The sequence below is a fragment of the Mycobacterium sp. smrl_JER01 genome (assembly GCF_048513595.2).
GTDB lineage: Bacteria > Actinomycetota > Actinomycetes > Mycobacteriales > Mycobacteriaceae > Mycobacterium.
The window spans coordinates 57,672-173,014 of sequence record NZ_JBLXXK020000004.1; the positions used below are offsets into that span (position 1 = coordinate 57,672).

Genomic DNA, 115,343 nt, shown 5'->3' on the forward strand with positions numbered 1-115,343 from the left:
TGCGGGCAAGCGAACACTTGGTGAACTCGCGCTGATAGTGATCAGGTCTTCACTCTGTCCGAGCGAGCCGCCCGCTCTGTATGTCACCAGCCAGCACGAGGGCTGACAGAGGCAGCCTTGCCGGTGCTGTCAGAACGTGCGCGGGGCCAGAAGTACTGGGGCCGCGTCGGCTAGGGCTGCGAGTCTGGCCGCCTTGCGGTCGGCGTGCTCAATGGTGATGCGCAACTGATTCACGTCGCCCAGCCACCGGTTCTTGTGGGCTTCGTCGACCTGGGCGCGAAGGTTGTCGCGAATCGCGTCGAGCCTTTCAGCCTGGGAGGGCTCTACCTCGCAAAAATCGCAGCGAAGGCAAGCATGTTCATGAGTGCAGTCAGATCCGTAGGGACGATGGCAGTTGCCGAGCGCAATCCGGCGCTGGCCGAAGTGCTCGATGAAGTCGTCCCACTCAACTTGTGTGGGCTCACGGTATTCGGCGGAGGGTCGCGCTTGTCTGCGGTTGTCGATGAAGCGGTCGTACGCTTCGAAGACATCTTTCTGATACACCGCGGTGTATCCACGGGTGACTTCGATGTTGTTGTGGCCCACGATCCTTGCGGCCAGATGAATGGGAAAACCAGCGTTGACGATGTCGGTGATGAAGATGCGACGGAAGTCATGGGGCGTGAAATAGAGCGCGGCACCATCGGCGCCCGTCAAGCCCATGTCGTTGGCCAACTCCGACAGCCATTTTCGGACTGTGCATTGGTTGATGACGCGGGAACGTCCGCCCTCGCGGATCTGGATCAGATGTGGCAGCGGCGCCGATACTTGGCGCTCCTGCGTGTCGATACGGCAGCACAGCGGGACCCGGCCGTCGATGCTGACAAACTCCACCAGTCTCGCCAACGTGGTCGTCAACTCCGGGCTGCAGGGAAATATCCGCTCTTGATCGGTCTTGCTGGGTGCGATCTGCAGGAGCGGGATCACGGTGCCATCGGGCTTGCGGTACTGCTTAATGCTCAAGTGGGTCAGTTCGAGCATCTCTTCGATCCGGATGCCGGTGTGACGCAGGATCTCGATGATCGTCCACGTCATGAAGGCGCGGGTAACGTTGTGGTGTAGGTCCACTCGTGTCTCTGCCCCATCTCGCAGGGTGTTGATGCGTACCCGATCGGCGTGTTTGCGCGGGGCGTGCTTGATGTAGGTGTTCCCCTGCACGGAGAAGGGTTCTTCGACCGGCGCGGTCTTGGCTGCGTCTTGCAACTCGACGGCTTGCAGGTAGGCGGCTCGGGCCGCGGCGACGAGTGCATCGATGTGCGGTGCGAGGGTGCGGGTGCGTGCTTGCATGCGGTGTGCCCGCTGGGCCCGGCGCTTCTGTTGACCTCGGACGTCGCGGATGCTGACCGGACACGCGACAGCCCAGTGCGCCCACGTTGAGGGATCCTCGTGGGCCCAGGCGGCCACATCGAGGTAGAAGCTGCGGACCGCTCCCAGAATGCTCTCCGCGTGGCGGCGCGGTGTTCCGTCTGGTTTGGTGCGCAACCACTCCTTCCATGCTGTCGCCTGGGCTCTGGTCAGGCTGATTGTGTCGATGCCGGGATTGGCGTCTTCGATCGGCTTCCAGAACAGCTTCACCAGGTTTCGGCTTGTTCCGTCGAGGCTGGCGTAGTCTTGGCCGGCGGCGATTTCAGCAAGGTAGGCAATCAAGAGCCTGCGAACGCTGGGGGCTCGCACGTCGAAGCGGTCGACCAGTTCGGTGGGATTGAGGCGTTTGGCTATTAGGTAGCGCCGCAGATCGTCGGCTTCACCGGCGAACAGCCCGCCGCGGCGTCCGTAGTGCCACATGGCGTGAAGATCGCCCGGCGTCCTGCCGGTCGTGGTCAGAAATTTTCGGTAGCCCAACACGTGCTGGCTCTGCAACTCGGTGATTGGCAGTCCGTTGACGATGCTGATGCGCACAAGGTGGGTGACGGCTCGCCACGTCTTCAGTTCGGGTGCGCCCTCGTGCTCGGCAGCGGCGAAGTAGCGATCCCACGCCGCGGGTTCGTGGGTGGTTGTCCAGTCGCGGTAGAAACGGGCCTGTTTGTTCTCGATCAGCCAGTCGTAGCCTGGGCGAATCACGCCCAGGAGAATGAGGGCATTGATTGACAGCCGCGCCCCAAGCCGCGTGTATGAACCCGTCGACAAGGCGGGACACCAAGCTTTCGGCTGGTTGTCGGAATCGCTGGCTTTCCAACGGTCTTGATAGCTTTCGCCGGCGTAGCCGTCCAACCAGTCCAGCAGTCGGCTCAGCCAGAGCCGGGCGCCGCTGCGGGCTTCGGCCTCACTGCGATACTTCGCACTCATCCGCGCCATCACCAGAGGAAGCCCGGAAGCAATGATGCGCTCGCGTTCAACGGCGGTGACGGTGTTTCCGAACCACGGGTGGTTCTCGGCCATCGGCGACAACGGCGGCAACACTTCGACTGGATGGTTGGCGAACACAGACGAACTCACCAGTGACTGTGCACGTGTAAGAACCCGCGGCATCAGAAGGTCCGCCCAAACAACACCTGGAGGTCTTCTGCCGCGTAGCCCTTCCCCGGCACGGGTGGAGGCATAGGGGGCTTGCTCCAGTGCTGGTCGAGTTTGTCGATGAGTTCGGTGAGGCTGGGCCGCAGGTAACGGGTAGTGCTGGCGATCGACGAGTGGCGCATCAGCTCCTGCATCTCCGCGATCGTCATGTTCTCGTCTTGCGCGAGCCGCATGCAGAAAGTGTGGCGGAAGTCGTGCATGGTGACATTGGAGCCCAGTAGCGCGTTACTGCGCTCCAGGATCTGTCGCATAGCCCAGTAAGTCAGTGGCCGTCGGGAGCCGCGCAACGTCATCCAGACCGGCTCGTCTGGAGGCCCCACCGGGCGCTCAGCAAGATAGCGGGCGATCCAGAGATACGCTGCTGGACTGATGCGAACGAGAGCACGACTTCCACTGCCGCCCTTGGGAATGATCTCCGCTGTTTGATCCGCGGCATGAAGCAAACCCCGCCGCATACTGAGTAATTCGCTGGCTCGTAGGCCGGAAGAGATCGCGGTGGCGACGATGGCCCGGTCCCGGTTGGTTCTCAGCGTGGCGAACACCTCCTCGTAGAGGCCGTCGCTGAGTGCGCGCGGCGCTCGATCAGTCAACTTTTGCCGGTATGGGGCGCGCTTCTTCTCGTGATGGCTTGGACTGTCGAAAGGTTGACCATGTGCATCGAGTCGAGTGATATCTCCACGCGATTTCGGTACCGGATTCATCAGCGGCCCCAAGTCGGACTCGAGAGCGAACTCGTAGAAGCCGCTAAGAGCCGAGAGACGACGATTTATCGCCGACCGGGCGTACGACGAGTCGAGGTAAGGCTTGCCGGTCAGCTCATTCACCGAGCCCGGCGCGGGCCGGTGACTGTCCGATCCTCGGCGCCGTTGAGGATTCGCCCGACATCGGTACCACCGAACCCAATCACGAACTTCACTTCGCGTCGCGTTTGCCCAGGCAACGTGCACCGCATCGAGGAAACGAGTCCAGCTCAGCAGGTCATACGCATAGGCGCGCAACGTCGCCGGTGAGTTGTCGCAAGCGTCGAGATCGGCCAACCATAGATTGACGTGGACAATTTCTGCACCCGATCCGTCGACCAACCGCCACGGCAAGGACCCGGCCTTGCCATGCAGAACCGCACCGACCTTCGCGACATCGAGGCCCTCGACCGCTCTCAACTCGGCTTCGTCATCCATCACAGCCCCCGGTCCACAAGGTCAACGCTGCCGAGGTTAAACAGCCCGACCGACAAGCTCGCCCCTGCGTATTCTCGCCAAGTGCCCAGCCGAACTGCAGTTAACAAGACCCTGGCCTACGTCGAACTTGCTGACGGGCGCGACTTTGCCGTCACCGCGGTGGCGGCCGGCATGGCCCGCCCCTACGTGTACGGGGGCAAGCCGGTGAGCCGGTACCCCGAGATCATGGCCGCCGAGGAGCAGGCACGCGCCGCTGGCCGCGGGCTCTGGGGACCGCCATGCAACGGCAACACCCAATCGACTCCACTCTGACACAACGAACTATGCCAACGACGTCGACTACAGGTCCTGGGCCGGTCCATCGGATCGACCAGGCGATCGAAGCCCCCAACGTGGGAATGCTGTTGAAGCGGATCGAGCAGATCTACCATCCATCAGCGAGGCTCACCGACGAAGCGCTGGCGGGCCTGAGCATCATCGAACTGCAGGCGTTCTGTGTGTGGCTCGCGCTACGGCGAGGGCACACGACCAAGCCCGTCGACAGGCTCACCAAGGACGCGCTGACGGTCCTGGTGGCACTCGGCGCCGACACCGGATACGACTTCGACGCCGGCTCCCAGCGCATTGTGATCATCGGGGCAGAGTCCGTATGGAAACTCGCGATGAATCCTGACGGTGAGGCCACGTCCAACCTTGAGGCTGCGGCGGCGATCGCGGCACCCGTCGCGCCCGCGCGGTGGACCTACGTTGCGGGCGTTCGTGTCCTAGAGATGGAGCGCGTCACGGTCGTCGAGCCAGACGATCTGACCGACGAGGAACTCCTGGCCAACCCGTGGTGGACCGATGTCGACGGGTGGACGCTCGGGCGCCGGCGGACAGGCCAGCTGGTCGTCTTCGACGCAGGGCAATTCGGTCCTGCCCATCGCGCGTACCTCCCCGACCGGTACCGCCACCGCATCGCACCCACGCGGAGCTCATAGCCGTGACTGCACCGGAACAGATTGCCGCACAGAAGCTTCGCGACATTGGGCTGTCGGAAACGCTGTACTCGCGCATCGACTTTGTTGCGTCCGCCGGGTGGCCTCCACGACCAGGGTGTCGGCGCTCGCCAGAGTTGTCCTCGGCTCGGATATGGGCCCGCATCGACCTGGCAGAATGGCTCGACACCTCACCTCACGCCTTTGGCCCTCACCGCACCAACGAGCTGACCGTGCTCGCCAACATCGGCAAAGCGCTGCGCAACGCCGGGGAGGGCAGCGTCGTGCTGTGGGCGCTCGACATCATCGAGCCCGACACCTGGATTGCCCACCCCACGACTGCCCTAGCAGTCACTGAGTTGGTCTGCGTCGGAACGCATTTGACCGACCGGCTGGTGAACGCGACCTACGACAACCTCACTGCCATCGGCTGGGCCGAGAATCCTGTCACGCACCCCAATAGCGCATGCGTGATCAACCACACGACCTGCAGCCTCAGCGCCTGGCACGACGGTATCGGTACCCCACAACACCAGCACCCACCCGACGTGTCGCAGTGGGCGACATCGCGGCCAGCATGAGGGGGCAGAACGCCCGGACGGATCTCGACGAGATTCTCGATCCGGACTGGTGGCGCAACCAGACGATTTTGAGTACGCGTCTGCGGGATCTCGTCGCGGGCTTCGACAGCATTGGCGCGTTCACCATTCCCTACGCGCGGCTGCCGAGGCGGCTAGGCGCCTACGCCGAGGAATACCCCCGCTGGGCAGACCTGGCGGACCTCACCCCCCAGGCATTGCTCCTGCGGCCGAAACTGGGCGCCTCCGCGGTTCGTGCACTAATCGAGGCCGCCCAGCGTGCCGTGCAGGTTCGGCACGACACCTTGGCCGCCGGCCGAGTCGGCGCCGATGCAGCAGTGACCCGCCTGGTCGACCAGCTCGACGACTTCGACCGTGAGATTCTCGCCGCGCAGGTCTGGGCGCTCGACCCCATTCCTCAGCACGCCGTCGCCGACCGTCTCGGGGTGCACGCCGCCTCGGTGGGCCGCAACCTGCCGCGGGCCCGGGCGCGGTTCGCCGAGTTGCTCAACGATCCCGCACATCAGGAAGTTGGGGAGCACGCCGACGAAATGCGGCGACGCTTGGGCCCCTACCTTCCCGCGACCACTGCCGACCTCGAACTGCGCCGCCTGGGCTTGGACCCTACTGGCCAGGCCGCCGCCGTCCTTCTTCACATCGCCGGCCCCTATGGCCGCCGCGGCGACTGGATCGAGAACACCTCACCCCCCGGGGGATCCCGCTCGCTGGTGGCCGCTGCAGTCGACGGCATGTTCCACGCCCGTGACGTCGCCCCCACCACCGATGCGCTGCTCCACGCATTGACGAGCCTGGGAATGCCGACCGGTGTTGCCCTGTCCTATCTCGAAAGCCAGGCCGACCTTCGCCGGTTCGGCGATCTGTGGGTGCGTTGGTCAGGCGATACCGCCGCCAACATGGCTATTGCGGCACTGCAGGTCTTGGGAACCCCGGCGACCGCTGAGACCATCCATGCCACCCTGGGACTCGCGGACTCTATGGGCATCAGCCTGGAGCGCGTCAAAGCGGTTCTGTCGAAACACGACCGCCGCTTTGTCCGCACGAGCCGAAGCACGTGGGGGCTGCGGAAGTGGGGGGTTGGTGAGTACGTCAACATCGTCCACGCGATCGGCGAGTACATCGACGCCGCCGGCGGCAAAGCCAGCACCAGTGCCCTCATCGAGGAGCTTCGGGCGCGGTACCCAGACATCACCGAATCGTCGATCCGTTCCTATCTAGGCACGCTGGTGTTCGTCTTAGAGAAGGGTGTCGCACGACGACGGACCAAGGCTGATGGGTGGCCCACGCTGCCGCGGCTGAACACCGTTCGCGGCGTTTTCCGCAACGGACCCAACGAGATTCGCGTAGCCCAGCTCGTCACCTCAGAAGTCCTGCGCGGATCGGGGCAGACCGTCCACCCGGTGGTGGCCGACGCCGCCGGCGTCTCCCCCGGCCAGCAGCGAACATTCACCGGCACACACGGACCGGTCACCCTGTCGTGGCGACTGGCATCGACAACTGGTGCCAGCATCGGCTCGCTCCGCACCCACGCCTTGGCTCTCGGCGCTACTGCCGGTGACACCTTGGTGTTGGCGTTCAGGGGCGACGATGCGTCCCTCGAGGTGGTCCGCTTCACGGCCGAAGACGGCGCCAAAACTCGGCTGCAAAAGCTGCTCGGCCACGCGGTGCGGAAGCCCGCATCCGCGCTCGCGGCCGCGCTGGAGTGCCGGCCGGAAGACGTCGGCGCGGTCCTTCGTGGTCGCGGTGACGATGAGTTGGCCGACCTGCTTGACCTCACCTGACCGAGCCGTGTGAGGCAAAACCGGCCGATTCGGCGGCAAAGTACGCGCTGGTGGTAGCGAGGCCACCAGGATGCGCCTATCTTCGTTGGCGTGGGTTTCTGGGAACAGCAGGTCAACGACCTGATGACGGGTATCGGCGGGCTGGGCGGCTTCAACCCGCCGCTGGATACGCCGACGCCGGACCCAACCCTGCCGCCATACCCGTACCCGAGTTACTACCCACAGATTCCTGGCCCTGATGGCGTCGCCCCGGAGGTGCCGCAGTACCCGCCCTACATCCCCGAGCAGGACATGAACACCTCGTCGGGGATGCCGCGCTCGACACTCGACGGGATTCACGACGACGGCGGCGTGATCCTCAAGCCTCCTGGTGAGCTGGGGCCCCCGAACTATCCCATGGGCCCGAGGTACACAGAGTCGCCGGATGGGTCGGGGGTGTGGGTGCCTGACCACCGGCCCTATCCCCCGGGCTCGGTTCGGCCGGCGGGTTGGACAGGCAAGGGTGCTGAGGAAGCCGACGCGACCGACGCTTCGCTGCGCAAGACGCGCGATGCTCTGAATCAGGCTGATCAGGGGTTGGCGCAAAACATCACCGACGCACACACCGCCGATGCGCAGTCCAAGGCGCAGCTGCAGCGGATTCAGCAAGAGATCCAGTTGGGCATTGCCGCGATGCAGCCGACCCTGGGCACCGCCGCCGGCCGCGAACAGCTCGCTGAGTTCCTGGACCGCAAGGCCTCCGAGGCCAAGCAGGTCGCCAGCAATGCTCAGGAGATGTCGACGCGGCTCGCGTCAAACTTTCAGACTGTCGGCCAGCAGTTCGAGCTGGCCAGCGGCCCCAACTTTGGGGACCCGTGGACCGACGACGAGGACGATTGGTGGGAGCCCATCGATCCCGGTGGTGCCGGCCCAGGACCGAATGTCGGGCCCGCAATCCCGCCGAGCATCTTGTAGGCCTGGCCCCGACCAACCCATATCCCCCTAGCGCCCATATGGGTGCTTAGTGGCCCAGGCTGGGACCGTCCTCGTCGCGGGTGCGGTCGTGGTCGCGGGGAGCGATATCGCGTTGGTGGTGTTCAAGCGCCATCCGTTCCCGAATACGCACGGCGCGGCGCACCGCGTCGGCGTTGGGGTAGCCGAGTTCTTCGACCAGCGCCGGCGTGGGGTTGAGCGTCAGACTCCACCCCGGTTCACGGCCGCGCATCTTCATCCGCTGACTGGCGGCTTCGGCGCGCGCCTTCGCCTCGGGGCTCTCGGCGGCCATCCGCAGTTCCAACGTCAGTGCGGACAGCTCGGCCTGCTTGGCTTCCAATTCGCTGCGCTGCTCGAACGGGGCCGGCGGATTCGCCAACAGGTCGTCGAGTTCCTCGCTCTGGCGGTCCTGTTCGCGCTGCAGGCGGACATGGTGGTCGGGCAGTCCGGTGTAGAGATTTTCGACGCGGCGCAGCAACCCCAGCTGTTTGGGCCCGGACACGTCAAGCCCGAGAGCCGATCCGGCGGCCAGCAGTTCAGCGCCGTCGATCTCGGTGGTGCGCGAGGGTACGTCCAATTTGAGGAGCAGCATGTCGTGGGTGAGGTCGCGGGCGCCCAGGACCTCGACGCCGTTGATGGCGGCTCCGATCGGCTCGTAGCGCGAGGCGCCGCGATCCTTGCCGGCCATGTAGGCCCGCCGGCAAGCCGCGGTGAGGGCGGCGGCGGCATCGGTGCGATCGGTGAAGGTGTCGGCGCCGACGACGATGCGGTGCGGTGCGTCGCCGCGGTCAGCGGCGGCCTGGGCCACGGGTGCCAGGGCCTCGATGTCGGCCTGCTTGGCCGGAATCGCGCGTTCAAGGACGCGGACCTGCCAGTCTCGGTTGCGCACCGACTGCTGGTGAGCCCGGTCCAGGGCGCTGAGGCGGCGCACGGTGTCGTCGAGTTCGACCTGGCGAAGGTACCGGGGATCACCGGTGGCGATGGCCTTCGTTTCGGCGGCCGCGGCGCCGATGTCTCCGCCACCGAGGTCTTCGATTTCGGAATCGAGGACTTCGTTGCGGCGGATCTGCTCGATGAACAGCGACTTGGCTTGGACACGCTGCCACATCACGGTGTCGTAGCTGGATTCGGTGACGTAGTTGAAGATGTCGATTTCATCGTTTTGGTTGCCTTGGCGCTGGATTCGGCCTTCGCGCTGCTCCAGGTCGGCCGGACGCCAGGGGACGTCGACGTGGTGCAGGGCGGCCAGCCGGGATTGCACGTTAGTGCCGGTGCCCATCTTCTCGGTGCTACCGATGAGGACTGAGACGTCGCCGCGGTTGCATTGCGCGAACAAGGCTTTGAGCTGTGCGTGGGTACGGGCTTCGTGGACGAACCGGATGGATTCTGCGGGCATTCCGCGGGCGACAAGTTCGTCTTTGATGGCTTGGTAGATGGTGAACTGGCGTGGATCCTTCGAGGGGGTGCCGCGGTCGCAGAACATGAGCTGCAGCGGGCCCCGGGTCGGGAGCAGTTCGCCGGTGTCTCGGTCTCGGTACTGGCGATCCGCCAGCCGGCGTTGCACGCCCATGGCGCGTTCGGCGACCTCGGCGGCTCGGCTGTGGGTGGGTGCGCCGAGGTGGGCCATCCTGGGGTCGAGGGACGCGTTGCGGCCGTCGTTACTGATCTTGAGGATGTTGTCACGCTGCGGCTTTCGCGCGTCGAGATGGTCGGCCCGCCAACCGAGGTCGGCAATGAAGTCGACGACCTCGACATCGGGTTGAAGGCTGACGATCTGGCGGGCGCCGGTGCGCAGCTCGGGCAGCTGCACGGGCACCTGGTCGCGGGTGACGACATCGGTATAGGCGTTTGTCAGTGCGAGCAGCTCGGGCAGGTTGGTGTACTTGGCGACGCGGGTGACCGGCCGCAGTTTGGTGCCGGTGGCGTTGACTTCGATGCTGGTGTGGGTGGCGGTGAACGCCGCACCCCAGTCGCCGAGGTCGGATACACCGGCTGCCTGCAGCAGGTCGGGGCGCAAGTAGTTCTGCATCACGAACAGCTCGCCCAGGGAGTTGGCGATCGGGGTGCCGGTGGCGAAGGTGGCCACGCGCTCGACGACGGCGTGCTCAGGAATGCCGCGGGCCCGGGCTTCGTCGTGACGGCGCTCGCGCAGCACGTCGAGTTTGAGGCTGAGGTCTTCAGCGCGTTGAGCGGCGGTCGCGCACGACAGCTCCTCGATGTTGCAGACACGCTGCTTGTTCTTGTACATGTGCGCCTCGTCAATCAGGAGGTAGTCACATCCTGATTCCTCGAAACGCAGTCCAAGGTCTTTGGTTTCGGCGGCCATCAATTTCTCCAGGCGTGCCTGGGCAGACTTGATGGCCCGCATGATGGCCTTCTGACTGCGCTCGACGGTCGCGTTCTGCAACTGGGCCCGCAGCTCGTCGAGCTGGCGTTCGGCGTAGGCGGTGCGCACATCGTTGGACACGTTGATGGCGGTGAACGCCGATTGCGGCACGATCACCATGTCCCACTCGCTGGCAGCGCTCTGGGCGATGAACCGCCGGCGCCCTTCGGCGTTGGTGGCTGAGGAGCCGAGCAGGACGTTGGCGGCCGGATACCACTGCTTGGCTTCGCGTCCTACTTGCTCAATGATGTGGTTGGGCACCACAATCCAGGGCTGGCGGACCAGGCCCAGGCGGCGCAGCTCCATCGCGGCCATGAGCATCGTGCCCGTTTTCCCGGCGCCAACCACGTGGTCGAGCAGGGTGGAGGGCTCGTTGGTGATGCGGGCGACGGCGTTGCGCTGGTAGTAGTGCGGAGTGAAGTGGTCGGAGAGGCCCGGCAGCCGCAGCTGGCTGCCGTCATAGACCGGGGCGCGCAGCGAGTTGAAGCGTCGGTTGTATTCGGTAACCAGGGTGTCGCGGCGCTCGTCGTCTGACCACAGCCAGCGGGTGAACTCCTCGGTGATCTTGGCGCACTTGGCTTGCGCGGCGAACGTCGCTTGGGCGTCGACATCGCCTTCTTCGGTGGTGATGACCACGGCTTTGGAGTTGCAGACCGCTTCTAGGAGGCTCACCGCGTCGAAGTTGCGCTTCTGTAGGCCCCATTCGTCGGTCATGAGGCGGCCGTGGCGCTTGTAGCCGGGCACGTCGACTGTCCAGCGGCCGCCGATGTGTTCGGCCGTGACGCCGTTGATGCCGAAGGTCTTTTCGGCGAACGCGGCGATCACCGCGGCCGGGATCCACGGTGCGCCGGGGCGGACCTTGATGTCTTCGGCTTCACGTTGCTCGGGCTGCACTTCGCGCAGCGCCGCGACGTAGGGCTCGTAGGCGGGGTTGGTGTCGGCGGCTTCGATGGCGGCGGCGAGTTTGGAGCGCACGTTGCCTGACAGCGCGGTGGTGGCCGGGACTAGCTCGTCGGGATCGTCGAGACTCGGGTAGACCAGGCCGTCGAGCAGGGCGCGGGTGTCGTCTTCACCGATGCCGAGCAGCTCGGAGATCAGGTCGACGTCGACGCGTCGGGTCCGATCGAGGCTCATCGCGAGCGCTTCTTCGGGGGTGTCGGCGGTGGTGCGCTCGATGTCAGCGGTGAGGACGTCGCGGCTGAAAATCGGTGCCTTGGTGGCGGTTCCGGTCTCCTCGTCGAAGTCCTCCAGCGAGGACACGACCGCCCAGCCGGGGTCGTAGCGCATGCCGCCTTCGAGGTGGCGGAACTTCTTGAACGGTTCCGGTGGCTGCCAGGCTTCGGTTTCCCACTGCTCGACCATTTCGGCGGGCACGGGCCCGTCGTAGGGGCGGCCGGTGGTGCCCTCCTGCTCGCGCCAGGTCGCTTCGAGTTTGGCGATGCGCTTGTCGTGCAGGGCCTGGGTGGCGTTGCGCTGCACCCACTCGAAGCGGTTGACCGGTCCGCGCTTGCTGACGTAGTTGTCGTAGAGCGTGTTCAGGTGTGCGCGCAGCTGGTCGCGGTCATGCTCGGGCTCGCCATCCCGCTGGGCAGCGATCAGCGCGGTGGCCACCTCACGAAGCGCAATCAGCTCCTGGGTTTCCTCGATGAGGGTCTTGGGCGTCTTGTTCGGCTCCCAGCCATGCCCGGCCCAGAAGTCGATGCTGCGGGAGCCGGCGTTGTAGCGCAGCGTGTACAGGGGCGGGTCGTCGACCTGAGCGGCCTGGGTGCGCAGCCCGGGCGCGAAGCCGTCCTCGATGCCGCCGGAGAGGTCCTCGCTGCGGGCAGTGAGACCGCGGCCGCGCGCGACCGCCGCCGCCATCATCGGCTGGAGTTGATCGCGAATCTGATCAGCCAAGTCGTGCCCGGTGGCGCCGACCACGGCGAGCTGGGGCGAGCCGTGCAGACCGTGACCCAGCTCGGTGGCACCCAAGACGCGGTGCGGGTTGTTGAGGAAGTAGGCGTTGACGGGAACTTGTTCCTCGCCGCCGGTGCGCGGGTCAACCAGATCGGCGTCCTCGGTGTTGATCCAGTCCAAGGTGTCGAGATCGACCTGGACGCCTTCCTCGCGGCGGCGGAAGATCAGCAGGTCGGTCACCACCTCGGTGCCGGCGACACGGCTGAAAGCCTGCGACGGAAGCCGAAGTGCCCCGATAAGATCGGCACGCTGCGCAATGTCCTGGCGTGCAGTCGTTTTCACTGAGTCCATGGTGTAGCGGCTGGTCAGCACGGCAACGTATCCGCCGGGGGCGACCAGGGACAGCGACTTGACGATGAAGTGGTTGTGAATGCTGTGACGGCGGGGGTTGTGCAGCGGGTCCGTTAAGGCGTACCGCCCGAACGGGACGTTGCCGATTGCCGCGGTGAAACTGCCGTCAGGGACGCGGGTGGTCTCGAATCCTTCATGGCGGACCTGAGCTGAGGGGTAGAGCAGTGAGGCGATGGCGGCGGTGATGTCGTCTGCTTCGACACCGACCAGGGTGGCGCCCTCGGGCGCGTGGCCGATGAATGTGCCGCTGCCACAGCCCGGTTCGAGTACCGGGCCGCCGGAGAAACCCGCCGCACCTAGTGCATCCCAAACCGCAGACACCACGGCGGGGTCGGTGTAGTGGGCGTTGAGGATCGAGGCCTGGGCGCGACGATACTGCTCGGGGGTGAGCAGACCGGCCAAGCGCGCTCGTTCGGCGGCGAAGTCTTCTGCGCGGGGGTCGAAGACCTGCGGGATGGCTCCCCACCCCGACCAGGCAGCCAGGATGCGCTGCTCGGGAAGGGTTGCCGGTCGACCGGCGTCGCGCAGGGTGTGCACCAGCTCGATGGCGGCGAGGTTGGCGCGGGCACGCGCTTTCGCACCTGAGGGCACCAGAACATCAGTGCTGGCCGGGAAGTCGGCAGTGCTGCGAAACTCCTCTGCCACGACGGCGGGTTGCGCCAGTGCAGGCTCGCCGGCGGCTGTAGCCACCGGCGGGTCGACTGCCGCGGTGTCCGCTGCGTCACTGCGCTCATCCGCGTGCGGCTCGGCGGCGCTGTCGGCGCCCATCTCGGAGCCAATATCGGCTGCGAGATCATCGGCCAGGTCGTCGGAAACATCGTCGGCAAGGTCGTCGAAGAGCGAGACCTGGGGGCCTATCGCTCGGGCAGTCCGTCCGCGCGCAGGTCGCGGTAGATCATCTGCGCCAACTCGGCGGTCAACGGGTCCTCGGGGCGGGCGGGTAGCGCCAAGCCGTCCTCGGCCCGGGCCGATGTCAGGTAGCCCGCCTTGATCCGGAACGGTCCCGAAAAGTCCGGGGCCGGCCACAGACGGTCGATCAACGCTTCGAGGGCCTCGGTCGGCTCGCTCTGATGAGCCGGGTTCGTCCAGCGCTGCTCCCAGCTGAGCTGCGCCGGGTCTGAGATCGGGTCGGGGCTCTCCCACTCCGGGGTGGTCTCGTCGGTCTCGATCAGGTCGTACAGCTCGTTGTTCAGCACCGTCTGAGCTGCCTGCGCCCGGGCCGCCTGCAGCAGTGCCACCTTGGTCGCGTGATTCGGGGTCTGGCCGTGGCGCTGACGACTCCAGGCCGCGAGCGCCTTCTCCCACAGCTCCTCGGCCATACTGGCTGCCATCGAGCTGATTTTGTCCGCTTCGGCGGTCAGGAACTGGTTGCGGCGCTCCTGCGTCCATTCCTCGGGCAGGCTCAGATCTGTCGAGTAGACGGTCTGCACCGCCTTGAGAATCTCCGGATCGATCACCGTCACCGCCTGCCTCGTCGAGGATGCTGAACAGATCCGGCTGGTTCGGGTCCGGCGCTCTGTTGCGGCCCATATTGTCCTCTCCTGGCTGACAGTGGCGGGGTCTGGGTAGCCCCGAGTGGCGAAGAACGCCCGTAACCGCCGATCACTGATGCCCATTGGCACCCTCGGCGTCATGGCCGCCGACCAATGTCAACGTCGACGAGCGGCACCGCCGGATGACATCCACGCGAGGCCGCGTGCAGTAGTGCGTCCAGAACGCTTCGCGATCGCATCACCCGTCGCCGGCCGCGCCACCCGCAGCTGCACGACGAAATACGCCGACTCCAAGGGCGTACACGTACCCGCACGATGCCGGGGGTGAAAGCACCGTTGCTGGCGTTCTCGACGACCAGAGCGCGAGGCACTGGGTTTTTTGTCAGCATGTCGGCCTCGGCGGCGTCAGGGTCTTCCATGACCACTCCGGGACCTGTTCGAGCCGGCGAACCTGATCCGCGGTGAGCTGCCCACGGCGATAGGCGAGGCGCTGGTCGACTGTCCACTGGCCCAACGCCAACCCGTCAGCGGTGCGGAATCTGACCGGCGGCCTCGCGTGACCGCTATCGGTGACGTAGCGACGGAATTCCGCGTAGTAGTCATCCCAGCTTCGCCTCACGCTGCGCAGGCGCCAGCGCCACCCGGGCAGGGTCTCCAAGCGCGTCACTTGGTCGGCGGCAAGTCGTCCGCTGGCATAACGTCTGCGCTGAATAACCACCCAGCGGTATGCCGCGTCATCGGGACCAGGGCTCGCGTGCCCGTGTTCGGCGGCATAGGCGACAAGATCACCGAAGTTCCGGTCCCACAATGCTTTCCGGCCCTGGGCAACTAGTTCTCTGCCGTCCCACACCCAACCCGGCAGCGTTCCCAGGCGTTGAGTTTTCTCCGCAGACAGAAGCCCTGCTCGGTAGTCATCCCGTTGTCGGCCGACCCACCCGCCCAGGCTGAAACCATTGTCGGTCATGTGGTCACACGGCGGCCGGGCCTCACCGTGGGCGCTGGCGTAGGCGCATAGCAGCTCGAAGGCCCGTTCCCAGGAACGGGCGGCTCTCGCCTGTTCTGGCTCCCATTCCCAGCCCGGCAGCGCCTCAAGTCGGCGGGCCCTCTCCGGGGCGAGGACTCCTTCGCGGTGAAACTCGCGCTGCTTGCTGACCCAGACGCCAAGCCTGATTCTTCCCCCAGTGGACTTGTACTGCGGTTGCGCATGGCCATGGGTGTCGACGAACTGTTGCAGCGCGGAAAAAGCTTGGTCCCAGATGCGTTGATACTCCGCGGACCGATCAGGGGTCCATATCCAGCCGGGGACGGCTTCGAGCAGGTTTTGCTGGTGCAGTGGCAGTCGGCCCGATCGGTAGCGGGCGCGCTGGGTGTCAACCCATGTCCCGATGCTGCATCCTTCCCGGGTGATGCGTTCGATTGGCTGCGCGTGGCCGGCCTCGGCGACGAAGGCGAGGAGGGCTTTGTAGTTGCTGTGCCACTGCTGCTCTCGGCGGCCGTAATGGGGCACCGCTGTGATGTGGGCGCCGCGCTGAGGGGCCGTCCGTCGTTGAGTCGGCGTGCTCTGCCGGGCGAAGCTGCTGCTCATCGGGTTGTCCTCCTTGGGCTTTGCCGCCGGTGCTCAGCGGCGGTCGTGATGGGTGTTGCTTGACGCCCGCACCGGCAGGGACTGCTGGTCGCGATGTCCCAGTAGCGGATCCGCTTGTTGCTTGCCGACCTCATGCGCTGCACCGCACCGCGCGAGCGCAGCGCCTCCAGCGCGCGGTACACCTGGTCGACGACGAGCGGAGTCGCGCGGTCGCGGTTGAGCCACCTCATAAGTCGGTAGTGCTGACCGGGCAGCCGATGCGCTCTAGTGCGGCGAGCACGTCCGCGGTCAGTGGCGTCGCCGGCATGGATCGAATGTCGAAGGTCGGTGCGCAGCGGCGGCGCTGGGCGCAGTGAATAGGGCATCGAGACTGGCTATCTCGCGGTCCGCGTCGGGGTCGACTGTCGCGAACCAGGCGCGCCGACATGCGCCGACCTCGGTTGCGACGACGGCACCTTCGCTGTGGAGGATGCGTAGCAGCCGGTAGATGGCTTCCTGGGTGGGCGGCAGCGGGCGCGTGCTGCCCTGTACGGCGACGGCCGGCGCGCCCTGGCGTAGCTGCGTTGTGGTCAGCGGGTGCGTCGAACAGCGCAGGGCGGCGACAAGGTAGTCCCGCAGGATTCTGTTGGCGCAGGTCCTCGCGCCCGTACTAGGCACTGGCCGACTCCGCGACAAACGCCCCGGTGCCCGGGAACGTGGCGTTGTGCATCGCTTCGCGGATCGCCAGACACCGTAGACGGTGCGCCTCGGGCTGATGATCCATCGCAGAAACCACCATCGCCAGCTGCCGGCGCGCAACGAGGTGCTCCTCGACCGAGGCGTGCGCTCCAGGCAGATCCACCCCTGCCCACACACCATCGGTGGCTCCCCGGGCCAGGGCGCTACGGGCGCAGGCCTGGCGCAGTGGGCAGTTGCCGCAGATCCGCTTGCACTGCTTGGTCTTGCGGTAGTCGAACCAGTCCTCGGGGTCGGAGTAGTTGCAAAGCCCGTTGATCTCCATCTTGACCGGATTGGCCACTAGATGTGTCATGACACCACCTCGCAAACTGGTCTGTAATTGTGTGTTAGTTGTGCCCTTATTGAGCATGAGGTGATCATAACCCCACCGATCGGCATCTGTGCAGCACAAATCTTCAACTGTCCACGGGCGGACGCCGACATATGGACGATCGCGCAGCCCAGCGCCAGCCAGGAACACCTCGGAAAAAAGGCGCTCTAACTGCTCTTGTGAGGAGTATCCCCAGGCGAAGGTGGGCAGCGATGTAGCTCTGCACCGGCCCCAAAAAATTCTTCGCAACCCGCCGCTCGGGGCGGACACATTGCGCCTTAGTTGGTCATTTGTGGCGCACTCAGGTGGGCGGACACGGGTCAAACCTGCGGACCCGGCACGTAGTCAGATACGTGTCTGTTCCGCCTGCATGTGGTTCACTTTCAGTGTGGGCAGCGACATCGACGAGGAAGCGGGCGAAACCACGCCTGCCAGCGGCGATGCTCTTGACCCTTCGCTCGCGCGACTGCGGGACTGCGTTGCGCGTCGCCGCGCTGAGCTGGGGTTATCCCAGCGTGCGTTGGCCGAGATCGCCGGGGTGTCGCTCGGCACGGCAACCAGGCTCGAACGCGGGGCTGGCCCGCCTCGAGTGAGCACCGTGCCCAAACTGGAGGACGCACTGCAATGGCCGCGCGGCACGTTCCAGGCCATCCGCGACGGCGAAGATCCGCCGAAGGTGCCTCCGCGCGACCCCGATACCGGCGTCGACCCCACGGAAGTTCTCCAACAGCGCCTGGCCTCGGCCGGCGGGATGCGCAACGCCACCCAGTACGGTCAGGCGCTCTCCATCGCCTCGGCCGTCGTGGCCATCACCGCGGTCTGTCTGGAGGTACTGACCAGCGAGCTCAATGATCCCGGTGCACGCGCGGCGGCGCTCAACGCGCTCGACGCGAACATGCGCAAGATGGAAAGTCTGATCGCGGCCAGCCTGCCCGACGCCGAATCCTTTGACGACGCGATTGCCGTGATGCGCGAGGTGCACGAGAGCCGCGAGTCCATCCAAAAGGCTGCGGAGACACTCGAATAACGCGACCTAGGACGGGTCAGTATCCGCTGTAGCCGCCGCCGATGCTGGCGATGTGGACGTGGTTGAAGTGATTCTGGTTGGGGTCTCCGCGATCCGACATTCCCGACGAGCTGCCGTCCGCGTTGTGCTGACTTTGGCGCCAGATCGCGTGATCGAGCCCGAGTTCTTGCGCGTTGGCTTGAACGAACTGCACCACCCGATCACCGAGCGCCTTGCCGGCGGGGGTGTCCCACTGCGGGATCATGACGTCGATGGCCAGCCCGGACGGATGCCACTTGAGCGAGTCTTGCCGGAACCCACCGATGTCTGTGATTTCGGGGAAGGCGGCACTGATTGCGCGGCTGAGACGGCGGGTGTACTTCTGCAGGCGCGACTCGTTCGCCAGACCTGGCCGGTCGAGCCCCGGCATACCCGGCACACCGGACGAGCTGGATCGACCGGACGACGATCTGCTCGCCAGTCCCGCCTTGGCGATCGGGGTGAACAGGCCGCCGAGGCCGCCAAGACCGCCGCCGCCGAAGCCGCTCATCGGCGATCCGCCGCCGCCACCCATGGGCATTCCCATGCCGCCGCCCATCGACATGCCGCCGCCCATCGGCCGGCCACCGTAACCACCACCAGCAGAACGAATCATGTTCGCCAACGCGACGTTTCGCTGTTCGGATTTGGTGAGCAGGGCCTTGGCGCGGTCGAGCTGGCCTTCGAGATGATTGACCAGGACCTGCTTGCCCGCCGGGGTATCAGTGCTCGGGGCGATCGCATTGACCCCCGACCGGGTATCGCTCACCACGCCATTCATCCCGGCGCGGCCATCACGGGACTCGTTCGACGCCGCCACCACCTGCGGGCCCACCCCCCGATCGGCACCGATCACGTTGTCCAAAGCGGCCACACCACCGCCGCCAGTCAGCTTGTAGCCCTCTCCCCCACGACCACTCCAGGTCGCCGGCACCGTATCCACCGACACCCGCAGATCAGTCTTGAGGTTCTGCAACCCACTCGTCGAGGGCAACCCCGACGCCGACGCAGCCGGGCCGTACAACTCGCGCGCACCACCGAGCGCGTCTGCGGTCGCATCGACCAAGCCCTGCAAGGACATGAACGGCAGTATCACCCACCACCCACACCACCGACCACCACCAGAACCAAAATCGCTCGATGTCAGTCAGGAAGCGGGCCCAGCTTGTTCGGGGCAGGCGAGGTCGATGCGCCGTGTCTCGACGGGTGTCGTGCACGTCGCGCGGACTTGTCGGACGCATTCGTCGAGGTTTTCTTGGGAGATGTCGGCGGCGATGAACCGCTGCGCATGGGGGGCGAAAGCCACGGCGTTGGCCCCGCCGCCGGCGCCCCACTCCATCACCGTGTTCGGGCTGGGCGAATTAAGGGCTCGGGCGAAGGTTTCATAGATCTTCCAGTGGTCGTCACCGACCTCCAGCCAGGCTTGATCACCGATTCCGTTGCGCCAGTGTGAGTTCGCTTCCCAGGCCGATCCTGTGGGCGCCGACCAGTAGCGGGCGGCTTGCCCGGCGATCCGGTTCCGGAATCGCCGCCTTCCCGCTGCTGCCAGCGCTGCTGCCAGGATTCGCTCGCCTCGCACTGCCACGTCGATACCTACGGTCAAGGACTTGTTTCCGGTTGGGCTGACAGTAACCGGCCTTCCCTGGACGTGGCCGCCTTCGACGCCGGAGCGACCCCGCACCAGTCGCCGCACTCTAGGACTCGATGATCATCCCGCCGATTGGAACGGGTGTCGCGTCCACACCAGTCAGCTAGGCAACCGGGCGCCGACGATCGCTAGCGGCACACCACTGCGCCTCCAGTGACACCTCCGGGCAGCTTGTGGGCCAGCCAGCGCGGGGCCGGTGGCTGAGCGGGCAAGGAATCCTCGGACAGCTATCTGGAGGCTCTTGGCGCTGCTAGAGGGCACCACATTGTGCGGCGCTGAACCCGCGGTGGTGCGCGCATCTGCAATGATCGAGCGAGCGGCATTGTGCAAGGAGGGGGCCATGGCGAGGTCTGACCTGGTGATTGATCTGGTCGAGGCGCAGCAGCGTGGCGACGTCGCCCGCTTTCGCATGCTGGTGGAGGCGATCATCGCCGAGGAGCGCAACAATCAGCACCATCTTGTGGCTGATCGTCTGTCCGAATTGATCACCACTGCCGGTGCTCGCAGCCTGCTCGCCCGTGATGACACCGCCCGCCAGGTCGCTGATCTGGTCACCGAAATTGTGCCTAAGCGGCGATTGTCAGAGGTGCATCTGGCGCCTGCCGTCACGGCGGCGGTGACCGAGATCATCGAGGAGCATCACCGTAGCGAGCTTCTCCGCAGCCACGGCCTGGAACCGCGTAACCGCATCCTTTTGGAAGGTCCGCCTGGTAACGGTAAAACCTCGCTTGCTGAAGCGTTGGCAGCGGAGTTGATGGTGCCGTTCTACGCCGTGCGTTACGAGGGAGTTGTATCTAGCTTTCTCGGAGAGACAACGAGTCGAATCGATCACGTTTTCGAGTTCGCAAGGACTCGGCGCTGCGTGCTCTTTTTCGACGAGTTCGACACCATCGCAAAGGAGCGCTCCGACGCGCACGAAACCGGCGAAATCAAGCGCGTCGTTTCGACGTTGCTCCTACAGATCGATCGCTTGCCCTCCCACGTCGTCGCCGTCTGCGCGACCAACCATGGCGAACTGCTCGACCGCGCGGCGTGGCGCCGCTTTCAGGTGCGTTTAACACTGCCTCCCCCGTCGCGCATACAGGCCACGGCTTTTCTCGAGCAGCTGCGTATGCGGCTCGGCGGGAACCTCGGTATGGCGCCGCGCACCCTCGCCGACAAGCTTGCGGGCGCCAGCTACGCCGACATTGAGGAGTTCGCGCTGGATGTCATGCGGCGCTATGTGTTGTCGCTACCCGATGGCCGTGTCGAGGATGTGGTGCGCGAACGGCTCAAGCAGCGCAACGCCATGAGGGAGATGTGACCTCTCCGCGTCCACCGCTGTCGTTCGGCGCCCCGGTGACCGGGCCTATACCTACCGGCGCGCCCCGCTTTCCTGGAACTCGCATCGCCGGGCCGGAACCGGCCCGGCAAGGGCAGCGGCTAGCACCACAGTTCGCCGCTCTCCAAGAGGCTCTGCAGGCTGGGCGCGTCGACGTGGACGGCGACACCAGTGAAGCCGATCCCGAGCTTGTGGTGGTCTTCGACCTCGCCGCGCCCGTAGCCGAGTTCGCGCGAGCCGCAGCCCGTGTGCCCGGCCTAGAGTTCCTCCTCGAAGTTGATGGCGACGAGTTCGCCGCCGACGACGACTTCCACGCCGTACGCGATGGCGAACCGAGCGACGATGCCGTGACCGACAGTCTCTATGTTGTGATGTCGAACAGCCAGGCCGTCGTTGAGCTCCTCACCCTCTTCGCGCGATGGCAGGAGAACCGCGATGCAGCAATGCCTTTCGGGTTAGCGCCCTTACGCGAGGTCTTTTCGCTGTTGCGCGAGGTGAGGCGCTGGGGACCCCAAGATCGGGTCCGCGAGACCGGTCTGCTGGAGCGCTGGCGCGAAGACGTCGCCGTCGTGGGACAGTCAGCCACCACGGCCCGCGTCGAAGTCGAGCTGTGGTTCCGCCGCGATGCCGCCCGCCGGGCGGTTGCCGAAACGACTGTACGGGAACTCATCACCGCAGCCGGCGGCCAAGTCATCACTCAATCGACACTCACCGGCATCGGCTATCACGCCATTCTCGCTGATATCCCCTACAGTCAGGTCGAAGCGGTCCTTGATCGCGGGCCCGACGCGATCGCACTGTTGACTACCGACACCATCATGTATGTGTCCCCGGCACGGCCGATGACCATTCCGTCAGCAGCGCCCTCCGACGAACCTGTTGAACCCGAAGTGTTTTCGGTGAAGCCCACCGACCGACGTCCACGGATCGCCCTGCTCGATGGCCTGCCGATGGCCGGTCACATCGCCCTCTCCGAACGACTGATCATCGACGATCCTGACCAGATCGCTGCGTCCTATACCGCATCACAGATGCAGCACGGCACCGCCATGGCGTCGCTGATTTGCCACGGCGACCTCAACGCTCCCGGCAGACCAACACAGCGCCGCGTGTACGTGCGGCCGATCATGCAGCCACACCCATTCAGTGGCCAAGGCGAAACCGTGCTGAGGGAACGGCTATTAGTCGACCTCATCCACGAAGCCTTTCGACGCCTGTTCGAGCGACACGGCCAACACGATCCTGCGGCTCCCAGCGTGAGAATCGTCAACTTGTCCATCGGCGACCCCATCCAGATGTTCGTGCGCCGCATCAGCCCCCTAGCGAAATTGTTGGACTGGCTCGCCCACACGTACAACGTGCTCATCCTGGTCAGCGCGGGCAACCATCCCATTGACGCCGACATCCCCGCAGCAGCGCTGCTCGATGTATCCGCACTACGGCGCGCGGTGGGCACCGCCATGTACGCGCAGGCGCGCCGTCGACGACTCCTCTCCCCCGCTGAGGCAGTGAACGTCATCTCCGTGGGAGCCCTGCATGCAGACGCCGCGACCACCCCAACCAGCGACACGGTGCTCGACACCGCCGACGCGGGAATGCCCGCGCTCTACAGTCCCGTGGGTTTCGGCCACCGCAACTCGGTAAAACCGGAAATACTGCTGCCCGGCGGTCGAAGTCTGCACCAGCGTCCGACTTCGGCCGAAGGAACCACGACCTTGTATCCGGCGGAAACAACGATCACCGGCCCCGGTATGCGCGTCGCCGCACCCGGACACGGCGGCGCGCTCAACGGAACGGCCTATCTGCACGGAACCAGCAACGCCACCGCCCTCGCGACGCGCACCGCCGACCACATCTTCGATGTGCTTGAAGCCCTACAGTCCGCCGACGGCGAACCACCGTTCGCCACCGCCGAATACCATCCTGTGCTTGCCAAGGCTTTGCTTGTTCACGCCGCATCCTGGGGCGCCATGCGCGAGGGGCTGACCCGCACCATAGACGGCGGCGCCGATCTCAACCGTCGTGACATCTCTCAGCTACTTGGCTACGGCGCCATCGACGCCGAACGGATCGTCACAGCCGCGACCAACAGAGTTCTCCTCCTCGGCGCCGGGTCCATCACAGCCGACCAACGCCAGACATTTGCACTGCCTCTGCCGACCAGCCTGGCTGCGACGACCGACTGGCGACGGCTGACGATAACCCTGGCCTGGCTTTCCCCGGTCAACACAGCGACGCGCCGACATCGTATGGCCCGCTTATCTTTCGAGCCGCCGCGTCAGCCACTGGGAGTCGAGCGCCTGGAAGCTGAAGCGCGCGTGTCCCGCAACGGTACGGTTCAACACGAGATTCTTGAAGGTCAGCGGGCCGTCGTGTTCACTGCCAGCGATGCGCTGGAGATCAACGTCGACTGTCGCGTCGACGCAGGACGCCTGGCGGCACCAATTCGCTACGCACTGGCGGCGACACTTGAAGTTGCCCCAACCATTCGTGCTGATATCCACCAGGACGTTCGTCAACAACTGCAAATACGACTCCGCCCCAGGACACGGTGACACGCGTAGTCCCGTCGACAATCTGAGCCATTTCCGGACGCGAACAGCGACGTGCGCTACTGCCGCATCGGCGAGGTCTCAAGAGAAGCCGGTGTTGGTTATCGCCGAACGGCGGTGGTTGAGACGCGCAGACGAAGGATCGCATCGCGCCATCTACGTAGGACGGCAGTAGTTGATGACGAATGAATCTCGTTCGTATTGAGATGTGGCCTCATGCAGCCAGTGTCGAGGGTGGCGCTGTCATCCTGGTTCGGTGGCGCCTAGGACAGCGAAGAAGACCGACAGCCGGCTAGCGGCTCGGCTTGCCGCGCTCGCCTCACTAGGCGCTTCTGTCATCCACTTCGCCGTCGTTCCCACGCACTGGCAGGAATGGATGCCAGCGGGCCTGTTTTTCGCTGGCATCGCGCTATTCCAACTGTTGTGGGCGCGGCTAGTACTCACCCGTACCACCACCCCGGTGCTAGCTCTTGGCATCATGGTCAACCTTGCCGTTATTGCGCTTTGGTCCGTGTCGAGAACCGCGGGAGCGCCGCTCGGGCCCCACGCCGGTCAAGCCGAACTGATCCAGGCCGCGGATCTATGCGCGTTGCTGCTTCAGATCTATGTCGTCATGGGCGCTGGCTGGGTCTGGCACCGCGGCCTTCAAGGAGAACCGGTGCCCGCCGTCGGCAGCGCCATGGTGCTCCTGGGCGCGATTGGGATCGTCACGTTGGCGTCCACAGTGGGCGCTGCCTCTGGTCTACGGCACGGACACCACGCCCCAGCCGGCGCTGAAGCAGGGGCTCATCACCACGGATCTGGTGCAGAGCAGACTGACGACCATCACAGCCATCCTGAACCATCCCCTGCAGCGCCCGCTGGGGAGCCCGCCTCCGATGATCACGCAACCAGTGCAGAACACGTCGACGACCATCACAATCACGATCCGGAGCCGACGTCTCCCCCGCCTGCGGTGCGCCCAGTCGAAGCTCCTGCGCCTGGCGCTGACTCTGGCGGCGCGCCTGAGCAGGCTACGCCCGTGCCCATCAGCGAGCCGCTTCCAGCGGCGACGCCGCTAGACGACCACCAAGACCACGACCATGTGCATTGACCTACGCATGTGTGGCCAATCCACGGCCTGACGGCTAGTTTCCGCCTGTCAGGTCTGCCCGCCCGATGGCGTCGCCCGGATGACGCACGATGTCGAGGGCCGACATTCCGATGCCGTAGGTGGATAACCATCGCCTCGGCCGGACCGCGATGAAGCACAGCTCAGCACTCTGAGAGACGATGCGCTCCTCGGCGGCGAGAATGCGACGGAGAAACCAGTTCGCATGGAATGCCCATCGCGCGTCGGCGTTTTCGTGGTTCAGTATTTCGGCCGACCCCGCAAACTGGACAGCTGCCGGCGGCACCATGGGGAGAAAGCGGTGCGGCACGGGAATGACGATGGCTACCTGTGGGCATCGTCGGATGTTTCCCACCTTGACGTTCGTAGTCCGGGTCGTGATGTACAACGTCAGGTTTGTGCCTTCACCGGCCGCTGCGTACGTGACGGCCGTCGCGTGGGGGTTGCCGCTGCTATCGAGCGTCGACAGGGTGCCGAACGACCGTCGTCGAATCGAATTTTCGACAGTGGCGAGGTCGGTCACTGGTGCTCCTTCCTCCGCTTCCCCGGCTCCGATTGGGTGGCTTGTCGCTCAGCTACACGCCGTCTACGGCGCATCTGAAGATACCGGCGGTCGACGGATAATTGAGAATTCGACCGGCGACTGCATTCGCTTTCTTCGTGCGAAGCTCCACATGGTGGGGAGCGGCGATTCGAACTTCCCATGGTCGCCGGAGGCTCCACATGGTGGGCCGTCCCCTAACGGTTTAGAACGGCACGGGTGCTCGCCTCGGGCGCCAAATCAAGGCGGCGCAGAAGTTGCGCGTTGAGCGCTACGACGATCGTTGACAGTGACATGAGGATGGCGCCGACCGACATGGGCAGCACGATGCCGATGGGTGCCAGCACACCAGCAGCCAGGGGCACAGAGATGAGGTTGTACCCGGCGCCCCACCAGAGATTCTGTTTCATCTTGCGGTAGCTGGCGCGGGACAGCTCGATGACCGACAGCACCGAGCGGGGGTCGGAACTGGCCAGGATGACACCGGCGGAAGCGATGGCGACGTCAGTGCCGGCACCGATGGCGATGCCGACGTCGGCCTGCGCCAAGGCGGGGGCATCGTTCACTCCATCGCCGACCATGGCAACCTTTCTGCCCTCGTGTTGCAGGGCAGCAACTTTCGACGCCTTGTCTTCGGGGCGCACCCCCGCGAACACCCGGTCGATGCCCAGTTCGTGGCCGACACTATTGGCGACGGCTTCGGCGTCGCCGGTGATCATGACGACTTGCACGCCAAGCTTGTGAAGCGCATCGACGGCTTCGCGTGATTCGGGGCGGATCTCGTCGGCCAAGCGCAGGCCGCCGAGCACCTCTCCGTCGCGGATGACGTGCAGAATGATGGCGCCTTCCCCGCGCCACGCGGTGGCCGCGGGGACCTCCTGGGCGCCGGCTTCTTCGAGAAGTCGGGGGCCGCCCACTCGGATTTCGTGCCCGTCGACCGTCGCAGTCACACCGACGGCAGGAGAGGACGAGAAGCCGCTGGCGCGCGGCACCGTTAATCCCCTATCCTCGGCGGCTTTCACGATGGCCCGCGCCAGGGGGTGTTCACTGTCGGTCTCGGCGGCGGCGGCGAGCGCGAGCACGGTGTCGCCGTCGTCGTCTCCGGTCGCCTCGACGGCGGTGACGGTGGGTTCGCCTTTCGTCAGGGTGCCGGTCTTGTCGAACAGCACGGCGTCGACAGTGCGCATACCTTCCAGGGCCAGCCGGTCTTTGATCAAGACGCCGCCTCTGGCGGCGCGTTCGGTGGCGATGGACACGACCAGTGGTATCGCCAGGCCCAGCGCATGAGGGCAGGCGATGACCAGCACGGTGATCGCTCGTACCACCGAGGCATCGGGATTGCCGACGATTGTCCATGCCGCCGCGGTGATCGCGGCGGTGATCAGGGCGAACCAGAACAGCCAGCCGGCGGCCTTGTCGGCAAGGCGCTGGGCACGCGAGGACGAATTCTGCGCTTCGGTGACCAGGCGTTGGATGCCTGCTAGGGCGGTGTCGTCGCCGGTGGCGGTGATCTGGACCCGAAGCCCGGAATCGGTGGCGACGGTGCCGGCTGTGACGGGATCCCCGACGCCGCGGGTAACGGGCCGGGATTCGCCGGTCACCATGGACTCGTCCATGTCGGCGCGTCCGTCGACGATCTTGCCGTCGGCAGGGATGCTGCCGCCGGGTCGGACTACAACGACATCGCCGACGTGCAGGTCGGCCGGCGAGACGGTGACGGTGCGGTCGCCGTCGATCTTCTCGGCTTCGTCGGGAAGTAGTGCGGCCAGTGAGTCCAGCGCTGAGGTGGTCTGGGCCAGCGAGCGCATTTCTACCCAGTGGCCGAGCAGCATGATGACGATGAGAAGGGCGAGTTCCCACCAGAATTCCAGCTCGTGGTGGAGCAGGCCCAAGCTCGCGCCCCAGGACGCGAAAAAGGCGACGGTGATCGCCAGTCCGATCAGGAGCATCATTCCTGGTTTGCGGGAACGGATCTCGTTCAGCGCACCGGTGAGGAAGGGGCGGCCACCGACGACGTACATCACTGTCCCGAGCAGGGGCGCGATCCAGCGTGCGCCGGGGAAGTCAGGGACGTCGTAACCGAGCAGCATCGCGAACATGGTTGAGAACGCGACGACCGGTATGGCGATGATCAGGTTGATCCAGAAGAGCTTGCGGAATTGGGCCACGTGGTCACCGCCGTGGCCGCTATGGCCAGTGTGGCCGGTGTGATTGTCATGGCCGTGGTGTTCGCCGTGTGGGTGGGTGTCAGGGTGTGCGCTGGGGAATTGGTGCTGGGCGTGCCCGCCAGGGTGGGATGTTGCTACGCCGTGGTCATCGCGGTTTGTCATGTTCTTTCCTTAGGGGACTTCGCGTTTCAGTCGACGCGCATTGATGATGTGGGTGTTAGGAACGCACCAAGCGGGCGATGGCTTCAGAGGCTTCTGTGAGTTTGGCGTCAGCGGCCGGTCCGCCGGTGGCGGCGGCGTCACGGACGCAGTGGCGAAGATGGTCGTCAAGCAGTGCCAGCGCGACGCCTTGGAGGGCTTTGGTGAGCGCGTCTGTTTGGGTCAGGATGTCGATGCAGTACCGCTCCTCTTCGATCATTCTGCTGATGCCGCGGGCTTGGCCTTCGATGCGCTTCAACCGCTTGAGGTATTTGTCTTTATCGGTGATGTAGCCGTGGTGGGTGGTGCCTGTTGAGGGGCAGTGCCTGGTGTTGTCTGCGTGGGTCATGACGCTTTCCTTGTGCGTGGTGGTGACTAACTTTGGGTGCCCGGCGAGGAGTGCGCGACGAGGGTCGCGGTCATGCGGCGGAGGCATACTTGTCGGGGTCGCGGTCGAAGCGTGGTCCGCATCCCTTGCAGCAGAACCAGTAACGCCGACCGCGATAGTCACGGAATAGTCCCGCCGCTTCGGCGATCGTCTTGTTCACCGGAGTGCCGGGCATCACGGGGCAGGTGGTCTCGTTCTGCGCGCCGAGGTCAAGCAGGTTCCTCGCCGTAGGGTCGATGGCTGAGGTATCGATTTTGTCGGCTGCGCCGCTGCAGCAGCAGGCTGACGTGCGGTTCTGATTCTCGGACATGGGTTCTCCTCACAGGTGGCGGTGATTTAACTGGTGGTGTCGGCGGAAGTGGTTTTGAAGCGGCGCAGGCGCAGGCTGTTGCCCACCACGAAGACGCTGGAGAATGCCATTGCGGCTCCGGCCAGCATCGGATTGAGCATGCCCAGTGCTGCGACGGGGATCGCTGCGACGTTGTAGGCGAACGCCCAGAACAGGTTGGTTTTGATCGTCGACAGTGTTTCGCGGGACAGCCTGATCGCGTCAACGGCGCTGCGCAGGTCACCGCGCACCAGGGTGATGTCGGAGGCCTCGATGGCGACGTCGGTGCCGGTGCCCATCGCCAGACCGAGGTCGGCTTGGGCGAGGGCGGGCGCGTCGTTGACTCCGTCGCCGACCATGGCGACCGTCTTGCCTTCGGCTTGGAGGCGTGCGATGACGTCAACCTTGCCTTCGGGCATGACTTCGGCGATGACGTCGTCGATGCCGACTTCGGCGGCGATCTGTCGAGCGACGGCTTCGTTGTCGCCGGTGAGCAACACGGGGGTCAGCCCAATGTCACGCATCTGCGAGATTGCCTGTGCGCTTGTCGGTTTCACGGTGTCAGCGATGACGAGTACACCGCGCGCCTGCCCGTCCCACCCGACCGCTACCACGGTCTTTCCCTGGGCTTGCGCGCGGGCCTTGGCGTGGGACAGATCCGGGCTGAGGTGTTGCGCCCAGTCGGACAGCAGTGATTCGCGCCCAACGATGACGGCGTGTCCATCCACGATGCCGTGGACGCCTTTGCCTTCGACATTCGCGAAGTCCTCCGGAAGGGGCAAGGCCTGGAGTTCCTCGGCCGCCGCGGCGGCGACGGCTTGGGCGATGGGGTGCTCGGAGGCGTTCTCCAGGGCGCCGGCCAGTCGAAGCAGCTCCGCGCGTTCGGTTTCCGGCGCTGTAATGACATCGACCAGCGTCATTTTGCCGGTGGTGACGGTTCCGGTCTTATCCAGCACCACGGTGTCAACCTTGCGGGTGGATTCGAGCACCTCGGGACCTTTGATCAGCACGCCGATTTGTGCGCCGCGACCGGTGCCCACCAGCAGGGCGGTGGGCGTGGCCAGCCCAAGGGCGCAGGGGCAGGCGATGACGAGGACCGCGACCGCTGCGGTGAACGCGGCGGCGACTGAAAATCCCGCGCCCAGCCAGGCGCCGAGGGTGATCACGGCGATAGCGATGACGATCGGTACGAAGACGCCGGAAATGCGATCGGCCAGGCGTTGCACTTCGGCCTTGCCGGTCTGGGCGCGTTCGACCAGCTGGGCCATCTGCGCGAGCTGGGTGTCCGAGCCGACGCGAGTGGCCTGCACCACCAGCCGACCGCCGGCGTTGACGGTGGCACCGACCACGGTGTCGCCGGCAGCGACTTCCACGGGTACCGCTTCGCCGGTCAGCATCGAGGCGTCGACAGCCGAGGAACCGGACACCACCACGCCGTCGGTGGCGATCTTCTCCCCCGGACGGACTATGAAATCGTCGCCAACCACGAGTTCTTCGATGGCGATCTTGGTTTCCGTCCCCCCGCGCAGGACGGATACGTCTTTGGCGCCTAGGTCGAGCAGGGCTCGCAGTGCCGCTCCGGCCTGCCGTTTGGACCGCTTCTCGAAGTAGCGTCCGGCCAGGATGAACGTGGTTACGCCTGCGGCGACTTCGAGGTAGATGTTGGCGGCGCCATGCGACGGCGCCAGGGTGAACGCGAAGGGATGCTTCATACCCGGCGCGCCGGCACTGCCCAGAAACAGCGCATACAGCGACCACAGGAACGCCGACACGGTGCCCAGCGAAATGAGCGTATCCATGGTCGCGGTGCCGTGTCGCAGGTTGGCCCAGGCGGCCCGATGGAATGGCCATGCTGCCCACACGACGACGGGGGCCGCCAGCGTGAGCGACGCCCACTGCCAGTACGTGAACTGCAGCGCCGGGATCATCGCCATCGCGACGACCGGCACCGTCAGGACGGCCGAGGCCCTCAGGCGGTGCCGCAGCGACGCCAGTTCGGGGTCGGCGGTGTCCACGGCGTGCGGGGTGTCACCGGATGCGTCGGAGGGCATCGGCGTGCGCGGTGTCGGGAGCGCGGCGGTGTAGCCCGTCTTCTCCACCTCGGCGATCAGCAGCGCCGGATCGTATCCGTCAGGCACCGTGACGGTGGCCTTTTCCGTCGCGTAATTGACTGTCGCGGCCACGCCGTCGAGCTTGTTGAGCTTGCGCTCGATGCGGTTGGCGCAGGAGGCGCAGGTCATTCCCCCGATGCGAAGTTCCACACTCGGGCCAGACACCGGTGTCGATGTCGTCATGAAGCCACTGCCTTTCAGTTTCTGATTCGGACGGGATAGCTCAGTGCCCGCCGGCATGGCCGGCGTCACGCGATGGCTCTGGCGCGGGCTCGTTGGTACCACCGGGTGCGGCGTCGACGACGAAGCTGGCGGTGTGCACGGTGTCCTGGACTTTGAAGTCGAGGTAGAGCAGGTAGCGCCCCGCTGTGGGTGCGGTCGCCGCGAACGACACCGCAGGCCCACCGGTGCCGCCCGGTACCGGCTCGGCCCCCTCAGGGTGCACATGTAGATACGCCAGGTCTCCCTCACGCAAGGCGACGAGATGGCCGTAAGCCCCCAGGTAGGGCTGCAAGGTCATCACCGGCCGGCCGTCGCGCGTGACTGTCGCGGTGAGTTGGTGGGAGACGCCCGCGGTGAGTGCACCGTCCAGTTTCACGGTGTATCCGGCGATTTCATCCACGGTGCGTGTGGCACTCGCCACCGCCGGGACGAACGCGCCGGCCACCTGCACGGTTCGGGTGAGGGTGAGTTTGGCGCTGCCCGCCCCTGCGGGTTGGAAGTCGGCGAACACGCGGTAGGTGCCGGCGGCGTTCCACGTCCACGGCGTTGACCACGTGCCGGTGGCCGCGTCCAGCCTTGGGTGTACATGGGCGAAGTGCTGGCCGTCGGAACGGACCACGATGAGGTGCAGTTGCTTGTCGTGCACGGTCGCGTAGTCCAGCAGCGGCGTGCCGCCCGGGTCGACGATGGTGAAGCTCATCGTTCCCCGATCGTTGGGTGCGCTGGGGGACCACACCGGGCTCAGGACGTATCCGTCTTCGGCCAACGACAACCCCGGCGGGTCGGCGAAGGGAATGACTGGCGACGCCTGCTCGGTCGGCGGCGCGCTGTGATCCGCTGCAGCATCGGAAGTTTGGGTCTGGGGAGATGTCGCCGCGGTATCAGGGACGACCGCTGCGGCGGTGACGTATGCAGCCGTGAACGCCACTGCCAGTCCGGCACCAAACGCTGTCAATCGTCCCGCGGCGTTCATGCGACACGCACCGCCGAGTAGCCGGCCTCGTCGACGGCGTTGAGGATCTGCGCGTCGTCGACGGGACGGCTCGACGTCACGATCAGGGTGCCGGTTTTGGCGCTAACTTCGACGCCTTCAACTCCGGCAACCTCGCTGACCTCTTCACGCACCGACAGCTCGCAATGTCCGCAAGTCATCCCTGTGACGGCGTACGTGCTCGTGCTCATCACCGATCTCCTATCCTTACCGGGTGTAGATACCCCTACCGGGTATACGTAAGAGAGCATATACCCCTTAGGGGTATGCTTCAAGGGTTACTTTCCCGGGGGCCCCTGGCGAGGTGTCGACGCGCGTAGCGCTATCCCGGAACGGTGGGAGGGATCAGTTGGCGGTGCGCGCGTTACACGTCGGAGATGATGGCTGGCCCCTCATGGGGGAGGTCGTCGGGCGCGGCGAACTGATCATCATGCTTCATGGTGGGGGTCCGGATCACTACAGCATGCGACCGCTTGCTGACCGGCTCGCTGGCCGGTATCGCGTTGCGTTGCCTGACATTCGAGGGTACGGAGCATCGCGTTGTCCCGACCCGACGTTGCACCGATGGGATCAGTACGTCAGCGACGTCATTGCGATCATTCACGCGCTCGATGACACCTGCGCCCACCTTGTCGGCGCCGGACTGGGCGGCACCATCGTTTTGCGGACGTGCCTCCAGCACCCCCGTATCGCCCGGTCGGCGGTGGTCATCAGTGCTGAAGCGATAGAGGACGATGCGGACAAAGCCGCAGACACCGATCTGATGGATCGTTTCGCCGAGCGTGCCCGTTCCCGCGGTCTGCAGGCCGCCTGGGAATTGTTCATTCCTGATCTTCAGCCGCTGATCGCCAACCTGGTCGCTGAGGCTATTCCGCGCGCTGACGCCCACAGTGCGGCGGCCGCGGCGTCAATCGGTCATGACCGCGCCTTTGCAACGGTCGAGGACCTCCGGCGCATCGACACTGCGACGCTCGTCATCGCCGGCGACGACATCCGTCACCCCGAGTGCTTGGCACACAGCCTCGCCACTGTCCTTCCACAAGGGGTCCTCGCCGAAGTTTCGATGTCCCGCCAATTTGTCGACGCTGAGGACATGGCACACGCTTTCGGCCCGGCGATCGAGAACTTCCTTCGTAGAACATCGGACCGGGACACTCGGGTCCATGAAGACTAGGCACTAAGGACGGCAGCAGCAGTGAGGCCTGACGCTCCGGCGGCAAGCCGCTCGGGGGCAGCCTGTCGCGGTGCTGTCAGCCGCAGCAGGACTTTCCCTCGCCGGGCTTGCCTGAGCGGCGCCCACTAGTGACACGACCCACCGCGCACAAAGCGATGCATTTGGCGATCGACCGTGCGGTCTGGCTTTGGACGAGCTGCCGAAATCTTTCTTGTACGGTCACCAGCGATACGCCTTCCAGTTGTCGGGCTACCCGCTCCGGGTGATACAACGAAGGTACCCCTGAGGGGTATACGGTACAAGGGCGCCCGAGCTAGGCGCGGCGGTGGGTGACTGGCCAATGGCGCATATCCTGCATTACCCGTGGCGGCGGATGGCTGGCCACGCCCGATTCGATGTTCCCCGTTGCTGGCGCCGCGGTAAGTTGATTATTGGAAGGCCGTAGCATCGATTCGTGGCGATGATGCGGGATGGCGGTGGTATCACCGGTGAACCGCACTGGGGCGGGACGGCACTGCTGCGGCCTGGGGTGTTGGCGTTCACCGGATCGATTGGCACCACCGACCTACACGCCCACCATGCCGTCCAGATTGTCACCGCAACAACACCTTTCACGATGCGTGACGAGCACGGCAACCAGCATCGCGGCACCAAGGTGGTCGTGCCCGCCGATGCGCCACACCGGGTCGAAGTCGGCGCGCCGGAGGGCACCGTGGTGTTCTTGGAACCGGAGTCTGCCCCAGGGCGCTCGGCGCACTTGCGCGCGCTTCGGTCCGGCTGGACTGTTGCTCCGGTGTTGACGTTCACCCGCCGACGTCCGTTGGTCGTCGTGGTCGACGAGCTGATCGAACACCTCGCACCCGCCATGGCAGCTGATGAAGCAATGACGCGCCATCGCGCCGTCGATGAGGCGTTGCGGCTGCTCCCCGACCTTGTGGCTGCAGGCCCAGTCGGAGGTACCGAACTCGCGGCCCAGGTCGGTGTGTCTGCGAGCCGATTGACCCATCTGTTCACCGAACAGGTCGGCATTCCGCTGCGCCGCTACGTGCTGTGGTTACGGCTGCGGCTCGCCATCATTTGCGCGCACGCCGGCGATGACCTGACCGGCGCCGCGCATAATGCGGGGTTTTCTGACAGCGCCCATCTGACCCGTACCACGCGGGAGATGTTCGGGCTGGCGCCCTCGGCGTTGAGCCGGCACGTGTCCTGGGACCTCGACACCGCCGTGTAGCCGGATCATTCAAGCTCTGCCACGCCAGTAGCCGCGACGATCAGGTGGTGAGCACGAAGTCCCCGCCATTGACGGCGTTCACCGCGGCACAGGCGGTGGCCCGATACGGCTACGTGCCGGTCATGCTGCTCGGCCTCAACGGCGCCGGTGTGGCGTTAACCGCCGCCGGCGCCGCGAAATACTGGCTGCTGGCCGTGATGACCGTCGCGATTGCCACCGCGTTGCTGGTCGAACGTGTCATTCCGTATGACCCCGAATGGAATCATGATCAGGCAGACAGCAGGCGCGACCGCATCCACGTCGCAGTCAACGAGACGCTGATCCTGGCCAGCGTGGCTGCCATTCCACTACTAGCGGCGGTCGTCCCGGCCCCGCAGCTGTGGCCGCGCACCTGGGCATTGCCGCTGCAGGTCCTCGCCGCGATCATGATCGCCGACCTCGGCATCACCGTGGTCCATGTGGCCAGCCACAAGATCGGCGTGTTGTGGCGTTTTCACGCCGTGCACCACAGCATCACCCGCTTCTACGGCCTCAACGGCCTGATGAAACACCCGCTGCACCAAACCGTTGAGATGGCCGCTGGTGTGGCACCGCTCATCCTGATCGGTCTGCCCGTCAACGTGGCCTCCCTACTCGCGCTCGCGGTGGCGATCCAGCTGCTGCTGCAGCACTCCAACGCCGATTACCGCGTGGGCCCCGCCAAGTACGTCTTGGCTCTCAACGAAGGCCATCGCTTCCATCACCTCAAGTGGGCTGGCATCGGCGACGTCAACTTCGGGCTGTTCACCCTGGTCTGGGACCACCTGATGCGCACCTACTCCTATAACGCCGCCCGTCGATTCGACTCCACCCAGCTCGGCATGGCCGCACACCCCGACTACCCCACCGCGTACGGGCGGCAGCTGATACACCCCTTCACCCCCGCCGGAGGGTGCAGCCTCAAGTCCACGACCGCGACGAAGGACCGCACCGCGACGAGACCAACACTGGAGCAGGGCTGAGAGGGACCAGCATCTGGCGCTCCCGGACCGTGATTGCCTCAAGCGTTCCCGATCAGCCCAGAACGCGTACTAGACCCATAGCCTTTTACGTGGCCTATTGCGCGCCACGGTCCGACGATCGACGAACTAACGATCGGCAGCCCGTTCGGCGCCTGCCAGAGCTAGCCGGATGCCATGTCGGGCAGACCAGTGCGCAAGTCTGCGTCTTTACTGAATCTTCATCGAAGGACTAAGAAAGCCAAATGACGCATCAGCACACTTGAACCATATGCGTGAACGGTGCACCGCCGCCCGCGAACGGCTGTCGCGGCGCACGCTGTGCCCGCTCATCAGCGATGTCAACATTCGGATACGGAGACCACACTGATGCCGCAGGCGACTTGCCTCCCACCGTTTCGCAGGACGGCGCAGTGGCTGCGGACGGCCGTCCTGGCGATGGCGGTGCTGCTGATCGCGGCCGCGTGCAGCTCGTCGCCGGCCGCCGCGCCCCAGCCCGAGGTCATCACTGATAAAGGCACCCCGTTCGCCGACCTGCTAGTGCCCAAATTGCAGGCGTCGGTGACCGACGGAGCGATCGGTGTCGCGGTGGACTCCCCTGTTACCGTGTCCGCCGGTGACGGCGTTCTCGGCCAAGTCTCGTTGACCAACGAAGCCGGCGAACTCGTCGACGGACAGCTCAGCCCCGATGGCGTGTCCTGGTCGTCTGCCGAGCCGCTGGGCTACAACAAGCAGTACACCCTTCATGCCCAGGCCCTTGGACTGGGCGGCGCGACCACTACGACAGCGACCTTCGAAACCCACTCGCCCGACAACTTGACGATGCCCTACGTCCTGCCCAACGACGGCGAGACGGTTGGCGTGGGCCAACCCATCGCGATCCGCTTCGATGAAAACATCACCGATCGGATTGCGGCGCAGCAAGCGATCAACGTGACCACCACCCCCCCGGTCGAGGGAGCCTTCTACTGGCTCAATAATCGCGAAGTACGTTGGCGCCCGGCCGAATACTGGAAACCGGGAACAAAAGTAGAGGTGGCGGTCAACGCCTACGGCGTCAACTTCGGTGACGGGCTGTTCGGTCAGGATGACGTCACTACCCGGTTCACCATCGGTGACGAGGTCATCGCCACCGCCGATGACGCCACCAAAACGATGACTGTGCGGCGCAATGGTCAGATCGTCAAGACCATGCCCATCTCCATGGGTAAAGCCAAGACCCCGACCGATAACGGCGCCTACATCATCGGAGATCGTTACTCGTTTCTGGTGATGGATTCGTCCACCTACGGAGTTCCGGTCAACTCTCCTGACGGATACCGCACCGAGGTGGAGTGGGCGACCCAGATGTCCTACAGCGGGATCTACGTGCACTCTGCACCGTGGTCGGTGGGCAGCCAAGGCATCGCCAATGTCAGCCACGGATGCCTTAACGTCAATCCGGCCAACGCCCGTTGGTTCTACGACAACACCCGACGCGGCGACATCGTTGAGGTCATCAACACCACCGGCCCCACGCTGTCGGGGACAGACGGTTTAGGTGACTGGAACATCCCTTGGGATCAGTGGAAAGCCGGCAACGCCAACCTCTGAAACTCAGATCAGAAGCGGAGACTCACAACCGCCGCCTCCCAGTCACCTCGTGGCACCAGTTACGCGTGTCGACAGGACGTTTCGCATCACCGAACCGGGTTGCGAACTGCCGAGCGTCACCCAAGCATCGCGCGCCGCGGGGCCCACGCAGGACAGGTAGCGCAGCCCTTTCCGCTACGGCACCTTTGGTTTGCCGTCCTCAGGTAAAGGCGTTTTCACTTGTCCGGACCACCGATTATTTCGTAGTCCCGCCATCGACGATCGACACTTTCAAACACCCATTCGCAAAACACCATTAGCAATTTCAGCCGCCGAAATTCCAGCATTGTAATTCTGTTGCTGGTGTTACTGATGAGGCATATGTGAGTTAGGCTGATCTACGTATTCGCTACGTACATCGTTGCTGCACAGTACGGAACGCTCGGCTTCGCCTTTCTTGGCGAAACCAATCACCGGCGCTCCGACAGCCGAAAGAAAGAACGCCATATGGAACCGATGGCCCGATGCGTCCGCCCGGAGGAAGGCCGCGTATCTGCGGTCGGCTTTCGCCTGACTGGGGTGATCGTTGCCGTCGTCGCGACGGTACTTTTGGCGTGCACGCCAGCAGCCTCCGCCGAGCCGACAGGCGGTCGGTGGGATCCACTCCTGCCCAAGATCCCGAGTGCGGGAGCGCCCGGCGATCCGGTTGCCATCGCCAACGCGTCCTTGCAGGCGACGGCCGTTGCCACCCAGACTGCGATGGACTTGGGGCGTAGCTTCCTGAGCAGTCTCGGACTCGTCAGTCCCGCGGCAAGCCCCCAAACGAGCGTCCGCGGCAACCGTCTCTACGGTGCCCAGGCGATCGAATACGTTATCCGCAGGGCAGGAACGCAGATCGGCGTTCCCTACTCCTGGGGAGGGGGCAGCCTCACGGGCCCTAGTCGCGGTGTCGACCAAGGCGCAGGCACCGTCGGTTTCGACTGCTCAGGACTGACACGATTCGCCTTCGCCGGCGTCGGAGTACTGTTGCCGCGATGGTCCGGCGACCAGTACAACGCTGGCCGCAAGGTACCTCCCGCGCAAGCTAAACGCGGTGACCTCCTGTTCTGGGGGCCCGGCGGAAGCCAACACGAAGCGATCTACCTCGGCGGCGGAAAAATGATCGAAGCGCAACAAACCGGCGTTCCCATCAAGATTTCACCGGTGCGTACCGCCGGGATGACACCGTACGTCATACGGATTATCGAGACCTGACCCCGAACGCTTCCGCCAACAGCTTCCTCCCACCAAAAGCCTGGTCCGCACCGGGTAACGGTTCAGCCGGCCAGACAGTAGCCGATGCCGCGGACCGTCCGGACATAGCGCGGACAAGACGGGGCGTCACCGAGCTTGCGACGAAGATTGCCGATGTGCACGCCCAGTGCTGACCGCCCGCCGGGCTGCGTCGCCCCCCACAGGGCTTCCTGAAGTCGTCGGCACGTCACGGGCTCCCCTGGATCATCGGACAAAACCCGAAGGATCGCGAACTCCGTTCGAGTCAGCGATATGACGTTGCCGCGCTGATAGACCCGCCGGACCGCCACGTCGATCACCAGATCGTCGACGTGGCGTCGCTGCGCGCCGCCTTCCTCGCTGCGCTGGTGAGAATGCCTGAGTGTCTGCCGTATTCGCGTGCTGAGTCTGTCGCGGGAGCCGATGGGAGCCACTCCGACGCGCGATATCAGTGGCGCCATCTCTGTGTCGGCGAGCGCGACGACGCCGCACTGGGCGGCCTGGCGAACACGGTCAAGGACGACGGCGCCGTGCGCGGATGATCCCAGGCACACCACCACCACGTCGGGGTCATCGCCGCGCACCGCGGTGAGCGCTGCAGCATCTGAGCGTGCGACGTCGACGGCGAACTCTTCGGCGCGTAGGGTGCGGGCCAACATGTCGGCGTAGATGCGCCGAGGTTCAACCAGCAGAACGCGAATGCGCCCAGCGGCTATCGCCGGAGAGGCAACGCTGCCCGAAGCGGGGTGCGGCTCGATGGTCGTGGCAGTCTCCTTGCCAGCGTGGGCCATTCAGGGCGTGAAGGCGTCTGCGCGGATGCTGGAACCAGCATATCGCCATCTACGTAGTTACTACGTAGATGGCGATATCGGGTGTCGGACATGTTCGCGTCTTCGGGTGTTCAGCGGGGGGTTTGCGCGCCAGAGGATGTCAGCTGTTCGGGTTGAAGTCGGCCGCGTCGGTCCAGCCGGAACAAGGCGGCTGCGGAGGCCAGCCCGATTGCCGACAGCAGGACCCACAGCAGCCAGGGTTGCCCGAGATCTCGGGCGGCCTGCATCAGCGAGCCGGTGGCCAGATTGCCGACAAGAATGCCGACTCCGACGATGGTGTTGTAGAAGCCGTAGTGCGTTCCGATGAGACGGTTGTTGGCCAACGAGACGACGGTGTCCATCTCGAACGGGAAGACGGCCGCCGACCCGACCGCCAGCACCGCCGTGGCGACGAGTAGCGCGGTCGCGGCGGCGACTCTGCCTGCCCTGGTGTCATCGGGCAGCACGATCAGCGGCAAAAACGACGCCGCGAGGATCAGCATGCCGATCACCAGGGAGCGGCCGGCGCCCCAGCGGTGGGCGAACCATCGTGTGATCCGCATCTGGCCGAGGACGGCAACCAGACCCGAGACCACGAAGATCATGGCGGTGACAACGGAATCGTTGCGCGGAAACAGGTCTCGCGCCTGAAGCGGCAATGCCAGATAGACCTGGAATGACAAAACATACGACCCGATCATGGCCGCCGCGAAGAGCAGAAAGGAACGGTTGGCCGCTACTGTTCGCCAGTCCTGCAGCACCGATGTCTTCTCATCAGGTGTCCCCGCGGCGCGGTGGGGCAATGCTAAGAGTTGGGCCACGGTCAGCGCTGCGAACACGACCGCTGCGGCGGCAGCTGTCATTCGGAAATCGACGAACATCAAGGCCAGCCCGACAAGGGGTCCGGCCAGAATGCCCGCCTGATAGAACACGTTGAACACCGCGAAGGCTTCCACGCGCCGTGGGCCCGCATCGGCCGCCAGATAGGCGCGCACCGCAGGATTGAACAGGGCGCCGGCGAAGCCGGTTGCTGCCGAGGCGATCAGAACCGCCGGCAGCGATTCAGCGAAGACGAGCAGGCCGAATCCTGCTGTCCGGAGGACACATCCGCAGACGATGAGCGGTTTGTAGCCCAGCCGGTCTGCCAGAGTGCCGCCGATGAGAAACATGCCTTGCTGGGAGAAGTTGCGCACACCCAGCACCAGGCCGATGGCCCACGCGGCCAGCCCCAACGGGCCGGCGAGGTAGCCGGCCAGGTAAGGCATGAGCATGTAAAAGCCCAGGTTGATGCCGAACTGGTTGATCATCAGCATCCGACTCGGCCAACCAAAGCTGCGGAAAGCTGACAGCAGGGTCATCGTGGCTGCACCTCGGTGGGGTCGACAACGGTGGTGCACCGCGTCCACGCCGTGACTGTCTGGGTCATCGGGTCCTCAATGGTGGCGGGATGCCGTGGGAGCGCTGCGTCGAGCAGGCCGTGGGCGCGGCAGTAGTCGTCGTTGTAGATGGTGTCGAAGTAGCGTTGCGGACCGTCTGGGAAGATCGCTGCGACCGTGGCTCCGGCAGGGCTATTGCGTGCGACCCAGCCTGCAACCAGGGCGACCGCACCGACGCTCCAGCCGCCACTGGCGTAGTGGGTGGCCGCCAGGGTGCGGCATGCCCACACCGACTCCGCGGGGGCAACCCAATGCACTTCGTTGAACGCTTGGTAGTCGACGTTGCCGGGATAGATGCTCGATCCCAGGCCTCGCATGAGCCGAGAAGCCGCGGGCTGGCCGAAGATCGTCGAGCCCACCGTGTCGACGCCGATCAGCCGCAGCTGCGGGTTAAATTCTCGGAGGACGCGTGCGACGCCGGCCGAGTGGCCTCCGGTGCCCACCGAGCACACCAGGACATCAACGGCGCCGAGTTGTTCGTTCAGTTCCAACGCGAGCCCGCGGTAGGCCTCGACGTTATCGGGGTTGCTGTATTGATCGGGATGCCAGGCGCGCGGGTCGGTGGCCAAGATCTTCTGCACGCGGTCACGGCGAGCCTGCTGCCAGCCTCCCTGTGGGTGCGGTTCAGTGACCAATTCGATGTCGGCGCCGAATGCGGCGAGCATATTCTGAATGATCGGCTCCATCCCGGGGTCGGTGACCAAGGTGACGGGGTGCCCGTAGACCGTTCCGGCTAGTGCGAGACCCAATCCTAGTGTCCCGCTAGTGGATTCGACGATGCGGGCGCCGGGGGTAAGTGCCCCGCGGGAGCGGGCGCGTTCGACCATGTGTAGCGCGGGTCGGTCTTTCATTCCTCCCGGGTTGAAGCCTTCGAGTTTGGCCCAAAAACCCCGCTCTTCTGACGTGAACGGTGCGGTGATTCTCAAGACAGGGGTCTGGCCGACCATGGTGGCCGGTCGCTCGTTGCGGCCGCGTTGTGGCTGCGCCGATCGGGTGTGCGAAGGGCGTGCATGACGGATTGGCAGGGCAGGATTCATCGATGAATGTCGCTTCTGTGAGGCCGCGACGAAGCGCGGCGACTGACGGCAGGGAGCGGTCACCGGCCACCGTCGAAGACGACGGGGCCTGACGCTAGCCGATCAGCGGCGCGCGATACACAGGTGGGCGAGCACGTCGCGGCCGGTGCGCAGGGCGCGGGCGTTCCGTGGTGGACCGCGGATAGGCGCCTTCGCCGCCTGGCACCACAGCAGCGGAAGTACAGCCACGACGAGGCCCAGCGCGAGCGCGATCAGGGAAACCGTTCCCCGCGGCAGGATCGCTTCGGCCAGGGTGTCGGGCGTGCACTCGGCGTCGGGTTGGGAGACGTGGGGGTGGTCGAGCTCGACAGACATCGGCGCGCCGACCGCACTGGCGGCCAGGGTGTGGGGTCCGTGCGCAGGTGCCGCATTCACGCCGGGCAGTGCCCACTCGGCTCCGACGATGACGGTCCAGAACGCGATCAACGCCGCGACGATGGCGCGGCGGCGTTGCCCAGAGTTCGCGTCGAAGTACTTCACGATGTTGCCGACTGTAGCAGCGGATCGGCGAATTCCGGCTCGGCCCCTGAGCCGATGCCGGGTTGTGATCAGACAGCGACCGCCGTTGCGCCGAGCCAACCGGCCGTTCCGTCGCACGATCGAATTCGCCCGATGCCCTTGCGAAAACGCCCTTTTGGAGGTTCCGCGAAGGAGATGCAATAGATCGGAGCGCTGCTTGCACCGCAGATCATCTACGGTTTTACTACGTAGATAATTTGCTCTCTATCGGCCCGCGCGCCAAGCGGTGTTTCCTTTGCTGGCGGCCTACGCGCATTGGCTCCACCTGCGCAACGTGCGGCCGGCGTTGAGGCGCTAGTGGTGGCAGAGCACCTGGATGAGAGCGGGTGTGGCGAGCATGGCGGTGATCGCGGCTGTCAGGCAGATGCGGTGGCGCCATCGCACGTGCCGGCGTGTGGGGGTGAGCAGGCGCTGCGCTCGCGCGATGACCGCTGTTCCCGCCGCGGCGAGGCCTTCCCGCGCAGGCGGGTGTTCTCCGGCCAGAGCAGATAATCCAGCCAACAGCGGATGCGTGCCGACGCGGCGCACGGCGGTGTCGTCAGCGCACATCTCCAGCAGTTCACCCACACGATGAGGAGCCGTCGCGAAAAGCGGAAGCCGCGGCAGTGTGCCCCCCAGAGCGCGGAGGGCCATGAGGATGTGGTGGTGGCGCCCCGAGATGTGCGCGTTTTCATGCGCCAGAACCGCTTTGAGCTGTGATCGGTTCAACGACTTCATCGCCGCGGAGGTGACGATGATGGCGTTCGGGCGTCCGACCACGCAGTAGGCAGCAGGCCGGTCGGCCTCCACGACCACCACATTGGGATGGTCGGTGGGTCGGCCGACGATCCGCGCGGCACGCGCGTGCTCGTGACTTCGCGCCCGCAGCCGCGACAAGCAGCGACCGATCCGCATTACGACGAACCCTGACGTCAGGGTTCCTACCGCGATGAGAACAACAGAACCGATTCGTCCGGCCATGGGGGTGTGCTCGGAGAAGCCAAACAGCTCCAGGCACAGCGTCACGACCGCGCCCGTACGAATACTGTCCGTCGTTGCGCCGATGACCATGATCAGCGCGACGAGCCACGCCGTCAGCGTCGCGGCGACGGTGGCCAGCCAGGCGGCCACTCCCATATGGGGGCTGATGCCGTGACGGGTCATCCGCCTCAGGACCGGTGGCGCCCACCAGGCCAGCGCGCTGCCATAGAGGAGCAGCCACAGCGCGGCGGTCATCACCGACGCCCCTTGCGCAGAGCCGCCTTCAATTGAGCGGACTGCTCGGCGTTCATCTGCTCAACAAAGAACGCCAGCACCGCATCGGTATCCCCGCCGGCGTCGAACGCGGCCTTCATCAAACGCGCGGAACGCTCCTCGCGGCTCATGGACGCCTGATACACGTACGCTTTCCCATCGCGCTGACGTTGCAACCAGCGCTTGCGGTACAGGTTGTCCATCGTCGACATCACGGTGGTGTAAGCGATCTGGCGCCGTTGAGAGATCTCGTCGAAAACCTCACGCACCGTGACAGGCTCGGCGTAATCCCACACGCAATCCATGACCACCGCTTCGAGGTCGCCGAATCCTCGCTGTTCCATTTGCGCCTCCCGCTCTCCGCGACGAGCTGGCCTCCTCGCGCCCCGAGCTCTTCAGCCCCCAATGTAGCTGCCGAGCTGGGAAAAGCCGCGATACGCCTCACCTCGACCGCATAGGGCGAGCATCTGCACTACCGGCCGCGGCGCGCGAAGCTAGCGCCCGTGACGCACAGTTGTAACCGACCCGAGACTGTGACAGACGTTCCTCCTGATACCAAAGTGATGTACGTTCCGTCTACGTACTATTGTGCTACGTACTTAGCTCGGTAGTAGGAGTGCCGCGAGTGCCGTTCGGCTTAGGTGCGCGGCTCGACAACGCTCACCCCAGCTGAGGAGATCGATGCGGCGCCTCACTTCTTTCCTGAGTCTCTGCGCATTAATGCCGGCACTAGTGCTCAGCGCCCCGGGTACCGCTGTTGCCGGGCATGACGGCAGCCCCGACCGCGACGACGTTCCCTCATTGGTTGCGGCCTTCGCCGAAGCGAACCAGCGGATGGCCGACGTCGGTAGCGACATTCAGATCAAGCAAGAGGGCGTCAACCGTGCCCTGGTCGAGGTCGCGGCCGCTCGCGACACCCTCGCGCAGGCCCGGCGCGACGTTGTTGCCAGCGACCAAGCCCTTACCGACAGCCAACACGCGATCGAGGCCGCGCAACAGCGCTTTGACCGCTTCGCCGCGTCGACCTATACGAACGGGCCGTCGGGTGCGTTGCCGCTGGCACAAAGTCCCGAGGAGATCCTGGCCGGGGCCTCGACCCAGCAGACCCTCACCATCAGCTTTCAGCGGGTCCGCGACGACCTCCTGCGTCGGCAGACCGATCAGGCCAACAAGCTTTCTGCTGCGACGGCAGCGCGGGCGCGCGCCGAGAGCGCCGCCGCGGACGCCCAACGCCGGCAAGACGACGCGGTAGCCGCACTCCGGGACGCCCAGCAGACGTTTACCGCACAGCAACGCGAGGTCGAACGGCTCGCTACCGAACGCGACTCCGCTCAAGCTCGACTGGAAGCCGCCCGACCGGTGGCGGCGACAGCCGCCGCGCCCAGTGCCGCGCAACCCGGCACTGGGCCGGCATCCGGTGCTCCCTGGGACCGCGGCACCACGTCGCCGGGGGGCGCCACCAAGGGGGGCCTGTGGGACACCACGCTGCCGATGGTGCCCAGCGCTAACCTGGCCGGCGACCCGGTGGCCATCATCAATGCCGTCCTCAAGATCATGGCGACCTCGGCGCAGCTGACGGCCGACATGGGCCGCAAGTTCCTCACCAAACTCGGCATTCTGTCTCCAGTCACCGCCGCCGCAGATCCCGGCATCACCAACGGACGCATCCCCCGCCTCTACGGCCGCCAGGCCTCAGAATTCGTGATTCGCCGCGCCATGTCACAACTGGGCGTGCCCTACTCCTGGGGCGGCGGCAACGCCAACGGCCCGTCACGAGGCATCGACCAGGGCGCCAACACCGTGGGTTTCGACTGTTCGGGCCTGATGCTGTATGCCTTCGCCGGCGTCGGCATCAAACTCGACCACTACTCCGGATCGCAATACAACGCAGGCCGCAAGATCCCCTCGTCACAGATGCGACGCGGTGACCTCATCTTTTACGGCCCCAACGCCAGCCAGCACGAAGCGATGTATCTGGGCGACGGCATGATGATCGAAGCCCCCTACACCGGGTCGGTCGTCAAGATCTCGCCCGTACGCACCTCCGGCATGACGCCCTACGTCACCCGCTTGATCGAATATTGACATCGCCGCGATGCCGCGCAGGTGTACCGGTCAGTGCGCCGCGGTGCGGCCGCTGCGAATCGGCCTCCTCAGGCACGTCAGGCCGCCCCGAACGACGCGGCCAGCGAGAGGCGTTAAATAGCGCCGTCGCGCCGGCGATCGCAGCCGCCCACAGCACCACGACCACGGCACACAGGATCAGCCACGCTTGCCACCCGAGACTGTTCGGGCACACGTCCATCAGCCAACGCATGTCAGGCCCTCCTCCGCAGTGAGCCTCACCCCACCGCAGGAGGAAAACGGTATGAGTCGTGTGAAGATCTGCTGAAGATCCAGCCGCCCGGTCAGCCATACCTGGTTACGGGCGCACCAGCAGGCACCATATGGACATGCAGCACCACCACCTGGGCGCGCCTGAGAGCGCGAAGGGATACCGCGCGCTGGTCGTCGACGACGAACTCCCCCTGGCCGAAGTAGTGGCCAGCTATCTCGAACGCGAGCAGTTCGAAGCCGTCGTCGCCGGCAACGGTGTCGACGCAATCGCCGTCGCACGCGACCTGGATCCCGATGTCGTCATCCTTGACCTCGGTCTACCCGGCATCGACGGACTCGAGGTCTGCCGGCAATTGCGGACCTTCTCCGACGCCTACGTCGTCATGCTCACCGCCCGTGACACCGAACTGGATACCGTGCTCGGCCTCACCGTCGGCGCCGACGACTACATCACCAAACCCTTCAGTCCCCGCGAGCTGGTCGCGCGCATCCGCGCCATGCTGCGGCGACCCCGCATCCTGCAAACAGCCGCCGCACCCGCCGAACGAGAGACAGCCCCGCCGCGCCGCTTCGGCGCACTGAGCATCAACGTCGCCGCCCGTGAGGTACATATCGACGACGAACTAATCCTGTTGACCCGCACCGAATTCGACATTCTCGAAGCCCTGTCCGCGCGGCCAGGAATCGTGCTGAGCCGTCGACAACTTCTCGAAATAATTCGCGACGAACCCTGGGTCGGCAACGAACACCTCGTCGACGTCCACATCGGACACTTACGACGCAAACTCGGCGACGACGCCGCACGCCCCCGCTACATCGCCACGGTTCGAGGTGTCGGATACCGGATGGGAACCGGACAGTGACTCCCCCACCTACGTCGACCCCTCGCCGGCGTCGACGGCCGGGCCGTCCCGGTATCGGCCTGCGACTCCTGGCGGCCCAAGCCATCGTGCTGGCGGCCGGAGCGGCGACGACCGCGGTGGTCGCTGCCGTGGTCGGCCCACCGCTGTTCCGCGAACACCTCCACCGTGCCGGTGTCCCGATGGACTCCCTGGAAGAAGTCCACGCCGAAGAGGCCTACGGCTACGCAACGGTGATCTCCATCGGAGGCGCCCTAGCGGTGTCAGCACTGGCCGCCCTCGTGGTCAGCTTCTACGTCAGTCGACGCCTCCAACGGTCCATCACCGAAGTCGCCGCCGCGGCCACCGATGTCGCTGAAGGGAACTACGACATCCGCGTGTCACCGCCGCGCCTCGGCGATGACTTCGACGCCCTCGCAACCGCATTCAACCAAATGGCCTCCCGGCTTCAAGCCGTCGATTCGACACGCCAGCAACTGTTCGGAGACCTCGCGCACGAGATCCGCACACCCGTGGCAGTACTCGAGGCCTACATCGAGGCACTCGAAGACGGCGTGCGCTCCTTGACACCCCAGACAGCAGCCATGCTGCGCGACCAAACCCGTCGGCTGGTGCGATTCTCCGATGACGTCGCCGCGCTGGCGAAGGCCGAGGAAAGTGCGATGTCTATGTCCTACGCCTCCCTCGACGTGAACCGCCTAACCCGCCAGTGCGTCGCAGCAGCACAAGAACGCTATGACACCAAGGGGGTCGGACTGCGCGTACACCTCCCGCAACCGCTACCGCCGCTTTGGGCCGACGAACAACGACTGTCTCAAGTGTTGGGGAACCTGCTGGAGAATGCGCTACGGCACACACCGCCCGGCGGGTCGGTACACCTTCACTGTCTTCGTGACGGCGACCAGATAAGAATCATCGTCGCCGACACCGGAGAAGGGATCGCCGCCGAGCACGTCACCCGAGTGTTCGAACGGTTCTACCGGGCAGACACCGCCCGCGACCGCGAGCATGGCGGCGCCGGTATAGGGCTCGCCATCGCCAAAGCGCTCATCGAAGCCCACGGCGGATCCATCTCGGTAGCCAGTGCTGGACCCGGCGCCGGCGCAACATTCACCATCGCCCTGCCCATCACCCCGATACGCAGCCAGCACCACCCTGCGACGGCTGACTCAGCGCGTCGCTGACGAGTGCCCCTCCGCGCTACTTGTCCAACATTCCCTGCATCGTGTCGATCTCCGCTTGCTGAGAAGACACGATGTTGCGCGCCATCTCGACTGCCGCCGGGAACTGGCCGTTGTCAACTTCCTGCTGCGCCATCATGATCGCGCCCTTGTGATGCTCGATCATCTGGGTCAAGAAGAGTCGGCTAGCCTCAGCGCCCTGCGCGTTCTGCAGTGCAGCCATATCGGCTTCCGACATCATGCCCATACCGCCGCCGCTCATACCCGGCATATCACCCATGTCTCCGCTGGGCATTTGATGGCCAGGCATGTCATGACCGGGCATTGCGGCGGTGCTGGGGGCCGTTGTCGACGAGGACACTCCCCAGTCCCGCAGCCAGCCCTGCATCTGTTCGATCTCAGGACCCTGAGCGTTCTTGATCTCGTTGGCGAGTGACACTACTTCAGGATCAACTCCCTGCTTGCCGAGCAGCATGTCGCTCATCTCGATCGCCTGCTGATGATGAGGGATCATGCCCTGCGCGAACGTCACATCAGCATCGTTATGGGCAGCGTCACTGCTCGCAGCACTGGGCGAAGCCGACGCCGACGCTGCTGCCGAGGTGGTGCTCGACGCCGATGACTGAGACTCGTTCGTTGCATTCGAACAGCCGCTGACAAACAGGGCCGACGCCGCAAGCGTCGCAAGCCCGAATCCAAAACGCTTGTGCTGCATCGCACATCCTTCCTCGAACATCTTCGTGACACCATGCGTCCACACGGCAAGCCTTGCGCCGCCGCACCCCAGCCTCAGCAATCCGAGTATGGGTCGGTTCGTGATCCGATGAAGATTTGATGAAGACACCTCCCCCGGTCTGTCACCCGCGGTCGGCGCCACCCGAGGCGCAGCCACCTCACGCAGTAGCCACGCACTGCCCACCTACTATTGAACTACGTAGATCTCGTGACCGGAAGGTGTCCGTGTGCTGATCCGCAACCTTTTCGCCATCGCCCTGACCGGGGCTCTGGCCGCGGCCTGTTCGTCGAACGCCCCTGAAAGCCCGCCACCCGCCGTCGCGCCGGGCATGGTGCACATCCACGGCCTCGGCATCAACCCATCTGACGACAAGCTCTACGTCGCAACTCATTACGGCCTCTACACCGTTGAGCAAGATCAGGCGCCCCAACGAGTTGGTGAGCTCTCGCAGGACTTCATGGGCTTCACCGTCGCCGGCCCCGACGAATTCCTGGCTAGCGGCCACCCCGACCCCGCCGATCGTCAACAGCCCCCGCACCTCGGCCTGATCAAAAGCAGCGACGCCGGCCAGTCCTGGGAACCTCTGTCGTTGCACGGTAGCGCCGACTTCCACGCGCTCAAATACCGCCACGGACGGGTCTACGGTCACGACAGCCAATCCGGCACCGTGATGGTTAGTTTTGACCAGCGGTCCTGGCAGCAGCGCGCAGAAGTGCCCGCCGCCGTCGACCTCGCAGTATCACCGGGTGCCCCGGATGAGATTCTCGCGACAGCACGCCAAGGGCTGCTCCGAAGCACCGACGGGGCGAGGACGTTCAGCGCAGTCACCGGTGCGCCGGCACTGCTGTTCATCAGCTGGCCCGACCGCGGTCCCCTGCTCGGCGCCGACCTCGAAGGACGGCTGTACACCAGCGCCGACGACGGGCAGACCTGGCAGCCGGGCCACTCGCTCAACAACAAACCCCAGGCCCTGCTCGCCGCGGGCAACGGTCAGGTCTACATCGCCACAGATACCGCCATCTACACCTCCACCGACAACGGCGCGACCGTCAACGTCCTCACCGCTGTCGAATAGACGGCTGGCCCGAAACCCCACGGAATACCGCACCAACGCATCTGAGGAGCCGCAATGCCGGATGACCACCTTCTCATCACCGATGGCGCCACCATCGCCTACCAGCTCAGCGGCCCACCCAACACGGTGCCAGTCGGCTATGGGCACGGCGTGCTCATGAGCCGGCAGATCGTGCGCGGCCTGGGCATCTTCGACATCGACACTATCGCCGAGGGCCGCCGTCTGATCACCTACGACCAACGCGGACACGGCGCATCACGGGGCCGACCAGAACCCGAGGACTATCGCTTCGAGCAGGCAGCCAACGATCTCCTGCGCGTCCTGGACGCGGCCGGCCTCGATGAACCCATCGATTTCGCCGGATCCTCGCTCGGAGCCGCTGCAGCACTGCACGCCGCCCTCAACGCTCCTCGCCGATTCAGGCGGCTGGCACTGGTGATCCCTCCCGTCGCCTGGGAAACAGGGCCCGATCAACTGCGCCAGTGGTACTTCGACACCGCCGACCTCATCGACTCCATTGGGACAACCGCTTGGCGACAACAATGGGCCGAAGCTCCCCCACTGCCGATCTTCGCCAACTACCGGCACGGCAAATTCGAACCCGGCGTCGACGACGATGTGGTCTCCGCCGCGCTGCGCGGAGTCGGCTCCTCCGATCTACCCGACCCCAATCGGCTGACCTCCATTCGCCAGCCCACTTTGGTGCTGGCCTGGGACACCGACCCCTTGCATCCCATCTCCACCGCCGAGCGCCTCGCTGAGCTGATCCCCGACTCGACGCTGCACGTCGCTCACACCATCGACGAGATCCGCAAGTGGACGGAAATCACCAGCCGTTTCTTCAACGATTGACGCAGCGCCGCGGCGGCGGCCTAGTACCGCCGCACGTTGTGAATCGGTGCCGACGAGATCGGCGCCACTTTCACCGGCGTTCCGTACGTCGACGCGTGCACCATCAACCCGTCGCCGATGTAAATCCCCGCGTGAGACACGTCAGCATAGAAGGTCACGATGTCGCCGGGCTGAACGTCTGAAAGCGCCACCGGCTGCCCGCCCTGCGCAAGCGCCTGACTCGACCGAGGCAACGACTTGCCGTTCTGCAGAAACGCCCACTTAATCAGCCCAGAGCAGTCGAACGCATCCGGACCGGTGGCTCCCCACGTATAAGGCGACCCCACCCGTGTCAGCGCCGCCTGGACCACCGCAACACCGTTCCCCAAGGAGGCCCCGCCCGCCGGGCCCGGCATAGCAACGATGCTCGGATCGCTCACCGGCGGAGTCGACGGCAAAGGAGGCGGCGCGGGGCCAGGGTCAGCCAGAATCGCTCGCTGATCAGGCGTCAAAGCGTCGTAGCGGGCCTGCACAGCAGCAGTCTGCTCCGCCATCCGACGCTGTTTGGCCTCCAGGTCGGTCCGCACTGCCGCGGCCTCATCGGCCGCAGTCCGTGCTTGGGCTGCCGACTTCGCAGACCCCTCCGCAGTTGCCGCGGCCCGCGCACTGGCCGACCGGAACGCAGCCATCTGCACAGTCAGCTCCGACGCAACCGTCTTCTGGACTGCCAGCTGATCGATCAAATCCTGAGGAGACGTCGCCGTCAACGCCGCCGCCAAGGTATCCGTGCGCCCCCCCACGTAGGCAGCCGCGGCCAACCTGTCGACGGCAGCCTGATACCTCACCAGATCGGCCGCCGCTGCATCCGCGGCCATGCGATCCGAAACCGCCCCCTTCTCCGCAACCTGCTGCGCTGCGAGCTTCTCGTCAAGGTCGATCTGCGCCGTGTGAATCTGCTCGGTGGTCTGCTCCGCCAGACGCGACAATTCAGTCAGTTCGGCAAGGGCATCAGCCGCCGGATCAGCGCGGACATCGGTTGCCAAAGGCGCTGCAACAACGCCGAAAGCAACCAAAATGCAGACGAGCCGTCTACCCAACGCGCGCGGCAGGACCGCCAGCACAGATGAATTCACAACAGCGAAAACCTTCGGCGAAGTGGGCAAGTACGTATTAGATACGTAGGTCACGGTTAGGTTACGAGGCCAGGCAGCCGCTGTCCAGCCGGGCCTTGCGAAACAACCGGTTTATCCGCTGACGGCCGGAACAGCCCTGAGATCCGGTGTCCCGTGTCCACGCCACTCGAAGCGAACCGCCCCGCGTCCCCGAATAGCACGGCGTGGCACATCCGATACAGGGGCGATGACGAGGACGCGCCCGGCAGGCGCCATCCGCGCCACCCGGCCGACCATGCGACGGTTCTGGCCAACGGCAGGTGCTACCAGCGCGCAGAAGAATGCGATCGCACCCCGACCTCCTCGCCGACACCATGCAGCGCGGCAAGGCAACTCCCGCTTACCTCAGGCTTTCTTGCCCGCCGCGTCGATCAGTCATCTTCGAGCTTGCGCGCTTGAGCGACGCGCCGCGCGTCGATCTCAACGGCCACGGCGAAACGATCGGGCGGCACCGCATCCGCTGGGCCGCACCGCCGGAATTTCTGCGCCGCCCGTGTGGTTCGACGCCATTTAGCCAGCACTTCTGTCCAGCTACCCAACTTCGGTATAAGGCCGCAATCCGTCACTGTGACGGCGCGCTGCTGTGGGCCGCATTGGCAGCCGCGGCCCAGCAGGATATGGGCGCCCACCGCCGCCGTGTCCGACGCGCACACATATTGCGCGGTGCGCCGGACTGCAACGCGGGTGCGACGGCTGCCTCAACGCGCCCTTCGGCGATCGTCGCTACCGGGATAGTGGCGCTGCCCCTCATACCATCGAAAAGTCCGCCATGGCCGCGCAGTCCAGAACTCCGCCTTTGACACGCCAGCCACCGACGAACGCTCAACTTCACCATTAGACGACCGAAAAGTGATGGTCGCCGTGGACACATGTACCTCCGTCCCACCGGCGCAATTCCACGCCTGTGACAGCGATCCACTCACCCACGGCCGCCCAGCGACCGCAGCTTCGGAGCCTCGATAATCCGGTGCTGACATCTGACAACTCCGCCACAACGGCGTGCAATCAGCTTGCGCGCTCGACTAGGTGAACTGCAAGAGCTGAGCCCTCGAAGCCGCAAAGCAATTCCACCAATAGTCTTACTTATTCTCATCCAGCCGGCGGATCCGCCATAAGCCGCCATCTCACATGAGAATCCGCCACGCAAATGCGAACCTACAAGAACAAAATCCCTCGATGCTGGTCAGTACCCCCGAGGGCTGGCGCTCGCGTTCGTCTGGGCCACCCGGGCGGCAAGGTTGGACCCATCCGGCCTCACGTCGTAGCGGTCCATGACGTAGTTCATCGAGGCGGCGATGTTGGCAACCGGTTCGTAGATGCTCGTCGAGGTGCCCGGCTGGTGATAGGCGGCGAAGGTGGTGGGGATGCACTGTGCGGGACCGCGGGAGCTGTTGGCCGGGGCGCCATCAGCCATCTGGGCGCCGTGGGCGTTGGAGTCGGACAGGTTGACGACATTGCCGTTATGGCCGCTTTCGCGGCCGGTGAGCGTCATGTAGCCTTCGTGCCACCTCGTGCGAGCCACCGGGTCGGTGACACCGCGGGCGTCCAGCGCGGCATTGATGGCCGCTGACATGGCCGCGGGCCCCTTGGGGAAGGTGCCGCGCCCGGCGAAACTGACGTCACCCACTGGGATCTTTGCGGCCGAAGAGTCCGGTGCGGCACCACGGGTCGCGGACGCCCGACGCGGCGACGACGAGCCCGAAAGGCCCGGAATCTTGCGGGTCAGGCCGGAGAGCGCCGACAGCGAGCCCAGCGGGGACATGGCGCCGCCGCCCATGGGCATTCCCATGCCGCCGCCCATCGACATGCCGCCGCCCATCGGCCGGCCACCGTAACCACCACCAGCAGAACGAATCATGTTCGCCAACGCGACGTTTCGCTGTTCGGATTTGGTGAGCAGGGCCTTGGCGCGGTCGAGCTGGCCTTCGAGATGATTGACCAGGACCTGCTTGCCCGCCGGGGTATCAGTGCTCGGGGCGATCGCATTGACCCCCGACCGGGTATCGCTCACCACGCCATTCATCCCGGCGCGGCCATCACGGGACTCGTTCGACGCCGCCACCACCTGCGGGCCCACCCCCCGATCGGCACCGATCACGTTGTCCAAAGCGGCCACACCACCGCCGCCAGTCAGCTTGTAGCCCTCTCCCCCACGACCACTCCAGGTCGCCGGCACCGTATCCACCGACACCCGCAGATCAGTCTTGAGGTTCTGCAACCCACTCGTCGAGGGCAACCCCGACGCCGACGCAGCCGGGCCGTACAACTCGCGCGCACCACCGAGCGCGTCTGCGGTCGCATCGACCAAGCCCTGCAAGGACATGAACGGCAGTATCACCCACCACCCACACCACCGACCACCACCAGAACCAAAATCGCTACTCGTCGTGCGGGACGATTCGGTTGTCGAACGCCACGAAAGTGCACGCCGGCGTCGGCTTAGGGTCATAGACCGTGCGCCAGCACGTCTGACACGTGTACGACCTGTGCGGGCCCAGTCCTACCCCGGCGCACGTGGAGCATTGCTGCGTCCCCACGAGAACCTGGCGAGGGCCGCGCAGCGGATGGCCGGCGGGGCAGAATTCCGGCGGGCCAGGCTCTGCGTAGCCCTTGGGCGTCGGTCTCAGCCGCCGCACCATCGCCCGATCATACGTTCAAAGGTTCTCGGCGTGCTTTCATTCGCCTCTAGCGCACGTGCTACGAGGGCCCGGGTGACGCTGCAAGCGTGGGGCGCCGCTCAACGATGGTGTTGTATCGACCCCATCGCCGCTCAACGCCCGGTCAGCTTCGACCAGCGCTTGGGGGTGGCCCACCCTCAAGCTAGGCTTCGTCACCCGCCCATTGCTGAGGCGCTCCGCAGTTGGCGCCGCTAAAACTGTTGATGCACAACATCACTGAGCGCAGCAGACTTTAGGCCTGCGACGGAGCTACTGCAGTTTTCCGCGGAAAACTGCCTTTTCCGCCGGGCAGTTTTCCGCGGAAAACCAGGCGGGCCCGCGACGCCTCTACTGCTTGACGAGCTTACGGAGCTGTGTCGCGAGAGTTCGCGCGCCGGCATCCCCAAGTTGACCGTGCAATGCAATTGCGAGCGCGCTTGGGTCGACGTCAAACCGCTTAAGTGCCCGACTCACCGACCGGGAGTGGGTCTGCGGCGCTCCGGGTCGGTCACCTTGCCCTCGTGACTCCTTCTCCCCTGCTGCGCCGTCCTGGCCCACCTGGTCAGTTTCAGTTTCAGCATTCGTGTCGGATTGCGCTCGATCCCAAGACGCCCGCTGCTCTTCCCAGGGGATTCGCGCAAGATCACGCGCCTCGCGGATCGGAAGTTCGCCGCGCCGAGTAGCTTCCTGAAGCTCGGGCGCCAGCTTGAGGAGTGCACGACGTTGGGACACCCAGGTTTTGCTCTTGTGTAGGTGGTCAGCCGCCGCGTCAGCACTGCCATACTCCCCCACCAGGCTCTCGACTGCACGAGCTTCTTCGATCACGTCGAAGCCTGACCTGTCGACGTTCTCGGCGATCACAGCGGTGAGAAGAGTTGCTCTGTCGGCAGCGAGTTCGTCCTTGATCACGATATCGAGCTCGGGCCGGCCGAACTGGTGCGCCGCTGCCAACCGCCGGTTGCCGAGAATCACAACCCAGCGCGCGTCGATCGGCGTATCGGGATACAACGCTTGATAGGCGCGTTTCGTGACGACTACGACTGGTTGCAGCTGATGCTGGACAATCGAAGCCAGCTCATCAAGGTTGCCGAGGGAGTCGCGCGGATTATGGGGATTACCGACAAGCTCGCGCAGCGGCACTGACCGCGACTGGCCGGCTCGGGGAATGATGGACGCGACTGATGCCCCGTCAACCGACGATTTGTCGCCGATAGTTTCGGCTAGCGCCGCGAAGCTCTTGACACCTCCGCGGCTCATCAGTGAACCTCCGCTGCCATCAACTCGTCGGCGAGGCTGTAGTAGTCCGACGCCGCGTTGGCTGCTTTCCCCGTCTTCTTGTACTGCGTGACGACCACTCCGTCGTTGGATGCATTCGTGTGGATTTTGTAGTGCCGGATCACGGTTTCAGCCAGGGGCCAACCGCGACCTCTAACAAACTCTTGGGTCTCGTTGAGCCAGTAGCTGCCATCGCGACTGTCGTGGTTGTTGATGAAGACGCGGTAGGGGAGCCCGCGCGGCTCCAAGATCTTGCGGATGGTTCGTGCGGTGGGGTCAAAGCACAGAGGCTCCGTCAGAATCGGAACCAGCACTTCGTCGGAAACGTCGAGCACGGTGCGTAGGGCATCTGCGGAGTGCCCAGAGCCAAGGCCGTCTCCGGAACCGTCGGGGTCCAAATCGAACCAGCCCGCGGTGTCGACATACACCTCGTCGATGCTTGGCAGGTTGTTCAACAGCGCCAGATGCTCAAGTGGATCGTCGTGGGCCTGGATCAGATAGAAGGGGAGTTCGCTGACTTGGCTCGCCCACCATGCGGCGGAACCCTGCGGGTCGATCGACACGGCGGCAACTCGAGGATCGGCATCGTCCGGCGAATCCTTACCTAGGCGCTCAGCGCGAACTGCGGCGAGGTTGACGGCTGCGGTGCTCTTGCCGACGCCACCTTTCTGGTTAAGTAACGTGATGACTCTGGACATTGCGTTAGCCCCTTGAGGTATACGAAATGCGCGAATGCGGCGCGCGAGAACGGTCGCCTGTAAGGCTACGTCCGCACGGTTGAATTGCCCTGGCGACACGCGCAACAGTCAAACAACTCCGCTAGTTTTCCGCGGAAAACCGAGCAGTGTCAGCTACCCCGCGGCTTACTCAAACCTGTCCGTGATCGCGTTCAGGAGTATGCCCCAAGCGGCTGTGACCAGCGCGTTCGCGTCAGTTTTCCGCGGAAAACTGCAATGTCGACCGGGTTCTCCGCGGAAAACTGGCCTTGTGGGAGTTGCCATCGGCGTACTCAATCGAGGGTCGATACGCCGCAGCTTGGAGGCAAGTCGGTCGAGCGTCCACGGACCGCGATGGGGGAGGGGCCGCCGGTACCAGACACACCCCGTTCGACCCCAGCGGCCGCGGCTGTCGATCCTCGCTGCCGCCACGGCTCCATCGGGACTCCATGCAGCTCCCGCGTGCGCGGCCCGGCGCAGGCCGCCCTGATAGGTCCGCCGCCGGTGAGGCTCAAGGCTCGGCGATAGCGCATCGCAGCCCAGCGACAATCATCCGTGGGCAACTGCCGCCGGGTTGGTCCGATGGCTCGACGGGCCCTTGCGTTCTGGTAGCCAGTCGCTTGGAGGCTCCACGCCCGGCATCTACGCGTCCGGCCGGGGGCTGCGGTGCTGTCGGTGGGTCGGGGGAGGGCGCAGCGCAAAAGCGTGATCGAAGGGTGTGGCGCGAGCTCATTTGCGCTGGCCCGCCATGGTGGACCGTGCCTACGCTCCTTAGGCCGCTGCGCTCAGAACGGCGCGCTCAAGGTTGCCCGGCGGCGTCCCTCGGGTCGGCCGCTACGCCCGGGGTTTGACGTCCGCGGCGGTGACGTCCGCGGCCAGCGCTTGATGTAGCAGCTCGATTGCAGCGTCCCAGATTGGATGCGGGTTTCTGCGGTAGTAGACGCGGCCCATGCCGTCTTGTCGCGTGATGAGGCCAGCCTCAGCGAGGTCCTTCAACGGGGTTTGCAGTGCGCTCTGCGCAGGAAAGTTCAGCTCGGCGGCTAAGTCGCTGGGGTTGACTAGGCCGTCACCCTGGGCAATGGCGGCCATCGTCGCCAGCCGGTGTTTCTGCCCAAAGACAACCGAGGAGAGCTTCTGCACTCCCGCCGATTGCGCATAGGACACGCCTGACATGCTATTACAGGAATCGTGTTACACAGTTCGTGTTACTGATATTCTGTTACACAGATCCCGTAATGGCTGGTCAAGAGCTTAGAGCAGCCTTCCCAACGAGCTGATCGGAGCGGTCTGGTGGCGGACATCAGTGCGAGCGAAGACACGGCTGGTCGACGGCGCAACTGGCGCCACCGGGAGACCCGTGCTTCATCCAAACTCGTGGCCAAGCGTGTCAGCGAGGAAGATCATTCAGCATTGACTCGGTACGCCGAGTCCCGTGGGGTCAAGGTTGCCGAGCTGCTGGCGCCGGCGGTGGAGGACCTCATCGCCCGAGCGCATGCGTTCTGTGAGCAGGACGATGCGCTGCCGCGCCCGTTGAAGGTGTCCTAGAGCCTCGACTGATTCCTGCAGGCCTCAGCTGTCGACTGAGGTCGTCCAAGCGCGTGCAGGCTCTGCCCGGCGATCTGGCCCGAATGTGCCCGTAGTCGTGGACAGCGCGAAAGTCGGTCGGGAATGCTGCGCTGTGACGGCCCAGCAACGAAGGCGGACATTTGATGACGGCATTGCTTAGTGACGCCGCGTGCGGCTCGCTACAGGAGGATGAACCCCGTCCTGACCGCACCAACGGTCTTGCAGACGGCACCAGACCCTTAGCGCTCAACGAGGAGCAATCAGCCTTATCTGCCAGTGCGAGGCACTCCCATCAAGCGTCGAAGCTATCGCTCGTTCGTATAACCCGCGCCGCGGCGGTCGGAATCACCGTCCTAGTTGCAGTTTTCAGCTTCGCGCTTTCATTTTCATCGCTGGCTGATCTCGCGGCTCGCACGGTGTGGCCGGACAAGTTCGCGTGGCTGTGGCCGGTCATCATTGACGGGACGATCGTGCTTGCGACGATGGCGCTGGTGACGTTTTCTGCCTACCCGGAACAGCGCGGACCCCGCCGGTACTTTTGGGCGCTACTAACGGTGGGCGCAGCAGTCAGCGTGGCGGGGAATGCCGTACACGCAATGCTGCCCGACGGCCGGCTGCCCGAGCAGCCATTGGGATCGTTGGGTGCCGCGGCGGTCGCCTGCGTTCCGCCATTGGCGCTGGTACTCGTGACGCACGGGCTTTCCATTTTGTGGCGATTCACGCCCTACGAGCAGCCCGACGAGACTGCCCAACGACGGGAAGACGCCCTAGCCCTAGCGGCTGACCGCCTTGAACGATGGGAAGCCGTGGCCGCAGCAATTCACGAACGCGGGCAAATAACCTCCTATCCCACAGCCAAGATCGCGGCCGCCCTCCGGCTTCTCCACGACACTCAACCGCCCCTTGCGCTGCGTCAGATCGGTCAGCGGCTCGACCTGCGGCACGACACGGTGGCAAGAATCCGAGACGCCGCGAAAAGTGTGCTCGCCGAGAGCACCCTACGACCGGGGGCTGCTCGGTCCCCGATTTCGGGTGACGTTTCCGAGCGGTCGTCAGTAGACCAGGAACGATGAGTGGCCCGTCGCCTAAGTGTGCTGCTCCTCATGCAGCTGCCGCCCAAGCGGTTCAGAAGCCGGCGCCCTTGCGAACTGATACCCGGAGGCCCCGCCGGCCTTCTTCAACCACGATGCGGTCCATGATTCTGCGCGCAGATGATCCGGGAGCTGGCCGGCCTGCCACTGACGCTCCTCGTACATGTCGTCCACACTCTGGTCCGGCGATCGTGCAGCGATAGCGCGGAGTGCATAATAGGCACCCCCATATGGGTGTTGCGGCACGTGGGCAGTGGGGCAGTGGCGACTGCCTGGCCCGCCACGCGAGCAGCCGCGATAGCAGCTGGATCAATGATCTCTTTGGCGGCCGAATGGGCATCCAGCGACGCCTTACGGATCACAGCCACGCTGATCTGACCAGTGCTTACCCACACACGCCCAGTCTCGATTGCCCGCCGGGGACGCAGGTCGATGGGATCAACCGCCTCGAAGGTCGGCAACACGCGCTCGGCGCAATCAAGTGCCCATGTCGCCATTGCACGCTGATCGTCACGCGAGTACTTCTAACTCACCACCTTTCATCCGGGGACAAAGACCGCCCACAACCTCAGTCTGGCGTGTCACGGACCTCATCAGACAGCACACCTAATCGGCGAAATGCCTTTAACTGAAACTGTTGTTCGGTTCGGCCGTCGCTTAACGACGTCGCCGGTCCCGGCTCCGCCCCAACAATCTTGGGGGAGCCAGCCGCCGAAGATTGATCATCGGCCCCGCCGCCGGGTTATTGCCGCCAACACTGCGGCGACCTCAGCGCGTCCCGGGCCATGCAGTGCTTCCCGTCCGACTTCCCTTCCACGGGCGTGCTCCTGGCGCTCAGCTTCGCGCTGGATAGCCCGTTCCGCGCGCTGAGCGGCCTCAGCAGCAGCGGCGGCTTCCGCGTACGCCATAGGCCGCACCGACAGCTCGTTATGCGCCGTGTACGCCGCCAAGATGGCTCCGATCAGCCCGATCGGCCGAGGGGGAGCGTCAGAAATCCGGTGGCCACCGATCAGCCATTCCGACACAGCCGCGTTCAGGTCCTCGGCGGTCCATCCGGCACGGGCCGGCGCGGCCAGAACCGCTGCCCAGGCGCCGGTACCGTACTTGCGTGACCACGGTGGAGCCTTCGGATGCTCGCGCCACGTTCGCGCCAAGCGCTGCCCGTTTCTGTCGATGTTTCGGCGGCGCGTAGCGACGCCTTGCCGGGCGCCTCTGGCGCCCGCGTGGGTAGTAACCAGTCTCCTTAAAGGTGAGATAGCTGTCTTAAGTGGGGACCGTTCCAGGTGGGGTGTCAGTATGTGGATAACCCGGGTGACCTGCTGGTTGTCGTGCAACGCCCAGACTGAGGCCCACCCACGGGATCGATCACCCATCCGCCAGGACGCCATCCGCTCCACGAACGTCCGCTGGCGGCCGCGGACCACCTCGGTGGCCACGCCGAGCAGACGTAAGCACTCCCGCGCCCGCTGAACAGTACGTTCCGAGAACCCCGTCCGCGTCGCGAGCGTCGCCACACTCGGCCGGCAGTTTCGTCCGGTGCTGCGGTCAGCGAAGCGCGCCATTTCCGCGGCGATGGTTACCACGGCTCGCTTGGAGACCGGCGCCGTCATCTGTTCCCGGATCTGTGGGTACCGCTGGTCGTAGGCGCACGCCACGGTGACCTGTGCCCAACGTGTAGGGCCTCCGCTCCAGCACGCGACGCCGGCATGGGCGTCCGACCCGAGTTCGAGGTTGACGAACTGGGCGGGAGAGGGCAGATCGCGCCCGGCCATACGGCGACCACGACGGATAGCCAAGACGTCCGCCACCGGAGTGGTTCGGATCGTGCCGCGGCGACGCACGGCGGTGCTGCAGCCGCGATATGCACGGGGCGAATTGTCCACATTCGGGGTGGACATATGGAGAAACGCGGTGCGCAAGTCTGGACCAGTGCCAACGCATGCGCTACCGTGAGACCTGTCTTCCACGACAGTTCCCTTCGGGGAATGTGGCGTTCGCGCCCGACCCGCCCTCCGGTTCCAGCCGGGGGGCAAAGTCGTTTTATCGGCGCTTTCGCCTATTCAGATGTGGGAAGTTGGCAGTGGTTCCTCATGGCACCACTGGCGTCGTCACATCGCCAAGGGCAAACCCTCCTGAATCGCTGATAGGGGTAGGGCACCCCCACCGAGGATCTCGGCGATGGCACGAGCGTTGTACACCGAGCGGGGGAGTCCAGCGTCCTGTGCTCGCGCGACGAGCTCGCCAGCGACGGCTGGGTGGACTCGTACTGTGCAATGTCTCGTAGCGGTGCTGGGCCGTGTCAGTGCGCGGACGTCGGTCCCGACGCGGAGCGTCAGGATCAGCTGGTGGTGTCGAATAAGGTCAGGACGGTCGACGTGCCATGCCAGGAGGTCGGCCAGAAATGGTGACCGGTCGAGACATGCACGCGTCTGGTCCACCAGGCGTTCCAGGCTCGGCCAGAAGGTGGCAGTGACGACCACTCGCGGACCGAGATGCGGGCGGCCGCGGGGTGTAGCCGCCTGTTGCGCAGTCAATTGCGTTGCTCCTCTCACGGTCGTTTCGCGCTTGTCGCTGGTCCCTGACGGCGTCGATCTTGTGACCTCTGCGGCTCCTGATGCGAGTGGTACTTGACGAAGTTTCGCACGCAAGTGGCGGATTAACCGCCGAGACACGCTGGTCACCACCAGATCGTGGCAAGGTTCGAGCAGAGCTGATCCTTACGCACCCTCTTTCAGAAAAGCCACCGACACGCCGAACATTGGAGATCAGATCGTGATCTTGGGGGTGTCGGCACCGAGATTTACAACGAATGTGCCAAGGGTGGTGGACCGCCACCGCCTGCAAATCTATGGTCCGACGCATGAACTCCTTTGTCGCGCATCTGCTGGCCGCAGTGCTCGCCGACGCAGCCGATCAGCTGTCCGGCACACCGCCCAGTGCGCAGATCTCGGTGGCAGACAGAACCGTCTCGTGCTGCGGAGGCGCTGAGGCAAGGGGCCGCTAATGGCCACCGCGGCCGAAGTCGTGGCGGCAGTTGACCACATCATGCGGTTCAAGCCTGACTGGCGCGGAACCCTCAACGACTCCGACTTCGCCGCGCTCAACGAGATGTACCAGCGGGCCAAACATCACCCGGAGGAATGGCTGAGCAACCGCGATCTGCCCACCACGATCGACGACAAGTATCTGGGTGCGCTGCGGCTGGACAATCCCACCCTCTTCGATGGGGGGAAGCTGGTCGACCCGCTCGGCGCGCCCCCGGCGACAGTGCCGGCCAGTGTCGACGCCCCGCCTGCCGCGCCTGGCCAGGCCCCCCCAGCGCCTGCCGACGACGGCTTTTCCGGTCGTGCGGCTGAGGCTTCTCAGCGTGTCGATGACGCGTTGGCCAAGAACACGACCGCCCTGGCCGAGGCCGACGAAGAACTCGTCGATGCGGTTCTGGGTGCCAAGACCGGATCCGATGAGGGCAAGGCGCAGCTGCAGGCACTGCAAGCTGCACTGGTGGACCAAATCCACAAGCTGGGACCAACTTTGGACACTCCGGCCGGTCAACAGCAGCTCAACGACTTTCTGCAGAGCAAGACTCAAGAAATCCTGGGCATCGTCAAGTCCTCCGGCATGGACGCCGAATCCAAGGCCGAAGTGCTCGATGCGCTTTCGCAGCGCTACGACGCGGTGAAGGACTCGGCTGGTTCCGGTACCGGCTCCACGGACCCGGCCACGACCGGGGGCAACGGCCAAAGCGGTAGCGGCACAGGCGGTTCCGCGGGAGGCGCACCGGCACCGGCCGACACTGGCACCGGGGCTGGCGACCCCCTGGCCAGTGACCCTCTGCTGGATGGGTTGGCCTCTGATCCGCTGATGGCAGGCCTTGGTGGGTTGGCCGGACCGGCGATGGGTGCGCTGTCTGGGCTTCCGGGCGCGATGGGCTCGATGATGCCGGGAATGGGCGGCTTCGGCGGCGGAGGTGGCCTGGGCGATTTGGGCGGGGCGATCGGCGGCGCGATCAAGGAAGCTGCGTCCGCGCGACCGCCTGAGGACGACCCTGCCGAGGCGCTCAAGGATGATCCGCTGGCGGCCACGCCGGACGGTTCTGAGCGGGACAACCCTGAGGATGAAAAGTCCGACGAAGCCGCTGCCGACGACGCCAAGACAGATGACCCGGCGACCGAGCCCGCGGCGGCAAAGCCTGCTGACGGAGCACAGCCTCAGCCGGTAGCCGCTGAAACCGGTCAGGTTCCTCCTGCCCAGCCCGGCCCCGACGTTTCGGTGAAGCTGCCGGACGGATCGACCGTCACCGCAGAGAGCCCGCAGCTGGCCCACGCCGGCCGCCTGGTCCTCGAAGGCGCCAGCCTCGACGACGCGGCCGGACAGGCCCACATCACAGTGCTGCCCCCCGGTGCACCGGTCAACGATCCGGTCTCGCCCAGCCAACTCAGAATGATGGACTACGCCCAGTTCACCGATCACCGCGTGATGGCCCTGGGCAACGGCAAGGTCTGGCTGAACGGACAGGTCACCCCTGTTGAGGAGATGCCCACCGGCCCGAATTTCCTGGGCTGGGCACGTCCGCAGATCCAGACAGCCCCTGCAGCTCCGGCAGCAACCGTGCTGGCGGGGGCCAATTGAGTGTCCGCACCTACAGACGAACGGGGTTAAATTATGAGTGTGGTTGTACAGGTCGATCCCTCTGAGCTGCGTCGTCGCGCAGAAGTGCACGCGCAGGCGATCGATCAGATCGTGGCCGCACGCGCCGACAACGAGCGGATGACGACTGAGGCGCAAACCTTGGGCCCGCTGTATCACCAGGTCAAAGCGTCGGTCAGCGAGGTTGCAGCCAAGCGCGACGCCGCGTTGGCCAGCGAGCAGGCTCGGCATGAGCAGATGCGTGACGCCCTGCTGGCCTCGGCAGCTGAGTACGAGCGAGTCGAGGCTGAGAACCGGGCGCGCGTGACCATCAGCCCGTCCGACACTTAAGGGGGGCTGGTGTTTGAGTCGGCGCAGCAGACAACGGTGGAAGTCTTCGAGGCAACCAGCCACGACGAGTCCATCATCGTCTCTGTCGACCGCCAGGGTGCGTCGGTCGGGGTGCAGCTGGAGCCCGAGGCGATGGATCTCGCCGACGAGGAGCTCGCGGCGCGGATCATCCGCCTGAACACCCTGGCTTACCTGCGATCACAGTTGGCGCTGCGGTTGGAGATGGAAGGCAATCGTGTGGAGAACGTGGGCTCGTTTCTGCCCACTGAGGACCAGGTGGCCGCGTTCGCTATGACCATCGACTTTTAAGGGGGGAGACATGCCAAGCAGTGGGGGGCCACGCGTTGATGTCGACTTCGGCGGGATGGCCACGCTCGCCGCGACGATGACCTCGGCCGCAGGCAGTCTGGCCGCGCTGGCCGCTGCGCCCCCCGTGCACGCCCCGCTGGCGCCAGACGAGGTGTCGACCACGGCGGCGGCGCGGCTCTCCGAGCATGGGGGAGTGCTGTCCAGTCGGGCATTGGATGGTGCGGCAGTCCTCACCGCCGCCGCCCAAGCCGTGGCCGCGGTGAGCATGGACATGGCTGAACGCGAAGCCGCCAATGCCGCATCACTGGCGTTGCGAGGGGCACCCGCGGCACCGGTAGGCGGACCGGCGACCCAGGCTGCAGTCAAGACCAACGCGGTAGCTCCTGACACCCCGATTTCCCCGATGGCCCCGCGACCCGGGGAGGTGACCGCTGGGCTGATCGAGGCGGGCAGCAGCAGCACCGGCACGACCTTTCACACTGCCTGCCAGGCCTACCAGGGCGCTTTTGAGGCGTGCGCCGTCGCTGCCCGAAACGCTGAGAGCGCCGTAGCGGCCGGCATCACCGGGCGAACCGGACCACAGCTGGCGGCCTCGCTGAACAAGTTCGCATCCTGGGCCGATCAGATGGCGTCCCACTCCGCCACGGTCGCCCAAGCCGCACAAGATCACGGTGGCCGCTTTGACCGCACCCAGCAAGAAACTCCGCGCACCCAGGCGTTCGCCGACACGCGGCAGTCCATGACCCGCGCGCAGATGCTGATGATGCAGACCGGCGGCCTGATGGGCGCTGACCAGTTCGTGCGGTACGGCAATCACCTGCAGCAGCTCGACACCACAGCCACCACGGCAGGGGTGTCCTATCACCTAGGCGAGTTGCCCCAAGCTCCGCCGCCACCGCCGCCGGTCACCGACATCGTGAAGGACGGGTCCAGTACGCCGAGCGAAGGGTCCGGGCAACCAGGGGAGCGGAAGCCCGGCGACGGCGAAGATCAGTCCGGCGCAGCTGCGTCGTCAGATACCGGCGCCGCGGCCAGCGAGACCGGGGGCGGCGACCCCTTGGCCGACCCACTGGCCGATCCTGCCGCCGATCCTCTGCTGGCCGGCGGCGAGGGCGCTTCGCCGATGGGCGGTGACCCGATGCAGCAGATGTTGCCGATGGCGGCAATGGTTCCTTCCATGCTCGCAGGCGCTCTCGGTGGCGCCATGGGGGCAGTGACCAGCGTCCCGCAGCAGCTGATGGGCGCCGCTCAGCAGGTCATGCAAGGTGCTGCGTCAAGCCTTCAGGAGGAGCCTGACCTCGGGCTCGACGACGCTTCGCTCGATGACGCAGGACTGTCTGACTTCGGTGGTGGCCTCGGCAGCGGCGGTGGTGGCGGCGGTGGGGGCGGCATGGAGCCAGCCGGTCTCGACACCTCTCTGCCTCCAGGCGGGGGCGCGCTGGCCGCTGCCTCAGCGCCCACCGGTGGGGCACCGTCGCTGCCGTCGAGCGGTGGGGCGGTCCCGCCCGGCTCACCCGCGCCCGCCGGTGCCGGTATGGGCGGGATGGGAATGATGCCGCCGATGATGGGCGGCATGGGTGCCGGTGGCGGCGCTGGTGGCGATCGGGCGAAACCGCCACCGGACAAGACCGTGGTCATCCCCTCCATTCCGAACGGGGAACCGGTCAAAGGTGAAGTTGAGCGCCGCCAAACTGTCAGCGTCGACAACGCCGCCGCAACCAAAGCGACACCTACTGATCGGGCTGCGCCAGGGCGGCCGCGCCGCCGCGTCACAATGCCACCCGATCCCGAAGGGGATGCGAAATGACCGCAGCACACGGATCCGCCGCGAGGCCGGCGACCACACCGACCAACGGTGCCCGCCCGGCTGCCTACAAATCGGACGCCGAGCTGGTCGCCCAAGCCGTCGCGCGCATCGAGCGTGTGCAGCAGACCCTGCGGGATCTCCGCAAGAAGTGGGCCAGCATCGACGTACACATGGAAAGCGCTGATGGCGATGTCCAGCTGTCGGTCAATCACCATGGGCGGCTGGTGTCATTGTCGCTGGCCCCGGGATGCACCACCCGCTACACCAACGAGGGACTCGAGCGGGTCATCAGCACGACGTTGCAAGCCGCGGTCGCCGACGCCTACGCCGAGCGTGAAGTCATCGAGCAGAACGCAGAAAAGGCAGCCGAGGAGGCAGCCCGGCTACTCAACAACCTTCAGCAATGAAGAGCCCGCAGCGAGCTGGTTATGGCGGATCGGGCCGTGCTGGTAGCCACATGTCGTCTATCGGCGTTACGGTTGATGTATGAGTGAGGGCACGTCACCGCAGGTCGGACCCGCTGCCGCGGGTCCCGGCTCGCCGTGGGCACCCCCACGCGGACCAGAGCAGCCACCCGTGGGTGGATTCCCGCCGCCGGGCAGCCCGACCGGTGTGCTGCCTCCTCATGCGTCCCAGGCAGCCCCGTACATGCCGCCGCCGGCAACCCCGCCGCGTCAACGCACGCCGAAGTTGGTGTGGGGACTCTCGGGCGGCGCAGTCGTACTTGCGGTAGCGGCAGTAGTGATGGGCGCTCTTGCTTGGACGCGCCCCGACCCAGCGCCGGTCACCACAACAGTGACGCCCTCCGCACCTGTTTATAGCGCCGAGGAAGTCAGCGCTGCCCGCGACGAGGCGTGCGCGGCAGCTAAGTCGGTGGTTGCCGCCGTCTACGAGGCCTCCGTGCCCCTCGTAGCGGCGCTACCCAACCGAGAGAGCCCCGAATACAAAGCCGCACTCGCCAATGAGCAGGCGGTGGTCCTGGTGGAGATGGAGTACCTGCGGCTGCACATCCCGCCGGCCACGCCACGCGAAATTGCTGACCCGATGGGCGACTACATCGATGCCACGCTTGCCGTGCTGGCCGCCGATACCAGCGGCCAGGACCGCAACCTACCCGCACAGCAGGGCCAGACCGCGATGGACAAAGCCCACGCGGCCTGCCAGAAGTAGAAGGGACAACTTAATGCCTGCAGTTACCAAGCCCTTCAACCTCAAGCCGGTCGAGGCTCACGCCGCGAACGCGTCGGCTCCTGCGTTGGTTGCCGAGACTGTGGCCCAAGCGCCGTCTGGCGCAGCGTCATCCGGCGCTGTTGCTGCCTGCGCGGCCCGTCCGATGTGGGCGCCGCTGACAGAGACCATTGCCGAGGATGAAGTAATTCGCCAGGGCCTCAACGCGGGCGGCGGACGGCGGATCGCGGGCATCTATCAGCGCAAGACTGAGTCCGTCACGTCGATGGAAACGATCGAGAACGAAAACCGGCAGTCGCTCACCCTCATCCCCAGCGGAGGGACCGTAACGGTATGACTACTTACGCGACCTCAGCGACCCACCAGCACCCCCAACCCGGTGGTCCACCCGCACCTCCCCCCCAAAACGCGGGTGGGCCACCAGCTCAACTGACACCGCGACCACGCCGCACCGGAATCGTCGCCGCTGCAAGCGCATTCGCCATTGCCGCCGCCGCGACAGTAGGAACGGCGGTCGCGCTCGGCAGCCCGATCACACCTGCTCAGCACATGGTCAACGTGTCCCCCCCACCATCACCAGCCGATTACAGCAGCGCCGAAGTCCTAGCATCAAAGACCACTGCGTGCGAGGCCTGGGAGCAGGCGGCTTTGACGACTGCTGCTGCCGCCCGAGCGCGCGCCGCTGTTGCGCCGGGCGAAGGCGCCATGGACGCTCGTTTCGACGCCAGAGCCAACGAAAAGCGCGTCAGCATGTCGCAGGTCTCCTTCCTGCGCACTCAGATTGAACCTGCCGCGCCCGAAGACATCGTGGCCCCCATCAGCGCCTGGATCGCTTCCGAGATCGACAGACTGCATTTCGTAAACATGCGGGACTGGCCAGCGGCAAGTGCGGCCCTTCAACGCGGCAATGACCTCGTGGATGTGATCGCGCCTGCGTGCGGGTTGCGCTAATGCCATCGACAGGGGGAGGGGCGGGATCGTATGGCCCGCTGATCGTTACGCCGGACATGGTTCCGCCGGACGCTGCCCATTGGGACGCCCAGGAACAGTCCTACAAGGCGGGAGCGGCGGCATGGGACGGTATCCACCAGCAGATCGTGCAAGACAATGCCGCATTCCGCGACGCGGCCGACTCCACGGGATTCGATAGCGCACATCAGGCTGGAGCAATGCTGGCTGAGGAAGCCAAAACCATCAGTGAGTGGCACGACGGTGTTGCGAAGAAATGCAACGGCATTGCCGTGGTACTCCGCGAAACTGCTGCAGGGCAAGACCAACTGGTCCGTGATGCGGACGCCGCGATCAACGCCGCCAAGCTCCCGGGGGAGCGCGAAACTTTAGTAACCGCGTACCACGCCCAGGCCCGAACCCAGACCGGTTGGGGCGTGGAAGCGGCAATGGCGCTGCACACTTCTTTCAAGGCCACAGCCGAAAACACCCGCGCTCTCGACCTTCTCACTCGCTACGGTGACATCGCGGCGAGCCCCGCAATTACCCCCGTCGACCACAACACATCACCTGGGATCACCCAAGAAGACGATCCATTAAAGCGCACCGATGACGCGGGCGACCCGGTGGAAAGCCCGAAGACGCCCCCCGCCGATCCCACAGGATCCGGAGCTACTCAATCAGGGATTGAGCCCGGCACCTCCACGGCACCAGGCGACGGTGCACTCGCCGCGGCGGCCAGCCCGCCGGTGACACAGGCGACTCCCGGTGCGACATCACCGAGCCGAGCGGCTACACCGCTTGGCGGTGGTGGCATGCCGTCGATGGGCGGCATGGGATCTGGTGGTGGCGGCCTTGGTTCCGGCGGTGGTATGCCGAAAATGCCGGGCGGCCTTGGCTCCGGCGGCATGCCGGGGATGGGATCTAATCCGTTGAGTAGCGGCATGGGTCAGGTGCCCGGCGCGGGAAGCGGATTGCCAGGTGGTGGAGGGGTTCCGGGCGCAAGCACCGGCGCTGGTTCACCGGCGGCGGCTTTCTCCCAGGGCTTGTCGACTGGGGCGGGCATCGGTGGTGGGATGCCGTCTGCTCCACCGGCTCCGCCGAGTCCGTCGCCGGCGCTGACTGGAGGGGGACACGCGGCACCGGTGGCACCCGTCTCGGCTGCTCCCGGTGGTGGCGTCTCACCGGCCTCAGCTCAGCCGGGCATGGTCACTCCGGCCGCTCCGGCGGCCGCCACTTCGACCGGGGCCGGAATGGGCACTGGTGGTGGTACTCCGATGATGTTGCCGCCTGGGTCGATGGGTCCACCGGCCGGCGCTGCGCCGCCGCCTCCGGCGACGGTCCCGGCGGGCACGCTCGCCGCTGGTGGCAATGCGCCTGCAACGCCGTCGCCGCCAGCAGGCGCCGGAGGTGGTGCGACGCTGATTCCGGCGAGTGTGGTCGCAGCGGGCCAGTCCGCTGCCGCCCGGGAGCGGCGTGAGTCGGCCGATGCGGCGGCGGCGAAGGAGTTGGCGTGGAAGCTCCAGCACGCTGCTCAGGCGGTCGGTTATCCGATCGAGTGGGCGGTGGGAGTCTTTCGTTCACCTAGCGGCACTGAGACTGTCGTGACGTCCAACGATGGGGCCAGCTACATTCCCGCTGGTGTCTATGTGCCCCGCTCAGCACGCGTACTGGCAACGGATCCTTTGTTGGACGACCATTTTCGACAGTTGTGGTTCGGCTGGGCTGACCCGGCGCGAGTGCTCATCGAGTACGCGCAGCTGCGCGCTGAAATGGGTTGGCGGCTGGTGGCGGCTGCGACGACGGGCCCGTTAACGGCGCTGCGCGATGCCGGCGTGGAGCATCCGCCGTCATGCACGCGACAGACGAACCCGCTGCTTCAACCGGGCCAGCAGACCGCTGCGCCCGGGCTGGACGGAATGCACGAGCACCGATTGGCGGCGCTGTGGCCTGATGTGTATCCGCGGCTGCTGCGCGTCATGGACGCTGACCCCCTGCTCCAGGACAGGATCGTCGCTGCGGCCAGCGCCCTGCTGATGAACACGGCCACCACCCAGGGCGTCGCGGTCGAAGGGGGAATCCCCAACGCTGTTCGTCAGATCTGGCTGACACGCGGCGGAGATCGGGATCCAAGCCCACAGCAGTGGGCTGAGTACGACGCGGCGGCCAAGGACTTCAATACCGTCACGTCGATTTTTCGGCCGGGTTTCGTTGGCCAGGCCGATCCGAGCGAGACCATCGAAGAACTTGCTCGCTATCGCGCGCACTGGATGGTGGCGCGCACAGCCGAGCTGATTGGTGGATGGGCTACACGGCCGCTGCCGCTGCCCGACATGTGTTACGCAGCTGCGACCGCCGGGAACGTCCATATCCGCGATCTGATCGTTGAGTCGCTGGCCAGCGTCGAAGAGGACCTCGTGCACGCTGGGTGAACGCGCCCAGTCCACATTAGCCTCGATCCACTGATGAATTGGCTGGTCAGTGAGTGTCGGAACGAGGAAAGTGCCCCTTGAGCTGGGATGATTGGTGTTCTCTAGGCATCAATCAGACCGGTTCAGAAAGGCACTTCCAGTGCAAGTGTCCCATAGGTTCGCCGTGTCCTCGGCAGTGTTCGACGATGCCCATCTCGTGTCGTGCGCTGGGCTTGTGCCGGTGATGACCTTGGCGGAGCAGTGCGGACTGACGGCGCTGCTGGAACGCAAGGTTCGGTTCACCTGCGAGCGGATCAAATCTGGTGCGGCCAATCCGTCACCCAAGCTGAGCACGCTGATCGCCGGGATGTGCGCCGGTGCAGACAGCATCGATGACCTCGACATCGTGCGCTGCGGCGGGATGAAAACGCTCTTCGACAGTGTGTATGCGCCATCCACGATCGGAACTTTGCTGCGGGAGTTCACCTTCGGTCACGCTCGCCAACTCGATGGTGTGCTGGGAGAACACCTGGGCGCACTCTGCGAGCGAGTGCCACTGCTGCCCGGTGCTCACGAACGGGCATACATCGACATCGACTCGCTGCTGCGCCCGGTCTATGGTCACGCCAAACAGGGCGCTTCCTACGGACACACCAAGATCGCCGGGAAACAGATCTTGCGCAAAGGTCTCTCACCGTTGGTGACCACCCTGAGCACCGACCACGGCGCTCCGGTGATCACCGGAGCCCGACTGCGGGCCGGAAAGACCAACTCTGGCAAGGGCGCAGCGAGCATGATCGCTGCGGCCGTGGCGACCGCCCGCGGGGCCGGAGTCAGTGGCCAGATCCTGGTCCGCGGCGACTCCGCCTACGGCACCAGCACCGTGGCCGCGGCCGCCCGCCGCGCCGGAGCCCGGTTCTCGCTGGTGCTGAACAAAACAACAACCGTGGCTGCGGCGATCGAGTCGATCCCCGAGAACGCCTGGACCCCCGTGTCCTACCCGGGTGCGGTCCGCGACCCCGACACCGGTGTCTGGATCTCCGATGCCGAAGTCGCCGAAATCGGCTACACCGCCTTCAGTTCCACCGAAACCCCGATCACCGCCCGCCTGATCGTGCGCCGCGTCAAAGACGCCCGCTACCCCGACGCGTTGTTCCCGGTGTGGCGGTATCACCCGTTCTTCACCGACTCCGACGAACCCATCGATGCCGCTGATATCACTCACCGCCGCCACGCGATCATCGAGACCGTGTTCTCAGATCTGATCGACGGACCCCTGGCCCACATGCCCTCAGGACACTTCGCCGCGAACTCAGCATGGATCCTGTGCGCGGCTATCGCCCACAACCTGCTGCGCGCCGCCGGCGTACTCGCCGGAGGAACCCACGCGGTGGCCCGCGGGGCCACCTTGCGCCGCACAATCGTCAACGTCGCGGCCCGGCTGGCCCGGCCCCAACGCCGACCGATCTTGCACCTACCAACACATTGGCCGTGGACAGACCAGTGGCTGGCACTGTGGCGCAACACCATCGGCTACAGCCCACCAGCAGCCACCCCCGCCTGACCACCGCCGAGAGGCCCGACCAGAAAACCACAGGAAAAGCTGGACAGACCAGCGACTACCTCGTGCTCACACCCCTGCAGACCGAAAAACAGCCACAACAGACACATCAACCACTTCAGTCCACGGATCGAGGATTAGGCGTCGACCTGATGCCAGCGCAGCAACCTCGCCTAAATTCGTTCGCAGTCAATTTGGCTGCGGTGGTGGCTGACTCGTTGTTTTGCACGGTACGGTTTTGGAGTGCCGATGAATCTGGCTTCCAAGACACAGGTGCGAGGTCATTACTTCCTGCGCCGGCGGCTGGGATTTGCATTTCAGCGCCGGTCGGTGCGTATGCAGACCGACCGCATGCGTACGCAGCGATTGATGTTGATGATCTCGGCGCTGCTCGCCGTCCTGGTGATGGTGGGGGCGCTCGTGGTGGGCTGGCTACGGCCAGCGGGCTTGGTGAACGACTCCAAAATCGTGGCCGACCGCAAACTCGGCACGGTCTTCGTGTCAGTGGACGGCCGGCTTCATCCGGCGCTGAATCTGGTGTCGGCATGGCTGATCGCCGGACAACCGTCCGAGCCGACGTTCGTCAGTCCCGACGACCTCGCCAAGTGGCCGCGGGGGCCGCTGGTCGGCATCGAAGGCGCTCCTACCGAGCCGCCCAAGGTGCTCACTCCTGAGGTGTCGCGCTGGGCAGTGTGCGACACGGCGTCCGAGACGATGAGCGGGCGTCCGGTGATCACTGGGATTAACGGTGACCTCACGCTGGGCGACCGCGCCCGCGAGGTCGCCCCTGATACTGCGGTTGTTGGCATCTTCAACGAGCAGGCGTATGTCATCACCAATGGCGTGCGGATGCCGGTCGATCTTTCCGACAGGGCAGTAGTGGAGCCGCTGGGGTTGGAGGAAGCCGGTGCCCCGGTTGTGCTCTCTCAGGCCATGGTCGACGCTTTGCCTGCCGGTAGGCCCCTGGTCGTCCCGGGGGTGCCGGGGGCGGGCCAGCCCAGCACGGTCAATCTGGGTACGACGACACCGATGGTGAACGGCGCGGTCGTGGTGTCTCAGGACGTGGCGTCGGGTCAAGACCAGTTCTACGTGGTACTCGGCAGTGGTGTGCAGCCGGTGTCCTCAGTGGTGGCGGCCATGCTGCGGCAGCGCGATTCATTCGGCGTCTCACAACCTCCCCGCATTTCCCCGGACGTCTTGGGCGATGTTCCCGTGCGGGACGTGCTCGACGTGACCGGGTATCCCGCGGAGCCACTCAAAGTCGTGGACTGGCGCGCCGAGCCTGTGCTGTGTGTGGCGTGGGATCGGGGAGTCACGGATCGGCAAGCCCGCCAACGACTTCTGGTCGGGCGAGCATTGCCGGTGACTGCCGAGCAGGAGGCGCATCTGGTTCCTCTGGTCGTCAGCACTGCCGACCAGGGCACGCTGGCCGATCAGGTTCTGCTCGCTGACAGTCCGGCAACGTGGGTCTCGACGACGGGTGCGAGCGCTGAGTCCGCTCGTCGGGAAACTCTTTGGCTGATCAGTGAATCCGGCGCGCGCTACGGCGTGCCGTTCGACGATGAAGCACTGCAGTCGCTGGGACTCAAGAATGTCGCGCCGCGCTTGGCGCCATGGCCACTGCTTCGCGTATGGCCGGCGGGCCCGGAGCTGTCGAAGCAGGCGGCGATGACCATGCACGACACGTTGGCCGGCTCTGCGGCCCCGATCACCGAACAAGGACGGTAGACCGCATGGCAACAGTGAAGCCCCGTCAAGGCTCGGTGAAGATCCCACCGACGATGGGCGGCCGCGAAACGGTGCCCGAACCGCTGGAGGCCCCCCGGCCGATTCCACGCAGCAAGGCCGCGATCATCCTTCCCGTTGTCATGGGCGTCGCGTTCCTCGGGATCATGGCCCTGATGCTGTCTCAGCCCGGTCTGCGCAGCGGAACGATGGGCATGATGACCCTGTTGTTCCCCATCATGATGATCGTGTCGATGGGGTCCTACATGTTCTCCAATCGTGGTGGCGGCGGCGATAAGCAGCTGTCGGGGCCGCAGATGGAGCAGGCACTGCGCGACTATGCGATGACCCTCGATGAGACGCGGGACAAGGTACAAGACGCCGCCCGAGCCCAGCACGCGCAGTTCGAGTATCTCCATCCCGAGCCGGCACTGCTGTCAGGCCTTGTGGGGTCGGCCCGGATGTGGTGCCGCACGCCTAATGATCAAGTGTTGAAGGTGTTTTACAGCCAGGTCCGGGTGGGTCTGGGTACCTCGAAGGTCGTCAAGGAGCTGGAGACCAACGAGCTGGGCCGCCGCGAGGACTACGAGCCGGTCACTTACGACGCGTCGTCGGCGTTTCTGCAGACCCAAAGCAAGCTGCAGAACGCGCCGAAACCGCTGCTGCTGCGCAATATTGCCGGTATGGCCCTCATCGGACGTGACGGCATGGATGCGGTGTACGGGCTGGCCCGGGCGCTGATTTGCCAAGCCGCCGTGGCGCATTCACCGCGGGACTTCAAAATCATGATCGTCACCGACGACATTGCCCGTTGGGAGTGGTGCAAGTGGCTGCCGCACTGCGCGCACCCCACGCTGCGCGACCGCGGCGGTCCTACCCGGATGGTCTGGACAACCGGTGAGCAGATGGACGGGGCGGTGGGCACGGAGCTGCACGGCCGCGACGCCTTCCGCACGAACGCCACCACCACGCCGCACTGGCTGGTGATCGACGACCGTCGCCGCCGCGGCGATGACCGCCACTGGGAAACGCTGACCCGCGCTGGCGGTGTAGCAGGGGTGACCTTCCTGGCCTTGTCCGACGAGCCTGGTCGCGGCCTCGGCTTCGAAGAAGCCAATACGTTCTGGGTGTCGGAGTCGGAGGTCACGCACCGCGGTCAATGGTTCTGCCGCCCCGATTCGATGGACCTGGCGAGCGCCCGGGTGCTGGCACGCAAGATGGCCCGGTACCGCGTGGAGGGCGAGCGCTCTCGCAGCCTGATCGACGACACCTCGGTCGACGCCGACCTCTACAAGGTTCTCGGCATCGATGACCCCGGCAACCTCGACGTGGAAAAGCTCTGGGCGCCAACGCTGCAAGGGCCTCCCTTTGAAGACAATGCCTGGGGCGCAAAGTGGTTGCAGTTCCCGATCGGTGTCGATCCGACTGGGGCGCCAGTCCACATCGACTTCAAAGAGACCCACGAAGGTGGCATGGGCCACCACATGGTGATCGCCGGCACGACAGGCTCGGGTAAGTCGTCGTTCCTCACGACTCTGATCCTGTCGGCGGCGCTGACGCATTCTCCGGAGACGCTGGTGTTTGCGTTCTTCGACTTCAAGGGCAAGACGACGGCCAACATGGTCGCTGGTCTGCCGAATGTCGTTGCCGCAATGGGCAACTTGAAGGACGACTCGCTGTGGATCGAGCGCATGGGCGACGTCATCAACGGCGAACTGGAGCGCCGCAAGTCACTGCTGGACCGCGCAGGAATCAGCGAGGTCGCCGAATATGAGTACCGCCGTATCCACCTGGGCCAGCGCCTGGAACCGCTGCCCGCTCTGATCATCGTCATTGACGAGTTCACCCAGATGTTCATCGAAGCGCCCGACTCGAAGAAGATTATCGACGAGATCGGCCGCCAGGGCCGCGCCTTGAACGTGAAGATGATCTTGGGCTCGCAGCGGCTTGGGCATGAAATGCAGTCAGGCATCATGGCCAACATCCCGATCCGCGTGGGTCTTCGTACCCTGGACGCCGGCGAGTCGATGGCCATCATCGGCACCGACGAAGCCAAGCACCTTCCCGAAAAGCCTGCCGGTGCGGGCTTGTTGCGCGTACAGGGCCGAGATCGGCTGGTGCGGTTCCAATCCGCGTTCGCGCGCAAGGTCTACCATCCGCCGCGCCGGGTGGCCGCCGAAGCGGTACGCACCCAAGCCGGGTACATGGCCCCCGAGGTCTTTACCGCTGCGCCGATGGCCGCGATCGCGTCCGCGCCCAAGCTCTCTGCCGCTCCCGTTGAATCGACCGACACCGTGCTCGGCGCTGACGGGCAACCGATCCGCGAGCTTGAGGCCTCGATCAACTCGTTGCGTGAGCAGACCAGAGTGCCGGTCCACCAGATGTGGCTGCCGCCGCTGGAGCCGGTGCCCGTCGAGGAGCTGGTGCGCCGCTTGCGGCGCAAGCCCTGGTATCAGGACTACGGACACACCCCCGGACTGCTGTTCCCGATTGGTATCGAGGACCGGCCTTTCCAGCACGCGCAACGCGTGTACGCGCTGGACTTCTCCGCGGGCAACTGTGCCGTCATCGGCCAACAGAGTTCCGGTAAGACAACCGCTTTGACGACGATGATCACCGGTGCGGCCATGATGTATCACCCGAAGCGCGTGCAGTTCGTGGTGGTGGCTATGGGCGGCCCGGGTCTCAACGAGGTTGAGGCGCTTCCGCACGTGAGCTCGTTCGCCCGGGCAGGTGACCGTGAGCGTGTGCAGCGCACGATCGCGGAAATGAAGCTTCTCGTGGAGGAGCGCGAAGAGGCGTTCAGTCGGCTCGGCTTGAGCATCGAAAGCTTCCGTGCGCGCAAGTTCGGTGGTGAAACCGGCCCGGTACCCGATGACGCCTTCGGTGAGGTGTTCCTGGTCATCGATGGCTGGCAGCAGTTCCGGACCACGTTCGGCGAGGACATGATGGCCGACCTCGGCGTAATCATGGAACGCGGCAACAGCCTCGGGGTTCGCGCGATCATCGCCGCCGCGGGCTGGATCGCGGGCGGCTTCCCCTCCTGGATGTCCAACACGTTCACCCTCAACGTCGAATTGGCTCTGGGTAGCCAAGACGATCCGTCGAAGAACAACCGTGATGTCGCCAAGAAGGTGCCGTTCGGTAAGCGTGAACTGCTCGGTGATCCCAGTGACGAGACCGCTGAGACGAGAACCGAAACCATCAGCGGCCGAGGCACGTCGATGGCCGGCTACCACTTCCAGGCCGGTCTGCCCATCCTGTCCACTCCGGAGGGAAGGACGATCGGCCCGCGCGAGGCCGCCGAGGTGATTACGAAGCTCACCGGTGTCGATCAGGTCGCACAGGTCCGCATGCTGCCGAGCACAGTCAGCCTCGAGGAGGTCTTCGCCGCCCAGCGCGAGCCCAAGCGCGGCGTGGTGCCCTTCGGCATTTCCGAGGTGGGCTTGGTGGCTGCCGAAGCCGACTTCAACCGCAACCCCCACCTGCTCTTCATCGGCAACCCGGAGTGCGGCGTATCGAACTCCGTGGCTGCCGTCGCGCGGGCGATCATGCGGTCGTACCGACCCGAAGAAGCTCAGATCTATGTCATTGATCCGGGCAACTCGCTCGTCCGGGTGGTGCAAGGGCCGCACCTGGGTCGCTACATCGGCGAGGACGGTGTGGAGTCCGAGGGCTACACCTACTACGAGGACGATGTGCGGGCGATGACCCGCCATATCGACTCGCTCCTGGCCCCACGCATGCCACGTGGCCGCGCCGGACAGGAAGAACTCGCCCAGGCCACGCGCTCCTGGTCGGGACCGGAGATCTTCGTCCTCGTCGACGACGAACAGATCGTGGCTGGTTGGAGCGCTGGTGCCAACATGTTCCGCGCGGACGGTAAGGGTCCGGCGACCGAGGGTCTGACCAAATACATCGACCGCGCTCGCGAGGTCGGTCTGCACCTGATCATCGGGCGGCGCTTCCCGTGGGGGCCGGCGATGTCCTCTCCGCTGGCCGGACGGCTCATCGCGCAAACCGCCCCTCTGATCGTCATGGACGGCCACCGCATGGAGGGCGAGCTGATCAGAGGCGTTCGTGCCGCCAGGCAGCCGGCGGGCCGAGGAATCTACGTGACCGACCGGCTGTCGGCCCCCGCACAGATCGCGAAGGTGCTGCCCCTTGAGTGATCCGGGACATCGGCTCGGCGCAGCCGTCGACGCGGCAAGGCTGGACTTGGGCTTGTCGAAGATGGACCTGGCCAAGATCGCCAGGGTGGGTCGTTCCACGATCACCGACCTGATCAACCGCGGCAAGATTCCCGGCCGTGAAGTCACGCGGGGTCGCATAGAAGCCGCACTCGGATGGACCCCGGGCAGCTTCGCCACGGTGCTGGACGGGGCGGAACCTACGTTGCGCGCGGGGACCGAATACCCGCTGAGCGGGACCACGAAGGTACTGGTGGAGCAGCTCATGCAGATCGCGCACGAAGCCAGGGCCGGGTCCGCGGCCGCGGACACGTTGAGCAAGCGACTTGAGGTCATCGGCGATATTGCGGAATCCGCAGCTCAGCTGGCTACACGTACCCGTGAAAATAAGTGCACTTAGGGTCAGTCAGTAGCTGGGATAATGCAAAAAGAAGAAATGTCCGAGGGACAAGCGGACCAACGGCGAATATCAAAATTGTTGGCAGCGAATGTGGCTGCGCTGGTGGCAGCCACTGCGGAACCGCTCTACTCTCGGCTTATCAGGTACCTAGCGCCTTAGGGGAGGCTTATCGTGACCTTTTTTGTGGATCCAGTTGGCGTTGCTGCTCAATCCGTAGCTGAAGCGACCGGAACGGCGACCACCGCCGGCGTGCTCGCGGGCTCAGCACCGGCGATGACTGCCGTTGTCCCGATGGGAAGCGAGGAGGTCTCCGCCCTTCTGGCCACCGCGATCCAGACGCACAACGCGCAGTTCCTTGCCCAGACCGGCGTCAGCGTCGCGGACCGGGGAATGTTCGCTGGCGATGTCGGTGTCTCCGGTGTGATGTCTGTGGCAACCGAGGCCGTCAACCAGGCCTCGCTGCTCCTCTGAGCACATGCCCGCTCAATATTGGGGGCTTACACCCGAGACCAACGCCATCCGGCTGACTACCGGACCAGGCGCGGCGGCCATGACATCGGTCGTGGCCGGCTACCAGGCCGCCGGGGTCACCCACATTCAGCAGGGCGCCCAGATGATGGCGACTGCGGCGACGACCGCTACCGGCAGCTGGTGGGGGAAAGGTGGCACCTCCATGATGGCTGCTGCTGTTCCGAAGTCGGAGTGGCAGATTGAGGCCGGCGCTCATGCGGAGAAGGCCAGTGGTCTGATCGGCGCTGCTGCTGGTGCCCATTCTGCGGCGGTCGCGGCGACCATTCCGTATCCGGTCGTCGTTGCCAACCGCATCCGCGAGGCAACGCTGCAAGCTACGAACATCATTGGCCAGAACACCCCCGCCATCGCCGAGGCTGACGTCGAGTACGGCGAGTACTGGGCGCAGAACGCGACCGCGATGACCGGCTACTCCAGCGCCGCGGCCAGCATCGTGTCCGGCCTCAGCGTCCCGCTTCGCCCACCGCTGGCCGCCGGAGGCAATCCGGCCGCGTTGGCGGCAGGGGCGGCCAGCATGGGCGCGCAAGGAGTCCAGACCGGTGTCCAAGCGTCCATGCAGGGTCTCAGCGCCCCACTACAGGCCGCGGGTCAAGCCGTCTCGTCGGCGGCCCCGGCCGCGCTGTCGGCGGCGACCGGCGCCGGCCAGTCAGGCGGCGAGGGCGATGTGGGCACTACCGGCACCCCGCAACTCGCTCAGCCGGGTGGAAGCGAACTGCTCGGTAGCAGCCAATCGATGATGGGCATGGCGAGCTCGCTGCCCTCCATGGCCCAGGGAATGACCCAGCCGCTGTCGCAGCTGGCCCAAGCGCCTATGCAGATGGGCAGCCAGCTGAGCAGCATGATGGGCGGCATGGGCGGCATGGGCGGCGGACCGTTCGGCGGACTATCGGCCAACGCTCCCGGCGCCAACCTCGCTGCGTCTATGAACGGTGTCAGCGGCGGCTTTGGATCCGGCGGTGGCCCGGTGACGGCCGCGCTCACCAAACCCGCCGGCGCCAGCATGGGCAGTGGCCCGATCGGGATGCCCTCGGCGTGGTGGGGCCCAGCCTCGGCCGCAGACGGGTCGAGCGCGCCCGGCCAGAACAAGCCCTCGGCGGCCGCACGCGCAGGCATGCCGGGCATGGCTACGGGCCCGATGGGCTCCGGCATGCCCGGAATGATGCCGATGGGCGCCGCCCAGGCAGGGCAGCGCCGCGATCAAGGCGCGAGCCGCAGCGAGGACGACACCTCCCTATCGGTGGTCCTCGACGACGCGGACGCTATCCCCATCCTGACCGCCAATGGCGTGGTCTACACAGACGGGGGAGGGTGATCGCTCGGCGACAACCGGCGCAACACATGACAACCAACCAGCACACCCATCCCATACGGGACTCGAAAGGAAGTGGACATGTTCCAGACTGACTCAACCAAGCTGCGCAACTCGGCCAGCCAGCTCGACGAGATCAAGAACCAGACGCTCAACGCCCTGGGCCGCTACATGACGATGAACCAGGACCTCGGCGGGAGCGCCTTCGTCGGCATCGCCTCCGTGGCCTCGATGAAGACCACCGAGGAAGTGGCCACCACCGGCCGCAACGTCTCGGCCCGGTTCGATCAGGTGATCCAGGCCATGCAGACCGGCGCCAACGAGTACGACCGCGTGGAGGCCGAGAACCAGGCCAAGCTGTCCAGCGTCGCCACCCAGGCGTAACCCACCTACCGACAACAACTTTCGAAGGAGAACCCACATGGAGGGTATGCGGTACGACCAGGCGAAGATGATGGACCACGTGGCCGCCCAGGCCGGCTTGGTCTCGCATCTGAACGGTCTTCAGGAGCAGGCACTGCAGGTTCTCGCCCAGACGCAGGACTTCTGGAGCGACAAGGGTGCCAACGCCTACGCCGAGGCTCAGCGTTCGATCACGCAGGCCTACCAGCAGGTCTTCGAGACCATCCAGCGGCACGGCGGCGCCCAGGGCGGCGCGGTGCAGAACACCGATATGGGTGACGCGGCGAACGCTGCCCGCTTCGTCGGCATCTGAGTAAGGACTGACCCATGGGAGCGCAGCTGTCGACCACCTCCGAAGGACTGTGGCTGACAGCTGCGCTCTCTGGCGTCACCAGACTTCCTGCGGCGCTGCGCGTGCGGCCTGTGGGCGACACCGAGGCTATGCTGGCCTCCCACCCCGGCCTGCAGGTACTGGAGGAGGCGGGGGTCTGCCAGGGCCGGACACTGGACCCTGATGTGCAGGAATGGCTTTGGACACTGGGCCGCTGCGATATCGACGTGTCAATCAGGGTGTCCCGCCCGGACGCGAAGTCTGAGCGTCTCACCGGCCCCCCAGAAATCTTTACGCCGCCAGCGGATCCGCTCAAAGAGCCTCTTGCTGCCGCGGCAGCGCTACGCGCATGGCGCGCACACCAATCTGCCGATCGGACAGCGGTTCTGTGTCGCCGTGACGGTAAATGGGTTGTCGCAGCGCGCGTGTGGCGAAGCGGTGAGGAACCGCTCGACGAAGTGACCATCAGCCCCCTCGACGGTGACACTACTGTTTTCGAGGCTGTGAACGACTTGCTCGGGGAGGAGATCCCGGCCGAGTTCGAGGGCGTCAACATCGAGGCCGAACAGCTGGAGTCAGTGCTGGGCAGCTGGCAGTCGGACCCGCAGGGTTACGACGTGATCGGGGAATTGCTGAAGCTAGGCCTGACGGCACGCCAGGCTCGCGTTATCGTCGCCGTGTCCGATACCGGGGCCGTGCGCGCGGCCATCGGCGCCACCCAATATTCAGTGGATGGTCCTGAGTTTGCCGCTACGGGTGCGATGGTTGTCGACTCCCTGATGGGCAGGGTCGTCATCTCCTCCAGTACCACCGACGACCAGCAGCGCTGGACAATGCTGTTTCCCGGCACCGCGGCGCGGATCAATCGCGCGGTGAGCGACGTGCTGAAGGACCTGCCCAGCGGTGCTGGCTGGGACCAGCATCAAAGAATTCAGACATTTCACGCACACTGATGTGCTTAACGTCGTGGACGCCTGAAATGTGTGGTTGGTAGTCTTTCTGCGACGGTGATATTCACCGATTCGAGGAGCCTTTAGCGCTCCCCGGTGGAAATCGGCAGGAGGGCGGGGCTACATGACCGAGTCCAGAGATCAACAGTTCTTCGACGCACTGAACAACACGGGGCGCGGCGATGACGACGAGACGCGCGGGAGTGCACCAGGGGCCGCAAGCGCCGGCGACGAAACGCCGCCAGCAGGCCCCAGCTATCCGCAGCCACCATTTGCTGCTACAGACGAGCCCCAGGGCGACCCTGCCGGCGGCCGGCACCACATCGACCCACCCGGCGACAGCGGCGGGGGATGGGGCCAACAGCCACCGACGACGGGTCAGACCCCACCGACGAACAACGTGCCGCGCGGGGATGCCGCAGCGCCCCCACCGGGTTATCCCGCGGTTCCCTGGCCGCCTCAGTCGCTCGAAGGCCCCAACCAGAGCCTCGAATCCAGCCCCATCCAGGGTGAGATACGCACTCCGGCAGCGAAATTCCCGCCTGCGAACGATGAGCCAACAGCCCAAGTGAACGCGACGCCTAGACCGCCCACGGCCGAAGGTCCGCAGCACCACGAACAGGGACCTGCAGCGCCGCCGTGGAGCGCACGCCCGGCTGGACAGCCATCAGCCTTCGGCAATGACGTACCACGCCAGGAGGCAGAACCGCCGGGACGACCGGCTCCTCGGCCGGTCGCGCCGGAGGAACGCACACAGTTTCTGTCTCGCGAAACGCTGCGAAACGCGTTGGGATCCAACGCAACACCACCGCCTCCTCCCGGTTGGCCGGCTCAGGGCGGTGCCCCCCAGTCAGGCGGGGGACAGCGACCCACCCAGCCACCGCCGGGCTGGTCGGCGCGGGCGCCGGAGTCGCGGCAAAGTGAACCCGTAGCGCCCAGCGGGCCGCGACCGCCCGAATGGGACTGGTCCCACAACACCGGGTCCGGGGGTGCTGAGCTGCGCAGCGAGCAGATTTCCGCTTCCGAACTCAACACTCCACGCAAGATCCCCTCGTCACGCGGATGGCGAAAGTGGCTCTACTACGGGACATTCAAGCTCATCAACACCGGCGAGTCACCGGATGAGCAGCTGCTGCGTAACCTCAACGCGACGGTCGCCGGCCACCTGCGCGGCACCTACTCCATCGTGGTGCTGGGCGGCAAGGGTGGCGTGGGCAAGACAACGACCACCGCGTCGATCGGGTCGACATTCGCCTCGCTGCGCAAGGACAAAGTGATCGCCATCGACGCCAACCCCGATCGCGCCTCGAACCTGGCCGATCGGATCGACCCCAAAGCCACGAACTCCTACAAGGACGTGCTGTCGGATCGAAACCTGAATGGTTACAGCGATATTCGCTCGCACGTCGGGATGAACGAGTCTGCCGGCCTCGATGTCCTAGGCAATCGATACCAAAGCGATCGTCAGCCACTGACTGCGCAGGTGTACACCGACACTCATGCGGTGCTGCAGCGCTTCTACAGCGTGTTGATCAGCGACTCCGGCACCGATGTCGACCACCAGGTCATCCCCGGCCTGATGAGCCGCGCCGACGCCTTGATCATGGTGGCTTCGACAGCGCCGGACGGCGCGAAAGGCGCTGCTGAGCTGATGGATTGGGCCTACGAGGCTGGTTATCACCGGTTGCTACAACGCACCGTCGTCGTCATCAACGATGTGCGGGGCGAGACAGGCAAGGCTCACCGCAAGTTGGTGGAGTCGCTGGTGGAGAAGTTCTCTCGCTGGGTCAGCCCGCAACGCGTCTTCGTCGTCCCGTTCGATCCGCATATCGCCTCTGCTGGGGTGATTGACATCAACGAGCTGCGCCCGGAGACACGGCGGCGCTACCTGGAAATCACCGCTCGGCTGGCCTCGGGCTTCAACAGCAGTGAGGACGGGAAGTGAACCCCGCCGAGCCGTCCACCCCGGCGCTGTGCCGGGTCGCGCTCCTGGTGGGTGAGGACTTCGAGATCGACTACTCCCTGCCCGCCGGGGTGGCGCTGATCGCGGTCACCGAAGACCTGGTGGCCCGCGTCAACGAGGTTCTGCGCGAACGGGGCCGCCCACTGCTCAATCCCGAGCAGAGCTACCGGTTGTGCCGCGCGGACGCACAACCGCTGGACCCGCAGAAGACGCTGGATGAGTGTGGGGTGCTCGACGGGGAGCAATTGTGGCTGCTGCCGGCGGCCTCGGCCGAGACCTACGAACCGGTGACGGAAATGGTCTCGACCGCCATCGCGCGGGCCGCCAATCAGCTGCTGGCCACCCTGACACCCGACATGGGCCGCAAGGTCGCCAGCTGGCTCACCGCAGGCGTTGTGGGGTGGGCATGCCTCATCCTGGTCAACTGGTGGTGGAGCATCGGCGGCACCGACGCCTCGTACGGCTGGATCGGCGCAGCCTCGGCTTGGACGATGCTGGTGGCGCTCGTCGCGGCAGCCCGCGGACTGTCCAAGGCAGACCCCAGCACTGTGGCCGGCCGTGAGCGCCGCGCAACCGGTCACGCACTGTCCTGGGTCGCGCTCATTCCCGCGGCGGCTGCCGCGGCCATGTCCCTGCCGGGCACCCCGAGCCTGTGGCACCTCGCCGCACCGCTTGTTGCCGTCATCGTCGGGGTCATCGTGCTCGCCACGATCTGGGGCCGCCATATCGTGGCGATCGCCGCGATTCTGACCGTCAGTGCGTTCGCCTTCGTGGCGGCGGTCGTCGCGGCCTCGACGTGGGAGGTCCGTCCAGAACGGGTCGCCGTCATCGCCATGATCGGCGTGGTTATCGCCGTGACGTGGGCGACCAGCACCGCCGTCGCCGCCTCCGGCGTGCCGACACCGCTGTTTCCGTCCGTGACCAATCGCGGCGTCTTCGAGCGGCTGCCCGGCCAGCCCTCCGACACCGTGTCGCCAGTCGGCCCGACCGGAGTGGCCACCGCGGAACAGGTCCGCGCATGGGTGATGCGCGGTAACAACACCTTGACCGGCATGATGATTGGGCTCGCCGTGGTGACCATCGTCGCCGCCCGCTACGCCGTGGTACCTGGCCAGCCCGGCGGATGGCGCTACACCGCCTTCGTGGGAGCGGTCTGTGTGATCCTGGTGCTTCGCTCACGCTCGTTCGTGGACCGCTATCAGTCCGTCACGTTGATGGTTGCCGGTATGGGGGCAGCGGCAGTGGCCATCGGCCGCTACGCCGCCAGCGATTCCACCAGCTTGAAGGTGGCCATGATTTGCGTCGCGGTCACCCTCGGCCTCGCCGTGCTGGGACTGCTCTCGGCGCTTGTGGTGCCCTTCCGCGAATACACCGCCCCGATGCGCCGGTTCGTGGAAATGATCGAGTACGTCTTGTTGCTCGCGCTGCTGCCCTGGGCACTGTGGCTGCTCAATCTGTATCCGGTAATCCGCAACGCAGTCAGGCACGGGATATGAGCCGCAAGCCTTTTGCCGACCGGGTGCGTACCGGTGCTGGACTGGTAGGCACGGTTGCGCTGCTCGCCGCCACCAGCATGGGAGCCAGCTGGGCGATCACCCCACCGGTGGTGCCGCCCGGCCCGCCACCGCCAGATCCCGCGCCAGCCCCAGACTGGCCGATGAAGCAGACGCGCGCGTGCACGCTGACCGGTGTCGTCCCCGGCAGCGATCTGCGCGAGCTGCCCCCGGCGCTGGCAATGCTGGATATGACCGCGGCGTGGCAAGAGTCGACCGGTGCCGGGGTCGTCGTCGCCGTCATCGATACCGGGGTGGCGCCCTCTCCGCGCCTGCCGCACCTGGTGGCAGGCGGGGATTACGTGTTGGCGCAGTACGGTGATGGGCTCTCAGATTGTGACGGACACGGGACTTTGGTCGCATCGTTGATCGGCGCAGCACCTTCGGGTGCCCCGCTGCCGGTGCGTCCGGCGGGCGCCCAGGTGGCACCGCCACCGCCCGCAGCCCCGGCGCCACAACCGATTCCACCGCCACCGCCACCGCCCACAATCACCGTTACCAAGACCACCACCGAGCCTCCGCCTCCGCCCCCGCCACCGCCGGCAGAACCTCCGCCGCCGCCGGGGCCGCCCGGGCCACCTCCGGCGTGGGGCCCCAGCGGCAGTGTCGCCCAGGCGCCGCAGCGTCCCCATCCACAGCTGCCGCCCCCGACTGGTGGCCCCGATGGCCTGGTCGGAATCGCCCCGGACTCAGTGATTTTGGCGATCCGACAGAGCTCGCAGAACTTCGGGCTGAAAGATCCCCGCATCGATCAGGACCAAGAACAGGTCCGCAGAACCGGCGACATCAACACGCTGGCGCGTGCGATCGTGCATGCCGCCAACCTCGGCGCACGAGTCATCAACATCTCGCTGGTGTCCTGCATCCCGGTAACCAAGCCCACCGACCAGGCAATCCTAGGCGCGGCACTGCGCTATGCAGCGGTCGACCGCGACGCGGTGATCGTCGCGGCCGCTGGCAACGCGGGCACCCAGGGATGCAGTCAGAATCCGCCACCACCGACCGGCGCATCCGGCTGGGATGAAGTGGTGACCATCGCCTCACCGGCCTGGTTCGACGACTACGTGTTGGCGGTGTCGGCCACCGACAACTTCGGCACACCGCTAATGGGCCAAGCTGCGTCGCTGCACGGGCCGTGGGTAGACCTCGCGGCGCCGGGGTCTGACATCGTGGGCTTGTCGACCTCAGGAAACGTCATCAACGCCTCGATCGACGAGGACAAGTTCAAACCCATCATCGGTTCCTCGTTCTCGGCGGCCTATGTCTCTGGAGTGGCAGCACTGGTGCGGGCCAAGTTCCCGCAGCTGCCCGCGGCCGAAGTCATTCACCGACTCACGGCCACCGCGCACGCACCTGCGGGCGGGCGCGACAACGTGATCGGCTACGGCGTGGTCGACCCGCTCGCTGCACTGACCTGGGACGTGCCGCCAGCTCCGGCCAAAGCACCGACACCCACCGAAGCGCCCTTGCACGTTCCGCCACCCCCACCGCCGCCGGATCCGCGACCGGCACGCATGCTGGCTGCCCAGATTGGGGCTGGCGTGGTGCTGGTTGGCGCGGTGCTGTGGGGGACAACTGTCTGGCGAAGGAAGCATCAACGATGAAGGAACGCACCTGGAGCGCGCGCGCCGATCTGCGCGCGGCATTGCCCACCGAAATTCTCGCCGTTGTCGGCACGGCCATCGCCATCGCCTTCGACGGGCCATGGTGGGCCGGTGCAGCCGGCGGCGCGGTCCTCGGCGCACTGCTGCTGATGGTGAAGGTGTCGCGGCTGACACCCTGGCAGTGGCTCACACGATCCATCGGACGGCTCCGCCATAAGGAACACCGTGTGGAAACCGGCGAGTACGTCGACGTCGACAGCGATGGGCAGCCCTTGGGCGTGCACGTCAATGAGCACACCCTGGTCACAATGGTCAACGTGTGGGGTCGGCCCTACATCCCCACGCTGCTGCGTCCGCAGGGTGCTGAGACCCCGAACACGTTGCCACTGAGCGTGATTGCTGAGCAGATGCAACGGTTTGGACTTGGTGTGGACGTCGACGTCATCGCTCAAGGCCGCCGCACCGCCAGTGACAACTATGGCCAGTTCTACGCCCAGCTCCTAGCCGACCGACCCGCAGCCGGACAGCGCAGCACCATGCTGATGATCCGCATGGACACCCGCGCTCCGGACACCACGGCCGGGCTGATGTGGCGCACCGATGCCGCTGGCGCCGTCGCCGCAGTCACCCGTCGCATCACACGTGCGTTGCGCCAAAGCGGTTGCCGCGCAGAACCAATGACGGCCGCCGACATGCGCCAGGCTGTTCTGGACATGCACGGCGGCAGCAAGGAAGACATCGAGAGCACCTTCCGCGAGGGCTGGAAAGACCTCACCCACCGTGGGGCCCACGTCACCAGCTACTACCTCAGCTCTGAGGACCTCACGGCGGAACGCCTCGATGACATGTGGGCAATCGCCTCAGAGCACACGCTGCTCGCGCTGCACTTGCGCCGCTCGAGCGAGGGGATCACCGTGTCGGCCACGGTGCGATTCACCACGGCGCAGCCGCTGCTCACCCCCCCAGCGGTCATCCTCAACCGCTACACAGGTCGCCAGTGGTGGGCGCTGTCTGCGCTGCTGCCCGGATCCGACCGGATCAACGGAATGCCGGCGCGAACGTTGACATCCGATCTCGACGCAGCCGTGGCCATCGGCTCGTCGGGGGTCATGCTGGGCAAAGTCGACGATGCGCTGCTACTCATGCCGCTGCGCGACCCGGCTGGGCCCACCCGCATCGTCATCGATTCCGACGACGATTTCGCTGTCCGGCAGCTCATTCGCCGCGCCTCTGCCAGCGGTGAAGTGGTCGCCGTGTATGACCCGCGCCGCCGGTGGGCCATGGCAGCCGCGTCGTCGCGGATCTGGAACACCACCGATCTGCGCGCTCAGCCGCCGCGACCCCCAACGGTGGTGGTGCACAACGGGTCAGCCAATCCCTACCCCGGCGCTCTCGTCAGCATCAGCGTCGGCGCGGGACCCCGGTCGGTTGAGCCCGACGTACGAATCACTCAGCGCAACGGACGAATCCGCATCGAAACCGAGCGCTTCACCGCTCGCCTGGACGCGGTGACCTTCCGCAACGAGCAGACCTTCCTGAACTGAGGAGGAGAGGTCGTGCATGCACGACCTCATCAGCGGACAGGTGCGGGGCGAAGGGCGCGGCCTGGTTCAGCAATGAACGCCTTTCCGTGGACCGCCACGACATGAGTCCACTGTGCGCCATCCCACCAACGGTGCGCGAAAGCCGCCGAGGGGTCGGAATACCAACCCGCGACGGGCAACGCGGCCTGCTCAAGCATTCTGTCCCCACGCGCCCCCTCCAGAGTCTCTGCCGCCACCTCTCGCCGCTCGTCCTTTGCAGGTGGGCGCTGCAACTCGATGTCAACATCGCGGAGAATGCTCAGATCCAGCGTCCAATCGATACGCGAGCGGCGCTGCCAGATCCTAAACGCCTGCTGGACATGGAGTTCGGCGGCATCACGCGACCATCCGTTGACGGCTACTAGCTGCATCAGGGCACGGCTGCGGAAGCCGCGCACTTCGGCCAGGCCAAAGTGGGTCGCTTCGTGACACCAGGTGCACAAGCACACCAAGCGCATCAGTCGCTGAGTCGTTGACGCCTCGTCATAGAGCCATCGCTCGTGGGCTTCAAGGTGGACACCGGCGCTAGGGTCCCTTCCCTCGCCACATATCTCACACCTCTGTCCAGCGCGCCGATAGATCACCTTCCGCAGCCGGTCCCAGTCGCTAGCGACAACGCAACTGCGGACATTGGTAAACCAGCACGACTCTGGGATGAGATCGACAAACAGTCCGGCCCCGAATGAGCGGTCCTCGCCGGGCAGAAGCTCAGGAAGTGGTTCACGGCCTGCCCAGCGCTGCAGCTGGGACATGTTGGGGCGGGGGGCGTACCAAGAGCGCCGGGATGCATCCCAGCGTGCTCCGGCGGCTTTCGCGGCCTCCTTTTCGGAGAACGGTACCTCCAACCACAGCCGGGATTCTGTGCCCGAATCCGTCATGCCTCGATTACAGCTCACCGGGGCGACAAGCGCTGGCGCTGCAACTAACCAAGCAGCGCGGAAGGGATGGCTATGGCCGCGGCTAGCACGGCAGCCAGGTACCAGATGGTGCCGGCGCCAGCGACGGTGGCGGGGAGGGCAAGCCGGGTCCAGTTGACCGGCGCCGGCCTTCGGCGCGGGACGGGCAGGGCGTCTGATGAGCGGTTCCCCGTAGTCGGGGCGGGATCGAGCAGCGTCGGCATCGACACGGGCGCCGGGCCGAGTATCAGGGTGTCGTCAACGTCGCGTTGGGCGGGCGTCAGCGGCCACCAGTCGCTGGAGCCGTCGATGGCCAACCATCCTTCGAGGACTCCGTAGGTGGCGGCGGCGGCAAAGGTGGCGGGGATCTGGGCGAGCAGCCACGGGATGAGCAGCGTGCTGGCCAGCGAGGGGTTGGGGTCATACAGCAGCGGCAAGGGTGCGCCGCTGATGATGGCGGCCCAGAGCAGCGCCGCAATGGGGTACGCCTGCAGACGCTCGGGGATCAGTCCAATGATCAGCCTGTACAGCATCTGGCCGGCCGGCCAGCCGATCGGTGCGGCCGCGGCGAGGACGGCGACGACACCGGTTTCGAGGGCACCGGTCGTGGTGGAGGACGTGCGGAAGATCAGCGGCGGAGTCACCTGATCGTCGTGCGGGTCGGGTCGGGCACCCACTTTGGCGCGGCTCCGGGCACGGATGCGCTTGCCGAGCAGCTCGGCGCGGCGCTTCTGGAACATCCAGATGCCGGCGCGCGCGGCGATCCAGGCACGGCGCTCCTCGTCAAATACCTCAGCGGGCATGGCCGGACCCAAGCAGATCCTCCACCAGCTGCTCGGCGGTGTGCAGCTGGGTCCGGATGCTTTCCAGGACTGTGACCACGTGCTCATGCGCAGGGCATGCCGCGTCACTCGGCGCCGGAATGCGCGAAGTGGGGGCACCGCCGCTCATCACAGTCTCGGCCGAGCCCGGCGCCCATCCGAGCGCGCGGTCGATGCGCTCCAGGGTGGATCGAGACAACCCCCGGTCCCCGGTGAGGGCTTTGTTCATCGTCGAGGGTGACGGCCCGCCGCGGGCGAACATCTGCGCGCGGCTGATGCCGAGTGCGCGTCGCCGCTCGGTGACGAAGTGGTGCAGCCGCTCGATGCCCTGTTCTGGTGCCTCCATGCGCTAACAGAATCATATTTCGCCCTTAGTCGTCCATGAGTGTGGACACATTTGCCCCTTAATGGATACGGTGCGGTCACAGAGTTGAGCATAAGCCGATTCGAGGGAGGCTTGACGTGAAGATCGTGCTGATGGTGGCGGCGGGGGTGGCGGTCGGTCTGACCGTTGTCGTGGCCGTACTGGTCCAGATACTTGTCCAGCTAGCCCCGGTCCTGGCGGTAGTGGCGCTCGCCGCCTTGGTGCTGCATGTGCTCCGCCGGCGTGGGCGCGGCCGAGTCGCTCCCGCCGCGCAGTGGGCGCCATACCCCGCGGTTCCCCCGCAGCCCGCTCCTACCGCTGCGGCGCTACCGCTCGCTGAGATGAATCCCGCAGAGGAGCTGCATCTGCGGTGGGGGCCGCCCGAGACGGAGGAGGACCTCGACGTCGCTCCGGCCATGACTCACGCAGCGGGGACGCACGTGCGGCGTCCTCGCGCAGGAAACCGCCCGTCTGGCGCAGTCCGGGGCCGGCGGCCATGACGCGCGGTATCGACAACGACGAGTGGCTGAAGAACATCGGGGCGGTCACGGTTCACGATGACGATGACCGCGATGGCACCTTCGGCGCCGACAACGGTTCTCGATCGGCGCCCCCCTCGGGCGACGAGGAACCGCAGCCCGACACAGCCGACGACTCCGCGTCCGAACGACAGTCCCCAGACTTCGATGACGACGGCGACGGCGAGGAATCACCGCTGGGCTATGCCGAGGATGACTACGACTACGACGGTGACGGGCCCGTACTGCTCGGCGCACCCTTCGATGTCGGCGGGTCATTCGACGTCGGCGGTGCGGTGGTGGATCTAGACAGCACATCCTCTGACGCCGCCGCCATTCCCTCCAATGATTCGTCGCCGCGCCGATACACCCCGTGGGTAGTCGCCGCGCTCGGCGCTGCGGCCGTCCTGGGCACAATCATCACCCTCGTCGTCACCATGGCCAACTCGCCGAGCGCGGAACCATCCAAGCCAGCCTCCGCCCCGGTCGCGCCCCGTGTGGTCGAGGTGGCGCCACCCAGCCCTCCCCCGAACACCGATGGGCCGCTTCCCTTTACGGCGTCCTCGGACTGCCCACCGGGATCGACCTCAGCGCAGTCGGTAGCCGACCCCAGCTCCACGACTCCGTGGGTCTGTGTGCGGTCGGTTGACGGTCAAGTCCTGGAGATCGACCTGGGACGAACCTTCGTCATCACCGCGGTGTCCATCGTGCCGGGCGCAGTCAACAAAACCGAGGTCAGCCCGGATCAGCCGGACCCGTGGCTGCAGCACCGCGTGGTCACCCGTGTGCAGTGGCAGTTCAACGACACCGACCGCACGGTGAAGAACCAGAACACCGGCAATGTCCGTGGCGAAGCCGTGGAATCCATCCGCCCCGGCGTGCTGGCCTCGAAGATCACGCTGATCATCCAAGAAACCAGCCGCCCGCCCGCGATCGCACCAACTAACTCGCCGGCCGCACCGCCACCGAGCGCCGGCCCGTCAATCCTGGGCGACATTCTCGGCGGCAACCAGGGTGCCGCGCCGACACCAGTCCCCGTGTTCCCCGGCGGGTCGACGCCGCGGGATCCGGCTGACGGCACCTTCGCCGTGTCGAGCATCAAAATCATTGGACACAAGGCGGTTTGACAATGCAACTGACCAACACCTGGCGGCGACGACTCACCACGACCGGCCAAGGCAGCGCCAAGGTGATCGTGACGATTCTCGTGGTCTGCTCGGTCATCAGCGGAGTGTCCACGCTGTGGCGGTGGGTGTTCCCGCAAGACGAGACCCCGGTGGCAGTGACCGCGCGCTCGGTGGGCAACGAGACCGCCCTGGTGGAGAGTTACGCAATCGACTGCGTGACAGTGCTTCTGACAGCCAGCAGCAGTCGGGCCGGTGAGGTGGCGCGCTGCTTTCCCAACAGCACCGATATGTCGCTGCCCACCACCTCCCCGCTGATCGTTTCGGCGCAGGCTGCATCTGCGACCTTCCTCGGCCAAACGACGCCTGGCGTCGCGACCTACGGCGTCATCGTGTCCGTGACCGAGCAGTCCTATACCAACGCCCCTCCGGTGCGCAGCTACTACCAGCTCCCGGTCAGTGTCTACAACGGTGCTGCTCCCCGGGCTATGGCCAAACCGGCACGCCGCGACCCGCCACCACCCGGGGTCGACGTGTCGCTGGACTACCCGGTGACCATCACCAACGATGCCGTTCTGGCGGCGGTGATCAGCGGCTTTGTCACGTGCTACCTCACCGACGCCAACGGGATCGAACGATTCGTCACCGTGGACTCGGGGCTGGGTCCGCTGCGCGCCTACTCCACCGCCGCGGTGACCTCAATCCGCGCGCAAAACCCGGTCCCGGAGGCCCCGGCCGAAGGCGGCGAGCTGCGGGTCTGGGTGACGGTCAGCGCGCGAGCAGCCGACTACACCTCCACGCCACTGGAGTATCCGCTCACCCTGCGCGCCACCGGCGGCGCCTGGTCGGTCGCGGCCATTGACGTGGTTCCGGCGATCGACCCTGATGCCCCGCCCACCCCCGTCGCCGTGGGCACACGGTGAACATCCCTTCGTAGCTGCGGCACCCCGCCGCCAGCTCGGTCCATCCACCATCACACTGAAAGGGAACACCAATGGATATCGCCTCGAACACAACGGTTCTGGCAGCACAGGGGATCGTGGGCATGTCCCAAGAGATCTTCTCGATCGTCGTCGTCGTCGGCGGTCTGGCCGCCATGGCGCTGGGCATCGCGGTCGGCCTGCGCAACGGCTTCAAGCAGGGAATCGGATCGGCCATCGGCGCCGTGGTCGGCGGCATCATCTTGTCGCTGATCATCGCCAACGTCGCCGGCTTCCAACAGTCAGGCAACCAAGAGCTGGAACAGCGCGGCATCGTCTCCGTCTACGGGCGATGACGCAACGAATGTCTGAGCTGGCCGCGTCGCTGCTTGGCTTCCTCATCATCGCCGCGCTCATCTACGCCACCACCGGGCTGATAGACGACGCGAACAACCAACCCATCCTCATCAGCCACCACGAAGAGAGCTGACCATGCCCAACAACGAGGTACCCACTGGGGAGCCGGCGAAGGTCTTCACCGGCATCCGCGATGTCCCGATCTACGCCGGGGAGTCCTCGACCGGGAACCGCCTGCCTGGCGGCCCGTACCGCAGTGCCGAACTCCTTGCGATCGGCATGATCATGTTGCCCGCGCTGTGGTGGTTCCGCACTCACGAAGGCGCCGGGTTCAGCGTCCTGGGCATCGCTGCCGTGGCAGCTGTCGTCGTGACGGTGATCCTGCGGATGGTCATGCCCAAGCGGCGACCGTCGCTGGCCGCGCGCGCCAGCTTCGCCCTGGCGTCGATTCTGCCCAAGAACGGATGCGCAGCGCGCCCGGCGACCAGGAGCGGTCATGGCACGCAACGCTGATCCGCGCGTCGATCATCTCTTCGATCCGCCGCTGGCCGTGATCGGCAACCTGCGCTTCACCCGCGGCGGGGTGTATGCCGACTACCTCATCGACGGGCTGCCGCTTGTCCTGCGACCGCTGCGCACCCACGAACGGGGCAGCCGGTTCTACCGCAATTTGGCCCGCGCACTGCCCTCGGGGTGGTCACTGTCCGGACTGTTGGACACCACCGATCCAAACCGACTGATGCGCAACATCGTTGGCAACCACAGCCACCGACCAGGCTGGGTAGAGCACTGCCGACTGTGGGAGCCCACCTTCAACCCCGCCGCCGCACCCGCGGGCGCACCGGTGTTCCTGGAAGAGCGACGTCGCGGCTGGCTGACCTTCCCCGTCGATAGCGGCAAAGGCGGTCGCACCGCAGCCGGAGCTGCCACGAAGGCCAAGGACTGGGTAGTCGGTCGCGACGTCGATTCGGACACCTCGGTCGCCGCCTATGCACGCCTGGCCGCCGAGGTGGTCGCCTCGCTGCCTCAACAGTTCAGCGTCCGACCGGCAAGTCCACTGCAGATTCTGTGGCAGCACCGACACAACGTCTTTCGCGGGACCCTGCGCGATCCGATGCCGCCGGCCTCGGCCGGCCCAGACCGGCTCACCGCCGCTGACTTCCTACGCCCTGGCGTCGACGAGGGCGCCAACGCTGTGCGCTCCTCCTGGTGGCCGACGATGCGCCCCATCGTGCGCCTCTATGACGCCGACCACCCGGACGGTCCGTGGAGCTATCAGGCCCTGCTGCCAGTCACGCACTTCCCCGACACCGGCCTACGGTTCACCAAGGCGGCGTACCTGTATGCCCTCGATAACGTCGACACCGAAGCCGCCATCGACTGGATGCAGCACGTCACCGTGCGCAGCCCCGACCGCGCGGAAGCGCTCAACGCGCGCGCGGCCAAGAACATCAAAGACCAGATGCGCCAACGGGGCCGGATGATCGAAGAGGACGACGAACTCGACATCAAGCTGGCCAACACGCGCGAGTACAACGCGCAGATCAAGGCCAATCCCAGCGAGCGGGAGCTGGACGTAGCCACCCTGATCGCCGTGGGCGCTCCGACCTTGGAGATGTGCGAGGACGCGGTGAAACAGGTCCGCCACGAACTCGACCAGGCCGAGATTGCGGTCAGTCGGTGGCGCGGCGCGCAGTCCAAGCTGTGGTCGGCTTTCAATCCGGGCAGTGAGAAGCACGCACACCTTGACGAGTTCCGCGATCCGACCTCGGCGCACCTGTGGGGCCGGTTCACACCGCTGATCTCGACGCGGGTGGGCGACTCCCGCGGGACACCGCTGGCCGAGAATCAGAACACCCTGCGGCGTAGCCTGATCCTGCACGATCCTGAGGGCTGTGCCCGCCGCCACAAGAACACCGGCCTGATCGTCATCGGAGACCCTGGAGCGGGGAAGTCCAACCGCGCCAAGCTTTCTGGGATTGAGGTAGTCCTGCGCGGCGGCAAGGTCGACGTGTTCGACCCGGGCACCCACGGGGAATGGGGGCAGGCGTTCCGCAACGTCACCCACACGACAATTATCGATCTGGGCGATTCCCGGTTCAGCCTCGACCCGCTGCGTATGTTCGCCTTCCAGGAGGCCGGCGACGTCGCCGGCAACCACATCCTCCCGATGATCGGCGTTCCCGCCGACAGCGACATGGAGAATCGGTTTACGCTGCTGGTAAGCCCACAGATGCGTGAAGCCAACGGCATTCACTCCATGCGCTCACTCATCGGCTACCTGCGAGCTCAGCCCGACGCCAACAACGACATGCTGCTCGCGCGCCTGGAGGCCTGGTCCACCCAGCAAGCCGCCCGGGCCATCTTCGACGAGACGTTGCCGCCGTACTCACCGTCAGAGTCACTGGCCACGATCTGGCTGACCAACCGACTCGGCTTGCCCGATGCCGACGACATTCTCAACCCGCATCTGTACGACAAGCTGCCCAAGAGTGCTCGCGCGGGGATGGCGATTTATGGCCTGATCATCGACACCGTGCAGCGTCACCAGTTTCTGCACCGTGAGCAGTTCTCCACGATGATTTTCGAGGAGGCTGCCGAGCTGATGGCCTATCCCGCGGGCGCACGCACCGCCCACCGCATCACCCGCCAGGGCCGCAAGCATGCGACCGGTATCTGGTTGATTTCCCAGGACTACCGGGATTTCGCCCGGATGGGGGATAAGTTCATCACCCAAAAATGGCTGTTCGCGATCCGCAACGAGGAATTGGCGACCAAGACGCTGGAGTGGGCAGGGGTCGATCCCGAGCTGTACCCCGAAGTGGTGCAGTCCTACTACGAGGACACCAGCCCGGCCGAGTCGGCCGACGACGAGGACAGCGACGACGAAGCATTCGGCAAAGTTCACCCCTCACGAATGGGGGAGGGGTTCATCGTTGATGAGCGCGGCCGGCGGGCCCGCTGCCGCTTCCTGGGTGCTCCCACCACGCAGATGGCCGCCGACGTCGACAGCACCCCGCCTCAAGAGGTTTTCGCATGACCTCCGGCGCGCTGACCCTGTGGTTGGCTGACCACCCGCGCGCACGACGCACCCTCGTGACGATGACGCTGACCTACACGCTGTCGTTCGTTGCCCTGCTGTGCGCGCCGAATGCTGTCGCCGCGGGCGGCTCCGCAGCGCTGGGCTGGACAGGACTGCGCGACAACGACGGTGTGCCGATCGCGTTCTACTTCCTGTCGATGGTGTCGGCGCGGGAGGCCGCGACCAACAACGGTCAAGACATCTCGATGATCGATCCGAGCACCTGGATGCCGTGGATGGCCGCGGCCATGGAACGCGCGGTCGACAACGCGACGGCGGCATGGTGGCTGGGCATGATCGCCGGGACGTTCATCTTCATCATGGCCGCTGCGCTGTGGTTTCTGCGCTTCGCGCTCTCCACCGGCTGGCTGGTCGCCATCGCAACCTTCGGCCTGCCGCTCTACAACGCGGTCGCCTCGCTGGTCAGCTCAATGATGCTGGCCCCCATCGCGATTACGGTCTGCGTCACCGTGGCGGGCTACCACATCCTGCGTGGCCACCCCGGCCGGGGTTGGGCCATGCTGGGCACCGCCCTTGTCCTGACGGTATTGCTGGCCACGGTGTTCTCCGACCCCATTGGCGACCTGTACAGCGAGCACGGTCTGCTGGCGCTGGGGCGTGGCACCGGGCTGGAGATCGCCCAGGCCGCCACCGGGGCACCGTTCGCCTCGGGCACCTCGCTGGACGCCAAGCTGGATGCCCTGATGGCCGACGTCGTGACGGCGGGCGTGCGCCATCCGCTGCAGGTCCTCAACTTCGGCATGGTCGTCGATGACGTCGGCGGATGCCGGCAGGCATGGAACTCGGCCATCACCAGCGCGGGCGGCGTTGATGGTCCCGGCCCGGCGCACGCCATGGCCAACTGCGGCGCCCCGCAGGCTCTGGCCTATGCCCAGCGCCTCGGGGGCTCGGACGCCACCATTGGTCTCCTGCTGGTCCTGGTCGCGATCGTGGTGGCCTTCTTTTACTTCTACGTCGGCCTGTCGGCGATGCTGGTCGGCATCAAGTCGCTGTACTTCGGCATCCTGGTCGGGCCGTCCTTCCTCATCGGCATGCTGGGTTTCGGACGGGCTCTGGCGTTCGCCAAGCACTGCGGCACAGAGCTTTTCATGCATGTCATCCAACTGATGGTGTTCGAGGTCTACCTCGCCGTTTCCGCAATCGGCATTACCTGGGTGCTGACCACGGACGCCTTCGGCGCATCCACGGCGACAGCGATTCCTCGGGTGCTCATCATGGCCGTGGCCGCCGGCGTTCTCTGGCTGGGTTTCCGGTTCGTCGACCGCTCCTTCCACGCCGACAGCATGGGCACCATCGGCCGTCAGGTCACCGGCGCGTGGCATGCCGGCACCGGCGCCGTCCGCAACGAAGCGGGCTCGTACCGCGACAAGGCGCAGTCCGCGAGTGCGCGTCTGGGACGGGGCGGCGGTAACGACACCGCAGGCGGCCAAGACGATGGCTCTGGCTCCTCGTCGGCACGGCGCACACCCGGCATGGAGTGGTTCAAGCCGCGCTCGTCGAGCACGGGGCGCACCGTTGTCACCGGTAGCGGAGCCGGGACCGGCAACGACGCGTCGCCGGCGAAGTCTGCTGTGAAATCGGCGGCCGCGACCGCCGCAATGAGCGCGGTGAAGGTCGCCGCCCCCGAGGTGGCCGTCCCGGTCGCGGCCGCGGCCAAGGCGGCCGGTGTCGCAAGCACCGCCGGGCACGTGCTCAAGAGCGCGAAGAACACCAGCAACTCGGCGTCCCGCGCCGCCCAGGGGGCGGGGGGTGAGGCTTCACCGGCCCCGCTGCGCCAGCCACGCCCGGACACCACTGGTGGCTCCGCGCCTTCTCGTGAACCCGCACAGGCGCCGACCCTGGCCAGTCGCAGCACGGCGCAGACACCCGGGCGGCCCGCAGATGCGGGCTCTCAACCTCCGCGCGGCAACGGTGCCCCAGCAGGGACAATAGACATCGACGAGCGCCGCCAGAACGACACCGCGGCGCCTCGCGCCGCCCGACCGCCGCGACCACCCCGAGAGATTGGGTCATAGACGATGAGCACTGCGCGCGACTTTCTCGACGCCGGATTCGATGCTTTGGGCCTGCTCGGCAATCCAGCAGACCCCGCTACCGCGCGGGAGCGGTTCCGCCAGGCGGTCAGCATGGACCCCGGGATGTGCGACGCCTGGCTGGGGCTCATCGCCACCGGCGATCACTCCAGCCAGACACTGCGCCACGCCCACGAAACCAGCGCCACCGTGCACCGCGAGACGCGGCGCCTGGGTCTGCAGGACACTGCTCTGGAGGCCTCGGTGCCCTCGCCGGGCTTCATCGAGGTGTTCCCCTACACCGCGGCGACGATCACCCTGGCCTACATCGCGGCGCTGCTGAGCGAGAAGGACTACGACGCCGCCGAGAAGCTGCTGGAGTCCTACGACACCGCCCGCGAACCCACGCAGACGCCCATCTGGCGCTGCCTGGGCACCACCTTGCACTACGTCACCCAGCGCTGGACCGACGTGCTGGACTGGGCCGACCGGCCGGTTGCCGGGACCCTGAGGGCCGTGGACGCCGCCACCGACCTGATGGCCGGGCTCGCTCACGTCAGTCTCGGCGAGTTCGATGCCGGCCTAGTCGTGCTCAAGGGCGTCCCCGCTGATCAAGTCAGCCCGCACGCCGCCGCCCTGGCGGCCCTCTACCGCGGCTTCGCGCTGCGTCTGTTGGGCCGGGAGGACGACGCCCGCGTCGAGTTTGGCAGGGCCAGCGTCGGCGGGCGCATTCTCCCCGAGGCCTCCTCGGCTCTGGCCGACCCCACCTTCGGACCCAGGACCACCACCGCGCAGGCCATCACTGCCCGGACCAGCCGCTGGGATCCGGAGTCCGGGCCGACCACCGAGGAGCTGCGCCAAGCCGAGCAGGCTCAGGCTGCTGAAGCCGTCCTCGAGAAGGCCGAGCGGGACCTACAGTCCTTCATCGGCCTGGGCAAGGTGAAGGCCCACGTCTACAAGCTTAAGAACGTGCAGATTTACGACCGGGCGATGGCCGCGCGCGGCGAGGGAGTCGGGCAGCGCAACGCGCTGCACATGACCCTCGTCGGTCCCCCGGGAACGGCCAAGACTTCTATCGCGCGGGTCATGGGTGAGATGTATTTCGGCCTGGGCATCCTGGACTCTCCAGACTTCATCGAAGTCTCCCGTCCGGACCTCGTTGGCGGCGTCATCGGCGAAACCGAGGTCAAGACCCGCCAGTATTTGGAGAAGGCCAAGGGCCGCGTCTTGTTCGTCGATGAGGCCCCTGACCTGTACAAAGCCGACAACGAGCGTGATTTCGGGCGTATCGCACTCGACATCATCATGAAGTTCGCCGAGGACCACCGCGACGACACCATGATCGCCCTGGCCGGCTACGCCAACGGTATGAACCGGCTGCTCTCGGCCAACCCCGGTCTGCGGTCGCGGTTTCCCACCCAACTGGAGTTCAGCTCCTACAGCGCTGAGGAGTTGGGCCAGATCGCGGCGATGTTCGCCGAGAACTTCCGGGTACTGGTGCATCCCGGCGCGGCCGCCGCCTTTGACCGGTACACGAGCTGGCTCACCGCAACCTCGACCAACAATCCCGAGAACCCGGCGGAAATGCTCGTCGACATCGCGGGCAACGGCCGCTACGTGCGCAACGTGGTGTCCGAGGCGGTGGAGAGGATGAAGGCGCGGATCGTTTCCGACCCGTCGATCGACTTGGCTACCGCTGACTCGGATCTGCTGCGGACCGTCGTGGAGGCCGATATGACCGACGCTCTGCGCGAGGTCCTCATCAGTGCAGGAATCCAGACCCGCGAGCAAGGGTAACCGTGGCACGCGATGCGGAAGTTGCCGCGCTGAGGGCCGTCGAGGACGCCTACCAACGGTGGACGGTCATTAGTGATCAGCTGCACCGGGAGGTCGGCGAAGCCGCCGAGCGTCACGCCGGCGCACCGGTGGAGTCATTGCGCGCCGATTTCAACGCCCAGCTCGCCGTGACCCGCGCGGTGGCCGCTTTCGCCCGCACGTGTGCCCAGGCCGGGCCCGATGTCGACGGGCTGCCCGGCGCAGCCTTCGTCCAGGCTCTTCACCATGTGGGGAACCAACCTGGTCTCGATCAGGCCTTGGTGGAGCTGACCCACCAGTGGCAGTCCTGGCTGGCAGACATCGGCAGATGGATGCCGAAGACCGACAGCCCGCCGCCGGCCCGGCCCACCTCGCCGGAACACAGCAGAGTCTTGGCCGCAGTGAACGATTGGTGGGGCTTTGCTGCCGATCGGCTGCATGAACAGCTTGTCGACTCGCTGACCGCCCAGGGGCAACGCGTCGCCGAATCGCTGACCACCGGCTCTGACGGCGAGCTGGTTCAGTCAGCACACGTGATGTTCGAGCCGGACCGGTCAAGCGAGGCCTCCGGCGCGCCCAAACGCGGGGCGCGAGCGCGTTTGCACGCACTGTTCGGGCCTCACAGAAGGCGCTGAGGGCCACGGATGATTGGGAAGGCAGCACCGGACACGCCCCGCCTCACCGGCCGGGCCACCCCATCAGTAGGCGATGCTGTGTCTATGTTTGCGGTGGGCTCGCTGGTGGCGGGGTATCGGATTGAGCAGGTCCTGGCCACCGGCGCCACGGGGACGGTGTATGTGGCGAAGAATCCGACCTTGCCGCGGCGCGACGCGCTCAAGGTGCTCAGCGCCGACCTCTCCGGTGACGAGGCCTTCCGTGAGCGGTTCGTGCGCGAAGCCGATATCGCCTCGCTGCTGGACCACCCGAACATCGTGTCGATCCATAACCGCGGCGAAGCCGAGAACGGCCAGCTGTGGATCGCAATGCAGTACGTCGCCGGCACCGATGCGGAGGCTGCGCTGCAGGCCGGGACCATGACCGCTGCACGCGCTGTCCGCATCGCCGGCGAGGTCGCCAAGGCACTGGACTACGCCCACCAGCGCAACGTGGTTCATCACGACGTCAAACCGGGGAACGTACTGCTCGCTCACGGGTCGCCGGACGATGAGCAGGTGCTGCTCAGTGATTTCGGGGTGGCGAGGGCAGCAGGTGGCCCAGACGATGGCAGCGACGACTCAACGCTGGCGGTGACACTGGCCTATGCCGCTCCTGAGGTCATCACCGGCGACGCGATCGACGGCCGAGCTGACATCTACTCACTGGCCTGCACGCTGTTCCGTCTGCTGACCGGCAAGCAGCCGTTTTACAACGCTGAGGGAACAACCGCCCTGGCGCTCGCGCACCTGCACCAGCCCCCGCCCCGGATCTCCGATCATCTGCCAGAGGCGACCCGCCAAATGGATGTGGTCATGGCCAGGGCGCTGGCCAAGAATCCGGCCGACCGTTTCAACTCGGCACGCGAGTTCGCCGCGGCCGCGGCGGCGGCCGCGGGCTCGCTCACCGAGCGCCCCGTGCTGCCGGCGGCCCGGCCCGCCTCTCCATCGAATCGATTGCAGCCCAACAGACCTGAACTGGCGAGAAGCTTCGACGAGGCAATACGGGTGACGCCTACGCCACGCAAGCCTCGCGTGCAGCGTCCGCTGGTCATCCTGTGGTCGATCGTCGCCGTGGTAGTCACGATCGCCGCCGTGCTGTGGACGATTCTGATTTCGCGCTGGACGGGATCGGATGCGCCGGAGGCGGCGGCCCCGGCGACGTCGACCCCGGCCACGTCGTCAGCGACCGCCGCGGCGGCGGCGCTTGCTGAGCTGCTTCCGCCGGGTTATCCGCCCGGCAGGTGTACACCTGCGCCGACTGACGCGGACGTGACCGCGGCGATGTCGTGCGGCCCCAACACCGATCCTGGCGGCCCTACCACGTCGAGCTACACGCTCAGCGGGGATGCCGCTGCTCTGGAAGCGTCTTTCACCGACACCGTGAATCGGTCTACTCCCCGGATCTGTCCGCCCAACATTCAGTCTCCGGGGCCATGGCGGCGCAACGACAGTCCCACGGTGGTGCGCGGCACGGTCTTCTGCGGGCTCCAGGCCAACCAGCCTGTCGTGGTCTGGACCGAGGACGACGAGCTGTTACTCAGTGTTGTTCGAGCCGAGACGCCTGGGGCCACCCTAGAAGGGCTCTACGCCTGGTGGTCCTCGCACTCTTAGCGGTGCTCTCGGCGGTGTTCAACTGGGCAGAATCCTCACTTGAACACGACCCGTGCTGTTACCTATGCCGACGCCTTTGACGTCCGCTGGCGCCGCCTGCGAGTCTCAATCGCTCCGTCGTAGATTTCGAGGAAGACACTCCAGTCGGGGATCTGGACTCGCCGCCCGGCGGTGCCGCGCAGCAGCAGCTGGGCCTCTTCGAGACTCTGGGGGAGCAACTCCTGCCAGTCGATGATCGAGCCCAGTTGTGAGGACTGCGAACGACTTCCGCCGTTGGGCTCATACGACTCGGTGCGCCGCGTCCCCAAGCCCTGCCAGTGTGAAGCCTGTTCGAGGAGATGGCGTTCGTGAGCGCCGTACATCACCACGGTGCCCGGGAAGATGTCGCGCAGCGCGTCGGCGTATTTCGGGCCAAACACAACGTCGAAGTGGCTGGAGGCCTGCACGGTGGCCATGATGTTGACGCCCAAACCGGCGGACTCGCCGACGTAGTTGAGCAGCGCCGGCAGCGGGCAGGAGTTGCACACTTCGTCGAGTTGGAGCAGCAGCCGGTGTTCGAGCTGGTGCTGGGCCGTGCGCTTGCGGAAGTGTCGGATGATGGAGTCGATAAGTGCCACGGCTGCGCCAGCAACGGTGCCGGTGTTGGGGGCGATGACAAACAAGCTCGCGTCAGGGTCATCCAGCATCGAGACATCGAACGATTCGATGCTGAGTTCGTCGACACCGCTAAGGCGGTCTAGATGCTCGGTGGTGCTCAGCCCGAGACGCACCCACGGCGTCACCGCTTTGGACACGGTGATCGCCACACTGTCCCGCATGCGGCTGTTGAAGGTCAGCACGCGCTGCATTGGGTCGGACAGCATCGGGTGCGGGCACAGCGCGGCGGCGGTCATCCACGATGGAGTGGCGTGCAGCGACAACTGTGTGGTGGCACCGCCGTCTTCGTCGTCCTCGATGCCGAGGTTCTCGACGGCTTCGAGCACCCAGGGCATGCCCTGGCTGTTGCCCTGCGGGCTGGCCGCATAGAGCAGGCAGGCCAAGGGGCGGCTGGCAGTGGACTCCCACAGTCCGCCGGCGGCTACCGTTTGTCCGCTTGACGCACCGCCGAACCCCACACCGGAGGTCGCGAGCATGGTTTCCGCGACGGTCAGCGCTTCATCGGCGGACGTGATGGACATGGTGGGGTCACTGACCATGGAGCGCACGCCCTCGGGCCAGACGAGGGTCTTTTCCGGCCGCAAGTCGATGACGCCGGTGGGCCCCAGGCCGCGGCGCATCAACACCAGCTCGGCGAGGTCCTCCTTACTGGAGACGGAGACGAGCGGGCCGGGGTGCAGCACCGCGGCCGGGGCCAGCAGGCGCCGTGTCTTACCGGTTCGAGTGGGTGCGCTGATCGCCAGATGTGGAGCGCCCTGAACCTTTTCGTACTGTTCGTTGTCGTTGACGACAAGTCCGCAGTAGGGGCTGTACGGCTCGGGGTGCTTGCTCATGCGGTTCATCGTCGCGGGGATCGTGCGCGCCAGTCCACCACCAGAGCCGGATTGGCCCCTAAGTTGGATGACAGCAGCAAGAAGGAGTGACGCCAGATGAGCAGCCATCGTGGGACAGCGGTCCGCGAAAAGAGCGCGGGGGCGCTGGGCGCCTTAGTTCCGGCCGAGGAGAACGGCACCGATGCAGGCGGGCAGCCGACACCTCACCCGGCAACGCTCTACTTCGCGGCGCGACTGCGTGAGCTGATGGACGGGCTGGCTGTCCGCAGTCTGGAGACCGGCCGGACGCGCAAGCTGACAGTACGACGGTTGCAGCAGCTGCTGCATGAGCAGGCACCTGAGTTGGCGGTTTCGCAGACGCACATGTACCGCTACGTGCACGGTGAGGCCAGACCGAGTGTGCCTCTGGTCTACGAGCTGGCGGTGCTTTTTGGGGTCGCGCCGACCTACTTCCTTCCAGACGACCTGCTGCCCGAAGATTGAGCGGTCCACGGGGATAGCTGGTTTAGAGGCTTAGGTCGTCGTCATCGAGAGCCTGCCCGCGCTCGCCGTGATGGAAGGCCTGCCCGCGCTCGTCGTGATCGAGAGCTTGCTGTCCGCGCTCGTCGATCGTGTTGGCCGGCACGTTCCAGCCCAATGCGATCTGACGGCGCTGAGCCGCTCGAACGGCGCGCGCGGCGTTGTCGTACTGGGTGAGGACCTGGCGCCACTCGTCGCCTAGTTGGGTGCGGCCGAGACGGTCGGCCAGCGTGACCGCCGGCACCGGGTCAAGCAGCGGGTCGGCAGGTGCGGACGGCGCGGTCGTGAGGGTGGTGCTCCACGGCAACGCATGGGTGAGCAGCCGCAGCGCTGAGGAGCCTGCGCCGCGGCTGGCTTCCGGGTCGAGCAGGATGACCCGAGCGTTGGACGCGGCGGCGTGACGGGCGATATCTGCGAGCTGCTGGGGGTCTGCAGCGGCTGGGTCATCGACGACGACGATGGCTCCCGGTGGTAGTGCCCACTGCTGGCCGCTGACGTGCTGGTGCGCGTGGCTGACCGTGGTGATGGTGTCGGCCAACTCCGCGTCGCGAGCGGGTGCCGCTCCGGTGTCCGTGGTCGAGAGCCACAGCACCTTGCGGTCGTTAGCGTTAGCGGTGTTGCGCAGTGTGTAGAGCGACGCCGCGGTTTCGCCGTCGGTGATGTCGGCCCGGACGACGCTGATCCGATAAGGCTGTGCGGCAAGCGCTTTGAGTCGCTCCGCGTTGTGCGGCTCGTGGCCTGCCAAGGCCGCCGCGGGGATGACGAGGGGCGTGCGGCTGGGGTCGACGTCGCTTGCGACTTGGAGTAGGGCCACCTCCGAGCGCGCCGTTTCGAGCAAGCGGTCGAGTGTGTCGGAGGTCGCGGTCTGGGCGGCGGCGAAGGCGGTCGCGACGTCGCGCTCAGCGCGCTCGAGGTCGCGGCGCAGCACCTGCCGCCGGTCGCGCAGCTGCGCGCGGGCGGCCAGGTCCGCGCGCTCGGCGTCGCCTCGCGCTTTGGCGATGTCGTGCTCGGTGACGATCTTGTGTCCGCCGGCGGCCGCGGTGCGCGCGGCCTGCGCCTGGGCGAGGGCCTGCTGGAATTGCATCGAGGGCGGCTCGTCCGGCAGTAGCTCGGTGTAGAATGCGACATCTTGTCGGGCAGAGGCAATGTCGAGCGCGTCGGCGTCGGGGTTGGCCTGCAGGAGTGCGAGCTGAGTGCGGGCATGCTCGACCATGCGCAGTTTGTCGTTGTAGACGGCATCGGCGTCGGACCACTGCTCCATCACCGCGGTCACTGCGTGGGCATAGGGTCGGTCGGCGTCGACCTGGCGGCGCATCCTTAACAGCTCGTCGGCTGCGCCGCGCAGAGCCGGGCCGTTTCCTGCTCGAATTTCTGCGTCGAGGGATTTGATGGCGGCGCTGACGTCGCGGTATTCCTCTTGCAGGGTGGTAATCCATTCCATGGTGATGCCCAATTCCGGTATGGGGCGGTTTGCTGTGAGGTCTTCGAATTGCAGGTCTCCGAATTCCTCGGACGCGTATTCAGATAGGTCCTCGGGCGGGGCGATGTCGAAGTAGTCGTCGAAGGGCGGGGCCTCGTCGACCTCGGCGAAGGGGCTTTCCGGGTCGGGCGGAAAGAGTGCTTCCTCGTCGGGGTGGAGCGGAGCGTCCTGCGGCGTGGGTAGGTCGTCGACGTCGATGCCTAGACGCGCTTGCAGCCGGTGGGTGAAGGCGTCGACGGTGTAGGTGATCAGGCGGGCGTAGTCGCCCGGCGGGATCCGGTGGTCGGCGTCGGTGGCGTCGGCGAGGTGTTCGGCAGCGACATGGAGCAGGTCGCGTGGGGTCCAGGTGTTCGGGTCGGCGGCGCTGATGGCGGCGACGAGGCCGGGCCAGGCCGGATCTGAGGTGATGGTTTCAGCCAGCGCCGTTCCGAATACGACATCGATATCTGTGACCCACGGTGGGCGTAGCCGCGAGTGCGTGGTGGCCAGGGTCGCGGTCGGGGACAGGGCTCCCGCGATGCGCCACCACAGCGCGGCGGCGGGCAGCTCGTCGGGCAGTGGTCCCTGGCGGGCGGCGGTGGTGATGATCTGGCGTAGGTCGGGGGTGGTGCGGGTGGCCTGGGCGAGCTGGGCGGCCAGTTGTGGCCAGTAGGCATCGGCGCGTAGGCGGGGGTCGATGGCGTCGATGAGGTCGTTCCAGCGGGTGGTGTCTGCACTGCGGCGGCCGATGTCGGCGGCGGCGTAGCGCTGCAGGGTGGCCTGCATGTCGCGGGTCCGCACGGGGTATTGGCGCGCACCGGTGAGGCGGGTGTCGGTGTCCTCGACGCCCGTGGCGGCGCGGAAGACGGCGATTTCAGCGGTCAGTGCCGGATTGACGGTGATCAAGGGGCGTGCCCAGGCGGGGGCGGTCGCGTTGGTCCAGGCCCGTGCGCGGTCGCGGATCTGGTCGGCCAACCCCTCGACCAGCTGTTCACGGCGGGTCAGGTACGCGCCCCAATGCGGGTCATTGGCCAGCGCGGGCGGGATGCCGGGAAGCCAGCGCAGCACCCCGATGCCGGCGGAATGTGTACCGGCGGGGTCGATGCGGTGATCGAGAACCGCGGCGGGGTCAGCGGCGTCGTCGACGCTGCCTTTGGCCAACGCGTCGGTCAGCAGTTGGCGAGGATCGGCGCCACCGATGGCCAGGACGGAGAGGTTGCGCCGTAGCACCGGCCAGGCTTCGCGCTGGCTGAGCCGGGGGATCACGTCGTCGGCGATGGCATCCAACCGGTCCCGAGCACCGGCGCCCAGTTGATTTTCGGCCGCGACACCCAAGGCGTCGTAGAACATGTCGGCCGCAGCCTGCAGTCGGGTCGCCGGGTCCTCGGCGCGGCGGGCTTCGGTGGTGGCCGACACCTGTGCGCCGTCGCGGGCCAGGGTGCGGGTCAGGACGTCGACGGCGGTGTCAGGGTGGGTTGCCTTGGGGGAGAGCAGTCGGTGCGGATCGCCTTCGGCAGTGGACAGGTACAGGTGGTTTTCGTCGGTGGCGCGCGTCATCGCGACGTAGAGGTGCTGGCGGGTCAGCATGTCGGAGCCGACGATGTGGCAGGTGCCCTTGGTGTCGCGCCGTCCTGCGGTCAGGCCTTGGGCGGAGTCAATGGTGGCGGCGTAGCCCAGCGTGACGTGTTCGGCGATGTAGTCGGCGGGCAGCGTGACGATGCGTCCGCTGCGTAGGTGGCGTGCTTTTACGCTGCCATCGGTGAGAACTTCGGTGATGGTGTAGCGGTAACCGTTGCGCACGAAATCGTTGCGCCCGATGGTGATCCGGCGGTTGTTTTTGCGGGTGCGGATGGTGTCTCCGACGTTGGCGTGCAGGTGATCGGCCAGCATCACGCTGGCCGAGTCGGCAGCCTCGGGATCGGCGGCCAAGCGGTCGGCGCGGGCGCGGGCGTTGAGTTCGTTGATGACGTCGTTGGTCGGGGCGAGCAGGATGGAGTCCCCGCCCGCCGCGAGGTCGGCCCGCCATGCCTGATAGGCCATGTCGGCGGCAGTCTCGTCGGTGCCGACATGGATGCGATGGTGGTCGATGTAGAAGCCGATGCCGGCCGGGTCGGCGTCGTGCAGCGCGAGCCCGGCGGCGGCTTCGGCGGGGGACTTGAATCGCACGACTTCGCTTAAGGTGAGCGCGTCGGTGGCTTCGGCGATGTCACGCAGAACACCGCCGGCGGAGATGGACGACAGCTGCCCGTCGTCACCGACCAGACGCACGCTCGCGCCTTTACGTAGCGCGTCGGCAATCATGGCGTCCAGGCCCGCGGTGGCGGCCTTGCCGGCCTCGTCAACGACGATGAGAGTGTCGGGGCCTACGTGGGTGAACCAGTCGGGCACACCGGATATCGCGGCCTTGTTTGGATCGGCGGACCAGACGTACTTGTCGAGCGTGTCGGTGGTGGCGCCCAGGTCTTCTCCAAGCACGATGGCCGCGTCGGCGGTGGGGGCCAACGCGATGATTTCGGTGTTGGTCGGTTCGCGTCCGTGATCGGCCTGAAACTGCTTGGACAGCTCGGCGGTGCGCGCCTTGATTGCGGCCCGCCGGCTCGACCACCGGGACATCAGTTCTGCTGACATTCCGTCGATCTCTCGGACCGGCCGTTTCCCTCGTCCGCGGGACTGTTCGACGAACGGCACGCCCAGGGTGGCGATCATGTGCGCTTCCAGGCGGGTGTTGTACAACTCCGACGCTGCGACGGTCACACGGTGCAGCGGTTGGCCATCCAGGGCGAGCCATCGACGCACGCCGTTGGCGTCGATGTGGGACACCTTGTTCGAGATCGCGACGTGGGTATGCAGGTCGGGGTCACCGGCACGAGAATCGCGGTGGGTGAACGCTGCGGCGATGAGCCCTTCGGTGTCGACCTGGGCGACTCCGCCAGCGCCGGTGCGGGTGAAAGTGGCTTGATCTTGCAGCCACTCCAGCACGTCGGCGACCGCTGCATCGTGGGCGGCCTCAATCTGCTCAGCCACCGGCAGCGGAGCGATGGCCCATAGTGCGGACACGGATTTCACCGGTGAGAACGTCAGGTCATATCCGGCGACAGCGGTCGTGCGCGCACGGGTGTTACGCGCGATGAACCCCGACAGTTCCCGGTCATCAGCGGGCGGGCGGCCGTACTCCTCGCCGAACAGCTCCAGGGCCACGCGGGTGCGGATCTGGGCGCGAATGTCGGGGGCGATCGTGGCGTTCCAATGCGCGCCGGTTTCGGCGTTGTGATCGCGGAAGGCCACCGCCAAACGGCGCGCGAACTCCGGCTCGCCGTCGCGGACCAGAAACTTGCGCCCAAGGCGGCTGGCCGCATGCTGAGTGCCCATGCTTCGGCCGGCGACGTAGCTGTCGATGCGCTCGGCGTTGGGGTGCAGACCTTCCCCATAGAGGGCGCGCATCTGCGCCTCACTGACGCCGGATCCCTCGTCAACAGTCCAAATCTCCTCGCGCACTGCGGGTGTGACTTCGCAGCGGCCGGTATCAGAGAGGCCGGCCAGGCCGCGCCCCATCCACCGACCGGGCGATTCGCCTTTGGCCGAGTAGTAGTCGGCCAGCGTGGAGCGGCCCCGCTCGGTGCTGTCGGCGGCAGCGACCTGCCGCACCAGGTACAGGTATCCGTCCCCGGCGGTCAGCTTGTGCAGCGTCATCACCATGACGCGCACACAGGGGTCCGCATGGCCCGGACAGTACGAAGTTTCCTGCGGAAAATTCCACGACCATCCCGGGGGTTCTTAGAAAAGTCTTAGATTCGAGGTACCGGCGCAGGGGTCGTATTCATTCGGGGTGAATACGCCTTCACGCTGGTCGGCATGTAGCGCCGGGTATTGCTCTGTTCGCTTTTCACCTCTCCTGGACCAGCACGTGAGGTGCGTCCTTAATGCCTCCTGGGTTGGTCTGACCGGGTCGCGGGTTTGTTGCTTTGGTGGGCCACCAGCTGGCTTCGCGTAGGAGTGTGGCGATGGCGGGCACGGTGAGGGTGCGCACGAGGAAGGTGTCGAGCAGCAGCCCGAAGCCGATGATGAGGCCGGCTTGGATCATGATGGCGACTGAGCCGACCATGAGGCCGAACATGCTGGCGGCGAATATGAGGCCAGCGGAGGTGATGACGGCTCCGGTGTTTGCCACGGTGCGCAGGACGCCGACGCGGATGTTGGTTCCGGATTCTTCGCGGAGCCGTGAGACGAGCAGCATGTTGTAGTCGGCGCCGACGGCGACGAGGATGATGAACGCCAGCAGCGGTACGGGCCAGGCGATTTCGTGGCCCAGTCCCCATTGGAAGACTACGACGCCGATGCCGAGTGATGCGAGGTAGTTGAGCACGACGGTGCCTAGTAGGTAGAGCGGTGCTAGGAGTGCGCGCAGTAGTAGGACCAGGATGACGCCGACGATGATGATGGTGGCGATGGCTAGTTGTGCGAAGTCGGCCCAGAGGAGTCGTTGGATATCGGAGTTGACGGCGGGGAAGCCGGCTACGGACACGGTGGCGTCGGCGAGTGACGTGTTGGGTCGTGCGGTGTTGGCGGTGTCGGTGATGCGGCTGGCGAGGTCCATGGCTTCAACGCTGTATGGGTCGTGGCTGCTTTCGATCATGAACCGCGCTGTTTTGCCGTCCGGTGAGAGGAATTGTTCGGCGACGTCGGTGAATTGCCGGTTCTCGAATGCGTTGGCGGGCAGGTAGAAACCGCTCGAGGAGTCGGAGTCGGCCGCTGCGCGCGAGGAGTTCTGTAGTTGGGTGGCGATCTGGCTCATGCCGGACAGCATTTCGATGTTGCTGTCGGCGAGGGTGCGGACGCCGGTGGCGAGTGCTTGGGCGCCGGAGGCCAGCTGTCCGATTCCGTCCTGCAATCGGCGGAGATTTGTGGTCAGGTCGGCGGGGTCACCCAGGGCTCCGAATGCCTTGTCCAGTGAGGCGACTGCGTTCTGGACGTTGGCGAGGGTGCCACCAACGGTGGCATTGGTGGCGGGATCGTAGCGGTCCCCGAGGTCGGCGATTTGGTTGAAGAATCCGTTGTCGCGCAGAGTGACCAGGATCTGGACCTGGTTGCGGATTTGGGCGCATTGTGGGGTGGTGGCGCACCAGGGTGAGGTGTTGAGGGCGCCGACGAGTGGGTCGAGTTGAGTGATTGCGTTTTGGGCTTGGTTGGCCAGCGGTCGTAGTCCTGGGCCGGATTGGATGGCTTGGTCGACGGCGGGGGCAGTGGCGGAAAGTTGTTGCAGCAGCGGCCGGAATTGGTTGACCTGAGTTCCTGCGGATTGGGCTTGGGTGAGGATTCCGGCTAGTGGTGTGAAGGCGGTGCGCACGGTGCTGTCGAGTTGGGCGAGGCCGTCGGCGAGCTGGTCGGCGCCGTCGGTGAGTTTGGTGAGGTCGTCCTTGCGGGAGTTGCCCTCGGCGACGGCGCCGGCCATTTTGTCGCCGATCTGGCCGTTCTGCCAGGCCAGTTCTGCTTGGTCGAGGCGCTCTCCGGTGGGGCGGGTGACTCCGGAAACCTTGGTGACGCCGGGGATCTGGGAGACGCGGGAGGCCATCTCGTCAAGATCGGCCAGTCCTTTGCCGGTCCGCATGTCGGTCGGATTTTCCACGACGAGGAATTCGCTGATGACGACGTCTTTGCGGAAGTGGCGGTCCAGCAGGTGGTAGCCCAGGTTGCTGGCCGTGGTGTCTGGTTGGCCCTTGCGGTCGTCGTAGCTGATTTTGATGGTTGCTGCCGCTGCCGACAGGGCGAGCAAGATGACCAGGCTGACGATGAGTAGTGGCACGGGACGGCGGACCACGGCGACGGCGACGCTGTTCCAGTAGCGGCGGGTGCGATCGGGTTTGGGTTCACCGATGCCGCGTTTGGCGGCTAGCGACAGCACCGGTGGCAGCAGGGTTACGGTGGCCAGAAATCCGAACAGTACGGCGATGGCACACGCGGGGCCAAGGGCGGCGAAGACGCTGAGCCGCGCGAAGACCATGGCCAGGAACGCGAGTGCGACGGTGGCGGCGGAGGCGAGGATGACGCGCCCGATGCTGGCGGTGGCGTGGATGACGGCCTGATCGGCGGGTACTTGGGCGCGGCGCTGTTCGTGGTATCGGCTGATCAGAAATACGGTGTAGTCGGTTCCCGCGCCGAGCAGGATCGCAGTCATGAAGGCGACGGTGAACTGGGAGACGGGCATGCCCATCTCGCCGAGGGCGGACAGCACGCCGCGCCCGACTGCCAGGCTCAACCCGATTACTAGCAGCGGTAACAGCGCGGTGAACACCGACCGGTAGACGATCAGCAGGATCAGGGCGATCACGCCCGCGGTAGCGATTGAGATCAGCAGCAGGTCGTGCTCGGCGGATGCGATCATGTCGCTGAAGGTTGCCGGTGGTCCCGTCACTTGCACAGTCGTGGTCGAGCCGGTGAAGACCTCGGCGGCGATGTTGCGCACCGCGTTTACCGATTCGGCGGCCGTGGGGTCTCCGAGGGTGCCGGTGACACCTACGGGCAGGTACCAAGCTTTGCGGTCGGCGCTGACTGCCTGGGCTTCGGTAATCGGATCGGACAGTAGGTCCTGCACCAGCAGGACGTGGTTGCCTTCGCCCTGCAACCGGCGCACGAGTTCGCCGTAGCGCTGCCGTGCAGTCGGAGTCAAGCCATTGGGGTCTTCCATGGCGACGAACACCATGGTTTTTGAGCCTTCTTCGCCGAAAGCGGCGCTCATGCGGTCAACCGTCTGCAAGGACGGCGCATCGCGAGGGATGAGGTCCACCGACTGTTGGCGCACCACGGTTTCTAGCTGGGGGAACAGCAACGCGAGGACGACCGCGGCGCCTAGCCATACCCCGATGACCAGCGCTTTGTGTCGGAGGGTGAATCGGGCTAGCGCTGCCAACCGTTCGCTGTACTCGCGGGTTTCGGCCGGGTTGGGGGATCCGTTGTCCCGCTGGCCACGGCGCGTGGCCTGGCCTGGGGAATCTGCAGTGCCGTCGGTCACTGGGCCTCCACTAGTAGCGAATCGTAGCGATACTATCGGTATCGCTACGCTACCGCATGTAGTGCAAGTGGTGGCGGGGCCGTCGTCGCCAGGCCGCGCAAAGCGCGCGGCTGGCGAAGGGGCCGGCGACCGCTATCGAGTCGGGACCGGGCCGACGGTCGCAGTGGGCAGAGGAATGATCGAACACTCAGTGGGTTTCTGGAAGCCAGGGCTGACGCTGTAAGTCGACGACACTGGCCTTGGATGCCGTTCAGGGTCTTGCTGTTGCTGTTCTCGGACGTTGGTCGTCGGGCGCACGCACGGCCACATCGCGTAGCGGGGCCGCTAGCTCTAGGTTTGCGCTTCGGTTGTGGCCGACTGGCCCGTGTTCTGCAGCAGCACGTAATTGCCTAGGCTGCCCAGGAAACCTGCGCAGTGCTGAACGAGTTCATCTGTGGTGAATTCCAGTTCTCCGTCGAGTCGGCGGCGCAAGACTTCGAATAGCCCTCCCACGCCCAAGGTCGAAGCCAAATGGGCAACCCCCACGGCAGAGTCGGCGATGTCGAGGTGAAGTCTGGCTTCGCGCAAGACAAGGTCGGTGAAACCTGCCATTAGTTCGCTGCGTAGCTCTCGGAGCAGCGGCTCGGTTGCAGATTCCACGAACAGGATCCGACCCAGCCGCGGGTCGTTGTCGATCATGCCGACCAGCCTGCGGATTGGCGCGTACGCCAATACCTCCGGTGGCTCGCCGGCATCGGGGATCGCGTCGACTATCACCTCCTGGAAGGTGGCATAGAGCTGCTGGTAGACAGCCCGCAGGAGTGCGTCTCGGTCGGAGAAGTGCTGGTAGAAGTACCGTGACGTGACACCCGATTCAGCGCAGACGGCAGTCACAGTGGCGGCGGCAACGCCGCGCGTGCCGATCAACTCCGTTGCGGCCTCGATGAGACGGGTGCGCCGGTTCCGGTGACGCTCCTCGGCGGACATTCCGCTATACACCCGCGCCGAAACCACGTGGATAGCTTGCCATCTAATTCTGACAAGGCTTAGAGTCAGATTGACAGCGCGTCCTTGGCGAATGGGAGAACAACATGAGCGACGATTCGTCCACACGGCCCACTGGCAGGTCCCCGATAGTCGGACCACTTTGTTCTAGAGCCGTATGTGATTGATGTCAGTCGATCTGGCAGCCTTCCACGGGGTGGTGGGTGTGGCTGCATCGGGCAGAGTACTCGGCCGGGGTGAGGTAGCCCAGAGATGAGTGCCGGTGTCGGTTGTTGTGGTCGTCTTTGAAGTCCTCGATTACCACCCGCGCCTCGAGGAGACTCGTCCAGTGGTTGCGGTTCAGGCACTCCTTCCGTAGCCGGTTGTTGAAAGATTCGATGTGTCCGTTGTTCCACGGCGTGCCCGGTGGGATGTAGGAGATTCCGATGCGGTCGCCGCAGAACTGTTGCAGCACATGTGAAATGAACTCCGGTCCGTTGTCCATCCGGAGCACCAGCGGCGGCCCGCCCCACAAAGCGAATGCCTTGTCCAACTCCACCGTCAACCGCTCGGCGGTGATCGAGCGCTCCACGATGTTCAACAACGACAGCCGGGTGTGCTCGTCGATCATCGAGCAGATTTTGATGGCCTTATCGTCGACGGTGGAGTCGAACTGAAAATCAATCGCCCAGACCACCTTCGGCGCATCTGCTTCGATCTGCGGCATCGTGGAGACGCCGGCGCGTTTGCGAGGGTGGTAGATCCGGACCTGCAGACCCTCTTCTTTCCACAGCCGGTGCACCTTCTTCTTGTTCACCAGTACGCCCTGGTCGTGCTTGAGGTGCGCCCACGCGCGCCGGAACCCGTGCAGCGGGTGTTCGCGTGCGTAGATGCGCAGCGTGGCCCTCAGATCCGCATCGGGATCGGCGGGCGTCTGTGCGACCGGGGTGCGGGCATAGGTGGAGCGGGGCAGCCCAACCGCTCTGCACGCCAACCGTTTCGACAGCTTCATCGTTGTGACGAGCATGTCCACGGCGCGGCGCTTAGCAGCCGGGTCTAAAATTTTCCCCGCGCCACCTCCCGCAATGCGTCCTTCTCCAGCTCGGCATCGGCGAGCAGGCGTTTGAGCCGGCCGTTCTGCTCGCGGAGCTCCTTGAGTTCCTTCGCCGCGTCGGTGTCCATCCCGCCGTACTGGCGGCGCCAGTTGTACAACGTCGCCGCCGACACCTCGAGCTCGCCGGCGATCTCCTCCTGGGTCTTGCCCGCCGCAGCCAGCTCGTCTGCGCGTCGCAGCTTGCGCACGATGTCTTCCGCGGAGTTCCGCTTCCGTCCAGCCATATTCTCTATCGTCCTATCCGGCCCAGGTCACGGGCAACAGGACTCTAAAACAAGATGGCCCCGTTCACCGGGGACATGCCACCACCGCACGGGTCGTCCCGAAGCCCCGCCGTGTTCGATTCGATATGCCTGCTGGGACCAGTCGGCAGCACTTCGTTGATGGCGACTTGGTGATGAGCCACTTTGTGTCCACCTTGTCGGCCACGTTCCCCGAAGGCGAAGACTTCTTTATCCGGTCAGTCCGCGAGTACCGGGACCACATCAGCGACGCTGACCTCAAGGAGGCGGTCAAGGGGTTTATCGCACAAGAGG

General features: G+C 65.7%; 94 protein-coding genes and 3 pseudogenes (1 of these 97 only partly in view). 57 read left to right on the top strand and 40 right to left on the bottom strand.

The annotated features are described in order from the left end of the window. Positions 1-129: 129 nt before the first annotated feature. Positions 130-2,475 (bottom strand): tyrosine-type recombinase/integrase, encoded by a 2,346-nt coding sequence (locus ACNUDN_RS30815; RefSeq protein ID WP_419125596.1) that lies wholly within the window; start codon positions 2,473-2,475, stop codon positions 130-132. A 32-nt stretch (positions 2,476-2,507) separates the two neighbouring features. Next, positions 2,508-3,731: a tyrosine-type recombinase/integrase gene (locus ACNUDN_RS30820; protein WP_419125597.1), complete on the bottom strand. Its 1,224-nt coding sequence runs from the start codon at positions 3,729-3,731 to the stop codon at positions 2,508-2,510. Between the two features lie 81 nt (positions 3,732-3,812). Here ACNUDN_RS30820 and ACNUDN_RS30825 point away from each other — a divergent pair, with 81 nt between their 5' ends. The 5 genes from ACNUDN_RS30825 (at position 3,813) to ACNUDN_RS30845 (ending at position 8,039) form a co-directional block, all read left to right on the top strand. Then, positions 3,813-4,043 carry a thermonuclease family protein gene (locus tag ACNUDN_RS30825; protein WP_419125598.1) on the top strand — a complete coding sequence of 77 codons (231 nt, stop codon included), beginning with the start codon at positions 3,813-3,815 and terminating at the stop codon, positions 4,041-4,043. 86 nt (positions 4,044-4,129) lie between these two features. Next, positions 4,130-4,711: a hypothetical protein gene (locus ACNUDN_RS30830; RefSeq protein WP_094295090.1), complete on the top strand. Its 582-nt coding sequence runs from the start codon at positions 4,130-4,132 to the stop codon at positions 4,709-4,711. A 2-nt stretch (positions 4,712-4,713) separates the two neighbouring features. After that, entirely contained in the window at positions 4,714-5,289 is a 576-nt protein-coding gene (locus ACNUDN_RS30835) for a hypothetical protein (protein WP_419125599.1), read from the top strand. Beyond that, positions 5,265-7,085, top strand: a complete 1,821-nt coding sequence (locus ACNUDN_RS30840; RefSeq protein ID WP_238382160.1) for a winged helix-turn-helix domain-containing protein — start codon at positions 5,265-5,267, stop codon at positions 7,083-7,085. The genes ACNUDN_RS30835 and ACNUDN_RS30840 overlap by 25 nt, the downstream gene beginning before the upstream one ends. A gap of 90 nt (positions 7,086-7,175) precedes the next feature. Then, a complete protein-coding gene (locus ACNUDN_RS30845) occupies positions 7,176-8,039 on the top strand; it encodes a DUF4226 domain-containing protein (RefSeq protein ID WP_238382159.1) in 864 nt (287 codons plus the stop codon). A 46-nt stretch (positions 8,040-8,085) separates the two neighbouring features. Here ACNUDN_RS30845 and ACNUDN_RS30850 read toward each other — a convergent pair whose 3' ends face one another. The 5 genes from ACNUDN_RS30850 to ACNUDN_RS30870 form a co-directional block, all read right to left on the bottom strand. Further along, on the bottom strand, positions 8,086-13,518 hold the full coding sequence (locus ACNUDN_RS30850) for a helicase-like domain-containing protein (protein WP_419125600.1): 5,433 nt from the start codon (positions 13,516-13,518) through the stop codon (positions 8,086-8,088). Between the two features lie 86 nt (positions 13,519-13,604). Beyond that, positions 13,605-14,213, bottom strand: a complete 609-nt coding sequence (locus ACNUDN_RS30855) for a hypothetical protein (RefSeq protein ID WP_238382157.1) — start codon at positions 14,211-14,213, stop codon at positions 13,605-13,607. 412 nt (positions 14,214-14,625) lie between these two features. Continuing rightward, positions 14,626-15,828: a helicase associated domain-containing protein gene (locus tag ACNUDN_RS30860; protein ID WP_419125601.1), complete on the bottom strand. Its 1,203-nt coding sequence runs from the start codon at positions 15,826-15,828 to the stop codon at positions 14,626-14,628. Between the two features lie 288 nt (positions 15,829-16,116). After that, positions 16,117-16,485 carry a hypothetical protein gene (locus ACNUDN_RS30865; RefSeq protein WP_094295086.1) on the bottom strand — a complete coding sequence of 123 codons (369 nt, stop codon included), beginning with the start codon at positions 16,483-16,485 and terminating at the stop codon, positions 16,117-16,119. Continuing rightward, entirely contained in the window at positions 16,478-16,858 is a 381-nt protein-coding gene (locus ACNUDN_RS30870) for a WhiB family transcriptional regulator (protein WP_094295085.1), read from the bottom strand. Before ACNUDN_RS30870 ends, ACNUDN_RS30865 begins: the two co-directional genes overlap by 8 nt. Positions 16,859-17,264: 406 nt before the next feature. On the opposite strand from ACNUDN_RS30870, the gene ACNUDN_RS30875 reads away from it, so the two are divergent. Further along, complete coding sequence (locus ACNUDN_RS30875; protein ID WP_238382156.1) at positions 17,265-17,903, top strand: helix-turn-helix domain-containing protein; 639 nt, start codon at positions 17,265-17,267, stop codon at positions 17,901-17,903. 16 nt (positions 17,904-17,919) lie between these two features. On the opposite strand, the gene ACNUDN_RS30880 is transcribed toward ACNUDN_RS30875, so the two are convergent. Both ACNUDN_RS30880 and ACNUDN_RS30885 read right to left on the bottom strand, forming a co-directional pair. Next, positions 17,920-19,002, bottom strand: a complete 1,083-nt coding sequence (locus ACNUDN_RS30880) for a VldE C-terminal domain-containing protein (protein WP_094295105.1) — start codon at positions 19,000-19,002, stop codon at positions 17,920-17,922. A gap of 66 nt (positions 19,003-19,068) precedes the next feature. Next, on the bottom strand, positions 19,069-19,506 hold the full coding sequence (locus ACNUDN_RS30885; protein ID WP_238382155.1) for a hypothetical protein: 438 nt from the start codon (positions 19,504-19,506) through the stop codon (positions 19,069-19,071). Between the two features lie 403 nt (positions 19,507-19,909). Here ACNUDN_RS30885 and ACNUDN_RS30890 point away from each other — a divergent pair, with 403 nt between their 5' ends. The 3 genes from ACNUDN_RS30890 to ACNUDN_RS30900 all read left to right on the top strand — a co-directional run bounded on the left by ACNUDN_RS30890 (position 19,910) and on the right by ACNUDN_RS30900 (position 24,535). Beyond that, positions 19,910-20,872, top strand: coding sequence for an AAA family ATPase (locus tag ACNUDN_RS30890; protein WP_011856761.1), 963 nt, complete (start codon positions 19,910-19,912; stop codon positions 20,870-20,872). Between the two features lie 173 nt (positions 20,873-21,045). Next, the gene (locus ACNUDN_RS30895) at positions 21,046-23,445 is read left to right on the top strand and encodes a S8 family peptidase (protein WP_238382154.1); all 2,400 of its coding nucleotides are present in this window, start codon (positions 21,046-21,048) and stop codon (positions 23,443-23,445) included. A 205-nt stretch (positions 23,446-23,650) separates the two neighbouring features. Then, positions 23,651-24,535: a hypothetical protein gene (locus tag ACNUDN_RS30900; RefSeq protein WP_419125602.1), complete on the top strand. Its 885-nt coding sequence runs from the start codon at positions 23,651-23,653 to the stop codon at positions 24,533-24,535. Between the two features lie 34 nt (positions 24,536-24,569). Here ACNUDN_RS30900 and ACNUDN_RS30905 read toward each other — a convergent pair whose 3' ends face one another. From ACNUDN_RS30905 to ACNUDN_RS30935, 7 genes are all read right to left on the bottom strand, one after another. Continuing rightward, a complete protein-coding gene (locus ACNUDN_RS30905) occupies positions 24,570-25,076 on the bottom strand; it encodes a pyridoxamine 5'-phosphate oxidase family protein (protein ID WP_419125603.1) in 507 nt (168 codons plus the stop codon). 215 nt (positions 25,077-25,291) lie between these two features. Next, positions 25,292-27,424, bottom strand: a complete 2,133-nt coding sequence (locus tag ACNUDN_RS30910; protein WP_419125604.1) for a heavy metal translocating P-type ATPase — start codon at positions 27,422-27,424, stop codon at positions 25,292-25,294. Between the two features lie 55 nt (positions 27,425-27,479). Beyond that, the gene (locus ACNUDN_RS30915) at positions 27,480-27,809 is read right to left on the bottom strand and encodes a metal-sensitive transcriptional regulator (protein WP_011856766.1); all 330 of its coding nucleotides are present in this window, start codon (positions 27,807-27,809) and stop codon (positions 27,480-27,482) included. A 70-nt stretch (positions 27,810-27,879) separates the two neighbouring features. After that, positions 27,880-28,158, bottom strand: a complete 279-nt coding sequence (locus ACNUDN_RS30920) for a YHS domain-containing protein (RefSeq protein ID WP_419125605.1) — start codon at positions 28,156-28,158, stop codon at positions 27,880-27,882. Positions 28,159-28,184: 26 nt separating this feature from the next. Continuing rightward, positions 28,185-30,470 (bottom strand): heavy metal translocating P-type ATPase, encoded by a 2,286-nt coding sequence (locus ACNUDN_RS30925; protein ID WP_419125606.1) that lies wholly within the window; start codon positions 30,468-30,470, stop codon positions 28,185-28,187. Between the two features lie 40 nt (positions 30,471-30,510). Further along, a complete protein-coding gene (locus ACNUDN_RS30930; protein WP_094295079.1) occupies positions 30,511-31,482 on the bottom strand; it encodes a DUF8832 domain-containing protein in 972 nt (323 codons plus the stop codon). Further along, positions 31,479-31,691, bottom strand: coding sequence for a heavy-metal-associated domain-containing protein (locus tag ACNUDN_RS30935; RefSeq protein ID WP_094295078.1), 213 nt, complete (start codon positions 31,689-31,691; stop codon positions 31,479-31,481). The genes ACNUDN_RS30930 and ACNUDN_RS30935 overlap by 4 nt, the downstream gene beginning before the upstream one ends. A gap of 158 nt (positions 31,692-31,849) precedes the next feature. Between ACNUDN_RS30935 and ACNUDN_RS30940 the strand changes: the two genes are divergently transcribed. From ACNUDN_RS30940 to ripB, 5 genes are all read left to right on the top strand, one after another. After that, entirely contained in the window at positions 31,850-32,674 is an 825-nt protein-coding gene (locus ACNUDN_RS30940; RefSeq protein WP_094295102.1) for an alpha/beta fold hydrolase, read from the top strand. Between the two features lie 460 nt (positions 32,675-33,134). Continuing rightward, positions 33,135-33,905 (top strand): helix-turn-helix domain-containing protein, encoded by a 771-nt coding sequence (locus tag ACNUDN_RS30945; RefSeq protein ID WP_094295101.1) that lies wholly within the window; start codon positions 33,135-33,137, stop codon positions 33,903-33,905. Between the two features lie 47 nt (positions 33,906-33,952). After that, positions 33,953-34,906, top strand: coding sequence for a sterol desaturase family protein (locus tag ACNUDN_RS30950; protein ID WP_094295100.1), 954 nt, complete (start codon positions 33,953-33,955; stop codon positions 34,904-34,906). Positions 34,907-35,272: 366 nt separating this feature from the next. After that, a complete protein-coding gene (locus tag ACNUDN_RS30955; RefSeq protein ID WP_419125607.1) occupies positions 35,273-36,496 on the top strand; it encodes a L,D-transpeptidase in 1,224 nt (407 codons plus the stop codon). Positions 36,497-36,982: 486 nt separating this feature from the next. Further along, positions 36,983-37,729 (top strand): NlpC/P60 family peptidoglycan endopeptidase RipB, encoded by a 747-nt coding sequence (ripB, locus tag ACNUDN_RS30960; protein WP_419125608.1) that lies wholly within the window; start codon positions 36,983-36,985, stop codon positions 37,727-37,729. A gap of 62 nt (positions 37,730-37,791) precedes the next feature. Here the strand turns inward: ripB and ACNUDN_RS30965 are convergent, their stop codons facing one another. The 6 genes from ACNUDN_RS30965 to ACNUDN_RS30990 form a co-directional block, all read right to left on the bottom strand. Next, positions 37,792-38,406, bottom strand: coding sequence for a winged helix-turn-helix transcriptional regulator (locus ACNUDN_RS30965; protein WP_094295076.1), 615 nt, complete (start codon positions 38,404-38,406; stop codon positions 37,792-37,794). A gap of 242 nt (positions 38,407-38,648) precedes the next feature. Further along, positions 38,649-39,914 carry an MDR family MFS transporter gene (locus ACNUDN_RS30970; RefSeq protein WP_011856854.1) on the bottom strand — a complete coding sequence of 422 codons (1,266 nt, stop codon included), beginning with the start codon at positions 39,912-39,914 and terminating at the stop codon, positions 38,649-38,651. Then, entirely contained in the window at positions 39,911-41,029 is a 1,119-nt protein-coding gene (locus ACNUDN_RS30975) for a PLP-dependent cysteine synthase family protein (RefSeq protein WP_419125609.1), read from the bottom strand. Before ACNUDN_RS30975 ends, ACNUDN_RS30970 begins: the two co-directional genes overlap by 4 nt. Before the next feature lie 102 nt (positions 41,030-41,131). Further along, positions 41,132-41,548 carry a putative copper homeostasis (lipo)protein LpqS gene (gene lpqS / locus ACNUDN_RS30980; RefSeq protein ID WP_083407554.1) on the bottom strand — a complete coding sequence of 139 codons (417 nt, stop codon included), beginning with the start codon at positions 41,546-41,548 and terminating at the stop codon, positions 41,132-41,134. Positions 41,549-41,881: 333 nt separating this feature from the next. Next, positions 41,882-42,802, bottom strand: coding sequence for a M56 family metallopeptidase (locus ACNUDN_RS30985; RefSeq protein ID WP_011856857.1), 921 nt, complete (start codon positions 42,800-42,802; stop codon positions 41,882-41,884). Next, positions 42,802-43,164: a BlaI/MecI/CopY family transcriptional regulator gene (locus ACNUDN_RS30990; RefSeq protein WP_024444607.1), complete on the bottom strand. Its 363-nt coding sequence runs from the start codon at positions 43,162-43,164 to the stop codon at positions 42,802-42,804. The genes ACNUDN_RS30985 and ACNUDN_RS30990 overlap by 1 nt, the downstream gene beginning before the upstream one ends. A 325-nt stretch (positions 43,165-43,489) precedes the next feature. Between ACNUDN_RS30990 and ripA the strand changes: the two genes are divergently transcribed. The 3 genes from ripA (at position 43,490) to ACNUDN_RS31005 (ending at position 47,201) form a co-directional block, all read left to right on the top strand. Further along, positions 43,490-44,905: an NlpC/P60 family peptidoglycan endopeptidase RipA gene (gene ripA / locus ACNUDN_RS30995; RefSeq protein ID WP_419125622.1), complete on the top strand. Its 1,416-nt coding sequence runs from the start codon at positions 43,490-43,492 to the stop codon at positions 44,903-44,905. 368 nt (positions 44,906-45,273) lie between these two features. Further along, entirely contained in the window at positions 45,274-46,020 is a 747-nt protein-coding gene (locus ACNUDN_RS31000; RefSeq protein WP_067952909.1) for a response regulator, read from the top strand. Then, on the top strand, positions 46,017-47,201 hold the full coding sequence (locus tag ACNUDN_RS31005; RefSeq protein WP_419125610.1) for a sensor histidine kinase: 1,185 nt from the start codon (positions 46,017-46,019) through the stop codon (positions 47,199-47,201). The genes ACNUDN_RS31000 and ACNUDN_RS31005 overlap by 4 nt, the downstream gene beginning before the upstream one ends. 16 nt (positions 47,202-47,217) lie before the next feature. Here ACNUDN_RS31005 and ACNUDN_RS31010 read toward each other — a convergent pair whose 3' ends face one another. Then, positions 47,218-47,913 (bottom strand): DUF305 domain-containing protein, encoded by a 696-nt coding sequence (locus ACNUDN_RS31010; protein WP_094295099.1) that lies wholly within the window; start codon positions 47,911-47,913, stop codon positions 47,218-47,220. Positions 47,914-48,160: 247 nt separating this feature from the next. Between ACNUDN_RS31010 and ACNUDN_RS31015 the strand changes: the two genes are divergently transcribed. Then, positions 48,161-49,009, top strand: a complete 849-nt coding sequence (locus ACNUDN_RS31015) for a F510_1955 family glycosylhydrolase (RefSeq protein ID WP_094295069.1) — start codon at positions 48,161-48,163, stop codon at positions 49,007-49,009. A 54-nt stretch (positions 49,010-49,063) separates the two neighbouring features. Then, positions 49,064-49,861 (top strand): alpha/beta fold hydrolase, encoded by a 798-nt coding sequence (locus tag ACNUDN_RS31020; protein WP_083407547.1) that lies wholly within the window; start codon positions 49,064-49,066, stop codon positions 49,859-49,861. 20 nt (positions 49,862-49,881) lie between these two features. Here ACNUDN_RS31020 and ripC read toward each other — a convergent pair whose 3' ends face one another. From ripC to ACNUDN_RS31045, 5 genes are all read right to left on the bottom strand, one after another. Continuing rightward, entirely contained in the window at positions 49,882-50,973 is a 1,092-nt protein-coding gene (gene ripC / locus ACNUDN_RS31025) for a peptidoglycan hydrolase RipC (protein ID WP_094295068.1), read from the bottom strand. A 1,222-nt stretch (positions 50,974-52,195) separates the two neighbouring features. Next, complete coding sequence (locus ACNUDN_RS31030) at positions 52,196-53,335, bottom strand: lysozyme family protein (RefSeq protein WP_094295098.1); 1,140 nt, start codon at positions 53,333-53,335, stop codon at positions 52,196-52,198. Between the two features lie 682 nt (positions 53,336-54,017). After that, positions 54,018-54,926 (bottom strand): ParB/RepB/Spo0J family partition protein, encoded by a 909-nt coding sequence (locus ACNUDN_RS31035; protein WP_094295067.1) that lies wholly within the window; start codon positions 54,924-54,926, stop codon positions 54,018-54,020. Next, positions 54,926-55,642, bottom strand: a complete 717-nt coding sequence (locus tag ACNUDN_RS31040) for a ParA family protein (protein WP_094295066.1) — start codon at positions 55,640-55,642, stop codon at positions 54,926-54,928. Before ACNUDN_RS31040 ends, ACNUDN_RS31035 begins: the two co-directional genes overlap by 1 nt. An 852-nt stretch (positions 55,643-56,494) precedes the next feature. Then, the gene (locus tag ACNUDN_RS31045; RefSeq protein WP_238382151.1) at positions 56,495-56,833 is read right to left on the bottom strand and encodes a helix-turn-helix domain-containing protein; all 339 of its coding nucleotides are present in this window, start codon (positions 56,831-56,833) and stop codon (positions 56,495-56,497) included. A gap of 237 nt (positions 56,834-57,070) precedes the next feature. On the opposite strand from ACNUDN_RS31045, the gene ACNUDN_RS31050 reads away from it, so the two are divergent. Beyond that, positions 57,071-57,205 carry a hypothetical protein gene (locus ACNUDN_RS31050; RefSeq protein ID WP_419125611.1) on the top strand — a complete coding sequence of 45 codons (135 nt, stop codon included), beginning with the start codon at positions 57,071-57,073 and terminating at the stop codon, positions 57,203-57,205. Positions 57,206-57,369: 164 nt separating this feature from the next. Then, entirely contained in the window at positions 57,370-58,299 is a 930-nt protein-coding gene (locus tag ACNUDN_RS31055; protein WP_094295064.1) for a DUF2637 domain-containing protein, read from the top strand. A 12-nt stretch (positions 58,300-58,311) separates the two neighbouring features. On the opposite strand, the gene ACNUDN_RS31060 is transcribed toward ACNUDN_RS31055, so the two are convergent. From ACNUDN_RS31060 to ACNUDN_RS31070, 3 genes and pseudogenes are all read right to left on the bottom strand, one after another. Next, entirely contained in the window at positions 58,312-58,563 is a 252-nt protein-coding gene (locus ACNUDN_RS31060) for a hypothetical protein (RefSeq protein ID WP_419125612.1), read from the bottom strand. Between the two features lie 71 nt (positions 58,564-58,634). Beyond that, positions 58,635-58,814: pseudogene (locus tag ACNUDN_RS31065) on the bottom strand (putative immunity protein); the annotation flags it as partial. Positions 58,815-59,039: 225 nt separating this feature from the next. After that, a complete protein-coding gene (locus ACNUDN_RS31070; RefSeq protein ID WP_428371508.1) occupies positions 59,040-60,215 on the bottom strand; it encodes a helix-turn-helix domain-containing protein in 1,176 nt (391 codons plus the stop codon). Between the two features lie 962 nt (positions 60,216-61,177). Here ACNUDN_RS31070 and ACNUDN_RS31075 point away from each other — a divergent pair. The 23 genes from ACNUDN_RS31075 to eccE all read left to right on the top strand — a co-directional run bounded on the left by ACNUDN_RS31075 (position 61,178) and on the right by eccE (position 88,020). Further along, on the top strand, positions 61,178-61,321 hold the full coding sequence (locus tag ACNUDN_RS31075) for a hypothetical protein (protein WP_202931604.1): 144 nt from the start codon (positions 61,178-61,180) through the stop codon (positions 61,319-61,321). After that, positions 61,321-62,946, top strand: a complete 1,626-nt coding sequence (locus tag ACNUDN_RS31080) for a DUF4226 domain-containing protein (protein ID WP_094295062.1) — start codon at positions 61,321-61,323, stop codon at positions 62,944-62,946. Before ACNUDN_RS31075 ends, ACNUDN_RS31080 begins: the two co-directional genes overlap by 1 nt. A gap of 33 nt (positions 62,947-62,979) precedes the next feature. Further along, entirely contained in the window at positions 62,980-63,294 is a 315-nt protein-coding gene (locus ACNUDN_RS31085) for a type VII secretion target (RefSeq protein WP_094295061.1), read from the top strand. 9 nt (positions 63,295-63,303) lie between these two features. Beyond that, the gene (locus tag ACNUDN_RS31090; protein WP_094295060.1) at positions 63,304-63,603 is read left to right on the top strand and encodes a DUF2694 domain-containing protein; all 300 of its coding nucleotides are present in this window, start codon (positions 63,304-63,306) and stop codon (positions 63,601-63,603) included. Between the two features lie 10 nt (positions 63,604-63,613). Further along, entirely contained in the window at positions 63,614-65,410 is a 1,797-nt protein-coding gene (locus ACNUDN_RS31095; RefSeq protein WP_431961467.1) for a hypothetical protein, read from the top strand. Beyond that, positions 65,407-65,817 (top strand): YbaB/EbfC family nucleoid-associated protein, encoded by a 411-nt coding sequence (locus tag ACNUDN_RS31100; protein ID WP_094295058.1) that lies wholly within the window; start codon positions 65,407-65,409, stop codon positions 65,815-65,817. Before ACNUDN_RS31095 ends, ACNUDN_RS31100 begins: the two co-directional genes overlap by 4 nt. Before the next feature lie 79 nt (positions 65,818-65,896). Then, entirely contained in the window at positions 65,897-66,580 is a 684-nt protein-coding gene (locus ACNUDN_RS31105) for a hypothetical protein (protein ID WP_238382150.1), read from the top strand. A gap of 13 nt (positions 66,581-66,593) precedes the next feature. Then, entirely contained in the window at positions 66,594-66,935 is a 342-nt protein-coding gene (locus tag ACNUDN_RS31110; RefSeq protein ID WP_094295056.1) for a hypothetical protein, read from the top strand. Between the two features lie 311 nt (positions 66,936-67,246). Then, complete coding sequence (locus ACNUDN_RS31115; protein WP_238382149.1) at positions 67,247-67,549, top strand: hypothetical protein; 303 nt, start codon at positions 67,247-67,249, stop codon at positions 67,547-67,549. Beyond that, a complete protein-coding gene (locus tag ACNUDN_RS31120) occupies positions 67,549-69,978 on the top strand; it encodes an EspK C-terminal domain-containing protein (protein WP_094295054.1) in 2,430 nt (809 codons plus the stop codon). Before ACNUDN_RS31115 ends, ACNUDN_RS31120 begins: the two co-directional genes overlap by 1 nt. Positions 69,979-70,117: 139 nt before the next feature. Next, the gene (locus ACNUDN_RS31125) at positions 70,118-71,521 is read left to right on the top strand and encodes an IS1380 family transposase (protein ID WP_419120488.1); all 1,404 of its coding nucleotides are present in this window, start codon (positions 70,118-70,120) and stop codon (positions 71,519-71,521) included. Positions 71,522-71,767: 246 nt separating this feature from the next. Further along, a complete protein-coding gene (eccB, locus tag ACNUDN_RS31130; protein ID WP_094295053.1) occupies positions 71,768-73,246 on the top strand; it encodes a type VII secretion protein EccB in 1,479 nt (492 codons plus the stop codon). A 5-nt stretch (positions 73,247-73,251) separates the two neighbouring features. Beyond that, positions 73,252-77,415 carry a type VII secretion protein EccCa gene (eccCa, locus tag ACNUDN_RS31135; protein ID WP_419125614.1) on the top strand — a complete coding sequence of 1,388 codons (4,164 nt, stop codon included), beginning with the start codon at positions 73,252-73,254 and terminating at the stop codon, positions 77,413-77,415. Further along, positions 77,408-77,833, top strand: coding sequence for a helix-turn-helix domain-containing protein (locus ACNUDN_RS31140; RefSeq protein WP_094295051.1), 426 nt, complete (start codon positions 77,408-77,410; stop codon positions 77,831-77,833). Before eccCa ends, ACNUDN_RS31140 begins: the two co-directional genes overlap by 8 nt. A 183-nt stretch (positions 77,834-78,016) precedes the next feature. Beyond that, on the top strand, positions 78,017-78,304 hold the full coding sequence (locus tag ACNUDN_RS31145) for a PE domain-containing protein (protein WP_238382163.1): 288 nt from the start codon (positions 78,017-78,019) through the stop codon (positions 78,302-78,304). 4 nt (positions 78,305-78,308) lie between these two features. After that, a complete protein-coding gene (locus tag ACNUDN_RS31150; protein WP_419125615.1) occupies positions 78,309-79,676 on the top strand; it encodes a PPE domain-containing protein in 1,368 nt (455 codons plus the stop codon). Positions 79,677-79,754: 78 nt separating this feature from the next. Continuing rightward, positions 79,755-80,057, top strand: a complete 303-nt coding sequence (locus ACNUDN_RS31155) for a hypothetical protein (RefSeq protein ID WP_094295095.1) — start codon at positions 79,755-79,757, stop codon at positions 80,055-80,057. Positions 80,058-80,094: 37 nt separating this feature from the next. After that, positions 80,095-80,388, top strand: a complete 294-nt coding sequence (locus tag ACNUDN_RS31160; protein WP_094295048.1) for a hypothetical protein — start codon at positions 80,095-80,097, stop codon at positions 80,386-80,388. Between the two features lie 14 nt (positions 80,389-80,402). After that, positions 80,403-81,359 carry an ESX secretion-associated protein EspG gene (locus ACNUDN_RS31165; protein WP_094295047.1) on the top strand — a complete coding sequence of 319 codons (957 nt, stop codon included), beginning with the start codon at positions 80,403-80,405 and terminating at the stop codon, positions 81,357-81,359. A gap of 784 nt (positions 81,360-82,143) precedes the next feature. After that, the gene (locus ACNUDN_RS31170) at positions 82,144-83,301 is read left to right on the top strand and encodes a MinD/ParA family ATP-binding protein (RefSeq protein WP_238382148.1); all 1,158 of its coding nucleotides are present in this window, start codon (positions 82,144-82,146) and stop codon (positions 83,299-83,301) included. After that, entirely contained in the window at positions 83,298-84,815 is a 1,518-nt protein-coding gene (gene eccD, locus ACNUDN_RS31175) for a type VII secretion integral membrane protein EccD (protein ID WP_094295046.1), read from the top strand. Before ACNUDN_RS31170 ends, eccD begins: the two co-directional genes overlap by 4 nt. Continuing rightward, complete coding sequence (gene mycP, locus ACNUDN_RS31180; RefSeq protein WP_419125616.1) at positions 84,812-86,476, top strand: type VII secretion-associated serine protease mycosin; 1,665 nt, start codon at positions 84,812-84,814, stop codon at positions 86,474-86,476. Before eccD ends, mycP begins: the two co-directional genes overlap by 4 nt. Then, positions 86,473-88,020, top strand: coding sequence for a type VII secretion protein EccE (eccE, locus tag ACNUDN_RS31185; protein ID WP_094295603.1), 1,548 nt, complete (start codon positions 86,473-86,475; stop codon positions 88,018-88,020). The genes mycP and eccE overlap by 4 nt, the downstream gene beginning before the upstream one ends. A gap of 29 nt (positions 88,021-88,049) precedes the next feature. On the opposite strand, the gene ACNUDN_RS31190 is transcribed toward eccE, so the two are convergent. From ACNUDN_RS31190 to ACNUDN_RS31205, 4 genes and pseudogenes are all read right to left on the bottom strand, one after another. Beyond that, positions 88,050-88,430, bottom strand: coding sequence for a DUF2510 domain-containing protein (locus ACNUDN_RS31190; RefSeq protein WP_419125623.1), 381 nt, complete (start codon positions 88,428-88,430; stop codon positions 88,050-88,052). A 372-nt stretch (positions 88,431-88,802) separates the two neighbouring features. Then, a pseudogene (locus ACNUDN_RS31195) lies at positions 88,803-88,937 on the bottom strand (DUF5710 domain-containing protein); the annotation flags it as partial. Between the two features lie 44 nt (positions 88,938-88,981). Further along, entirely contained in the window at positions 88,982-89,758 is a 777-nt protein-coding gene (locus ACNUDN_RS31200; RefSeq protein WP_094295601.1) for a hypothetical protein, read from the bottom strand. After that, positions 89,748-90,122, bottom strand: coding sequence for a helix-turn-helix domain-containing protein (locus tag ACNUDN_RS31205; protein WP_094295600.1), 375 nt, complete (start codon positions 90,120-90,122; stop codon positions 89,748-89,750). Before ACNUDN_RS31205 ends, ACNUDN_RS31200 begins: the two co-directional genes overlap by 11 nt. Positions 90,123-90,238: 116 nt before the next feature. Between ACNUDN_RS31205 and ACNUDN_RS31210 the strand changes: the two genes are divergently transcribed. From ACNUDN_RS31210 to ACNUDN_RS31260, 11 genes are all read left to right on the top strand, one after another. After that, entirely contained in the window at positions 90,239-90,640 is a 402-nt protein-coding gene (locus ACNUDN_RS31210) for a hypothetical protein (RefSeq protein WP_094295599.1), read from the top strand. Continuing rightward, a complete protein-coding gene (locus ACNUDN_RS31215; RefSeq protein ID WP_094295598.1) occupies positions 90,637-91,785 on the top strand; it encodes a hypothetical protein in 1,149 nt (382 codons plus the stop codon). The genes ACNUDN_RS31210 and ACNUDN_RS31215 overlap by 4 nt, the downstream gene beginning before the upstream one ends. A gap of 2 nt (positions 91,786-91,787) precedes the next feature. After that, the gene (locus tag ACNUDN_RS31220; RefSeq protein ID WP_094295597.1) at positions 91,788-92,705 is read left to right on the top strand and encodes a conjugal transfer protein; all 918 of its coding nucleotides are present in this window, start codon (positions 91,788-91,790) and stop codon (positions 92,703-92,705) included. A gap of 71 nt (positions 92,706-92,776) precedes the next feature. Next, positions 92,777-93,058, top strand: coding sequence for a hypothetical protein (locus ACNUDN_RS31225; protein ID WP_094295596.1), 282 nt, complete (start codon positions 92,777-92,779; stop codon positions 93,056-93,058). An 8-nt stretch (positions 93,059-93,066) separates the two neighbouring features. After that, the gene (locus ACNUDN_RS31230) at positions 93,067-93,192 is read left to right on the top strand and encodes a hypothetical protein (RefSeq protein WP_274381146.1); all 126 of its coding nucleotides are present in this window, start codon (positions 93,067-93,069) and stop codon (positions 93,190-93,192) included. Between the two features lie 2 nt (positions 93,193-93,194). After that, on the top strand, positions 93,195-93,572 hold the full coding sequence (locus ACNUDN_RS31235) for a hypothetical protein (RefSeq protein WP_419125617.1): 378 nt from the start codon (positions 93,195-93,197) through the stop codon (positions 93,570-93,572). After that, entirely contained in the window at positions 93,556-96,099 is a 2,544-nt protein-coding gene (locus ACNUDN_RS31240; RefSeq protein ID WP_428371467.1) for an ATP-binding protein, read from the top strand. The genes ACNUDN_RS31235 and ACNUDN_RS31240 overlap by 17 nt, the downstream gene beginning before the upstream one ends. Then, positions 96,096-98,177 (top strand): hypothetical protein, encoded by a 2,082-nt coding sequence (locus ACNUDN_RS31245; RefSeq protein WP_419125620.1) that lies wholly within the window; start codon positions 96,096-96,098, stop codon positions 98,175-98,177. Before ACNUDN_RS31240 ends, ACNUDN_RS31245 begins: the two co-directional genes overlap by 4 nt. A gap of 3 nt (positions 98,178-98,180) precedes the next feature. Next, positions 98,181-99,971, top strand: a complete 1,791-nt coding sequence (locus ACNUDN_RS31250) for an AAA family ATPase (RefSeq protein ID WP_094295411.1) — start codon at positions 98,181-98,183, stop codon at positions 99,969-99,971. A 2-nt stretch (positions 99,972-99,973) separates the two neighbouring features. Beyond that, entirely contained in the window at positions 99,974-100,624 is a 651-nt protein-coding gene (locus ACNUDN_RS31255; RefSeq protein WP_419125621.1) for a hypothetical protein, read from the top strand. Between the two features lie 84 nt (positions 100,625-100,708). Next, complete coding sequence (locus ACNUDN_RS31260; RefSeq protein ID WP_094295409.1) at positions 100,709-102,256, top strand: serine/threonine-protein kinase; 1,548 nt, start codon at positions 100,709-100,711, stop codon at positions 102,254-102,256. Between the two features lie 62 nt (positions 102,257-102,318). Here the strand turns inward: ACNUDN_RS31260 and ACNUDN_RS31265 are convergent, their stop codons facing one another. Then, entirely contained in the window at positions 102,319-103,746 is a 1,428-nt protein-coding gene (locus ACNUDN_RS31265) for a type IV secretory system conjugative DNA transfer family protein (RefSeq protein WP_094295414.1), read from the bottom strand. A 96-nt stretch (positions 103,747-103,842) separates the two neighbouring features. Here ACNUDN_RS31265 and ACNUDN_RS31270 point away from each other — a divergent pair, with 96 nt between their 5' ends. Beyond that, a complete protein-coding gene (locus tag ACNUDN_RS31270; RefSeq protein WP_094295408.1) occupies positions 103,843-104,229 on the top strand; it encodes a helix-turn-helix domain-containing protein in 387 nt (128 codons plus the stop codon). 22 nt (positions 104,230-104,251) lie between these two features. On the opposite strand, the gene mobF is transcribed toward ACNUDN_RS31270, so the two are convergent. The 4 genes from mobF to ACNUDN_RS31290 form a co-directional block, all read right to left on the bottom strand. Continuing rightward, positions 104,252-109,420, bottom strand: coding sequence for a MobF family relaxase (gene mobF / locus ACNUDN_RS31275; protein ID WP_431961495.1), 5,169 nt, complete (start codon positions 109,418-109,420; stop codon positions 104,252-104,254). A 187-nt stretch (positions 109,421-109,607) separates the two neighbouring features. Continuing rightward, complete coding sequence (locus tag ACNUDN_RS31280) at positions 109,608-112,730, bottom strand: MMPL/RND family transporter (RefSeq protein WP_011856887.1); 3,123 nt, start codon at positions 112,728-112,730, stop codon at positions 109,608-109,610. Between the two features lie 330 nt (positions 112,731-113,060). Beyond that, positions 113,061-113,696, bottom strand: coding sequence for a TetR/AcrR family transcriptional regulator (locus ACNUDN_RS31285; RefSeq protein WP_011856886.1), 636 nt, complete (start codon positions 113,694-113,696; stop codon positions 113,061-113,063). 187 nt (positions 113,697-113,883) lie between these two features. Further along, positions 113,884-115,031, bottom strand: a protein-coding gene (locus ACNUDN_RS31290; protein WP_085981177.1) for an IS3 family transposase whose coding sequence is annotated in 2 segments (ribosomal slippage) — positions 113,884-114,755 and positions 114,755-115,031 — 1,149 coding nt in all. Because the reading frame shifts where the segments join, the coding sequence is not laid out codon by codon here. Between the two features lie 83 nt (positions 115,032-115,114). Here ACNUDN_RS31290 and ACNUDN_RS31295 point away from each other — a divergent pair. After that, a pseudogene (locus ACNUDN_RS31295) lies at positions 115,115-115,343 on the top strand (metal-dependent hydrolase) (its annotated part continues 614 nt past the right edge of the window); the annotation flags it as partial.

What these genes read in the sequence shown, in the direction of transcription:
- ACNUDN_RS30820 (WP_419125597.1), bottom strand. Translation starts at nt 3,731, where the DNA reads ATGGATGACGAAGCCGAGTTGAGAGCGGTCGAGGGCCTCGATGTCGCG.
- ACNUDN_RS30830 (WP_094295090.1), top strand. Translation starts at nt 4,130, where the DNA reads ATGCTGTTGAAGCGGATCGAGCAGATCTACCATCCATCAGCGAGGCTC.
- ACNUDN_RS30850 (WP_419125600.1), bottom strand. Translation starts at nt 13,518, where the DNA reads ATGGGCGCCGACAGCGCCGCCGAGCCGCACGCGGATGAGCGCAGTGAC.
- ACNUDN_RS30860 (WP_419125601.1), bottom strand. Translation starts at nt 15,828, where the DNA reads ATGAGCAGCAGCTTCGCCCGGCAGAGCACGCCGACTCAACGACGGACG.
- ACNUDN_RS30870 (WP_094295085.1), bottom strand. Translation starts at nt 16,858, where the DNA reads ATGACACATCTAGTGGCCAATCCGGTCAAGATGGAGATCAACGGGCTT.
- ACNUDN_RS30880 (WP_094295105.1), bottom strand. Translation starts at nt 19,002, where the DNA reads ATGTCCTTGCAGGGCTTGGTCGATGCGACCGCAGACGCGCTCGGTGGT.
- ACNUDN_RS30890 (WP_011856761.1), top strand. Translation starts at nt 19,910, where the DNA reads ATGGCGAGGTCTGACCTGGTGATTGATCTGGTCGAGGCGCAGCAGCGT.
- ACNUDN_RS30910 (WP_419125604.1), bottom strand. Translation starts at nt 27,424, where the DNA reads ATGACAAACCGCGATGACCACGGCGTAGCAACATCCCACCCTGGCGGG.
- ACNUDN_RS30915 (WP_011856766.1), bottom strand. Translation starts at nt 27,809, where the DNA reads ATGACCCACGCAGACAACACCAGGCACTGCCCCTCAACAGGCACCACC.
- ACNUDN_RS30920 (WP_419125605.1), bottom strand. Translation starts at nt 28,158, where the DNA reads ATGTCCGAGAATCAGAACCGCACGTCAGCCTGCTGCTGCAGCGGCGCA.
- ACNUDN_RS30925 (WP_419125606.1), bottom strand. Translation starts at nt 30,470, where the DNA reads ATGACGACATCGACACCGGTGTCTGGCCCGAGTGTGGAACTTCGCATC.
- ACNUDN_RS30930 (WP_094295079.1), bottom strand. Translation starts at nt 31,482, where the DNA reads ATGAACGCCGCGGGACGATTGACAGCGTTTGGTGCCGGACTGGCAGTG.
- ACNUDN_RS30935 (WP_094295078.1), bottom strand. Translation starts at nt 31,691, where the DNA reads ATGAGCACGAGCACGTACGCCGTCACAGGGATGACTTGCGGACATTGC.
- ACNUDN_RS30945 (WP_094295101.1), top strand. Translation starts at nt 33,135, where the DNA reads ATGATGCGGGATGGCGGTGGTATCACCGGTGAACCGCACTGGGGCGGG.
- ACNUDN_RS30955 (WP_419125607.1), top strand. Translation starts at nt 35,273, where the DNA reads ATGCCGCAGGCGACTTGCCTCCCACCGTTTCGCAGGACGGCGCAGTGG.
- ripB (WP_419125608.1), top strand. Translation starts at nt 36,983, where the DNA reads ATGGAACCGATGGCCCGATGCGTCCGCCCGGAGGAAGGCCGCGTATCT.
- ACNUDN_RS30965 (WP_094295076.1), bottom strand. Translation starts at nt 38,406, where the DNA reads ATGTTGGCCCGCACCCTACGCGCCGAAGAGTTCGCCGTCGACGTCGCA.
- ACNUDN_RS30970 (WP_011856854.1), bottom strand. Translation starts at nt 39,914, where the DNA reads ATGACCCTGCTGTCAGCTTTCCGCAGCTTTGGTTGGCCGAGTCGGATG.
- ACNUDN_RS30975 (WP_419125609.1), bottom strand. Translation starts at nt 41,029, where the DNA reads ATGAATCCTGCCCTGCCAATCCGTCATGCACGCCCTTCGCACACCCGA.
- ACNUDN_RS30985 (WP_011856857.1), bottom strand. Translation starts at nt 42,802, where the DNA reads ATGACCGCCGCGCTGTGGCTGCTCCTCTATGGCAGCGCGCTGGCCTGG.
- ACNUDN_RS30990 (WP_024444607.1), bottom strand. Translation starts at nt 43,164, where the DNA reads ATGGAACAGCGAGGATTCGGCGACCTCGAAGCGGTGGTCATGGATTGC.
- ACNUDN_RS31000 (WP_067952909.1), top strand. Translation starts at nt 45,274, where the DNA reads ATGCAGCACCACCACCTGGGCGCGCCTGAGAGCGCGAAGGGATACCGC.
- ACNUDN_RS31010 (WP_094295099.1), bottom strand. Translation starts at nt 47,913, where the DNA reads ATGCAGCACAAGCGTTTTGGATTCGGGCTTGCGACGCTTGCGGCGTCG.
- ACNUDN_RS31020 (WP_083407547.1), top strand. Translation starts at nt 49,064, where the DNA reads ATGCCGGATGACCACCTTCTCATCACCGATGGCGCCACCATCGCCTAC.
- ACNUDN_RS31030 (WP_094295098.1), bottom strand. Translation starts at nt 53,335, where the DNA reads ATGTCCTTGCAGGGCTTGGTCGATGCGACCGCAGACGCGCTCGGTGGT.
- ACNUDN_RS31035 (WP_094295067.1), bottom strand. Translation starts at nt 54,926, where the DNA reads ATGAGCCGCGGAGGTGTCAAGAGCTTCGCGGCGCTAGCCGAAACTATC.
- ACNUDN_RS31040 (WP_094295066.1), bottom strand. Translation starts at nt 55,642, where the DNA reads ATGTCCAGAGTCATCACGTTACTTAACCAGAAAGGTGGCGTCGGCAAG.
- ACNUDN_RS31045 (WP_238382151.1), bottom strand. Translation starts at nt 56,833, where the DNA reads ATGTCAGGCGTGTCCTATGCGCAATCGGCGGGAGTGCAGAAGCTCTCC.
- ACNUDN_RS31055 (WP_094295064.1), top strand. Translation starts at nt 57,370, where the DNA reads ATGACGGCATTGCTTAGTGACGCCGCGTGCGGCTCGCTACAGGAGGAT.
- ACNUDN_RS31070 (WP_428371508.1), bottom strand. Translation starts at nt 60,215, where the DNA reads ATGTCCACCCCGAATGTGGACAATTCGCCCCGTGCATATCGCGGCTGC.
- ACNUDN_RS31075 (WP_202931604.1), top strand. Translation starts at nt 61,178, where the DNA reads ATGAACTCCTTTGTCGCGCATCTGCTGGCCGCAGTGCTCGCCGACGCA.
- ACNUDN_RS31080 (WP_094295062.1), top strand. Translation starts at nt 61,321, where the DNA reads ATGGCCACCGCGGCCGAAGTCGTGGCGGCAGTTGACCACATCATGCGG.
- ACNUDN_RS31085 (WP_094295061.1), top strand. Translation starts at nt 62,980, where the DNA reads ATGAGTGTGGTTGTACAGGTCGATCCCTCTGAGCTGCGTCGTCGCGCA.
- ACNUDN_RS31095 (WP_431961467.1), top strand. Translation starts at nt 63,614, where the DNA reads ATGCCAAGCAGTGGGGGGCCACGCGTTGATGTCGACTTCGGCGGGATG.
- ACNUDN_RS31100 (WP_094295058.1), top strand. Translation starts at nt 65,407, where the DNA reads ATGACCGCAGCACACGGATCCGCCGCGAGGCCGGCGACCACACCGACC.
- ACNUDN_RS31105 (WP_238382150.1), top strand. Translation starts at nt 65,897, where the DNA reads ATGAGTGAGGGCACGTCACCGCAGGTCGGACCCGCTGCCGCGGGTCCC.
- ACNUDN_RS31110 (WP_094295056.1), top strand. Translation starts at nt 66,594, where the DNA reads ATGCCTGCAGTTACCAAGCCCTTCAACCTCAAGCCGGTCGAGGCTCAC.
- ACNUDN_RS31120 (WP_094295054.1), top strand. Translation starts at nt 67,549, where the DNA reads ATGCCATCGACAGGGGGAGGGGCGGGATCGTATGGCCCGCTGATCGTT.
- eccB (WP_094295053.1), top strand. Translation starts at nt 71,768, where the DNA reads ATGAATCTGGCTTCCAAGACACAGGTGCGAGGTCATTACTTCCTGCGC.
- eccCa (WP_419125614.1), top strand. Translation starts at nt 73,252, where the DNA reads ATGGCAACAGTGAAGCCCCGTCAAGGCTCGGTGAAGATCCCACCGACG.
- ACNUDN_RS31150 (WP_419125615.1), top strand. Translation starts at nt 78,309, where the DNA reads ATGCCCGCTCAATATTGGGGGCTTACACCCGAGACCAACGCCATCCGG.
- ACNUDN_RS31155 (WP_094295095.1), top strand. Translation starts at nt 79,755, where the DNA reads ATGTTCCAGACTGACTCAACCAAGCTGCGCAACTCGGCCAGCCAGCTC.
- ACNUDN_RS31160 (WP_094295048.1), top strand. Translation starts at nt 80,095, where the DNA reads ATGGAGGGTATGCGGTACGACCAGGCGAAGATGATGGACCACGTGGCC.
- ACNUDN_RS31165 (WP_094295047.1), top strand. Translation starts at nt 80,403, where the DNA reads ATGGGAGCGCAGCTGTCGACCACCTCCGAAGGACTGTGGCTGACAGCT.
- mycP (WP_419125616.1), top strand. Translation starts at nt 84,812, where the DNA reads ATGAGCCGCAAGCCTTTTGCCGACCGGGTGCGTACCGGTGCTGGACTG.
- eccE (WP_094295603.1), top strand. Translation starts at nt 86,473, where the DNA reads ATGAAGGAACGCACCTGGAGCGCGCGCGCCGATCTGCGCGCGGCATTG.
- ACNUDN_RS31190 (WP_419125623.1), bottom strand. Translation starts at nt 88,430, where the DNA reads ATGCAGCTAGTAGCCGTCAACGGATGGTCGCGTGATGCCGCCGAACTC.
- ACNUDN_RS31200 (WP_094295601.1), bottom strand. Translation starts at nt 89,758, where the DNA reads ATGCCCGCTGAGGTATTTGACGAGGAGCGCCGTGCCTGGATCGCCGCG.
- ACNUDN_RS31205 (WP_094295600.1), bottom strand. Translation starts at nt 90,122, where the DNA reads ATGGAGGCACCAGAACAGGGCATCGAGCGGCTGCACCACTTCGTCACC.
- ACNUDN_RS31215 (WP_094295598.1), top strand. Translation starts at nt 90,637, where the DNA reads ATGACGCGCGGTATCGACAACGACGAGTGGCTGAAGAACATCGGGGCG.
- ACNUDN_RS31220 (WP_094295597.1), top strand. Translation starts at nt 91,788, where the DNA reads ATGCAACTGACCAACACCTGGCGGCGACGACTCACCACGACCGGCCAA.
- ACNUDN_RS31225 (WP_094295596.1), top strand. Translation starts at nt 92,777, where the DNA reads ATGGATATCGCCTCGAACACAACGGTTCTGGCAGCACAGGGGATCGTG.
- ACNUDN_RS31230 (WP_274381146.1), top strand. Translation starts at nt 93,067, where the DNA reads ATGTCTGAGCTGGCCGCGTCGCTGCTTGGCTTCCTCATCATCGCCGCG.
- ACNUDN_RS31235 (WP_419125617.1), top strand. Translation starts at nt 93,195, where the DNA reads ATGCCCAACAACGAGGTACCCACTGGGGAGCCGGCGAAGGTCTTCACC.
- ACNUDN_RS31240 (WP_428371467.1), top strand. Translation starts at nt 93,556, where the DNA reads ATGGCACGCAACGCTGATCCGCGCGTCGATCATCTCTTCGATCCGCCG.
- ACNUDN_RS31245 (WP_419125620.1), top strand. Translation starts at nt 96,096, where the DNA reads ATGACCTCCGGCGCGCTGACCCTGTGGTTGGCTGACCACCCGCGCGCA.
- ACNUDN_RS31250 (WP_094295411.1), top strand. Translation starts at nt 98,181, where the DNA reads ATGAGCACTGCGCGCGACTTTCTCGACGCCGGATTCGATGCTTTGGGC.
- ACNUDN_RS31260 (WP_094295409.1), top strand. Translation starts at nt 100,709, where the DNA reads ATGTTTGCGGTGGGCTCGCTGGTGGCGGGGTATCGGATTGAGCAGGTC.
- ACNUDN_RS31265 (WP_094295414.1), bottom strand. Translation starts at nt 103,746, where the DNA reads ATGAGCAAGCACCCCGAGCCGTACAGCCCCTACTGCGGACTTGTCGTC.
- ACNUDN_RS31270 (WP_094295408.1), top strand. Translation starts at nt 103,843, where the DNA reads ATGAGCAGCCATCGTGGGACAGCGGTCCGCGAAAAGAGCGCGGGGGCG.
- mobF (WP_431961495.1), bottom strand. Translation starts at nt 109,420, where the DNA reads ATGGTGATGACGCTGCACAAGCTGACCGCCGGGGACGGATACCTGTAC.
- ACNUDN_RS31285 (WP_011856886.1), bottom strand. Translation starts at nt 113,696, where the DNA reads ATGTCCGCCGAGGAGCGTCACCGGAACCGGCGCACCCGTCTCATCGAG.